This is a genomic window from Bradyrhizobium sp. BRP22 (assembly GCF_020194175.1).
Classification (GTDB): Bacteria; Pseudomonadota; Alphaproteobacteria; order Rhizobiales; family Xanthobacteraceae; genus Bradyrhizobium.
Window position 1 is genome coordinate 1 of record NZ_JADYVX010000003.1, and the last position, 112,795, is coordinate 112,795.

The 112,795-nt window shown below is 64.1% G+C and carries 102 protein-coding genes and 1 tRNA gene; 53 read left to right on the forward strand and 50 right to left on the reverse strand.

All coding sequences use genetic code 11. From position 1 onward, the window contains the following. Window positions 1-200: 200 nt before the first annotated feature. The 4 genes from mdlC to I6F35_RS04605 all read right to left on the reverse strand — a co-directional run bounded on the left by mdlC (window position 201) and on the right by I6F35_RS04605 (window position 5,100). Window positions 201-1,829 (reverse strand): benzoylformate decarboxylase, encoded by a 1,629-nt coding sequence (gene mdlC / locus I6F35_RS04590; protein ID WP_225116472.1) that lies wholly within the window; start codon window positions 1,827-1,829, stop codon window positions 201-203. Window positions 1,830-1,944: 115 nt separating this feature from the next. Then, window positions 1,945-2,799, reverse strand: coding sequence for a MaoC family dehydratase N-terminal domain-containing protein (locus tag I6F35_RS04595; protein ID WP_225116473.1), 855 nt, complete (start codon window positions 2,797-2,799; stop codon window positions 1,945-1,947). Next, window positions 2,796-3,923: a CaiB/BaiF CoA-transferase family protein gene (locus I6F35_RS04600; protein ID WP_225116474.1), complete on the reverse strand. Its 1,128-nt coding sequence runs from the start codon at window positions 3,921-3,923 to the stop codon at window positions 2,796-2,798. The genes I6F35_RS04595 and I6F35_RS04600 overlap by 4 nt, the downstream gene beginning before the upstream one ends. Window positions 3,924-3,933: 10 nt before the next feature. Further along, window positions 3,934-5,100, reverse strand: coding sequence for an acyl-CoA dehydrogenase family protein (locus I6F35_RS04605; RefSeq protein WP_225116475.1), 1,167 nt, complete (start codon window positions 5,098-5,100; stop codon window positions 3,934-3,936). A gap of 129 nt (window positions 5,101-5,229) precedes the next feature. Here I6F35_RS04605 and I6F35_RS04610 point away from each other — a divergent pair, with 129 nt between their 5' ends. After that, complete coding sequence (locus tag I6F35_RS04610; RefSeq protein WP_225116476.1) at window positions 5,230-6,150, forward strand: LysR substrate-binding domain-containing protein; 921 nt, start codon at window positions 5,230-5,232, stop codon at window positions 6,148-6,150. 339 nt (window positions 6,151-6,489) lie between these two features. Here the strand turns inward: I6F35_RS04610 and I6F35_RS04615 are convergent, their stop codons facing one another. Further along, window positions 6,490-7,764 (reverse strand): cytochrome P450, encoded by a 1,275-nt coding sequence (locus I6F35_RS04615; RefSeq protein ID WP_225116477.1) that lies wholly within the window; start codon window positions 7,762-7,764, stop codon window positions 6,490-6,492. A gap of 22 nt (window positions 7,765-7,786) precedes the next feature. Further along, window positions 7,787-9,058: a cytochrome P450 gene (locus I6F35_RS04620; protein ID WP_225116478.1), complete on the reverse strand. Its 1,272-nt coding sequence runs from the start codon at window positions 9,056-9,058 to the stop codon at window positions 7,787-7,789. A 342-nt stretch (window positions 9,059-9,400) separates the two neighbouring features. Between I6F35_RS04620 and I6F35_RS04625 the strand changes: the two genes are divergently transcribed. From I6F35_RS04625 to I6F35_RS04635, 3 genes are all read left to right on the forward strand, one after another. Then, window positions 9,401-10,573, forward strand: a complete 1,173-nt coding sequence (locus I6F35_RS04625; protein WP_225116479.1) for an isovaleryl-CoA dehydrogenase — start codon at window positions 9,401-9,403, stop codon at window positions 10,571-10,573. A gap of 378 nt (window positions 10,574-10,951) precedes the next feature. Beyond that, the gene (locus tag I6F35_RS04630; protein WP_225116857.1) at window positions 10,952-12,103 is read left to right on the forward strand and encodes a DUF898 domain-containing protein; all 1,152 of its coding nucleotides are present in this window, start codon (window positions 10,952-10,954) and stop codon (window positions 12,101-12,103) included. A gap of 3 nt (window positions 12,104-12,106) precedes the next feature. Then, a complete protein-coding gene (locus tag I6F35_RS04635; RefSeq protein WP_225116480.1) occupies window positions 12,107-13,204 on the forward strand; it encodes a M48 family metallopeptidase in 1,098 nt (365 codons plus the stop codon). A gap of 886 nt (window positions 13,205-14,090) precedes the next feature. Here I6F35_RS04635 and I6F35_RS04640 read toward each other — a convergent pair. Together I6F35_RS04640 and I6F35_RS04645 are read right to left on the reverse strand one after the other, a co-directional pair. Further along, a complete protein-coding gene (locus I6F35_RS04640) occupies window positions 14,091-14,897 on the reverse strand; it encodes a DUF2927 domain-containing protein (RefSeq protein WP_225116858.1) in 807 nt (268 codons plus the stop codon). Between the two features lie 84 nt (window positions 14,898-14,981). After that, window positions 14,982-15,554: a L,D-transpeptidase gene (locus tag I6F35_RS04645; protein ID WP_225116481.1), complete on the reverse strand. Its 573-nt coding sequence runs from the start codon at window positions 15,552-15,554 to the stop codon at window positions 14,982-14,984. Window positions 15,555-15,795: 241 nt separating this feature from the next. On the opposite strand from I6F35_RS04645, the gene I6F35_RS04650 reads away from it, so the two are divergent. Beyond that, window positions 15,796-17,343 carry an acetolactate synthase large subunit gene (locus I6F35_RS04650; protein ID WP_225116482.1) on the forward strand — a complete coding sequence of 516 codons (1,548 nt, stop codon included), beginning with the start codon at window positions 15,796-15,798 and terminating at the stop codon, window positions 17,341-17,343. A 4-nt stretch (window positions 17,344-17,347) separates the two neighbouring features. Here the strand turns inward: I6F35_RS04650 and I6F35_RS04655 are convergent, their stop codons facing one another. Both I6F35_RS04655 and I6F35_RS04660 read right to left on the reverse strand, forming a co-directional pair. Continuing rightward, on the reverse strand, window positions 17,348-18,397 hold the full coding sequence (locus I6F35_RS04655) for an HWE histidine kinase domain-containing protein (RefSeq protein WP_225116483.1): 1,050 nt from the start codon (window positions 18,395-18,397) through the stop codon (window positions 17,348-17,350). A 177-nt stretch (window positions 18,398-18,574) separates the two neighbouring features. Then, window positions 18,575-18,790, reverse strand: a complete 216-nt coding sequence (locus I6F35_RS04660; protein ID WP_225116484.1) for a hypothetical protein — start codon at window positions 18,788-18,790, stop codon at window positions 18,575-18,577. A 157-nt stretch (window positions 18,791-18,947) separates the two neighbouring features. Between I6F35_RS04660 and I6F35_RS04665 the strand changes: the two genes are divergently transcribed. Then, a complete protein-coding gene (locus I6F35_RS04665; protein WP_225116485.1) occupies window positions 18,948-19,517 on the forward strand; it encodes a peptidase S14 in 570 nt (189 codons plus the stop codon). An 84-nt stretch (window positions 19,518-19,601) separates the two neighbouring features. Beyond that, window positions 19,602-19,742: a hypothetical protein gene (locus I6F35_RS04670; RefSeq protein ID WP_225116486.1), complete on the forward strand. Its 141-nt coding sequence runs from the start codon at window positions 19,602-19,604 to the stop codon at window positions 19,740-19,742. Between the two features lie 79 nt (window positions 19,743-19,821). Here the strand turns inward: I6F35_RS04670 and I6F35_RS04675 are convergent. The 3 genes from I6F35_RS04675 to I6F35_RS04685 all read right to left on the reverse strand — a co-directional run bounded on the left by I6F35_RS04675 (window position 19,822) and on the right by I6F35_RS04685 (window position 22,011). After that, window positions 19,822-19,896: transfer RNA gene (locus tag I6F35_RS04675), tRNA-Val, on the reverse strand. Between the two features lie 125 nt (window positions 19,897-20,021). Further along, complete coding sequence (locus tag I6F35_RS04680) at window positions 20,022-21,287, reverse strand: hypothetical protein (RefSeq protein ID WP_225116487.1); 1,266 nt, start codon at window positions 21,285-21,287, stop codon at window positions 20,022-20,024. Window positions 21,288-21,405: 118 nt separating this feature from the next. Then, window positions 21,406-22,011: a DUF1134 domain-containing protein gene (locus tag I6F35_RS04685; protein WP_225116488.1), complete on the reverse strand. Its 606-nt coding sequence runs from the start codon at window positions 22,009-22,011 to the stop codon at window positions 21,406-21,408. A 92-nt stretch (window positions 22,012-22,103) separates the two neighbouring features. On the opposite strand from I6F35_RS04685, the gene I6F35_RS04690 reads away from it, so the two are divergent. Continuing rightward, a complete protein-coding gene (locus tag I6F35_RS04690; protein WP_225116489.1) occupies window positions 22,104-22,628 on the forward strand; it encodes a YHS domain-containing (seleno)protein in 525 nt (174 codons plus the stop codon). Between the two features lie 14 nt (window positions 22,629-22,642). On the opposite strand, the gene cysQ is transcribed toward I6F35_RS04690, so the two are convergent. Continuing rightward, on the reverse strand, window positions 22,643-23,470 hold the full coding sequence (gene cysQ / locus I6F35_RS04695; protein WP_225116490.1) for a 3'(2'),5'-bisphosphate nucleotidase CysQ: 828 nt from the start codon (window positions 23,468-23,470) through the stop codon (window positions 22,643-22,645). A gap of 138 nt (window positions 23,471-23,608) precedes the next feature. On the opposite strand from cysQ, the gene I6F35_RS04700 reads away from it, so the two are divergent. The 6 genes from I6F35_RS04700 (at window position 23,609) to I6F35_RS04725 (ending at window position 30,322) form a co-directional block, all read left to right on the forward strand. Continuing rightward, a complete protein-coding gene (locus tag I6F35_RS04700; RefSeq protein WP_225116491.1) occupies window positions 23,609-24,253 on the forward strand; it encodes a histidine phosphotransferase family protein in 645 nt (214 codons plus the stop codon). 290 nt (window positions 24,254-24,543) lie between these two features. Further along, the gene (locus I6F35_RS04705) at window positions 24,544-27,276 is read left to right on the forward strand and encodes a hybrid sensor histidine kinase/response regulator (protein ID WP_225116492.1); all 2,733 of its coding nucleotides are present in this window, start codon (window positions 24,544-24,546) and stop codon (window positions 27,274-27,276) included. Window positions 27,277-27,308: 32 nt separating this feature from the next. Then, the gene (locus tag I6F35_RS04710; RefSeq protein WP_225116493.1) at window positions 27,309-27,779 is read left to right on the forward strand and encodes a chemotaxis protein CheW; all 471 of its coding nucleotides are present in this window, start codon (window positions 27,309-27,311) and stop codon (window positions 27,777-27,779) included. Between the two features lie 63 nt (window positions 27,780-27,842). Continuing rightward, window positions 27,843-28,208 carry a response regulator gene (locus I6F35_RS04715; protein ID WP_225116494.1) on the forward strand — a complete coding sequence of 122 codons (366 nt, stop codon included), beginning with the start codon at window positions 27,843-27,845 and terminating at the stop codon, window positions 28,206-28,208. Between the two features lie 84 nt (window positions 28,209-28,292). Then, a complete protein-coding gene (locus tag I6F35_RS04720) occupies window positions 28,293-29,453 on the forward strand; it encodes a chemotaxis response regulator protein-glutamate methylesterase (protein WP_225116495.1) in 1,161 nt (386 codons plus the stop codon). Continuing rightward, a complete protein-coding gene (locus I6F35_RS04725) occupies window positions 29,450-30,322 on the forward strand; it encodes a protein-glutamate O-methyltransferase CheR (protein WP_225116496.1) in 873 nt (290 codons plus the stop codon). Before I6F35_RS04720 ends, I6F35_RS04725 begins: the two co-directional genes overlap by 4 nt. A gap of 134 nt (window positions 30,323-30,456) precedes the next feature. Here I6F35_RS04725 and I6F35_RS04730 read toward each other — a convergent pair whose 3' ends face one another. Next, on the reverse strand, window positions 30,457-31,614 hold the full coding sequence (locus I6F35_RS04730; protein WP_225116859.1) for a glutathionylspermidine synthase family protein: 1,158 nt from the start codon (window positions 31,612-31,614) through the stop codon (window positions 30,457-30,459). Window positions 31,615-31,621: 7 nt separating this feature from the next. Beyond that, a complete protein-coding gene (locus I6F35_RS04735) occupies window positions 31,622-31,849 on the reverse strand; it encodes a hypothetical protein (protein ID WP_225116497.1) in 228 nt (75 codons plus the stop codon). A gap of 414 nt (window positions 31,850-32,263) precedes the next feature. Here I6F35_RS04735 and I6F35_RS04740 point away from each other — a divergent pair, with 414 nt between their 5' ends. Further along, window positions 32,264-32,875, forward strand: a complete 612-nt coding sequence (locus I6F35_RS04740) for an intradiol ring-cleavage dioxygenase (RefSeq protein WP_225116498.1) — start codon at window positions 32,264-32,266, stop codon at window positions 32,873-32,875. A 37-nt stretch (window positions 32,876-32,912) separates the two neighbouring features. Here I6F35_RS04740 and I6F35_RS04745 read toward each other — a convergent pair whose 3' ends face one another. From I6F35_RS04745 to I6F35_RS04755, 3 genes are all read right to left on the reverse strand, one after another. Further along, entirely contained in the window at window positions 32,913-33,497 is a 585-nt protein-coding gene (locus I6F35_RS04745) for a DUF4126 domain-containing protein (RefSeq protein WP_225116499.1), read from the reverse strand. 95 nt (window positions 33,498-33,592) lie between these two features. Continuing rightward, window positions 33,593-33,850, reverse strand: coding sequence for a GlsB/YeaQ/YmgE family stress response membrane protein (locus I6F35_RS04750; RefSeq protein WP_225116500.1), 258 nt, complete (start codon window positions 33,848-33,850; stop codon window positions 33,593-33,595). Between the two features lie 169 nt (window positions 33,851-34,019). Then, entirely contained in the window at window positions 34,020-34,721 is a 702-nt protein-coding gene (locus I6F35_RS04755) for a response regulator transcription factor (protein ID WP_016848562.1), read from the reverse strand. 369 nt (window positions 34,722-35,090) lie between these two features. On the opposite strand from I6F35_RS04755, the gene fliI reads away from it, so the two are divergent. From fliI to I6F35_RS04775, 4 genes are all read left to right on the forward strand, one after another. Next, window positions 35,091-36,416, forward strand: a complete 1,326-nt coding sequence (gene fliI, locus I6F35_RS04760) for a flagellar protein export ATPase FliI (RefSeq protein WP_225116501.1) — start codon at window positions 35,091-35,093, stop codon at window positions 36,414-36,416. A 109-nt stretch (window positions 36,417-36,525) separates the two neighbouring features. Beyond that, window positions 36,526-36,942 carry a flagellar export protein FliJ gene (gene fliJ / locus I6F35_RS04765; protein ID WP_225116502.1) on the forward strand — a complete coding sequence of 139 codons (417 nt, stop codon included), beginning with the start codon at window positions 36,526-36,528 and terminating at the stop codon, window positions 36,940-36,942. A gap of 179 nt (window positions 36,943-37,121) precedes the next feature. Next, entirely contained in the window at window positions 37,122-37,667 is a 546-nt protein-coding gene (locus tag I6F35_RS04770) for a sigma-70 family RNA polymerase sigma factor (protein WP_225116503.1), read from the forward strand. Between the two features lie 38 nt (window positions 37,668-37,705). Beyond that, window positions 37,706-38,590, forward strand: coding sequence for an anti-sigma factor (locus tag I6F35_RS04775; RefSeq protein ID WP_225116504.1), 885 nt, complete (start codon window positions 37,706-37,708; stop codon window positions 38,588-38,590). A gap of 132 nt (window positions 38,591-38,722) precedes the next feature. On the opposite strand, the gene I6F35_RS04780 is transcribed toward I6F35_RS04775, so the two are convergent. After that, window positions 38,723-38,917 (reverse strand): hypothetical protein, encoded by a 195-nt coding sequence (locus tag I6F35_RS04780; RefSeq protein WP_225116505.1) that lies wholly within the window; start codon window positions 38,915-38,917, stop codon window positions 38,723-38,725. 309 nt (window positions 38,918-39,226) lie between these two features. Further along, the gene (flhA, locus tag I6F35_RS04785) at window positions 39,227-41,353 is read right to left on the reverse strand and encodes a flagellar biosynthesis protein FlhA (RefSeq protein WP_225116506.1); all 2,127 of its coding nucleotides are present in this window, start codon (window positions 41,351-41,353) and stop codon (window positions 39,227-39,229) included. Window positions 41,354-42,098: 745 nt separating this feature from the next. On the opposite strand from flhA, the gene I6F35_RS04790 reads away from it, so the two are divergent. Together I6F35_RS04790 and I6F35_RS04795 are read left to right on the forward strand one after the other, a co-directional pair. Beyond that, complete coding sequence (locus I6F35_RS04790; RefSeq protein ID WP_225116507.1) at window positions 42,099-42,419, forward strand: hypothetical protein; 321 nt, start codon at window positions 42,099-42,101, stop codon at window positions 42,417-42,419. Between the two features lie 118 nt (window positions 42,420-42,537). Beyond that, complete coding sequence (locus tag I6F35_RS04795; protein WP_225116508.1) at window positions 42,538-42,690, forward strand: hypothetical protein; 153 nt, start codon at window positions 42,538-42,540, stop codon at window positions 42,688-42,690. Window positions 42,691-42,746: 56 nt separating this feature from the next. Here I6F35_RS04795 and I6F35_RS04800 read toward each other — a convergent pair whose 3' ends face one another. The 7 genes from I6F35_RS04800 to I6F35_RS04830 all read right to left on the reverse strand — a co-directional run bounded on the left by I6F35_RS04800 (window position 42,747) and on the right by I6F35_RS04830 (window position 49,138). Then, entirely contained in the window at window positions 42,747-43,469 is a 723-nt protein-coding gene (locus tag I6F35_RS04800) for a hypothetical protein (protein WP_225116509.1), read from the reverse strand. Further along, window positions 43,466-44,845, reverse strand: coding sequence for an ABC transporter permease subunit (locus I6F35_RS04805; RefSeq protein WP_225116510.1), 1,380 nt, complete (start codon window positions 44,843-44,845; stop codon window positions 43,466-43,468). The genes I6F35_RS04800 and I6F35_RS04805 overlap by 4 nt, the downstream gene beginning before the upstream one ends. Beyond that, window positions 44,832-45,572 (reverse strand): ATP-binding cassette domain-containing protein, encoded by a 741-nt coding sequence (locus I6F35_RS04810; protein ID WP_225116511.1) that lies wholly within the window; start codon window positions 45,570-45,572, stop codon window positions 44,832-44,834. Before I6F35_RS04810 ends, I6F35_RS04805 begins: the two co-directional genes overlap by 14 nt. Before the next feature lie 42 nt (window positions 45,573-45,614). Continuing rightward, window positions 45,615-46,559, reverse strand: coding sequence for a DUF1259 domain-containing protein (locus I6F35_RS04815; RefSeq protein ID WP_225116512.1), 945 nt, complete (start codon window positions 46,557-46,559; stop codon window positions 45,615-45,617). Window positions 46,560-46,622: 63 nt separating this feature from the next. Continuing rightward, a complete protein-coding gene (locus I6F35_RS04820; RefSeq protein WP_028162113.1) occupies window positions 46,623-46,850 on the reverse strand; it encodes a PepSY domain-containing protein in 228 nt (75 codons plus the stop codon). A gap of 81 nt (window positions 46,851-46,931) precedes the next feature. Then, window positions 46,932-48,323: a chromate efflux transporter gene (gene chrA / locus I6F35_RS04825; RefSeq protein ID WP_225116513.1), complete on the reverse strand. Its 1,392-nt coding sequence runs from the start codon at window positions 48,321-48,323 to the stop codon at window positions 46,932-46,934. Continuing rightward, complete coding sequence (locus I6F35_RS04830; protein ID WP_225116514.1) at window positions 48,320-49,138, reverse strand: sulfurtransferase/chromate resistance protein; 819 nt, start codon at window positions 49,136-49,138, stop codon at window positions 48,320-48,322. The genes chrA and I6F35_RS04830 overlap by 4 nt, the downstream gene beginning before the upstream one ends. A gap of 300 nt (window positions 49,139-49,438) precedes the next feature. Here I6F35_RS04830 and I6F35_RS04835 point away from each other — a divergent pair, with 300 nt between their 5' ends. Together I6F35_RS04835 and I6F35_RS04840 are read left to right on the forward strand one after the other, a co-directional pair. Continuing rightward, the gene (locus I6F35_RS04835) at window positions 49,439-50,029 is read left to right on the forward strand and encodes a GNAT family N-acetyltransferase (protein ID WP_225116515.1); all 591 of its coding nucleotides are present in this window, start codon (window positions 49,439-49,441) and stop codon (window positions 50,027-50,029) included. 226 nt (window positions 50,030-50,255) lie between these two features. Continuing rightward, entirely contained in the window at window positions 50,256-52,913 is a 2,658-nt protein-coding gene (locus tag I6F35_RS04840; protein ID WP_225116516.1) for an alpha/beta hydrolase fold domain-containing protein, read from the forward strand. A 4-nt stretch (window positions 52,914-52,917) separates the two neighbouring features. Here I6F35_RS04840 and I6F35_RS04845 read toward each other — a convergent pair whose 3' ends face one another. Further along, window positions 52,918-53,976: an AI-2E family transporter gene (locus I6F35_RS04845; RefSeq protein WP_225116517.1), complete on the reverse strand. Its 1,059-nt coding sequence runs from the start codon at window positions 53,974-53,976 to the stop codon at window positions 52,918-52,920. Between the two features lie 243 nt (window positions 53,977-54,219). On the opposite strand from I6F35_RS04845, the gene I6F35_RS04850 reads away from it, so the two are divergent. Continuing rightward, on the forward strand, window positions 54,220-55,509 hold the full coding sequence (locus tag I6F35_RS04850; RefSeq protein WP_225116518.1) for an MFS transporter: 1,290 nt from the start codon (window positions 54,220-54,222) through the stop codon (window positions 55,507-55,509). A gap of 8 nt (window positions 55,510-55,517) precedes the next feature. Here the strand turns inward: I6F35_RS04850 and I6F35_RS04855 are convergent, their stop codons facing one another. From I6F35_RS04855 to I6F35_RS04900, 10 genes are all read right to left on the reverse strand, one after another. Continuing rightward, entirely contained in the window at window positions 55,518-58,709 is a 3,192-nt protein-coding gene (locus I6F35_RS04855) for a CusA/CzcA family heavy metal efflux RND transporter (protein WP_225116519.1), read from the reverse strand. Then, entirely contained in the window at window positions 58,706-60,151 is a 1,446-nt protein-coding gene (locus I6F35_RS04860; RefSeq protein WP_225116520.1) for an efflux RND transporter periplasmic adaptor subunit, read from the reverse strand. Before I6F35_RS04860 ends, I6F35_RS04855 begins: the two co-directional genes overlap by 4 nt. Beyond that, window positions 60,148-60,555 (reverse strand): FixH family protein, encoded by a 408-nt coding sequence (locus I6F35_RS04865; RefSeq protein WP_225116521.1) that lies wholly within the window; start codon window positions 60,553-60,555, stop codon window positions 60,148-60,150. The genes I6F35_RS04860 and I6F35_RS04865 overlap by 4 nt, the downstream gene beginning before the upstream one ends. A gap of 99 nt (window positions 60,556-60,654) precedes the next feature. Continuing rightward, window positions 60,655-61,050 (reverse strand): hypothetical protein, encoded by a 396-nt coding sequence (locus tag I6F35_RS04870; protein ID WP_225116522.1) that lies wholly within the window; start codon window positions 61,048-61,050, stop codon window positions 60,655-60,657. Window positions 61,051-61,131: 81 nt separating this feature from the next. Continuing rightward, window positions 61,132-61,434, reverse strand: coding sequence for a copper-binding protein (locus I6F35_RS04875; protein WP_225116523.1), 303 nt, complete (start codon window positions 61,432-61,434; stop codon window positions 61,132-61,134). Between the two features lie 23 nt (window positions 61,435-61,457). Then, entirely contained in the window at window positions 61,458-61,922 is a 465-nt protein-coding gene (locus tag I6F35_RS04880) for a cupredoxin family protein (protein ID WP_225116524.1), read from the reverse strand. A 47-nt stretch (window positions 61,923-61,969) separates the two neighbouring features. Continuing rightward, window positions 61,970-63,340, reverse strand: coding sequence for a copper oxidase (locus I6F35_RS04885; protein WP_225116525.1), 1,371 nt, complete (start codon window positions 63,338-63,340; stop codon window positions 61,970-61,972). 12 nt (window positions 63,341-63,352) lie between these two features. Continuing rightward, window positions 63,353-64,786 (reverse strand): TolC family protein, encoded by a 1,434-nt coding sequence (locus I6F35_RS04890; RefSeq protein WP_225116526.1) that lies wholly within the window; start codon window positions 64,784-64,786, stop codon window positions 63,353-63,355. Further along, on the reverse strand, window positions 64,783-65,082 hold the full coding sequence (locus tag I6F35_RS04895; protein WP_225116527.1) for a hypothetical protein: 300 nt from the start codon (window positions 65,080-65,082) through the stop codon (window positions 64,783-64,785). The genes I6F35_RS04890 and I6F35_RS04895 overlap by 4 nt, the downstream gene beginning before the upstream one ends. 75 nt (window positions 65,083-65,157) lie before the next feature. Beyond that, window positions 65,158-65,577, reverse strand: a complete 420-nt coding sequence (locus I6F35_RS04900) for a hypothetical protein (protein ID WP_225116528.1) — start codon at window positions 65,575-65,577, stop codon at window positions 65,158-65,160. Between the two features lie 171 nt (window positions 65,578-65,748). On the opposite strand from I6F35_RS04900, the gene I6F35_RS04905 reads away from it, so the two are divergent. Continuing rightward, complete coding sequence (locus tag I6F35_RS04905) at window positions 65,749-66,984, forward strand: MFS transporter (protein ID WP_225116860.1); 1,236 nt, start codon at window positions 65,749-65,751, stop codon at window positions 66,982-66,984. 6 nt (window positions 66,985-66,990) lie between these two features. On the opposite strand, the gene I6F35_RS04910 is transcribed toward I6F35_RS04905, so the two are convergent. Together I6F35_RS04910 and I6F35_RS04915 are read right to left on the reverse strand one after the other, a co-directional pair. After that, window positions 66,991-68,376, reverse strand: coding sequence for a HAMP domain-containing sensor histidine kinase (locus tag I6F35_RS04910; protein ID WP_225116529.1), 1,386 nt, complete (start codon window positions 68,374-68,376; stop codon window positions 66,991-66,993). Beyond that, the gene (locus I6F35_RS04915; protein WP_225116530.1) at window positions 68,373-69,053 is read right to left on the reverse strand and encodes a response regulator transcription factor; all 681 of its coding nucleotides are present in this window, start codon (window positions 69,051-69,053) and stop codon (window positions 68,373-68,375) included. Before I6F35_RS04915 ends, I6F35_RS04910 begins: the two co-directional genes overlap by 4 nt. 295 nt (window positions 69,054-69,348) lie before the next feature. On the opposite strand from I6F35_RS04915, the gene I6F35_RS04920 reads away from it, so the two are divergent. After that, a complete protein-coding gene (locus I6F35_RS04920) occupies window positions 69,349-70,239 on the forward strand; it encodes a MipA/OmpV family protein (RefSeq protein ID WP_225116531.1) in 891 nt (296 codons plus the stop codon). 7 nt (window positions 70,240-70,246) lie between these two features. Beyond that, window positions 70,247-71,005 (forward strand): hypothetical protein, encoded by a 759-nt coding sequence (locus I6F35_RS04925; protein ID WP_225116532.1) that lies wholly within the window; start codon window positions 70,247-70,249, stop codon window positions 71,003-71,005. Between the two features lie 41 nt (window positions 71,006-71,046). Here the strand turns inward: I6F35_RS04925 and I6F35_RS04930 are convergent, their stop codons facing one another. Beyond that, window positions 71,047-71,985 (reverse strand): acetamidase/formamidase family protein, encoded by a 939-nt coding sequence (locus tag I6F35_RS04930; protein WP_225116533.1) that lies wholly within the window; start codon window positions 71,983-71,985, stop codon window positions 71,047-71,049. Between the two features lie 203 nt (window positions 71,986-72,188). Here I6F35_RS04930 and I6F35_RS04935 point away from each other — a divergent pair, with 203 nt between their 5' ends. The 5 genes from I6F35_RS04935 to I6F35_RS04955 all read left to right on the forward strand — a co-directional run bounded on the left by I6F35_RS04935 (window position 72,189) and on the right by I6F35_RS04955 (window position 76,560). Then, on the forward strand, window positions 72,189-72,566 hold the full coding sequence (locus I6F35_RS04935) for a transposase (RefSeq protein ID WP_225116534.1): 378 nt from the start codon (window positions 72,189-72,191) through the stop codon (window positions 72,564-72,566). A 270-nt stretch (window positions 72,567-72,836) separates the two neighbouring features. Beyond that, on the forward strand, window positions 72,837-73,874 hold the full coding sequence (locus tag I6F35_RS04940) for an ABC transporter substrate-binding protein (RefSeq protein ID WP_225116535.1): 1,038 nt from the start codon (window positions 72,837-72,839) through the stop codon (window positions 73,872-73,874). Beyond that, complete coding sequence (locus I6F35_RS04945) at window positions 73,871-74,701, forward strand: ABC transporter ATP-binding protein (RefSeq protein WP_225116536.1); 831 nt, start codon at window positions 73,871-73,873, stop codon at window positions 74,699-74,701. The genes I6F35_RS04940 and I6F35_RS04945 overlap by 4 nt, the downstream gene beginning before the upstream one ends. A gap of 20 nt (window positions 74,702-74,721) precedes the next feature. After that, entirely contained in the window at window positions 74,722-75,549 is an 828-nt protein-coding gene (locus tag I6F35_RS04950) for an ABC transporter permease (RefSeq protein ID WP_225116537.1), read from the forward strand. Between the two features lie 87 nt (window positions 75,550-75,636). Beyond that, entirely contained in the window at window positions 75,637-76,560 is a 924-nt protein-coding gene (locus I6F35_RS04955) for an acetamidase/formamidase family protein (RefSeq protein ID WP_225116538.1), read from the forward strand. A 253-nt stretch (window positions 76,561-76,813) separates the two neighbouring features. Here I6F35_RS04955 and I6F35_RS04960 read toward each other — a convergent pair whose 3' ends face one another. Further along, entirely contained in the window at window positions 76,814-77,362 is a 549-nt protein-coding gene (locus I6F35_RS04960; RefSeq protein ID WP_130227448.1) for a cupin domain-containing protein, read from the reverse strand. A gap of 146 nt (window positions 77,363-77,508) precedes the next feature. Between I6F35_RS04960 and I6F35_RS04965 the strand changes: the two genes are divergently transcribed. Next, the gene (locus I6F35_RS04965; protein ID WP_225116539.1) at window positions 77,509-78,837 is read left to right on the forward strand and encodes an aspartate aminotransferase family protein; all 1,329 of its coding nucleotides are present in this window, start codon (window positions 77,509-77,511) and stop codon (window positions 78,835-78,837) included. A gap of 68 nt (window positions 78,838-78,905) precedes the next feature. Further along, window positions 78,906-80,171 carry a D-amino acid dehydrogenase gene (locus tag I6F35_RS04970; protein WP_225116540.1) on the forward strand — a complete coding sequence of 422 codons (1,266 nt, stop codon included), beginning with the start codon at window positions 78,906-78,908 and terminating at the stop codon, window positions 80,169-80,171. A gap of 68 nt (window positions 80,172-80,239) precedes the next feature. On the opposite strand, the gene I6F35_RS04975 is transcribed toward I6F35_RS04970, so the two are convergent. Then, window positions 80,240-80,875, reverse strand: coding sequence for a TetR/AcrR family transcriptional regulator (locus tag I6F35_RS04975; protein WP_225116541.1), 636 nt, complete (start codon window positions 80,873-80,875; stop codon window positions 80,240-80,242). Window positions 80,876-81,031: 156 nt separating this feature from the next. Here I6F35_RS04975 and I6F35_RS04980 point away from each other — a divergent pair, with 156 nt between their 5' ends. The 3 genes from I6F35_RS04980 to I6F35_RS04990 are packed head-to-tail and all read left to right on the forward strand — an operon-like array spanning window position 81,032 to window position 84,842. Next, complete coding sequence (locus I6F35_RS04980) at window positions 81,032-81,529, forward strand: (2Fe-2S)-binding protein (protein WP_225116542.1); 498 nt, start codon at window positions 81,032-81,034, stop codon at window positions 81,527-81,529. Continuing rightward, window positions 81,526-82,578: a xanthine dehydrogenase family protein subunit M gene (locus I6F35_RS04985; protein WP_225116543.1), complete on the forward strand. Its 1,053-nt coding sequence runs from the start codon at window positions 81,526-81,528 to the stop codon at window positions 82,576-82,578. The genes I6F35_RS04980 and I6F35_RS04985 overlap by 4 nt, the downstream gene beginning before the upstream one ends. Next, window positions 82,575-84,842 (forward strand): xanthine dehydrogenase family protein molybdopterin-binding subunit, encoded by a 2,268-nt coding sequence (locus I6F35_RS04990; protein WP_225116544.1) that lies wholly within the window; start codon window positions 82,575-82,577, stop codon window positions 84,840-84,842. The genes I6F35_RS04985 and I6F35_RS04990 overlap by 4 nt, the downstream gene beginning before the upstream one ends. Before the next feature lie 185 nt (window positions 84,843-85,027). Here I6F35_RS04990 and I6F35_RS04995 read toward each other — a convergent pair whose 3' ends face one another. Continuing rightward, window positions 85,028-86,617 carry a gamma-glutamyltransferase gene (locus I6F35_RS04995; RefSeq protein ID WP_225116545.1) on the reverse strand — a complete coding sequence of 530 codons (1,590 nt, stop codon included), beginning with the start codon at window positions 86,615-86,617 and terminating at the stop codon, window positions 85,028-85,030. A gap of 168 nt (window positions 86,618-86,785) precedes the next feature. Next, the gene (locus I6F35_RS05000) at window positions 86,786-87,427 is read right to left on the reverse strand and encodes an HD domain-containing protein (protein ID WP_225116546.1); all 642 of its coding nucleotides are present in this window, start codon (window positions 87,425-87,427) and stop codon (window positions 86,786-86,788) included. A gap of 222 nt (window positions 87,428-87,649) precedes the next feature. Here I6F35_RS05000 and I6F35_RS05005 point away from each other — a divergent pair, with 222 nt between their 5' ends. The 15 genes from I6F35_RS05005 (at window position 87,650) to I6F35_RS05075 (ending at window position 103,495) form a co-directional block, all read left to right on the forward strand. After that, window positions 87,650-88,609 carry a GlxA family transcriptional regulator gene (locus I6F35_RS05005; RefSeq protein WP_225116547.1) on the forward strand — a complete coding sequence of 320 codons (960 nt, stop codon included), beginning with the start codon at window positions 87,650-87,652 and terminating at the stop codon, window positions 88,607-88,609. 181 nt (window positions 88,610-88,790) lie between these two features. Then, window positions 88,791-89,303, forward strand: coding sequence for a DNA starvation/stationary phase protection protein (locus I6F35_RS05010; protein WP_225116548.1), 513 nt, complete (start codon window positions 88,791-88,793; stop codon window positions 89,301-89,303). 43 nt (window positions 89,304-89,346) lie between these two features. Further along, window positions 89,347-89,964 carry an HdeD family acid-resistance protein gene (locus I6F35_RS05015; protein WP_225116549.1) on the forward strand — a complete coding sequence of 206 codons (618 nt, stop codon included), beginning with the start codon at window positions 89,347-89,349 and terminating at the stop codon, window positions 89,962-89,964. A gap of 7 nt (window positions 89,965-89,971) precedes the next feature. Next, window positions 89,972-90,829, forward strand: a complete 858-nt coding sequence (gene fdhD / locus I6F35_RS05020; RefSeq protein ID WP_225116550.1) for a formate dehydrogenase accessory sulfurtransferase FdhD — start codon at window positions 89,972-89,974, stop codon at window positions 90,827-90,829. Between the two features lie 278 nt (window positions 90,830-91,107). Further along, window positions 91,108-92,544, forward strand: coding sequence for a class II fumarate hydratase (fumC, locus tag I6F35_RS05025; protein WP_225116861.1), 1,437 nt, complete (start codon window positions 91,108-91,110; stop codon window positions 92,542-92,544). 11 nt (window positions 92,545-92,555) lie between these two features. Next, window positions 92,556-92,960, forward strand: a complete 405-nt coding sequence (locus tag I6F35_RS05030) for a cupin domain-containing protein (protein WP_225116551.1) — start codon at window positions 92,556-92,558, stop codon at window positions 92,958-92,960. A gap of 41 nt (window positions 92,961-93,001) precedes the next feature. Further along, window positions 93,002-94,525, forward strand: coding sequence for a malate dehydrogenase (quinone) (gene mqo / locus I6F35_RS05035; RefSeq protein WP_225116552.1), 1,524 nt, complete (start codon window positions 93,002-93,004; stop codon window positions 94,523-94,525). An 18-nt stretch (window positions 94,526-94,543) separates the two neighbouring features. Next, the gene (locus tag I6F35_RS05040) at window positions 94,544-95,953 is read left to right on the forward strand and encodes a cytochrome ubiquinol oxidase subunit I (protein ID WP_225116553.1); all 1,410 of its coding nucleotides are present in this window, start codon (window positions 94,544-94,546) and stop codon (window positions 95,951-95,953) included. A gap of 2 nt (window positions 95,954-95,955) precedes the next feature. Continuing rightward, on the forward strand, window positions 95,956-96,942 hold the full coding sequence (gene cydB, locus I6F35_RS05045) for a cytochrome d ubiquinol oxidase subunit II (RefSeq protein ID WP_225116554.1): 987 nt from the start codon (window positions 95,956-95,958) through the stop codon (window positions 96,940-96,942). Window positions 96,943-96,948: 6 nt separating this feature from the next. Next, the gene (locus I6F35_RS05050; protein ID WP_225116555.1) at window positions 96,949-99,000 is read left to right on the forward strand and encodes an FUSC family protein; all 2,052 of its coding nucleotides are present in this window, start codon (window positions 96,949-96,951) and stop codon (window positions 98,998-99,000) included. Then, a complete protein-coding gene (locus tag I6F35_RS05055; protein ID WP_225116556.1) occupies window positions 98,997-99,206 on the forward strand; it encodes a DUF1656 domain-containing protein in 210 nt (69 codons plus the stop codon). The genes I6F35_RS05050 and I6F35_RS05055 overlap by 4 nt, the downstream gene beginning before the upstream one ends. Window positions 99,207-99,300: 94 nt before the next feature. Further along, the gene (locus tag I6F35_RS05060) at window positions 99,301-100,164 is read left to right on the forward strand and encodes an HlyD family secretion protein (RefSeq protein ID WP_225116557.1); all 864 of its coding nucleotides are present in this window, start codon (window positions 99,301-99,303) and stop codon (window positions 100,162-100,164) included. Window positions 100,165-100,403: 239 nt separating this feature from the next. Further along, entirely contained in the window at window positions 100,404-101,054 is a 651-nt protein-coding gene (locus I6F35_RS05065; RefSeq protein ID WP_225116558.1) for a response regulator transcription factor, read from the forward strand. 245 nt (window positions 101,055-101,299) lie between these two features. Then, on the forward strand, window positions 101,300-101,677 hold the full coding sequence (locus I6F35_RS05070) for a response regulator (protein WP_225116559.1): 378 nt from the start codon (window positions 101,300-101,302) through the stop codon (window positions 101,675-101,677). A gap of 282 nt (window positions 101,678-101,959) precedes the next feature. Then, complete coding sequence (locus I6F35_RS05075; protein ID WP_225116560.1) at window positions 101,960-103,495, forward strand: ATP-binding protein; 1,536 nt, start codon at window positions 101,960-101,962, stop codon at window positions 103,493-103,495. 52 nt (window positions 103,496-103,547) lie between these two features. Here I6F35_RS05075 and I6F35_RS05080 read toward each other — a convergent pair whose 3' ends face one another. Beyond that, entirely contained in the window at window positions 103,548-104,792 is a 1,245-nt protein-coding gene (locus I6F35_RS05080; RefSeq protein WP_225116561.1) for an oxalate decarboxylase family bicupin, read from the reverse strand. A 281-nt stretch (window positions 104,793-105,073) separates the two neighbouring features. Between I6F35_RS05080 and I6F35_RS05085 the strand changes: the two genes are divergently transcribed. Then, complete coding sequence (locus I6F35_RS05085; protein ID WP_225116562.1) at window positions 105,074-107,374, forward strand: FdhF/YdeP family oxidoreductase; 2,301 nt, start codon at window positions 105,074-105,076, stop codon at window positions 107,372-107,374. Window positions 107,375-107,533: 159 nt separating this feature from the next. On the opposite strand, the gene I6F35_RS05090 is transcribed toward I6F35_RS05085, so the two are convergent. From I6F35_RS05090 to I6F35_RS05100, 3 genes are read right to left on the reverse strand one after another with little or no spacing between them, the layout of a single operon-like run. Continuing rightward, on the reverse strand, window positions 107,534-107,944 hold the full coding sequence (locus I6F35_RS05090; protein WP_225116563.1) for a thioesterase family protein: 411 nt from the start codon (window positions 107,942-107,944) through the stop codon (window positions 107,534-107,536). 14 nt (window positions 107,945-107,958) lie between these two features. Continuing rightward, window positions 107,959-111,072: an efflux RND transporter permease subunit gene (locus I6F35_RS05095; protein ID WP_225116564.1), complete on the reverse strand. Its 3,114-nt coding sequence runs from the start codon at window positions 111,070-111,072 to the stop codon at window positions 107,959-107,961. Next, window positions 111,069-112,244 (reverse strand): efflux RND transporter periplasmic adaptor subunit, encoded by a 1,176-nt coding sequence (locus I6F35_RS05100; RefSeq protein ID WP_225116565.1) that lies wholly within the window; start codon window positions 112,242-112,244, stop codon window positions 111,069-111,071. Before I6F35_RS05100 ends, I6F35_RS05095 begins: the two co-directional genes overlap by 4 nt. Between the last annotated feature and the right edge of the window lie 551 nt (window positions 112,245-112,795).

The window sequence follows — 112,795 nt, forward strand, 5'->3', positions numbered from 1 at the left end:
TGCTCAACATTGCGTCAGCGGCCATAGCCGGCTTCCACACCCTGATCTTCTGCCCAAAAGCTAGGATCTGTCCGGAATTGAGCGCGCCAGCCTAGCCGGACGCTCAAAACTATTCTTGCCCAGTCTCGCAGCGTAATCCGGGGAAGAACGTGCACGCTGTCGGCCCCGGATTGCGCTGCGCTCCACCCGGGCTACGGCCGTTAGCTCTTCTGCGCGTAGAGCAGCGGCACCGCGGAATCCACGATCACCTCGACCAGGCTCGTGCCCTCATGCGACAATCCGCGCTTCAGCGCGCCCGCAAGCTCCGCGGCCTTCGTCACGCGTGCGGCGTCGCAGCCCATGCCTTCGGCGATCCTGACGAAATCGAGATCAGGCAATTCCAGTCCCGGCACGTTCCGCACCTGCATGACCTGGCTGAACGAGCGCATCGCGCCGTAGCCTGAATTGTTGATCACCACCACGGTCATGGGCAGTTTCCGCTGCGCCGCGGTCCATAGCGCCTGGATCGAATACATTGCCGAGCCGTCGCCGATCAGGCAGACCACGCGACAATTGGTGCGGCCAAGCGCCATGCCGACAGCGGCCGGCAGGCTGTAGCCGAGGCCGCCGCTCGCCATCGTGTAGAAACTGTCCTGCCCGCGCATCGGCATGAACTTCTGCATCGCCGGGCGATGCGACGGCACCTCTTCCACCAGCACATCGTCCGGCCCCATCGCGGCCGAAAGCGAATGCATCAGGAATTCAGCGGAGATCGGATCGCCGGCCGCGGGCGCTGGCGGCAATGTGCGGCCCGCCGGCATGGCGCGTTTTGTCTCGGGCAACAGTTCGAGCAGCATCGCAAGCGAAGGCCGCATCGTGCCGATGATGCTGTTGCCCGCCGGCGTGAACGACGCGGCGCTTGCATCGTCGGTGATCTGGAACAACGTGGTCGCGCCATCGAAGATCGCGGCGTGACCCTCGACATGGAAGGTGAATACGGGCGCTCCGATCACGACCACGAGGTCGTGCCCGCGCAGCGCCTCCGATAATTGCCCGGGGGACGCGTGCAGGAAGCCTGCGAATTGCGGATGCCGCTCGGGGAAGGAGCAGCGCGCCGCGAACGGGCTCACCCATACCAAAGCCTTGGCTTTCTCCGCGACCTTGACCATGAGATCGACCGCCTGCGCGCGGTCGACGGCGGGGCCGACGACGAGGGCAGGGTGCTTGCTCTCGGCGAGCGCCGCAACCAGCGCCTTCATCGCCGCCGGATCAGGCCCGATGTCGCGGCTGACGTTGCGGGCCTCGACCGGCTGGGTCGGCCGGTTCCAGTCGTCGACCGGCACCGAAACGAAGGTCGGCCCGCAGGGCGGCTGCATCGCGATGTAATAGGCGCGCGCGATCGCGCCCGGCACGTCCTCGGGCCGCGCCGGCTCGACTGCCCATTTCACGTAAGGCTGCGGAAATTCGGTGGCGCGCTCGGCATAGAGGAATGGCTGCAGCGGCAGGATCGAGCGCGCCTGCTGGCCCGCGGTGATCACGATCGGCGTTTGGTTGCGATAGGCGTTGAAGACGTTGCCGAGCGCGTGGCCGACCCCGGCCGCCGAATGCAGATTGACGAAACCGGCGTTCCGCGTCGCCTGCGCATAGCCGTCGGCCATGCCGACCACGGAAGCCTCCTGCAGGCCCAGCACATAGTCGATGTCGTCGGGCCAGTCGCTCAGGAACGGCAATTCGGTCGAGCCGGGATTGCCGAACACCTTGTTGATGCCGAAGGCGCGGAGCAGGCCGAACGTCGCGTCCTTGACGCTGACGGCTTTGCTGTTCGTGGCGGCCGGCTTGCGCGACGACATCAGGCGATTCTCCCAATTTTATTGTTTTACTCCGTCATTGCGAGCGCAGCGAAGCAATCCATCTATCCGCACCTGGAGGCATGGATTGCTTCGCTGCGCTCGCAATGACGACTTTCTACCACATCGCCGTGCCCTTCATGGTCGGCTGCCCATCGGAATTGGCGGTCCACAGTTCCAGGCCCTCGCCATTCTCATTGGCGTTGACCGAGAACTCGCTGCCCTCGAACAGCGGCTGCACGCCGCGATAGACGAACTTCTTCGGCGGCTGGCCGCCATGAAGCCTGGCCGCCAGTTCGACGATGAGCGCGGCCTGCAGCGGTCCGTGGAAGATCAGGCCGGGATAGCCCTCGACCTTGGTGACGTAGTCGCGGTCGTAATGGATGCGGTGGCCGTTGAAGGTCAGCGCCGAATAGCGGAACAGCAGCACCGGATCGGCCATGTGGCTCTCGCGGTGCTTTGCGACCGGCGGCGAGGGCGGAGCCTTCGCAGGTGCGGCCGGCTGCGTGCTGGTCATCTCGCGATAGACCATATCCTGCCGTTCGCGGATCGCGAGCCCGCGCGGCGTCGTCACCTCGTGCTGCACCGAGACGAAGCACAGTGTGCCGGTCGAGCCGGTCTTCAGCGTGACATCGGAGATGCGCGAGACGCGCTTCGGCTCGTCGCCGACGCGCAGCGCGTCGAGGAATTCAAGCTCGCCGCCGGCCCACATCCTCCGCGGCAGCGGCACCGGCGGCAGGAAGCCGCCGCGGGTCGGGTGGCCGTCGGGACCGAGCTCCGACATCGGAAACACCGGCTGCGCCAGGCACCAATGCACCGTGAACGGCGCGGCATCGCCCGCCTTGGGCTCGCCGATCTCCTGGAACAGCGTCGCGCGCAGGCCTTTCACGAGCTGCGCGGTGACGCTGTCGGAGGCTTCGCTGGTGCGGCCGATCCATTGCCTGAGATGCTCGAGGTCGAGTTTTTCGCTCATGACTGTGCTCGCGCGGGAGAGATCTTGTTAGCGCTGGTCTGTTCGCCGATCGCCGGCACCGCACCATAATGGCGCGGCTCGCCGACGAAGATCGCGGCCGGCGCCGGATAGGTCACTCGACCGTTCGGCGTGTCGACCTCGATTCGGCGCAGGTGCGGATGGTGCGCGAGATCGTCCATGGTGTTGACCTCGGCGAAGGCAATGTCGGCGTCCGCAAGCTTCCGCAACAGCTCGTCACGTGTCAGCTTCGCGAAGGCGTCGCCGACGGTCTGATCGGTCAGCGCGCGGTTGCGCACCCGCTCGACCATGTTGGCGAAGCGCGGATCGCTCGGCAGGTCCGGCTGGCCCAGCACCTCGGCGCACAGCTTCTTCCATTCCCGCTCGCTCTGGATCGAGATCAGGATCTCCTTGCCGTCCCTGGAGCGGAACACGCCGTAGGGCGCGATCGAGGGATGGGCGAGGCCCATGCGCTTCGGCGGCTTGCCGTCCTCGGCATTGAGCAGCGGCACGGTGAGCCAGTCCGCCATCACGTCGAACATGGAGATGCGGATGTCGGCGCCCACGCCGGTGCGGCCGCGTGCGATCAAGGCTTCCAGGATCGCGGCATGCGCGGTCGCGCCGGTCGCGACATCGACGATCGACATGCCGACGCGCGAGGCACCCTCCGGCCCGCCGGTGATCGAGGCAAGCCCGCTCTCGGCCTGGATCAGGAGATCATAGGCCTTGCGATTGGCATACGGCCCTTCATCGCCATAGCCCGTGATGGTGCAGCAGATCAGCTTCGGATAATCCTTGCGCAGCCGCGCGAGCGAGAAGCCTAGCTTGTCCATCGAGCCGGGCTTCAAATTCTGCAGCAGCACGTCGGCGCCGGCGATCAGTTCCTCCAGCGCGGCGCGGCCTTCCCTGGTCGCAAGATCGACCACGACCGAATCCTTGCCGCGGTTGAGCCAGACGAAATAGCTGCTCTGGCCCTTGGCGGCGGCGTCATAGCCGCGGGCGAAATCGCCTTCGGGGCGTTCAATCTTGATCACATGCGCGCCGGCATCGGCCAGGCGCGAGGAGCAGAACGGTGCGGCGACCGCCTGTTCGACGGCGATGACTGTCAGTCCCTCGAGCGGCAGCATGCGTCTTTCCTCAGTACGAACGCGGCATGCCAAGCACATGCTCTGCGACAAAGGACAGGATCAGATTGGTCGAGATCGGCGCCACCTGGTAGAGCCGGGTCTCGCGGAACTTGCGCTCGACGTCGTATTCCTCGGCAAAGCCGAACCCGCCATGGGTCTGCACGCAGGCATTGGCCGCTTCCCACGATGCATCCGCCGCCAGCATCTTGGCCATGTTGGCCTCGGCGCCGCAATCGAGTCCGGCCTCGTATTTGCGCGTCGCTTCCTTCACCATCAATTCGGCCGCGCGCATCGAGGCGTAGGCTTTCGCAATCGGGAACTGGATTCCCTGGTTCTGGCCGATCGGCCGGCCGAACACGGCGCGCTCCTTGGCATAGTTGGTCGCTTTCGCGATGAACCATTTGGCGTCGCCGATGCATTCGGCCGCGATCAGGATGCGCTCGGCATTCATGCCAGAGAGGATGTAGCGAAAGCCCTTACCCTCGTCGCCGATCAAATTCTCCGCGGGCACCCGCATGTCGGTGAAGAACACTTCCGTCGTCGCGTGGTTCATCATGGTCCTGATGGGGCGGATTTCCAGCCCCTTGCCCTTGACCTCGCGCATGTCGACGATGAACACCGACAGACCGTCGGTGCGTTTCTTGGCCTGCTCCTTCGGCGTGGTGCGCACGAGCAGGATCATCAGGTCGGAATGCTCGGCGCGGCTGGTCCAGATCTTCTGGCCGTTGACGACGTAGTGGTCGCCATCCTTCCGCGCGAACGTCTTCAGCGACGACGTGTCGGTGCCGCTGGTCGGCTCGGTCACGCCAAAGGCCTGCAGCCGCAACTCGCCGCTCGCAACCTTCGGCAGATATTTCGCCTTCTGCTCGGCATTGCCGTGCCGCAGCACCGTGCCCATCGTGTACATCTGCGCATGGCAGCCGCCGCCATTGCAGCCGGCGCGCTGGATCTCCTCCAGGATCGCCGCGGCTGCCGAAAGCTTCAATCCCGCGCCGCCATATTCCTCGGGGATCAACACCGAGAGATAGCCCGCCTGCGTCAGCGCCTCGACGAATTCCTTCGGATAGGCCATCTGCCGATCGAGCTTGCGCCAGTATTCGCCGGGAAACTGCGCGCAGAGCTTTGCCACCGCATCGCGGATGTCGGAATAGTCGTCATGCTGTTCTGGTGCGGTCATCGGAAATCACCGGCGCGTTCGTTCAAGGGAAGGTGGATTTGAATGCTCGGCGGACCGTTGTGGCGCCGGCGTAAACTCCCTATGCTCTTTTGTTATAGCGTATGAAGTAGCATTCCAAGATTGGCAAGCATGGATTTCCGCCAGCTTAGGACGTTTACCTGCGTCGCGGAACTCGGGAGCCTGAGCAAGACCTCCGACACGCTGCGCATAGCTCAGCCGGCGCTGAGCCGGCAGATCAAGCTGCTCGAGCACGAGCTGCGCGCTGAATTGTTCACGCGGAACGGCCGCGGCATGGTGCTGACCGATGCCGGACGCCTGCTGCTCGCGCGCACCTCCGGCATCGTCCGCCAGGTCGACCAGATTCGCGACGACATCCAGTCCGCACAGGGCCCGCCGTCGGGTCGCGTGGTGCTCGGCCTGGTGCCGACAGTGAGCTGCGTGCTGTCGGCGCGCTTCGCCCGCCGCTGCGTGGAAAATTTCCCGGGCATTTCGCTGCGGATCGTCGAGAGCTACAGCGGCCATTTGATCGAATGGCTGCACCGCGGCGAGATGGATCTGTCGATCATCTACGGCCGCACCGCGGACCTGCATCTGGCGGCGCAGCCGCTCGGCCGCGACCAGATCGTCGCCGTCGGTCCTCGCGGCTGCGGCCTGTCGCGCAAGAAGCAGGTCGAGATCGGCTGGCTGCTGCGCCAGCGCCTGGTGCTGCCCAGTCATTCGCATGGGCTGCGCGCCCTCATCGAGCACGCCGCGGCGCTCAAGAAGATCAAGCTCAACGTCCAGCTCGAGGCGGATTCGTTCCGCGTGCTCACCAGCCTGGTCGAGGAGGGTCTCGGCTTTGCGCTGTTGCCGCCGTCCTCGGTGCGGGGCGAAGTCGCCGACGGCCGGCTGGAAACGGCGGCGATCTCAAAGCCGCTGTCGCGCGAACTCGTCATTGCCTCTCCGGTCGACCGCCCGGCCTCGATCGCGACCACTGCCGTCACCACGCTATTGCGCGAGGAGGTCGCCGCCTGCCGCAAGGAAGGCCTGTGGGACATCAAGCTGGCGTAAAGCCATTGCGGCAACATGCGCAGCAATGCAGCAAGGCTTAAGCCAGGCGCGCGCGATATTCCCTTCGCATCTGGCTCACCCTGTCATGCCGGGTTTTTATAACGGCGCTGTTGCCCCTCATGGTGAGGAGCGCGCAGCGCGTCTCGAACCATGAGGCCCCGCCGGTGGCCTCACCCTTCGAGACGGTCGCTGCGCGACCTCCTCAGGGTGAGGGGACAGAGTTGTGTGCGCGGCTCTCTCCACGTCATTGCGAGCGAAGCGAAGCAATCCATCTCTCCGCGCGCGGAACCATGGATTGCTTCGTCGCTTCGTTCCTCGCAATGACGGAGGCGCTGTCCGTTACCCCGGAATACGCACCGGCAGGGTCTCGTAGCCCTTGATGAAGCTGGAATAGATCCGCTTCGGCTCGCCGACCACCTCGATGCGATCGAAGCGTTTCAGCATCTCCTCCCAGACGATCTTCAATTGCAGCTCGGCGAGCCGCATGCCGACACAGCGGTGGATGCCGAAGCCGAACGACAGGTGCGTGCGCGGCCGCGCCCGGTCGATGATGAATTCGTTGGGACGGTCGATCACTTCCTCGTCGCGGTTGCCGGACACGTACCACATCACGACGCGATCGCCCTTTTTGATCGTCTTGCCGCCGAGCTCGGTGTCCTGAAGCGCCGTGCGCCGCATATGGGCGAGCGGCGTCTGCCAGCGGATCACCTCCGGCACCATCGAGTCGATCAAACCAGGATTTTCCCTGAGCTTGTCGTACTGCTCCGGATTCTCGTTCAGCGCCAGCACTGAGCCGGTCATGGTGTTGCGCGTGGTGTCGTTGCCGCCGACGATGAGCAGGATGAGATTGCCCATGAGATTGTCGCGGTCCATGTGCCGCGTCGCGTCGCTATGGGCCATCATCGACAACAGATCGTTGCGCGGCGGCGCGTTGACGCGCTCGTTCCAGAGCCTGGCGAAATAGGCGTAGCATTCGTCCATCTCCTGCCGCCGCTGTTCCGGCGAGTCCACGATGCCGCTCTTGGGCAGCGCGGTGGCGACGTCGGACCAGCGTGTCAGCTTGCGCCGCTCTTCCCAAGGGAAGTCGAACAGCGTCGCCAGCATCTGGGTGGTCAGTTCGATCGAGACCCTTTCGACGAAGTTGAAGGTCTCGTTGCGCGGCAGGCCGTCCAGCACCTTTTGCGACCGCTGGCGGATCAGCTTCGCAAGCTCGTCAAGATGCGTCGGCGTGAACATCGGCGACACCGTCTTGCGCTGCGCCGAGTGCTTCGGCTGGTCCATCGCGATGAAGCTCGGCCAGTCATAGCCGACCGGCATGTCGCGGATGCCGATGCCGCCTAGGCGGGCATCGGAGGAGAAGATGCCGTGATTGGTGTCGACATGCATGATGTCGTTGTATTTGGTGACCGACCAGTACGGCTCGATCGGCGCGTTGGTGCAGTAATGCACCGGCTCTTCCTTGCGCAGCCGCTCGAACCAGGGCCACAGGGTGTCGTTCTGGAACAGCCTCGGCGCGCCGGGATGGAAATCCTTCAGCGGCGTCGAATAGGCCTCCTCCCGCGCCTGGCGCATAAGCTCGTTCTTGTCGACCCTGACTGCAGTCTGGACGTTCATCGCTGTCAGCTCCTTGGAAGCGCTAGCCCGCGATGCGGACCGGCAGCGTCTCATATCCCTTGATGAAGCTCGAATACACGCGCTTCGGCTCCTCCACCACCTCGATCGTATCGAAGCGCTTCAGGATCTCTTCCCAGATGATCTTCAACTGCAATTCGGCAAGTCTGAGGCCGACGCAGCGATGGATGCCGAAGCCAAACGAAATGTGAGTGCGTGGACGGGCGCGGTCAATGATGAATTCATAGGGACGCTCGATCACTTCTTCGTCGCGATTGCCCGAGACGTACCACATCACAACCTTGTCACCTTTCTTGATCCGCTTGCCCCGGAACTCGATGTCCTCGATCGCGGTGCGGCGCATATGCGCCAGCGGCGTCTGCCAGCGGATCACCTCCGGCACGAAACTGTCGATCAGGTCGGGGTTCTGCTTCAGCTTGCGATACTGCTCCGGATTCCGGTTCAGCGCATAGATGCTGCCGGAGAGGGTGTTGCGCGTGGTGTCGTTGCCGCCGACGATCAGCAGGATCAGATTGCCGAGGAAGTTCTTCGGATCCATGTCGCGTGTTGCCGGGCTGTGCGCCATCATCGAGAGCAGGTCGCTCTTCGGCGGCTGCTCGATCCGCTCTTTCCACAGCCGCGAGAAATAGCTGGCGCATTCCATCAGCTCGGCCTGCCGCTCGTCCTCGGTCGCGACCAGCCCGCCGGCGCCCGGAAGGGTGGTGGCGACGTCGGACCAGCGGGTCAGCTTGCGCCGCTGCTCCCAGGGGAAATCGAACAGCACGGCCAGCATCTGTGTGGTCAGTTCGATCGAGACCCTGTCGACCCAGTCGAACACCTCGCCGCGCGGCAGATTGTCGAGGCATTCGCTCGAGCGCTTGCGGATGTTGATCGCGAGCTGGTCGAGATGGGTCGGCGTGAACATCGGCGCCACGGTCTTGCGCTGGGCGCCGTGGCGCGGCTGGTCCATCGCGATGAAGCTCTCGCGGCGCAGGTCGGGGGCGATGTCGCGGATGGTGATGCCGCCGAGCGAGGCGGCGGAGGAGAACACCGAATGGTTGGTCTCGATTTCCATGATGTCGTTATATTTGGTCACCGACCAATAGGGCCCGAACAGGCTGTCCCGGCAGTAGTGCACCGGCTCTTCCCGGCGCAGCCGGTCGAAATAGGGCCAGAACGAATCGGTGCGGAACAGTTCGGGGTCGCCGGGGTCGAATTGCTCCAGCGGGATCGAATAGGCGCGCTCGCGGGCGGCCTCCCGGGTTTCGTTCTCGAGGCGATCGATCGTCCCGTGCATGGCGCATCTCCCTGGATCGACCCGGAGCGGTTGTTCCGCCGGGCGCATTTTTGGGGAATTACAACCTGCCGCGCCGCGCAGGGCAAGCGCGAGTTTGGCACATTTGGCCGCATCGGATTCCACCTCGCCCCATTTGCGGACCAAGACGAGCGGAATTCAAACGCAGTTTGAATTCCGGGTGGGGATCAGCCTTCGCCACTCGGGCAGCGCAACTTGTGGCAAACCCCCCATCCCAGCCTTCCCCCTTTCAGGGGGAAGGAGCCTGAGATGGAGCCCGTGACAACGGGGCCGGCAGCGAATAAGCCTAGGAGCAACAAGCCACTCTGCCGGAGGTCGCCCGACATGATTCCCAACGCGCAACGGATGTTCAATTTCGACCTGGGCGAGACCGCGGATGCGATCCGCGAGACAGTTTTCGATTTCGCCAGCAACGAGGTCGGCCCCCGCGCCGCCGAGATCGACCGCACCAACCAGTTTCCGCGCGATCTCTGGCCGAAGATCGGCGCGCTCGGGCTGCATGGCATCACGGTCGAGGAGGAATATGGCGGCTCCGGCCTCGGCTATCTCGAGCACTGCATTGCGGTGGAGGAGATCTCCCGCGCTTCCGCTTCGGTCGGCCTGTCCTATGGCGCCCATTCCAACCTCTGCGTCAACCAGATCCGCCGCAACGGCAACGAGGCGCAGAAGCGGAAATATCTGCCCAGGCTGATCTCGGGCGAGCATGTCGGTTCGCTCGCAATGTCGGAGCCGGGCGCCGGAAGCGACGTGGTCTCGATGAAGACCCGCGCCGAGAAGAAGGGCGACCGCTTCGTGCTCAACGGCAACAAGATGTGGATCACCAACGGCCCCGTCGCCGATACGCTGGTGGTCTATGCCAAGACCGATCCGAATGCGGGCCCGCGCGGCATCACGGCCTTCATCATCGAGAAGGGCATGAAGGGATTCTCCACCGCGCAGAAGCTCGACAAGCTCGGCATGCGCGGCTCCGACACCTGCGAGCTGGTGTTCGAGGATTGCGAGGTGCCGGAGGAGAACGTGCTCGCCGAGGTTGGCCGCGGCGTCAACGTGCTGATGAGCGGCCTCGACTATGAGCGCGTGGTGCTGGCGGCGGGGCCGATCGGCATCATGCAGGCCTGCATGGACGTGGTGATGCCCTATGTGCACGAGCGCAAGCAGTTCGGCCAGCCGATCGGCACCTTCCAGCTCGTGCAGGGCAAGGTCGCCGACATCTACACCACGATGAACGCCTCGCGCGCCTATGTCTATGCGGTGGCGAAAGCCTGCGACCGCGGCGAGACCACGCGCGAGGACGCCGCCGGCGCGATCCTCTATGCCGCCGAGAAAGCGACGCAATGCGCGCTCGACGCGATCCAGCTCCTCGGCGGCAACGGCTACATCAACGACTACCCGACCGGCCGGCTGTTGCGCGATGCCAAGCTCTATGAGATCGGCGCCGGCACCAGCGAAATCCGCCGCATGCTGATCGGCCGCGAACTCTTCGACAAGACCGCGTAGCGGGCACTCAACATGGAACGGCGTAGCTCGGGTGGAGCGAAGCGCAACCCGGGTCTGTGTCCGCGTTTGCAGGCGCTCCTGGTTACGCTCCAGCCTGGCCACGGTGCCGTTACCATATATCGCCCGGTCATTCCGGGGCGCGCCTCTTGGCGCGAGCCCGGAATCCATTTCTCCGACTGCACGAGTGGCGCAATGGATTCCGGGCTCGTCCTTCGGACGCCCCGGAATGACGGCACCGGATACCTCTGTCGTCCACCCGGCAGGCAAACCACCGCGGCCTCGACTCCCCGGTGACATCTCGATCACACTTCCTTTGATAAATCTGTGGTTCTCTGCGCGCCGCGCAAACCTGCCGCCTGGAGTTCACCCGTGCACGAGATGAGCTGGACCCCGATCGGGCCGCCGCAACCGCCGCCCCGGCCTGTCCCGCCGCCGATGCCGGTGGCGTTTACCGGCGGCCGCCGCGAGTTCTTTGACCTGGTCAAGCGCGGTGCCGGGCTCGAATTCATCACGCTCGGCTTCTACCGGTTCTGGCTGGCGACCGACATGCGCCGCCATCTCTGGTCGAACACCGAGATCGACGGCGATGCCGCCGAATATACCGGCCGCGGCAAGGAGCTCCTGATCGGCTTCCTGGTCGCGCTCGCGATTCTGGTGCCGATTTACCTCGCCTATTTCCTGGTTGGCCTCGAGGCCGAGCGTGCGCAAGCCTTCGCCAGCCTTCCGCTGGTGGCGTTCTTCTATCTGTTCGGGCAGTTCGCGATCTTCCGCGCGCGCCGCTACCGCCTGACGCGGACGGTCTGGCGCGGCGTTCGCTTCTGGATGAGCGGCTCGGGCTGGGCCTATGCGGGCATGGCGGCGCTGTGGGGACTGCTGGTTGTCGTCACACTCGGCCCGGCGCTGCCGTGGCGTGCCGCGGCGCTCGAGCGCTACAAGATGCGCCATTCCTATTACGGTGATCTGCAGGGCAAGTTCGAGGGGCGCGGCTGGGAGTTCTTCAAGCGCGGCTGGTGGCTCTGGCTGCTGACGCCGGTTGCATTCTATCTCTTGCCGCTGGCGCCCTTCATCTATGGCGCCTACAAGGCGGTGGAGTGGCGATGGTGGCTGTCCGGCATCCGCTTCGGCGAGGTGCGGCTGGAATCGACGCTGAAGCGCAGCGCGCTGATCGGGCTTTATTGGAAAGTGACTGGCTGGATCGTGGTGCTCGGCCTCGTGTTCGCGGCCTGGCTTGCGTTATCGGCCGGGCTGGCCGCGAGCATGAGCGCAACGTCGTTCAAGGAATTCTTCGCGACCCAGGAATTTGCCAGGAGCATTCCGTTCCTGGTGTTCCTGGGCCTTGGCTACCTCCTGTTTGCACTTGCCATCAATGTCGTGATCCGCGTCTATCTGATGCGCGATCTCTGGGTGAGGGTGCTGGGGTCGACGATCGTCCATGGCATCGAAGCCACGGCCAATGTCTCCGCCCGAGGCGAGCTCGCCAATGCGCTCGGCGAGGGCTTCGCCGACGGTCTCGACGTCGGAGGCTTTTGACCCATGAGCGGAGTGATGGATAGCGGACCGGGCAACGCCTTCTATTTCGACGGCAGGTCGAGCAAGCGTCGCACCGTCACGCTGCGCCTTGGCGAAGCGCTCGAGATCGAGGAGCACGGCGACCGGCTCGCCGTCTGGCCTTATGCCGACATCCGCCGCGCTGACAGTCCGTCCGGCAAGCTGCGGCTCGCTTGCACCTCGGCGCCCGCGCTGGCGCGGCTCGAGATCCGCGATGTCGTGCTTGCCGCGGAGCTGGTCGCGCGCTGCAAAAAGCTCGAAGAGCATGTGCTCGGCGGCCGCGGTGTTGCGACCATCGTCGGCTGGTCGCTGGCGGCGACCGTGTCGATCATCCTGGTCGTGCTGTTCGGCGTGCCGCTTGCCGCCGACCGGCTGGCGCCGTTGGTGCCGGCCTCGTTCGAGCGTCGGCTCGGCGAAGTCGCCGACAGCCAGGTGAAGGTGGTGTTTGACGGCAAGCTCTGCGAGAACGCCGCCGGTCGGCGCGCATTCGAAAAGCTCGTCAACACGCTGCGCGAATCCGCCGGCATGGACACTTCGGTGCAATCGGGCGTGCTCTCGACCGCGATCCCGAACGCCTTCGCGCTGCCGGGCGGCAAAGTCTATGTGTTGGACGGGCTGCTCGCGAAGGCAGAGAATGTCGATGAGGTCGCGGGCATTCTCGCCCACGAGCTCGGCCATCTCCAGCATCGCGACAGCCTGCGCGCCGTGATCCACAACAGCGGCACCTCATTTTTGATCGGGCTGCTGTTCGGTGACATCACCGGCTCCGGCGCCGTGATCTTCGCCTCACGAACGCTGGTGAACGCATCGCATTCCCGCGAAGCCGAACACGACGCCGACAGTTTTGCGATCGAGACCATGCACCGGCTCGGCCGGCCGACCAAGCCGATGGGCGAATTGATGTTCCGCATCACCGGCAAGGAAGGCGACAAGGGCCTGTCGCTGATCGCAAGCCACCCCATGACCGAAGACCGCCTCGCCCGCATGGCCCGCGAAGACCGCCCCGCCAGCGGCCCGCCATTGTTGACCGCAGAAGAATGGCGCGCCCTGAAGTCGATCTGCAGCACCAGCGCCAAGCTGTAAGACGAGCGCAGCGTAAGCCGCAAGGCACGCGCCACACACTCGCCCTCATCCCGAGGAGCCGCGAAGCGGCATCTCGAGGGATGGGCCACGGGCGAGACTGGGGCCTCATGGTTCTCAAGGCGATGCGCAGCATCGTCCGGAGACGTGCTGCGCGCTCCTCACCATGAGGGGCTGATAGCGCATGCGCGGCGAGACGAATTAAGCGAGCAATTCCAAAGTGATTTGCCCCGTCCAGCCCTTGCGCGAAAAACATTCCGCTTTCGCCGTCGGGCAAATCAGTGATTTAACTCCGCGCGTCTCACCCAAGAGAGGGGCGGGTCGCGATCGTCACGAACGTTGCGGTGAGATGCGGTGGACGCGGGTGCTGCGAACGACGAACGCAGCTATCAGCGGACGGCGAAGTCGTGTGGTTCTGGCGCCCCGACGCTGGCGCTAAGTTCTGTTCGTTGAACAGGGCGACGGTGGCAAGAAAGCCCGGTCACCGAGAAGAGCACGAAGTAAGCCGTAAACCATCGCGCAGGGAAAGCCGGAGTTGCTTCGGTTGACCTGTGGTCCTACCCCCGTGCTTTTTTTTGCACGGGGCCCACGGGTGCAACCGGCACCCGGCTTTCCCTGCGCCCTCACTTCGATGAGAGGGTGAAACGAGACGCAAAGCTCGGGCAATCAATGCCGCGAGAACGCGAACTCACATCCTCTCCACCGTCATGCCCCGCCAACGGGTCGGCGCGTACGCGCCGCCCGATGACAGGCTCCGGCGGGGCATCCAGTACCCGGCGGCCTCTCGGCATAAGCACCACCGCCTCTGGAATACTGGATCGTCCGGTCAAGCCGGACGATGACAGCGGAGAAGCTGTTTGACAATTGAATCAGATCTCTCCGTCCGTCGTCACTCCGGCAGATTGTTCACCTTCTTCACCCAGGCGCGGACGTCGGTGAGGACGTCGGGCAGCGCGGCCTTGACTTCCTGCACGGTCATGCCGGGCTTGATGCGGGGATCGTAGAGCAGATTGAGGATGTATTGGTCGTAGATGTCGAAATAGCCCATCGAGACGTTGTCGTTGAACATGGTCCAGGGCACGCTCGAGGTGTCGTTGATCGGGCCGAGCGACTGCAGCAGTTCCTCATAGGCGCAATCGAAGAAAACGAAATCGCCGTTGTCGACCGTGAGGATCACGTCGGAATGCTCGATCTCGAAATTGTCGTTCTTGCGAAAGCCGCTCAGGCATTGCGGATCGAGCGAGGAGCGGATCTCCTTCGCCCGCTCGCTGCCGTAGAAGGTGGTGATGGTGCGAAAGAGATCGCGGTCGCGCACCAGCCTCACCCTGACATTGGCGTCCTCGCTGCTCTCGGTCATGGCGATATCGAGATGCCGGACCTTGGCGGCGATGTCGCCGACGATCTTTGCAAGCTGCGCCTTGCGGTCGGCGCGGGTGCCGTCGGCGAATACCCTGATGGGGGCGTCAAATTTGCGGATGCGGTCGACGCGTCCGGCGAGGTGGTACTCGGCTCCGAACGCCGTCTTCATGAAGCCTTCGGTGATCTCGCTATCGGTGAAGGCTCTCTTCTCGTTGCGCTGGCGCGAGGCGATCGACGGGTTCTCGCCCGACCATGCCGGCGCGACCGGGCCCGGCGTGATCGCGGCCGAAGCGATCGCGAGGGCGAGGATAGCCAGGATACGGCGAAGCGTGCACATCGCGATGACGCTGCCGCAATCACTCCTCGCGCGCAAGCTTGGATAGAACACGCTTGCGTACGCCAGCGCCGGTTCCCGGGCGTGCTAGTTCTTGACGACGACGGTGGTGCCGACGGACACGCGACTATAGAGATCGGTCACATCCTCATTGGTCATGCGGAAGCAGCCCGACGATACCGCCTGTCCGATCGTCTCGGGCTCGTTCGAGCCATGGATGCGATAGAGCGTCGAGCCGAGATACATCGCGCGGGCGCCGAGCGGATTATCGATGCCACCGGCCATGTGACGCGGCAGGTCGGGGCGGCGCCGCAGCATCTGCGCCGGCGGGGTCCAGCTCGGCCATTCCCTCTTGGCGGTGATGCGATGGGTTCCACTCCAGCGGAAGCCGTCGCGGCCGACCCCGATGCCATAGCGCAGCGCCTGGCCGTTGCCGAGGACAAGATAGAGCCGCCGTTCCGCGGTGTTGATGACGATGGTGCCCGGCGCGTAATTGGTCGGGTACATCACAGTCGAACGTGGAATCGGGCTCGCGCCGGTGCCGAAGAAGTTCGGGCCGCCGCCCATGATGTCGCGCGTGTCGAAAAATTGGGCCTGCGCCTGGCCGGCGCCTCCCAGCATCAAGAGCGCCGCAGACAGCAAAACCCAGCCCCGTGTCATCGCCTTCCTCGCGTCATCCCCAGCCTGCGAAAGTGAGGCCATAAGTTGTTTAAATTCGCAACCCACGCCGCCGTGAGCGGCAGATTTTCCGGCGCGGCGGTTAAAAAAGGCAACACATCGGAAACGATGGCAGCAATGTTCCGCTAACCCTTTGACGAAACGGGTGAACAATGGTTGATCTGGGCTTTGGACGCTGGGCCTCAGCCAACACAACATCATCGCGAGAATGCGGGAGCGAGACATGAATGGTGCGGAAAGTCTGGTGCGGACATTGGTTGAGGGCGGCGTCGACGTCTGCTTCACTAATCCCGGCACCTCGGAGATGCATTTCGTCGCCGCGCTTGACAGGGTCGAGGGCATGCGCTGCGTGCTCGGCCTGTTCGAGGGCGTGGTGACGGGCGCGGCCGACGGTTATTTCCGTATCAAGGAAACACCGGCATCGACGTTGCTGCATCTCGGCCCGGGTCTCGCCAACGGCCTTGCCAACCTGCACAACGCCAAGAAGGCGAATTCCGGCATCGTCAACATCGTCGGCCAGCACGCCACCTACCACATCGGCTACAACGCGCCGCTGACCTCCGACATCGAGGGCCTGGCGCGGCCGATGTCGGCCTGGGTCAGAACTTCGCCGGACGCCAAGTCCGTCGCCGCCGACGGCGCTGCCGCGATTGCCGCCGCAAAAAGCACGCCGCCGCAGATCGCGACCCTGATCCTGCCGGCCGACACCGCCTGGAACGAGGCCGATGGCATCGCGCAGGTGCCGGCGGAAAGCCAACGCCCGAACTATTCGGCGGACGCGGTGGAGAAGGCCGCCAAGGTGCTGCGCGAAGGCGGCGCGCAGAACCTGTTGCTGCTGACCGGTAGCGCATTGACCGAGCATGGCCTGGCGCTGGCGCAGCAGATCGCCGGCAAGACCGGCTGCAAGGTGATGGGCCAGACCTACAATCCGAAGATGGCGCGCGGCCGCGGCCGCTTCCTGATCGACCGCATACCTTACGTGATCGAGCAGGCGCTGCCGATGCTGAAGGATTTCAAGAACATCGTGCTGGTCGAGGCCAACGACCCCGTCGCCTTCTTCGCCTATCCGAACAAGCCGAGCCTATTGAAGCCGGAGGGCTGCGAGGTGCATCGCATGACCGCGGGCGGCGAGAATTCGGTGGCGGCGCTGGAGGCGCTCGCAGGCGCGCTCGGGGCCAAGCCGCAGGACGTCAAGCCGCAGAAGCTCGTCGAGCTTGCGAAGCCGACCGGCGCGCTGACCTTTGCCACGATCGCGCAGGCGATTGCGTGTGCGATCCCCGAGAACGCCATCGTGGTCGATGAATCCATCACCACGGGCCGCGGCTTCTTCCCGCCGACGGCGGCCGCGGCGCCCCACGACTGGCTGCAGAACATGGGCGGCTCGATCGGCTTCTCGCCGCCGGTCGCGACCGGTGCTGCTGTGGCCGCTCCGGATCGCAAGGTGATCTGCATGGTCGGCGACGGCTCGTCGATGTACACGATTCAGGCGCTGTGGACGCAGGCGCGCGAGAACCTCAACGTCGTCACCATCGTGTTCGCCAATCGCATCTATCAGATCCTGCGCGGCGAGTTCGACGGCGTCGGCGCCGGCGAACCGGGCAAGCGGGCGCAGGACATGCTGAAGATCGACCGGCCGACCATCGACTTCGTCTCGCTTGCCAAGGGCATGGGCGTGCCGGGCCGCGCGGTCGCCACCGCCGACGAGTTCAACAAGGCCCTCGCGGAGGCGATCGCCGAGCCGGGACCGAGGCTGATCGAAGTGCAGATGTAGGGGGCTACGCCGCGATATCCGGGAAGCAGAATTCGCAGATCAGCCCGTCCGGCTTCCACTGCCGGGTGATGGTGCCGCTCAAGGTGCGGACCACGCCGTCGACGGCGCTGACGCCAAATCCGGTCCGGGTCGGCTCGGCCACCTCCGGGCCGCCGCTCTCCTGCCAACGCAGCGAGAGATTGGCGTCTTCGTCGGTCTGCCAACTGACGTCGATCCTGCCCGCGGGGCTGGAAAGGGAGCCATATTTCGCGGCGTTGGCGGCGAGCTCATGCACGGAGACCGCAATCGCCTGCGCCAGCGCGGCCGTGAGCCTCAGATTGCCACCGTTGATCGCGACCCGCTTCGAGTTGGACGCGGCGTAGGGCTTGAGCTCCTGTTCGACGATCGCCCGAATGTCGGCGCCGGTCCAGTGCGAGACCGAGAACAGGCGATGCACATTGGCGAGCGCGCTGAGCCGCCCCTGGAAGGCAGCCCGGAACTCCTCCGCGGTGTCGGCCTTGGTCAGGCGCAGGATCGCCTGGATCACCGCCAGCAGATTGTTGGCGCGATGATCGACCTCCCAGGCGAGCCGCATCATGCGTTCCTCGGCCTGCTTGCGCATGGTGATATCGACCAGCAAGTTGACGGCCCCGATCAGCCGGCCGGCAGCGTCCCGCAATGGCGTGGGATAGGGCATGAAGCAGATGCGTGAGCCGTCGGGCCGCTCGGCAATTGCTTCGACGTTGCGGACCGGACGGTTCTCCCGGAGCGCGACCGCCATCGGGCAATCCTCATGCGCAAGCGGCGTGCCGTCCGGGCGGAACAGCTTCCAGCTCACGCACCACATGCCGCCGATCTCAGGCACATGTCCGGCGAAATCGATGCAGGCCTGGTTGAAGAAGGTGATGCGACCGTTCGCATCCGTGGTGTAGATCGCCGCGGGCAGCGCCTGAAGCACATCGCGAAACTGCTTCTCGCGGGAACCGCTGTCGTTCGCGGCGGCGTTGATGGCGGTGTGATGGGCCAGGATCTTTTCGATCTCGGCTTCGTCCGAATTGTCCAGGAGGTTCAGCATCACATCCTTGCCCGCGGGTGCACAGCCGGTAATGCCACACCAAGGGAAATGTTCCTTGTAGCGAATGCAGCAGCCTGCAGATCCAGTGGAAATCCGGCGAGGGAGAGCAGGCGAGCGGAGGACAGGGACGTCAAAAGGCCGCCCCGAAGGACGGCCTTTCTCCCCAAGAATCCTGTCTTACTGATGCATCGTGTCTTCGCCGGATTTCTTCGACGACTTCTTGGCGACCTTCTTCGAGCTCTTCTTCGGCGCCATTTTCGACGCGTCGTCCTTGCTCGCATTGTCGCTCTGCGCCGCGGGACCTGCGGCGCCGCCGGCCTTGTCGGAGGTCTGTGCTGAAGCTGCCGACGAAATGAAAGCAAGAGCGGTGGCGGCGATAATCAGTTTACGCATCGGATGGTTCTCCCAAGTTGGCCCCCGCCACCAACGGAACCGCGATGCTTCCAGTTCCGTTGCAGAGATCAGCTGTCCGTGAGCGGCGCGTGAACTGCCGCACCGTCACGCCGACCCTCTGCTCGTTTTCTCATCACGCCGACAACAGGTAACCAGGATGGCCGCCGATATCCTTCCCGCTTCCGCCTTCAAGAATCCCGCCGTCGTGCTCTCGGGCGTGGTCGACTACAGCATGTACGTCAGCTTCCGCCAGCAATTCGACAATGCCGCCGGGCGGGACCTCGTCGTGGTCGAGCTCTCGACCCTTGGCGGCGACCCGGAGGTGGCACGGATGATGGGCGAGGACATCCGCTTTGCGAGCGAGATGGAGCCGGCGCGCCGCTTCGTATTCCTTGGCAAGGCCGCGATCTATTCCGCAGGCACCACCTTCATGAGTTTCTTCGTACGCGAGAACCGCTATCTGACCCGGGGCTCCCGCCTCATGATCCACGAGCGCAAGCTGACGCGGACGCTGAACATCGACGGGCCGCTCACGGCGTGTCTTGCCAATGTGCAGGCGACCATCAACGAGATCCAGTGCTCGATCGAGATCCAGAACGAGGGATTTCAGAACCTCATCAACGGTTCGAGCGTGACGCTGGAGGAGGTCATCCGGCGCGCTCCGTCAAACTGGTATGTCGAGGCGAACGAGGCGCTGAAGCTCGGGCTCATCGCAGCCGTGCTGTGAGGCCTGCCGCCGCCGCGCACGACGCGGGAACCCGCGACGCCCGCCAGGCGTTCTGGTCTTCGGGGTAGGCTTGAGGAGACGGCCATGCGCTGGCGATCGACCACCGATCAGACGGATGCGATGCTTGGCAGCGGGCACGACGACGCCCTTTACGCCGTCGGCTGGACCATCAGCGGCCTGCTGACGATAGCGACCATCGTCGCGATCTGGATGTTCGGGATTTGAGGGGACTACCGTCGGGTGCCGGCCTCAGGTCGGATCGAGCCTGTCCGCAGCGTGTTTGCAGGGTCGTCAGGCGCGGTGGTGGTGGACGCACAAGGGATCGAACCTTGGACCTCTCCCGTGTGAAGGGAACGCTCTCCCGCTGAGCTATGCGTCCGGGATCTGGCGCGACCGAAAGCCAGAGGCGACCGGCCGGAAACAGGCTTGGGCCAGAACCCGCGATTTACGAAGGGCGGGGTAGGGTGTCAAGCCAAAGCAGACCACCGAAGCGCCAAAGCGCCTTTATGCGCCCTGCTGACGGGCGCGGGCCGCGCGGGATTGCAGGGCCCGGATGCGTTCGGCGAGCGTTCCGCCGCCTTCGGGCAGGCCGCTCGCCGCGGGCACGCCGTTCGCGGCGCCCTTGGCGGCTTTCGGCCCCACTTTGGCCGGTACTGCTGGCTCCGCGGCCAGCATGGCCTCGATCGCCGAATTTGGCCCTTCGAGCTGGATCGCCAGCTTCGCCACTTCGGCGGCGATGTCGTTGATGCGCTCGCGCAGCAGCGCGTTTTCCTGCTGCGGGATCGCATCGATGTCCCGCTGCAGCTTCGACCGTTCGTCGCGGGCGATGCGCAGTTGTTCTTCCAGCGCGGCCTTCTCGGTCTCGAGCTTTTCGAGGGCGGGCGATTTGCCGCCGTTCATCGCCGCGATCTCGTCGCGCAGCTCCTTCACCGTGCGCTGGGCGGCCTCATTGGCCTGCCGGAGCTGGTTGTTCTCGAATTCCCGTTCGGCCAAGAGCTTGTCCTGGGTCGCAAGCCGCCCCTCCAGTTCGTTGACGCGGTTGCCGAGCGTCTCGGCTTCCTTGACCTGGGCGGTCAGTTGGCCGTCGAGGTCGGCGACGCGCTGGCTCAGATTCGCGACCTGGCTCCGCGCCTCCGCGAGCTCGCGGGTCGCGGTCTCGGATTCGCTGCGTTCCTGGACCAGGCGGGCCTGGGTTGCGGCGAAGTCCTTTTCGGCGTCGCTGACCCGGTCCTTCAATTCCTCGATCTGGGTGCGGACGGAGACCAGCTCGATCTGACGGCTGTCCGCCGTCATCGAGCGGTCGCTCAGTTCGGCATTGATCTTGCCGAGCTCGTGCTGCTTGTCCGCCAGTGCCTGCGCCGCGGCGCGCAACTGCTCGGTCTTGGCGGCGAACTCCTCTTCGGTGGCGCGAAGCTGCTCCTTCATCGCCTTTTCGCGCGCCTCCAACGCAAAGATCGCGGCGTTCTTCTCGCCAAGCTCGATCTTCATGCGGTTGATCGCGTCGGTCTTCTTGCCGAGTTCGGCCAACTGGCTCGTGGTCTTGCTCTTGAGCTGCTCGACGCTCATCTCCAGCCGCCGCGCCGACATTGCGAATTCCGCGCGCAACTGGTCCTTGTCGGCCTGGATCTCGGCCATCGACAGCGGGGTTGCGGCCTCAATGCGACGCGTCGTCAGCCGGACCGCCCGGTTATGCACCAGCGGCACGATCATCAGACCGCACAGCATCGAGACCAGAAAACCGATCGCCAGATACATGATCGGTTCGACCATGAACGGATTACTCCTGCGATAATAAGTCGTTAATCACAATGCCACGGGCGGCCGGCAAAACGCCAGCCAAATGCCCGTCCAAGGGTTATGGATTCGCGTTAAGGCGTTAACGGCAGGGTCAGAATGGGTTCCAGGTCGCGCGAGGGGTATATTTCAGATAACCGACACTGGCGCCGAGCCTGAGGCCGATGCCGGAACGGATCGGCACCAGCACGATGTTGTTGGCCGTCAGCGCCGTCATGCCGAAACCGCCGACGATATAGGCCGAGCCGTCGATGCCGACGAAGCGCTGGTAGATCGCTTGCGTGGAGGGCAGGTTGTAGACCAGCGTCATGGTGCGGGCGCCATCACCGCCCCAATCGAAGCCGACCGACGGCCCCTGCCAATAGACCCGCAGGTCGCCGGCATTCTTGGTATAGAGCGTGCCTTCCCCGTAGCGCAGACCTGCGACGAAAGCGCCGGAGCCTTCTTCACCCAGCACGTAGCCATTGGGCAGGCCCCACTGGCTGACCGCGCGCTCGATGACGGAGGCTAGTCCGCGCGAGACGTTTCCAAAGAACTTGTGGCCGGCGGAGACCAGTTCGTCCGGTCCATAGGTGTTCGGACTAGGCTCGCGCTGCGGCGGCGGATATTGCGGCGGCGGGGCCTGCTGGGCGGCAACCGGCGCGGTCCAGCACATCAGCGCGGCGAACGCTGCCGCGACAAGCCGTGATGCGAAACTCATAAAGAACCCCTGCTATCGAAATTCCGGTCGCCGCCTTAACCTGACGCCAACAAGCTCGGCCCTAGGTTGCGCCCAGTGTCCCCTCGACTCGAATGTTATCGATAGCAACTATGACGGTACAACGGCAGGAAATATGCCGCCGGCGCCCCGGAATAGCCTTTTTCATCTTCGTCACCGGTCTTTTAGCTTTGGTCGGCATTGATTCGGCAGTCCAGGCCGCAACGACCGAGCGGGTGGTGGTCAATCACTATTCCGGCCTCGCGATCGAGGGATTCGATCCGGTGGCCTATTTCACCGATGCCGCTGCCGTTCAGGGCCTGCCGGACTTTGAGGCCGCGCAGGCCGGCGCAGTCTGGCGCTTTCGCAATGAAGGCAACCGCGCCTCCTTTGTCGCCCATCCGGAAATCTACGGTCCGCAGTTTGGCGGTTACGACCCGGTCGCTCTCGGCCGTGGCGTCACCTATGCCGGTAATCCACGGTTCTGGGCGGTGGCCGGGCAGCGACTCTATCTGTTCGGTCGGGAGGAAAACCGGGACGCCTTCGTCGCCGATCCCGGACGCTTCCTGAAGGACGCCACCGCGCGCTGGCCGGAGCTGGAGCAGACGCTGGCGCAGTAGCGCCCTCGGCAGGCTCAGCCGCGCGCCGCGGCGGGATCGCCCCAGGCAATGAATTCCGGCACGATGAAATCGTCGCGCTGGCCGAAGCGCAATGCCGCTCCCCGCGAATCAGTGATCTTGCCGCCGGCGGCAGTGACCACGGCATGGCCGGCCGCGACGTCCCATTCGGAGGTCGGCGCAAGGCGGGGATAGATGTCGACCTTGCCTTCGGCCACCCGCCCGAACTTTACCGCGGAGCCGAGTTCGGCCCGCACCGCGCCACCTCGATCGGCGATAAAGGCCTTCGTGCGCGCGTCGGCATGGGAGCGGCTGACCGCAACGGTCCATGGTTGTCCGAGCGGCGGGTGGAGACGGGTGCGGATCGGTTCGACAACCGGTGGCGCGCCGTCGCGGACGATCAGCCGCTCGGCACCGCGGCCGACAATGCCGCGCCAGATCACACCCAGCGCCGGCGCCCCGACAATGCCGAGCAGCGGCGTTCCTTCGGTCACCAGGGCAAGGTTGACCGTGAACTCGTTGCGACCGGCGATGAATTCCTTGGTGCCGTCGAGCGGATCGATCAGGAAGAAGCTGTCCCTGTAGGGCGGCCTGGCCTGATGCGTGCGCTCCTCGGACAGCGACGGCACGTTTGGCGCAAGCCGCGCCAGGCCCTCGCCAATGATGCGGTCGGCTGCGAGATCGGCTTCAGTCACCGGCGAGCCGTCGCTCTTGCCCTCGACCTTCATGGCGCTGCGGTTGACCGCGAGGATGGCCTCGCCGGCCCGGATCACCAGCTCCGTCAGCGGTTCGATCAGCGCGGCCGCGGCATTGCCGTCGATCAGGGGCGGGCATGCCTCGTTCATAAGCGGTTCTCATCCTGCCGATGTTCCCATATCACTTCCGCCGCAAGCTGGCAGCATGCGGCTCCGCAGTGTATCAAGCCCAAAACCGTGCGTGATTCGCTCTCGTCCGCGCGTATCGCGGCATTCCAGGAACACTTCATGTCTGGCACTCCGTCTCCCGGTCCCGCTCCCGATGCCCTCGAACTGGCGGCGCTGTTGTGCTCGCGCGTCTGCCACGATCTCATCAGTCCTGTCGGCGCGATCGTCAATGGCCTTGAGGTTCTCGACGACAATCCGAAGCCCGAGGACCGCGAATTCGCGCTCGACCTGATCCGCAAGAGCGCCAAGACCGCATCCGCCCGCCTGCAGTTCTGCCGGCTCGCCTTCGGCGCCGCCGGGTCGTCGGGCGCGCAGATCGATCTCGGCGATGCCCAGGCGATGGCGAAGGGGCACATCGAGGACGGCAAGGTGACACTGACCTGGAATCTGCCGCGGCTGCTGCTGCCCAAGAACCGCGTCAAGCTGCTCCTCAACATGCTGCTCATCGCGCAGCAGACGATTCCGCGCGGCGGCACGCTGACGATCGATCCGGTCGGCGAAGGCGAGACGATGAGCTTTCGCATCATCGCGGCCGGGCTGAACTCCCGCGTGCCGCAGAACATCGTCGACATGCTCGGCAGCACGGCCGCCGCGGTCGATGCCCACGCCGTGCAGCCTTACTATACGAGACTGTTGGCGCAGGCCTGCGGATTGACCGTCAAGCTCGCCCCCGAAGGCGAGACGGTGGTGGTCAGCGCGTCCTGACGATTGCTGCATGATCTCCCGGCGCGCAGCCGCTTGAGAGATCATGCTCAACCGACAAGGTGGAGCGCCATCTGAGCTCCAGGCGAGCGCGTCGCGCGGGTCCGACGGCGGCCATAGCGTTAACCAATTGTTTGCAACTTGGCGTTGATTTCGATCTTTTCTTCTTATCTCTTTGTTGATCCCGTTCTTTTCCACATACTCAACCAAACTTAAACGCTTTGCATGGAAGCTGGCCCAAGTTCCGTAAGGCGCGTCGATGTCGCGTGCCGCTGCGTACGAAGGCTGGGTTCATGGACGATTTGATGCGGGAATTTCTGACCGAGACCAGCGAGAGTCTGGACACGGTCGACAATCAGTTGGTGAAGTTCGAGCAAGAGCCGAACAACGCGAAGATTCTCGATAACATTTTTCGCCTGGTGCACACCATCAAGGGGACCTGCGGCTTCCTGGGCCTGCCGCGGCTCGAAGCGCTGGCGCATGCCGGCGAGACCTTGATGGGCAAATTCCGCGACGGCATGCCGGTCACCGCGGAAGCAGTCACGCTGATCCTGTCCAGCATCGACCGCATCAAGGAGATTCTCGCAGGGCTGGAAGCGACCGAGGCCGAGCCGGAAGGATCTGACGAAGATCTCATCGTCAAGCTGCACGAGATGGCCGAGCGCAGTTTCGAAGCCATGGCCGCGGAAGCCGGTGCCGAGCCGGCAGCACCTGTGGTTGCCGCGCCGCCGCTGCAGCCCGCGGTGACGGAGGGCACGCTGGTGGTGCAAACGCTCGAACGTCCGCTGCGTCCCGGTGAAGTCTCGCTCGACGAACTCGAGCGCGCATTCCGCGAGACCGCCACCGAAGTGACGCCGCCCGCACCTGTTGCCGCGCCGGCGCCGAAGCCTGCCGCTGCCGCGGAGCCGGCGGCAGAGGTTGCCAAGGAGAAGAAGGCGCCGAGGAAGACGGTCGCCGTCGAAGGCGACATGCACGAGTCCGACAAGGTCGCCAACCAGTCGATCCGCGTCAACGTGGATACGCTGGAGCATTTGATGACCATGGTCTCCGAGCTGGTGCTGACCCGCAACCAGCTCCTGGAGATCTCCCGCCGCAACGAGGACACCGAGTTCAAGGTGCCGTTGCAGCGCCTCTCCAACGTCACCGCCGAGCTGCAGGAAGGCGTCATGAAGACGCGCATGCAGCCGATCGGCAACGCCTGGCAGAAGCTGCCGCGTATCGTGCGCGATCTCTCGGGCGAACTCGGCAAGCAGATCGAACTGGAGATGCATGGCGCCGACACCGAGCTCGACCGCCAGGTGCTCGATCTGATCAAGGATCCCCTGACGCACATGGTGCGCAACTCCGCCGACCATGGTCTGGAGACCACGGCCGAGCGCGCGGCGGCCGGCAAGCCGGAGCAGGGCACCATCCGTCTCTCCGCCTATCATGAGGGCGGCCACATCATCATCTGCATCGCCGACAACGGCCGCGGTCTCAACACCGAACGGATCAAGGCGAAAGCTCTGGCCAACGGCCTCGTCACCGAGGCTGAGCTGGAGAAGATGACGGAAGCGCAGATCCACAAGTTCATCTTCGCGCCGGGCTTCTCGACGGCCGCGCAAGTCACTTCGGTTTCCGGCCGCGGCGTCGGCATGGACGTGGTCCGCACCAATATCGACCAGATCGGCGGCACCATCGACATCAAGTCGGTCGCCGGTGAGGGCTGCTCCGTCACCATCAAAATCCCGCTGACGCTCGCGATCGTGTCCGCGCTGATCGTCGAGGCAGGCGGCGACCGCTTCGCGATTCCCCAGCTCTCGGTCGTCGAACTGGTTCGCGCCCGGGCCAATTCCGAGCACCGCATCGAGCGCATCAAGGACACCGCCGTGCTGCGGCTGCGCAACAAGCTGCTGCCGCTGATGCATCTGAAGAAGCTGCTCAAGATCGACGATGGATCTTCCAGCGATCCCGAGAACGGCTTCATCGTGGTGACGCAGGTCGGCAGCCAGACTTTCGGCATCGTGGTCGACGGCGTGTTCCACACCGAGGAAATCGTGGTCAAGCCGATGTCGACCAAGCTGCGTCACATCGACATGTTCTCCGGCAACACCATCCTTGGTGATGGCGCCGTCATCATGATCATCGATCCCAATGGCATTGCCAAGGCGCTCGGCGCTGCCGGCTCGTCCGCCCATGAGATGGCGGACGATAGCGCCGCGGCCCATGTCAGCGGCGAGCAGCTCACCTCGCTGCTCGTGTTCCGCGCCGGCACCAGCCAGCCCAAGGCGGTGCCGCTCGGGCTCGTCACGCGGCTTGAGGAGATCGCCACCGACAAGATCGAGCTCTCCAACGGCCGCTACATGGTGCAGTACCGCGATCAGTTGATGCCGCTGGTGCAGATGGCGGGCGTCAATGTGCAGACCTCCGGCTCGCAGCCGATCCTGGTGTTTGCCGACGACGGCCGCTCGATGGGCCTCGTGGTCGACGAGATCATCGACATCGTCGAGGAGCGGCTTCACATCGAGGTCGTGGGCTCGCAGGATGGCATTCTCGGCTCGGCCGTGATCAAGGGCCAGGCGACCGAAGTGATCGACGTCGGCCACTTCCTGCCGATAGCCTTCGCCGACTGGTTCAGCCGCAAGGAGATGCGGCCGTCGTCCAACGCGCAATCGGTGCTGCTGGTCGACGATAGCGCGTTCTTCCGCAACATGCTGGCGCCGGTCCTGAAGGCCGCCGGTTACAAGGTGCGCACCGCGCCGAACGCACAGGAAGGGCTTGCCGCGCTGCGTTCGGGGCAGTCGTTCGACGTGGTGCTGACCGACATCGAGATGCCGGAGATGAACGGCTTCGAGTTCGCCGAGAGCATCCGCTCCGATCAGCATTTGAGCGGCGTTCCGATCATTGCGCTGTCGGCGATGGTCTCGCCGGCTGCGATCGAGCGCGGACGGCAAGCCGGCTTCCATGATTACGTGGCCAAATTCGACCGGCCCGGCCTGATCGCGGCGCTGAAGGAACAGACCGCCGAGGTCAGGAAAGCGGCATGAGCAGGTTGAGCCGGGCACAAGGAACTGAAACGATGACCAGCAAGACCGACACCATCGAAGGCACCATGGCCGAATACGTCACCGCCGTGATCGGCGGGCAATTGTTCGGCCTGCCGATCTCACGGGTGCAGGACGTGTTCATGCCGGAGCGGCTGACGCGGGTGCCATTGTCCTCCAGCGAGATCGCGGGCGTCTTGAACCTGCGCGGCCGCATCGTCACCGTGGTCGATATGCGCGCGCGGCTCGGCCTGCCGAAGAATGACGACGGCAAGCTGCCGATGGCAGTCGGCGTCGATCTCCGCGGTGAATCCTATGGTCTCTTGATCGACCAGATCGGCGAAGTGCTGCGGCTGCCCGACGACAGCCGCGAAGAAAATCCTGTCAACCTCGATCCGCGCATGGCCAAGCTTGCCGGCGGCGTCCATCGCCTCGACGGCCAGCTCATGGTCGTCCTCGATGTCGACCGCGTGCTCGAACTGATGCCGGATGCAAAGGCGGCCTGATCGGCGCCTTCGAAGAACTGAAACGGAAACGTCCCTCGCGGGACGAGGATGTAGAGGCCCAACATGAGAACCTGTCTTGTTGTCGATGACTCCAGCGTCATTCGCAAGGTCGCGCGCCGCATCCTGGAAGGCCTCGACTTCCAGATCGTCGAAGCCGAGGACGGCGAGAAGGCGCTCGAAGCCTGCAAGCGTGCGATGCCCACCGCCGTGCTGCTCGACTGGAACATGCCGGTGATGGATGGCTACGAATTCCTCGGCAATCTGCGCCGCATGCCGGGCGGCGATCAGCCCAAGGTGGTGTTCTGCACCACCGAGAACGACGTCGCGCATATCGCCCGCGCGCTGCATGCCGGCGCCAATGAATACATCATGAAGCCGTTCGACAAGGACATCGTCACCGCGAAGTTCCAGGAAGTCGGCCTGATCTGAGTGTCGCGTTCGATCCGGCGGCTGGTAGCCATCGGCATGAGAGCATGATCCCGCAAGCCGTGCCGTTGAGCCGCTGGTGAACTAATGAGTGTTGCGTTGACAAATGCCCCGGCCCGAACTCCGACAAGGGAAGAGCCGTTGCGGGTGATGGTGGTTGACGACTCCGTCGTCATCCGCGGCATGATCTCGCGCTGGATCGGCGCCGAGTCCGACATGCAGGTGACGGCCTCATTCCGCACCGGTCTCGACGCCGTCAATCAGCTCGAGCGCGTCAATCCCGATGTCGCCGTGCTCGACATCGAAATGCCTGATCTGGACGGCATCTCGGCGCTGCCGCAGCTGCTCGCCAAGAAGCGCGACCTCGTCATCATCATGGCCTCGACGCTGACCCGCCGTAACGCGGAGATCAGCCTCAAGGCGCTGTCGCTCGGCGCGGCCGATTACATTCCCAAGCCGGAGAGCACCCGCGAGGCGGGCGCCGCCGAAACCTTCAGGCACGACCTGATCCAGAAGATCCGCCATCTCGGCGCCAAGGTGCGCCGCCGCGCGGCCGTCGTCGCGAGCCCGGCGTTAATCCCGGCGCAGGACAAGGCGCGTGAAGTCGCGCCCCGTCCGGCGACGGCGCAGCAGGGATTGGTGCGCCGGCCGTTCGGCATGCTGGCGCCGAAGGTGCTGCTGATCGGTTCGTCGACCGGTGGCCCGCAGGCGCTGATGGCGCTGGTCGCCGAGATCGGGCCAGTGATCGACCGCTTTCCGGTGCTGATCACCCAGCACATGCCGCCGACCTTCACCACAATCCTGGCCGAGCATCTCGCGCGCGCCAGCCGCCGGCCGGCGCATGAAGCTGTTGACGGCGAGACCGTCAAGGCCGGCCAGATCTATCTCGCGCCGGGCGGCCGCCATATGCGCGTCGCGCGCCACGGCGCCGAAATCACGATCGCGCTCGATGACGGGCCGCCGGTGAATTTCTGCAAGCCCGCGGTCGATCCGATGTTCACGTCCGCGATCGACGTCTGGCAGGGCGGCATCATGTCGGTGATCCTGACCGGCATGGGCTCGGACGGCATGCGCGGCGGCAAGGACATCGTCGCCGCCGGCGGCAGCGTGATTGCCCAGGACGAGGCCACCAGCGTCGTGTGGGGCATGCCGGGCGCGGCCGCGAATGCGGGGATCTGTGCCGCGGTGCTGCCGCTCAAGGAGATCGGACCGAAACTTAATCGGTTGTTTGCGGGAGATCGTTCGTGACGCCGTTGGATTATGACTATCTGCGCAAGCTCCTGAAGGAGCGGTCCGGCCTCGACCTCTCGTCCGACAAGCAATATCTGGTCGAGAGCCGCCTGGTGCCGCTCGCGCGCAAGTCGGGGCTGGCCGGCATTCCCGAATTGGTCCAGAGGATGAAGGGCGGCGGCGCCGAGGCGCTGACATCCGAAGTGGTCGAGGCGATGACCACCAACGAGACCTTCTTCTTTCGCGACAAGATTCCGTTCGACCATCTGAGGCAGACGGTACTGCCGGCGCTGTTGCAGGCGCGCGCCGCGCGGCGTTCGCTGCGGATCTGGTGCGCGGCGTCCTCCACCGGGCAGGAGCCTTACTCGATTGCGATGTGCTTGAAGGAAATGGGCGCGGCGCTCGCGGGCTGGCGCACCGAGATCGTCGCGACCGACCTGTCGCAGGCGGTGCTGGAAAAATCCAAGACCGGCATCTTCAGCCAGTTCGAGGTGCAGCGCGGCCTGCCGATCCAGCTCCTGGTGAAGTACTTCACCCAGATCGGCGAGTTCTGGCAGCTCAACGCCGACGTCCGCGCCATGGTGCAGCATCGCCAGCTCAACCTGCTGCAGGACTTCTCCCATCTCGGCACGTTCGACGTGATCTTCTGCCGGAACGTGCTGATCTATTTCGACCAGGAGACCAAGACGGACATCTTCGCACGGCTTGCGAAAATGCTCGAGCCCGATGGCGTGCTGGCGCTGGGGGCGGCCGAATCCGTGGTCGGCATCACCAGCGTGTTCAAGCCGTATCCCGACCGCCGCGGTCTCTATTGCCTGGGCACCGCATCCGTCGCCCGCGCCGGCGCGCCGATCGGATTACGAGCCGCCGCTTCAGCGGTACGATAGCCTGTGCTCTACCCATCCCACGGCTTCTACAATTTTGTCGCGCTGGCCGTCATTGCGAGCGAAGCGAAGCAATCCGTCTCACCACTTGCGGAGGCATGGATTGCTTCGCTTCGCTCGCAATGACGCAGGAACCCTCAAAGGATCGCGTGCGGCAGGAAGCGCGACGTGTTGCCCGTGATCGGATTCTCGTCCTCGCGGATCGACAGGCCGCATGGGATGTGATCGATCAGCCAGCTTCCGATGACAGGATACTGGCCCGAGAAGTTCGGCAGCGGCGCCAGTGCCTGGCGGATGAAGCCTTCGGCGCCGTAGGGCCCTTCCTGCTCGACCAGCGTGGTGCCGGCACTGACGAGCGCGACATTGGCGCCCTCGCGCGAATAGATCGGCTTGCGCACGAACGAACTGCCGAGCGTTTGCGCGTTCGGATCATCCTCGAAGTAGGCCGGCAGCAGATTGGGATGGTTCGGAAACATCTCCCATAGCAGCGGCAGGATGCCCTTATTGGAAAGGATCGCCTTCCAGGGCGGCTCGATCCAGCGTGTCGGCGCGCTCGCAAGCCTGGCGCCGAAGGCATCGTGGTGCATCCATTCCCAAGGATAGAGCTTGAAGGCGAGTGCGATTGTGCGGTTATCCAGGTCGACAAAGCGGCCATCATCGGCAAGGCCGATGTCCTCGATATCGAGCAGCGTCGTCGCAAGACCGGCTTGAGTGGCGGTATCCTCAAGATAAGCGAGCGTTGCGGCGTCCTCGGCATTGCTCGTCATGCCGGCAAGATGCAGGTGGCCGCTGGGCGCCAGTTTCTTCCAGGCATCGATCAGTCGCTCGTGGATCGAATTATACTGATCGGATCGTTTCGGAATGATGTTGCGCTCGATCGCCTGCTCGAGCCAGGTCCACTGGAATACCGCGGCCTCGAAGATCGAGGTCGGCGTGTCGGCATTGTACTCGAGGAGCTTCGCCGGCCCGCGTCCGTCGAAGCTGAGATCGAGCCGGCCGTAGAGGCTCTCCTCGTCGCGGCGCCAGCTTTCCGCGATCAGCGGCCAGAACGCTTCGGGGATTTTCAGCCGGCGCAGATATCTTTCGTCATCAATGGCGCGATCGACCAGTTCGAGGCACATTGCATCGATCTCGCCGGTCGGCGCCTCGATCCCGTGTTCGATCTCATCCAGCGTGAAGGCGTAATAGGCGCGTTCGTCCCAGTAACGTTCGCCGCCGATGCTATGGAAACTGAAGCCGGCGCGCTCGGCGGTTGCCTGCCAGTCGTCACGCTCTGAACAAGGGATGCGGTGCATGAGGACATCAGCTGCCGCCATGCGAAGGATCGTCGTCGGCGTCGCTCTGGTCGCGGAAGCTGCGTGGCGTACCGCCGAAGCCACCATAGATCGGGCGGCAATCGGGTTTGCCGCTAGGGCCAGGCAGGGCCATGCTGCCGGGGCTGCAACCGGCGCGCGGCACCAGCCCCATCGAGACGGCGCCGACCGCAGCGCTTCCCATCAATGTCAGCACAACGCGGCGCGAGCGTTTCATAGGGGCCGTCCTGCTTATCCGCCGTTTGCGGTGTGGCGCCAGTTTCCAACAGCGGTCGATGCCAAGGCAAGCAAAAGCAGGCAATTCACGGCGATGTGCGAAGGACACGCGCTTCTCTCGCGGATGAGCTCGAATTCGTTGTGTGTGGCGACGCACAACCGAATCTGGTCCTGGCCATCGTGCTCCCGATTCGCCCGACAACAGAATTGCACGAGCGATTGGTCGGCGCGTCACGATGGTCGGTTCAATCCGGATGAGGTGAGATCCTGCAGCCGCTCCGCTCCCCGGCCTCAAACGAGGGCTGCGTTGACGAAATAAATCACGGACCTTTGACCGATTGCCGGCATGATGCCGGCCAGTACCGGTCGTACCATCCTCACGGAAGCGTCCATGGAAACAGGTCGGTAATCCCCGATGAAAGATCATCTGTTGACGCGGCGTCAGGCTATCGGTCGCTGGCTGGCCGCAACCTCGCTCGGCGTTGCCGCTTCGGAGCTGTGGCAGCCCGGTCCGGCGCAAGCGCAACTGCTGCCCGAAACGCCGTCATGCGGTGCCGACAACGCGCCCACGGTTTCGCAAACCGAAGGGCCATTCTACACGCCGCGCACGCCCCTGAAGCGCGACTTCCGGATCGATGCAGCGGGCGAGGCCATCACATTGACCGGCTTTGTCATCGACAGGCGCTGCCAACCTGTCGCGAACGCGGTGGTCGATCTCTGGCACGCTGACGCGCGTGGCGCCTACGACAATAGCGGCTACAAGCTGCGAGGATACCAGGTGACCGACGGGCAGGGACGATATGCTTTTGAGACCATCGTGCCGGGGCTGTATCCCGGACGGACCCGGCATTTCCATGTCAAGGTCGCGGCGCCGGGCCAGCGCGTTCTCGCGACACAGCTCTATTTCCCGGGCGATGCGCGCGCCAACAGCAGCGACGGCATCTTCGACCGCCGCCTGCTGATGCGCATCGACAACACATCGGAAGGCAAGGTCGGCCGCTACGATTTCGTCGTGAACGTTGCTTGAGCCGATCGACGCAGTTCGCAACCAGCCGGTGCACCGCTTACGGTTCGTTTGGCCGGTGCGATCCCCGAGCCGGGCCCCGGAACAGGCGGAATGCCAGCCAGACGAACAGGATGACCAGCGCGAGCGCGACGAATGGCGCAGCCAGGGCCAGAAGCGAGATCAGCGAGGCGCTTCCGAGTTCGGCCGTTGCGACGGCCGAATTTCCAAGGCCACCCGTGAAGACGGTCGATTTTGCCCTGAGCATTGCGGTCAAACCTTGCGTGATGCCGGCAATGCCGCCTCCAGCGATAATAGCCGCCGTCCATTTCAGCATCGGCGGCAAGTCGGTCATGACAGCGGCGGAAACGATCGTCCCCGCGGCGACGGCAGCGGGCGTCGCCACCGTATCGAGCAGGTTGTCCACACCGGGAATGTAGAACGCGGCGATCTCGGCGATGGCCGCGGTGCCAAGCATGATGATCGCAGCAGGTGTGCCGAGCCATGCAAAGCCCTCATTCAGGTTTGCATGTCCGGTGTAAGCGGCCACGCTCAGGATCAGCAGCGGCAGGAACAGCCGGAAGCCGGTTGCGGCGGCCAGACCGATGCCAAGGCCGACCGACAGTGCCAGATCGAAGTTCGACATAAGCGGCAAACTCCATCAGCCCTGTTCGGGCAGAAGTATTGCAACTGTCAGCGACGACGGCCGCTGATGGTATGAACGGCGGCGATGTCTCGGCGTCAAGTCGTTCGCCGGCTCGCGAAGAGGCCATACACGAACAAGACGATGATCGCCCCGACGACCGCTCCGATAAGCCCTGCGCCTTCACCCGGGCCGTACCAGCCGAGGGCTTGTCCGAGATACGTTGCAACGAACGCGCCCACGATCCCGAGGATCGTCGTCATGATGAAGCCTGACGGCTCGTTGTCGCCCGGCATGATGAACTTGGCGATGACCCCGGCGATGAAGCCGATGATGATGGTCCAGAGAATGCCCATTCGCGTAACTCCTTGCGCGATATTTCATCCTTGGGACGCCAGATCGTAGCATCTCTTGCGGATCTTCGATCTGTCCGAGAGGTTGTAACACTTGCGCAAAACAAAAACCCCGCCACTTTGGCGGGGTTCGGTCGGGAGGGTGAGCCTCTGGGGTCGCCATAAACCTGGATCAGGCCGGGATGCGCTCGTCGGCTTCGTGCGGTTCGCGCAGCACGTAGCCGCGGCCCCAGACGGTCTCGATGAAGTTGCGGCCTTCGGAAGCGTTGGCGAGCTTCTTGCGCAGCTTGCAGATGAAGACGTCGATGATCTTCAACTCCGGCTCGTCCATGCCGCCATAGAGGTGGTTCAGGAACATTTCCTTGGTCAGCGTGGTGCCCTTGCGGAGCGAGAGCAGCTCCAGCATCTGGTATTCCTTGCCGGTCAGATGCACGCGCTGGCCGCCGACTTCCACCGTCTTGGTGTCGAGGTTGACCACGAGATCGCCGGTCTGGATGACAGACTGGGCATGGCCCTTGGAGCGGCGCACGATGGCGTGGATGCGCGCGACGAGTTCGTCCTTGTGGAAGGGCTTGGTCATGTAGTCGTCGGCGCCGACGCCGAGACCTTTGACCTTGTCCTCGATGCCAGCAAGGCCGGAGAGGATCAGAATGGGAGTTTTGATCTTGGAGACCCGGAGCTGCTTCAGCACGTCATAGCCGGACATGTCGGGCAGGTTGAGGTCGAGAAGGATAATGTCGTAGTCGTAAAGTTTGCCGAGGTCGACGCCTTCTTCGCCGAGGTCCGTCGTATAGACGTTGAAACTCTCGGATTTGAGCATCAATTCGATCGACTGCGCGACGGCGCTGTCATCTTCTATCAGCAAAACGCGCATGCCAGTCCCCTTTAGTCGCCGCTCCTGGGCGTCAGGTCGGCCGCACTTGCGGCACTCACAAAACGCCTTTGCACAACTGATTCGGATCCTGACGAGACATGGTTAACAAAAACTGATTCCCATTCGCAAGGTCCACAGTGCAATTTTTTTCGAATCGCCCTAAGATATTGCGTGGAAGCAGCTTTTCTCATCCGTGTTCGTTCAAGCTCCACATTAAGAGGCGGCACTAACCGACTCTCGCGACTCGCCCTTCTTCTGAACAGGCAAGCGACCTCAGTCACCCAAAGACAGTGACGCAATGATTAATGATGCGGGTAAACACGAAGTTAAGCGGATCGGCAGAAAACAGCGAAACTTAAGGTTTTCGCAATGAAGGCGCTTGCGGAACAGATCGGCGACATCGACGGCGTCAATATTTATGGCCGGGTGGTTGGTGTCCGCGGGCTCATGGTCGAGATCGCTGGCCCCATCCATGCGATGTCGGTCGGCGCGCGCATCGTGATCGATGTTGGCGGCAACCGCTTCATCCCGGCGGAGGTGATCGGCTTCTCCGGTAGCAACGCGGTGGTGATGCCGTTCGGTGGTCTCGAAGGCGTCAGGCGCGGCTGCCGTGCTGTGATCGCCAATGCCGCCGGCTTCGTGCGGCCCTCGCCGGCATGGCTCGGCCGTGTCGTCAACGCAATGGGGGAGCCGATCGACGGCAAGGGTCCGCTGCCGCAGGGCGCCTCTCCCGTTCCTTTCCGCAATTCGCCGCCGCCGGCGCATTCGCGCAAGCGGGTCGGCAGCCCGCTCGATCTCGGCATCCGCGCGCTCAACACGTTCCTGACCTGCTGCCGCGGCCAGCGGCTCGGCATCTTCGCCGGCTCCGGCGTCGGCAAGTCGGTGCTGCTGTCGATGCTGGCGCGCAATGTCGACGCCGACATCTCGGTGATCGGGCTGATCGGCGAACGCGGCCGCGAGGTGCAGGAATTCCTCCAGGAAGACCTCGGCGAGGAGGGGCTTGCGCGCTCGGTGGTCGTGGTCGCGACTTCCGACGAGCCGGCTCTGATGCGGCGGCAGGCCGCCTATCTCACGCTCGCGATCGCGGAGTATTTTCGCGACGAGGACAAGGACGTGCTGTGCCTGATGGATTCGGTGACGCGCTTTGCCATGGCGCAGCGCGAGATCGGTCTCTCCGCCGGCGAGCCGCCCACCGCCAAGGGCTATACGCCGACGGTCTTCACCGAACTGCCGAAGCTTCTGGAGCGGGCCGGGCCGGGGACCGGGGTCGGCGCCATCACCGCGATCTTCACGGTGCTGGTCGATGGCGACGACCACAATGAGCCCATCGCGGACGCCGTCCGCGGCATCCTCGATGGTCACATCGTGATGCAGCGCTCGATCGCCGAGCGTGGGCGCTACCCTGCGATCAACATTCTCAAATCGGTCTCCCGCACGATGCCGCGTTCGGCCGATCCGGCGTTTCTCCCCGTTATCACCAGGGCGCGCCAGGTGATGGCGACCTATGCCGATATGGAGGAGTTGATCCGGCTCGGCGCCTATCGGGCGGGTTCGAGCCCGGAAGTGGACGAGGCGATCCGCCTGCACGAGCCGTTGGAGGCCTTCCTGCGCCAGGGCAAGGGCGAGTCGGTCAGTCTGGCCGATGGCTACCGGCAACTGGGTCAAATCCTCTCGAACTTGGAAACGGAACGCTAACTTTGTCAGGCCATCATCCGCGGCATGTCATTAACGATGCCGGTAGGGCCCAGAGGGGAACCGGCTCTGTCCCGCGTTCAAAATTGGGGCTTCTGGGGAGTATGAGTCGATGAAGTCACGTGACACGCTGATCCGCCTGAAGAAATTTCAGGTCGACGAGAAGCGCCGCAGGGTCACCCAGATCGAAGGCATGATCGCCGATTTCCAACGCATGTCGGTGGAGCTTGAGCGCGAAATTCAGGTCGAGCAGGAGCGCGCCGGGATCAATGATCCCTCCCACTTCGCCTATCCGACCTATGCCAAGGCTGCGATCCAGCGCCGCGAAAACCTGACCCGATCCGCTGACGAACTGCGCATCCAGCTCGAGGAGGCCAAGGCGCAGCTCGGCGAAGCCTTCGAGGAACTCAAGAAGGTCGAACTCCTGGACGAGCGCGACCAGGCCCGCGAGCGCGCTGAAGAAAGCGCCCGCGAGCAGGCCGACATGGACTCGATCGGCTTGATGCGCGCGCGCCTCGGCGTCGCCTGAAGCCTGAAGAACTGCAAGCTGGACGGGAATCGCACCCGGGCTGCAAAGCCCGGGTTTTGCTTTGGAAAGGTCCGCAAATCCGATCGGCTGGTGGACCGTGGCATGCAGAACTATGCTACGAAGGGATAGGACTAATTCCCGGCATCAGGCGAACAGGATCGCGATTTGGGGGATGCTGAATGCTGACGCCGGCTGAGCTGGTCTGGCTGATCGCAGCCGTTGCCAAGGGGGACGAGGCCGCTTTCGAGCGCTTGTACGTGGCCACACGGGCGAAACTCTTCGGCGTCGTCTTGCGTATCTTGCGGCGTCAGGATCTTGCCGAGGAGGTCATTCAGGACACTTACGTCAAGATCTGGAACAGCGCGGCACAGTTCAATCCGGCGCTGGCATCGCCGATCACCTGGATGACATCCATTGCCCGCAACCGCGCCATCGACCTGGTCCGCAAGAAGGGCGAAATCTCGCTGGAGGAGGAGCCCGCGGCGATGGAGGTCGCGGCCGAGACGCCCGATCCGCTGGCGCGACGCGAAATGACGGAGGAATTGCGCCGCCTGTTGGAATGCGTCGGCCGTCTGGAGCCGGACCGGCAGAAGCTCGTCTTGCTCGCCTATTACAACGGCTGGAGCCGCGAGCAGCTCGCCGCCAAATTCGAGACGCCGGTGAACACGGTGAAGACATGGCTGCGTCGCAGCCTGCTGGAGATCAGGGAGTGTCTTGGGTTTTGAAGGCTCGGATTTGAAGATTTGGGTTTTGACGTCGTGTGATGGCCGATAACGAGGACCATATCGCGCTCGCTGCGGAGTACGCGCTCGGCACGCTCGATGCGGAGGAGCGCGCGCAGGTCGAGACCATGATGGCGATGAACGAGGAGTTCACCGCGCTCGTGCAGGCCTGGGAAGTCAGGCTCGGCCCGCTCAACCAGATGGTGGGGCTGGTCGAGCCGCGGCCGGTCGTATGGGAGAATATCAAGAGCGCGATCAGCCGGTCCTCCGCGTCGTCGCAAGAGCCCTTGGCATTGCCATCGGCGCCGCCACAGCCCGCGGTCGTTGAGGAGCCGTTCGTTCAGCAGGCGGCGGTCGGCGACGACGGCCGGGTGGTCCAACTCGCAAGCCGCCTCAAGCGCTGGCGCGGCGTGGCATCGGCGGCAAGCGCGATCGCGGCGGCGCTCCTGGTGGTGCTGGGCCTTCAGGTCTACCGGCCCGATTCGCTGCCTGACGCCATCCGTCCCAAGCCCCGCACACAGATCGTGGAAGTGAAGACGCCGCCCGCGCTGGCTTCGGGGCAATTTGTCGCCGTGCTGCAGCGGGACGGCAATTCGCCGGCCTTCATCCTCACCGTCGATGCCGCCACCAAGAATTTCACCGTGCGCCGGGTCGGGGCGACGCCCGAGCCGGGCAAGAGCTTCGAGCTGTGGCTGATCTCCGACCAGTTGCCGCAGCCGCGTTCGCTTGGCGTGATCGGTGCGGATGATTTTACCGAGCGCCCGGTGCTCTCATCCTTCGATGCCGCCACGATCAACGACGCGACCTACGCCGTCACGGTCGAGCCGGCGGGTGGATCGCCGACGGGCGTGCCGACGTCAGCGCCGATATTTTCCGGCAAATTGATCGAGAGCGTGCCGCCGGGCGTGCCGGCGCCGAACCGCTGATTTAAACAAAAAGAAAACGCCCGTGGGGAGCGGGCGTTTTCGATAGTCAACTTGGGGGTAGTTGGGGGTCTTAATATCCACGTGGCCTTTGGGGGGCTGTAAAGAACCACGTGAATTCCGTAAAATCCTTCTCTAGCGTACGAGCGAATTGTTCGATGAGGTGATGGCCACCGGCTTGCCGGCCTTCATCACCCGCGCGGTCTGGTACTCGTCCACGCTGTTGCGCGACATGATGCCAAGGCCGGCCACGATCACACCCGCTACGAGTGCAACGACCACAATCTTCAGATGGGTCGTCCGATCCGCGCTGTAGATCGAGTGGTTCATGGAAGTCTCCTGCCGCCTTCCCTGTCGTCTTCCTTTTGTCGGATACCTCTTCCGACAGGTTCAACATCGTTGCGCTCTTCCAACATAGGAATCGCGGATTCCGTTCCGTAGAGGTCATCACAAGCCCGTGAATAGACGTGATCGGGCGCGATCGAAATCGGCGGTCAAGCGAATATTATCTAGTTATTGCAATGCTTTAGATCAAAGTCACGATGACTTGCCGATAAGCTGTTGAAATTAAGCCATTTTCCACAAAGCAGTTGCATGTGGCGAAAATGCACAGCCTTTCGGCAACCGATTTGTGCGCGGTTACACGCTACCAACGGTCTTCAAGCGTGCCCGCGGATGGATCTCGGCCTGCGACAAAACGGTTGTCTGCGAGCGGAACCGTTCAACCAATGAGCGAACAAACGGCCGGATCGCCGCCGAGGTCACCAGCACCGGCGCCTCGCCTTCGCGCGCCGCCTGCTCGAAGGCATTGCGGGTCGCGGTCATGAACTCCGACAGTTTCGACGGCTGCATCGCAAGGCTCCTGTCCTCGCCGGTGCCCACGATCGATTCCGCGAACGCCTGCTCCCAGCGCGCCGATAGCGCGATCAGCGGCAGATAGCCGTTGTAGGAGGTGTTCTGCGCGCAGATCTGCCGCGCCAGGCGGGCGCGGACATGCTCGACGATGGTCGCCGGGTTGCGCGAGAAGGCGAGCGCATCGGCAATGCCTTCGAGGATGGTCGAGAGGTCGCGGATCGAGACGCGCTCGGCCAGCAGCAATTGCAGCACGCGCTGGATGCCGGAGATCGTGACCTGGCTCGGCACGATGTCCTTGATCAGCTCGCCTTGTTCCTTCGGCAGCTCCTTCAGGAGCTTCTGCACCTCGCCGTAGGACAACAGGTCCGACATGTTGTTCTTGAGCAGCTCGGTGAGGTGCGTCGACAGCACGGTGGCGGCATCGACCACGGTGTAGCCCTTCAGCGAGGCCTCTTCCTTCAGCGCGGCGTCGACCCAGGTCGCAGGCAGACCGAATGTCGGCTCGACGGTGTGGATGCCGGGGACCTGGACCTGGTTGCCGCCGGGGTCCATCACCATGAACTGGTTCGGCCAGATCCGCCCCGTCCCGGCGTCGACTTCCTTGATCTTGATGACATAGGTGTTGGCCTCGAGCTGGACGTTGTCGAGGATGCGCACCGCCGGCATCACGAAGCCCATCTCGACCGCGAGCGAGCGGCGCAGCGCCTTGATCTGCTCGGTCAACCGGTCGGTGCCGTCGGGACCGTTGACGAGCGGGAGCAGCGCATAGCCGAGCTCGATCTTGAGGTCGTCGATCTTGAGCGCGCTCGAGATCGGCTCCTCGGCGGCGGCCGCGGCCGCAGCAGCCGCCGCGGCGGGGGCGGCGGCCGCAGCGGCTTGGGCGGCCTTGACGGCATGCTTCTGCTTGCGCGCGGTCCAGGCCAGCGCGGCGGCGCCGGAGCCGAGCGCCAGGAACGGGATCATCGGAATGCCCGGCAGGAGCGACAGCACGATCATGACGCCGGCCGACATGCCGAGCGCCTGCGGATAGCCGGAGAGCTGATTCATCAGCGCCTTGTCGGCGGCGCCGGAGACGCCGGCCTTCGAGACCAGCAGGCCCGCGGCAGTCGAGACGATCAGCGCCGGCACCTGCGTCACCAGGCCGTCGCCGACGGTCAGCACGGTGTAAGTGCGCGCGGCCTCCGCAAAGCCCAGGCCCTGCTGGGCGACGCCGATGATGATGCCGCCGACCACGTTGATGAACACCACGAGCAGGCCCGCGATGGCGTCGCCACGAACGAATTTCGAGGCACCGTCCATGGCGCCGAAGAAGCCGCTTTCGTCCTCCAGCTCCTTGCGCCGCTCCTTGGCGACCTTCTCGTCGATCAGGCCGGCCGAGAGGTCGGCGTCGATCGCCATCTGCTTGCCAGGCATCGAATCCAAATGGAAGCGTGCCGCGACTTCGGCGATGCGGCCCGAACCTTTGGTGATGACCACGAAGTTGACGATGACCAGGATCGCGAACACGATGATCCCGATCACGAAATTGCCGCCCATCACGAAATTGCCGAAGGCCTCGATGACGTGGCCGGCGGCTGCCGTGCCCTCGTGCCCGTGCGACAGGATCAACCGCGTGGAAGCAAGGTTGAGCGATAATCGCAGCATGGTCGAGATCAAGAGGATGGTCGGAAACGAGGAGAATTCCAGCGGCGCCTGGATGAACAGCGCGGTCATCAGGATCAGGACCGACAGCGTGATCGAGATCGCCAGGAACAGGTCGAGCACGATCGACGGCAGCGGCAGGATCAGCACCACCAGGATGGTGAGGATGCCGAAGGCGAGCGCGATGTCGCCGCGCTTCAGGACGTTGGTGATGTCGGCCAGGGAGAAGCCGCCGGATGCCGTGCCCTGACCCGCCGTCACGTCGACCATGGTAGCCCGATCCCCCCGCGCCCGCCGGCCGCGGCCGCCAAATGTCTGCGCGGCGGCTTACGGACCGCCGCTCCGAAAGTGAGGCACCGCGCTGGCGTCCACGGGGGATCTCCTCCCGTCATACGCGACCGACGACACTCGACTTCACCCGGCAATTTTTGCCCAGCGTATGGTTAGTAAAGGGTTAACGGCACCCTCCTTTCGGAGGCGGGGGCGAGGCTCCGCCGGTGGCCTCGCCCTTCGAGACGCCTGCTTCGCAGGCTCCTCAAGGTGAGGGGATCGAGTGCGCTGCTCCATCCGCGTGGTTGCGAGCGGACGGGGAGGAGATACTGATTCAAATGTCAAACAGCTTCTCCGCGGTCGTCTTATGCCGAGAGGCCGCAGGATACTGGATGCCCCGCCTACGCGGGGCATGACAGTGTGAGGAGAGGATATGAGGTCGCGTTCTCGCGGCGCGTTGCGTCCGAGTCTTGCTTCACTTTCCACCCTCTCATCGAAGTGAGGGCGCAGGGAAAGCCGGGTGCCGGTCGCACCCGTGGGCACCGTGCAACAAAAAGCACGGGGGTAGGACCACAGGTCAACCGGAGCAACACCGGCTTTCCCTGCGCGATGGTTTACGGCTTACTTCGTGCTCTTCTCGGTGACCGGGCTTTCTTGCCACCGTCATCTCTCGCGCGAACTTCTTCGCGCCAAAGATTTAGCGCCAGCGTCGGGGCGCCAGAACCACACGACTTCGCCGTCCGCCATGCGCATGCTCGTCAGTCATACGCATCACGTCCACCGCATCTCACCGCACGTTCGTGACGATCGCGAGCCGCCCCTCATCCGCCGTGAGACGCGCGGAGTTAAATCACTGATTTGCCCGACGACGGAAGCGGAATGTTTTTCGCGCGCGGGCTGGACGCGCCAAATCACCTTGAAATCGCTGGCGAAATTTTCTTCGTCATTCCGGGGCGATGCGCAGCATCGAGCCCGGAATCCATTTCCCCACCTGCGCCTGCGGCGCGAGGGATTCTATGATGTGCGATTGCACATCATAGCGCGCGCTACGCGCGGCCTGGAATGACGGAACGTGATTCGCGCGCAGCCAAGCCGTCGCAACGCGGTGCGCTCGCTGCTTTAACAAGTTGTAAAGTTCTACCAATCAATTTGACTCACTTAGCCCATGTAGCAAGGAGCTCCAAATGATGCGCCGCGAGCGTAGAGAGTTGGAACAAAAGCTTGCGCAGGCCCGAAAGCTGGCACAGGAACCGACCGATCTGTTTACGCGCGAACGGCTGGCGCAGCTCATCGAGGACTTGGAGTTCCAATTGGAGGCCGGTCGCGTCGCCGCCTAGGCTCGCGGGCCGAGGTCATCGGCTGCGTCGGCCGCGAATCCTCCACGGCGCATTTCTCAGTCGGCTGCCATGACGGTGTAGTCGGCGAATTGTACGTGGCTATCGGCCTTCGACCACAGGCCGACGCGGCCCGAGACGGGCTGCGCCAATGTGTGCTCGAGATACAGCTTGCCATCGAGATAGCCCTCGACTTTCGTGCCATTGATGCGGACTTTGAGGTCGTGCCATTGGCGCGTGGCAGTCGGTGTGTTGCGCACCCATTTGACCGACGAGCGCTTGCCGTTCTCGAACTTCCAGAGCACGAGGTTGTTTTCGAGGCAGTTGGCGCGCACGGTCAGGTAGTTGCCGTTCGGCTTCAGGTTGAACAGGATTCCGGCACCCTGATCGATACGGCCGGACACTCCCTGGAAGCGCACCGTGATCTCGCCGTTGGTGAAGTCCTGGACGTTGGGCGCGATCACGTAGGGGAAGTAAGCGTAGGCCTGGACCCGGTCGAGAAATTCCGCGTAGCGCTCGCCATAAAGCGCGCGCGCCTTGTCGGCGATGTCGGCAGACGATTGTCCCTCCCTCCACTGCCGGCCATCCACCGCAAGCACCTTCTTGCCGCCATCGTTTTCGATCCGCCAGATGCCGACGACCGGCACGAGCGATTTCGGCTCAGCGCCAATGGTTTCGTCGATGAAGTCCATTTTTGCCGGCTGCCCGGCGAGTGTTGGCAGCACCAATGCTGCGACAACCATCGCAGCGGCGACGGGCCTGATGCGTCCTCCTGCGGTCATGATTGAGCTCCTCTGTAGGTGAGAAGGGATTTGGCCGGCGGACGTCGGCTCCACCACCAGGCGCCCGCGATCAACAGCGGTAGTCCGCCGACAAACCAGAACAGTGTCGCATCCGCCGTGGCGACCAACGGATAGCCCAGATATTCGTCACCAGGTGCAGGCGGAGGCGGTTGCACACCGGCCAGGCCATACAGCAGCGGTAGGACTTCGCGCGGACTGGTCGAGCGGTTGATATCCGATCGGGCGCCGTAGGAATATTCGATTTCGCCATAAGCATCGTTGACCGCTTGGCTGGCCGCATCGCGGTGACTACCGACGACAACGATCGAGACGTTCGGCATGGCCCGATCGAGCTTCGCCAGCACGTTGCGCTGCAGATCGGCGTAGCGCGGATCCTCGGGTACCAGATTCACCTTGATGATCAGAGGCAATCGGAGCGTGGCGAGCAGCCGCTGGTCGGCAGCCGGGAAGGAGTTTCGCCGGTCCTCGGTGACATCGACTGATTGCCTGATCTGCGTCGGCAGACAGAGAGCCAGCAAGATGGCGAGCGCGCATGGGACGGAGCGCGTGCACTTGATTTGCGTTGGCACGCCGGGCGGCAGCCAGACGGACGCGAGGGCGGACAGGCCTGCAATTGTGCTGGTCACGCCGAGCACCAGCCCGGCGGAGAGCAAGCCTTGTTCGAACGGTCGCAGCGCCTGCGTCAGTGATAGTTGTGCGACAACGGCGGCGAGGCCGGAGTGGCCGGCAAGAGTGAAATCGAGCACCCATGATCCAATCGTCACCGCCAGCGCGACGATCGCGGCCGTCGCTGAGCTGTCGGCAATGGTCGCGGCGAATAATGCAATCGCCCCCACGAGCAGGCCGTAGAGGAGATGGCCGAACAGGAGATTGACGGTCTCGGACGCCGCAAGATGCCCGCCCATCATCACCCAGATCGCGAGTGCTGAAACGGCCGGGATGCTAACCAGGATCCAGGCCGCGAGCACGGCGGCGAGCTTGGCAAGAATGAGGGTCGAGGATCGATGGGGCAACTGGACGAGCAGGCGCAGTGCGCCCGACTCCTTTTCCTGGCCCAGCACGCGTATCGCCACGAATGGAAACAGCAGCGTGACCGCGACGTAGAACGCGCCGAATGTCGGCACCAGGACGCCGTCGAGCGGCGACAGGCTCGCCGCCAATACCGGAGATTGCTGCGCGGACGCGCTTGCTTCGCCATAGAGCGAGACGGCTTGAACGAAGCTGTAGCCGATCAATGGACAGACCAGGAGCAGCATCGTCCATAGCGCCCGGCCGCAGACAATCTCGGCCAGCTCCTTTGCGAGCAGTGGCGCCAGCGGCGCCTCGCGAGCGCGATATGGTTCAGGTGAGCGCAAGGAAAATCTCCTCCAGCGAACCGCTCGCCAGCGCGGTTTTTGCGCGCAGCTCGCCGAGAGTGCCGATGCCGCGCACCTTTCCTCCGGCGAGCAGCAGAAAGCGGTCGCAGGCCCGCTCGGCGTCCGCAAGCTGATGGATGGCGAGGATGAAGGTGCGTCCCCGTGCCGCTTCCCGGCGGATCACGTCGATGATGGCGCGCGTCTGCCTGATGTCGAAGCCATCGAACGGTTCGTCCATCACCAGCACGTCGTGCGGCGTCAGCAGGCCGAGCCCGAGCAGCAGTCGGCGGTTGTAGCCCTTGGACAGCGAATGCACGCGCTTGCCAAGGACCGGCGTCAATCCGACAGCATTGATGGTTGCGGCTGTCTGCGCGTCCGTCCGCTTGTAGACCCGGGCGAAGAAGGTCATGACGTCGATCGCGAACCGGTCCTGATAGGGCCATATGCCGTCGGGCAGATAGAACAGCGCTTCCTTTCTCCGCGGCGGCGGCAACTCCTCTCCGCACCAGAACGCGGCGCCTTGCTCCGCTGCAATGAGGCCCACGAGCGCTTCCAGCAAGGTCGTCTTTCCGGCCCCGTTCGGACCGACAATGCCAAGGATTTCACCGGCCGCGACGGAGAATGACACATGCGCGACCGCGGTTTCCGGGCCGTAGCGCTTGGTGAGCTCTTCCACGCGCAGGAGCTCGCGGGACTTATCGTGAGCGGCAGCATCCGTGGGGATCATGGACCCGCTCCAATCGCGGCGGGCGCAGCCATAGGCCCCCTCTCACTTCTGCGCCACCGCAGTTTTGTCGAGCGCAGCGCGGATGCCTCGGGCGAGCTTCAGCGCGTCGTCATTGGCCCAGAAATGGATGAAGAACATCCGTGGCTGCTCGTCGAGCATGTGGCTGTGGATCGCGGTCACCTCGATGTCGCCGGCGCGCAGCGCCCGGATGAGCGGATTGACCTCATCGCCGGTGACGAGGAAGTCGCCGGTAATGGCGGCCTTGCCGCCGCCGGTCGGCTGGAAGTTGATCCCGTTGGCGCCGCCCATCGCAGGCGTGACCGTCATGCCTGCTTCGGTCGCCGGTTCGCGGCGCGGGATCGTGAACTGATCGACGCCGCCGGTGACGGTCCCCTTGGCGTGCATGATCTCGTCGAGCTTCGCGGTGTCGAGTTCGACGGTCGGGGCCGGACCGGCAGTGGTCGCCGGCGGTTCGAACGGCGTCTTGCTGCCGGCCGACAGCGCCTCGTGGATCGCGGTGGCGAGCTTCACCGGATCGCCATGTCCGCCGACATGCATGTAGAACGTCGCCGGCGAAGCGCGCAGGATGTGGTTGTGGATCGCGGTGATGTCCAGCCCGCTGTTCAGGAGCTTGGTCATGACAGGGGTGATCTCGGAATCAAGCAGGACGAGATCGCCCATCACCATCGCCTGACCATCCATCGGAGCGAAGGCCACCCAGCCGCCGAGCGCGAGCGCGGGCTTGATCGTTACGCCGTCGAGCGTGACATGCAGATCGGACCGCGGCAGGCCATAGCGATGGACCTCGCCGCTGACGGTTGCCGTCTTGCCGAGCGCTGTGTCCACCTTTTTCCAATCGATCGACTGCGCGTGAGCGCCCGAAATGAACGGCTCCGCAAAGATGTTCCAGTCGACGGGCTGCGCCGGTGCAAGGCTCGGCGACAGCAGGGCCGCGGCGATAATGGCAAAGAGAGTTTTCATGGTCATGGGGATTGGCTCCTCTTGTTGGCGTTCAGGTATTCGAGATACTTGCGACCGCAGCGCGCAGCTCTACCGCCGCTCCTTGATTTGACCGCTGCTGTCGACGACGATCTGGACTTCCTTGCCATCCTTGACGGCCTTCACGACAATGCCTTCGGCGGTCGATTTCATCTCACCGACCTGCGAGTAGCCCGCGGACTCGAGCTTCGCGACGAGTTCCTGTTGCGTCAGGGCATAAGCAGGCGACAGCACGCCCGCCATTGTCAGGCAAAGGGCTGCTCCAGAGATCAGTCGCATCATGGTCCTTGCTCCCGGCTTGTGCCCTCAGCCCGTTGTTTGCTGTTACCGCCATTCCGCTCGCCGCCTCATGCGCCTCGGTCAGATGATGCCGACGAGGCGGAGCAGCACGCCAGCGATGCACGATGCCGCGAGCACGAAAAGCATTCCCACATTGAAGCGAAAGATCGCGATCGCTGCCGCGATCGACAGCGCCAGCGCCGGCCAATCCACGCTGCGCAGCACCGGCGCATCGAAGAAGAGACCGAACCCGTGCACTGGGACGGTCTGCCGGAAGATCGTGTGCAGCGCGAACCAGATCGAGAGATTGAGGATGACGCCGACGACCGCGGCGGTGATCGCCGAGAGCGCGCCGGCGAGCGCCTTGTTGCCGCGCATGGTCTCGATGTAGGGACCGCCGAGGAAGATCCAGAGGAAGCAGGGCGTGAATGTGACCCAGGTCGCGAGCAGCCCTCCGAGCGTGCCCGCCAGCATCGGCGACAGCCCGCCTGCATCACGGAATGCCGCCATGAAGCCTACGAACTGGACGACCATGATCAGCGGTCCCGGCGTCGTCTCGGCCATGCCGAGGCCGTCGAGCATCTCGCGAGGCGAGACCCAGTGATAGTAGTTGGCCGCCTGCTGCGCGACATAGGCCAGCACGGCATAGGCGCCGCCAAACGTCACCATCGCCATCTTGCTGAAGAAGATCGCGATCTGGCTGAAGACGTTCGACGGACCGAGGCCGATGAGCAGTGCGGCGACTGGAACGAGCCAGAGCGCAAGCCAGATGGCGCCGACGCGCAGCGCCCGGGACGCGCTGGGCCGAACGTGCTCCGGAACCGTCTCGTCGAGCAGGCTGTCGATCGCGGCGGCATTCTTTCCGCCATGCTCGATGGCGGCGAATTCCGGCCTGCCGAGCCGCGCGCCGATGTAGCCGATCACGCCGGCAGCCACGACGATCAAGGGAAACGGCGCAGCGAAAAAGAAGATCGCGACGAACGCGATTCCCGCGATCGCAATCATGACGCGGTTGCGGAGGGCGCGCTTGCCGATCCGGACCACCGCCTGGATCACAATCGCGAGCACGGCCGCCTTGAGGCCGAAGAACAGCGCCTCGACCAAGCCGACATTGCCGTAGGCGGCGTAGATGTAGCTCAGCGCCATGATGGCGATGACGCCGGGCAGGATGAACAGACCTCCCGCCACGATCCCGCCGACGGTCCGGTGCAACAGCCAGCCGATATAGGTTGCAAGCTGCTGCGCCTCGGGCCCGGGCAGCAGCATGCAGTAGTTGAGCGCATGCAGGAAGCGCGCCTCCGAAATCCAGTTCTTCTCCTCGACGAGGATGCGATGCATCACCGCGATCTGCCCGGCCGGCCCGCCGAAGCTCAAGATCGCGACGCGCAGCCAGACCGCAAGCGCGTCAGTAAAGGCGATGCCGTGCGCCTCGTCGTGCGAAGCTGCCTTCGGATCTGCGGTGAGGTCGGTCATGGCTTCACCTTGCTGGTCGGCCAGTTGTGGGTCTCCCTGGTCGCATCGCGGCACCAGCGGTAGAAGCCGTCGTAGAGAAGCATGCCGGCGTTGAGCTGCTCGAGGTCGTCGTCGTACATGCGCGAGAGGCCGAGTGACGCCGCCAGCAAGCCCGGCGCCTCCGCAGAAAGATCGAGCCGCGCGGTGTCGGCGGCGCGTACCATGACGGCGAGCCGTTCGAGTGCGGGCGTCGAGAGGCCGAACTCCTGCACCATCACGTCGAACGTGCAGAGCTCGCCGCGGTGGCTCCAGAACACATTCTCGATGTCGAACGGCGTGGCGGTGAAGCGCTCGGCAACCGCGACCACTTCGCTGGATGCCACGAACAGGAAGACCGCGGCGGGATCGACGAAACGGCGGATCAGCCAGGGACAGGCGATGCGATCGATCTTCGGCCGCGATCGCGTCACCCAGACGGTGCGCCCGCGGCCGTCACGCTTCGGAATCCTGTCGGCGGGGACGGTGGGCAGCTCGGCCTGTTTCCAGCCGAGATGGCCGCCTTCGAGAATCTCCGCCGCGATGCCATCGTGGCGAAGCCAGGCGGCGGTGCCTTCGCTGAGCTTCTCGCCCTTGTTGCAGATGACGACGGCGGATCGTCCGGCGAGGTCTCGTGCCCAGTCGTGAACATCGAGATGCGAGCGGCGGATCGCGCCCGGGATCAGGCGCGGGTCCGCCGCGAAGTCGTCATCGAGGCGGACGTCGATCAGCGCAGGCACGCTGGCCGTGCCGATCAATCGTGAAAGCTTGTCGGGAGAAATCGAGGTGTATGAAGACATGCTGCGTCCCTCACGAGTTAAGGACGCGATACTTGGGCATGTCGCCTCGCGGGGAGATCGCCTGATCCCCGTGAACGGAAATAAACTCCTTGCCGTCGTCCGTGTCAATCGACACTGGGGCGCCTCGACGATCATGACGAAGCTTGCCCGGATGGTTCCGATCGGTTCCGTGACCATGTCGAGGACGAACCGATAGCGCACGTCTTGTTGACCGCCTCTCCCGATTGACACCACAGGTTCGTCATTCGATCTTCGGCGCGCCGTTGGACCCGGCTATTGGGCCGGACTGGAGATCGTGTGATGAGCGCCGCGAATGCAGTTTCTCGTCCGGTGATAGCCACTGTCGGGTCCGCCGATATCGAGCGGGCCATTTCTGTACTTGTACTTGCCTTCAGCGCCGATCCGGTAACGCGCTGGACCTATCCCGATCCGGACCAGTATCTCACATCCTTCCGGGCTCTCGTGCGCGCATTCGGCGGCCGCGCGTTCGAGCAGGATACCGCACGCCGTGTCGACGATTATGCAGGGGTGGCGCTGTGGCTGCCGCCGGGCATCGAACCGGATGAGGCGGCGCTTGCCGCGACCATGCCGGCAGGGCGGGAGTCCGAGATGGCCGCGGTTTTCGAGGGAATGGCGGCCTATCATCCGAGCGAAGCGCATTGGTATCTGCCGCTGATCGGTGTCGATCCGCTGTATCGCGGCAAGGGCTGTGGCGGAGCGCTGCTGGAAGACGCCGTCCGGCTGTTCGACCGGGATCACGTTGCCGCCTATCTCGAATCCACCAACCCGGCCAACATCCCGCTGTATCAGCGATATGGCTTCGAGGTTCTCGGCACCGTCCAGGCGGGAACGTCGCCGCCGCTGTTTCCAATGCTGCGCCAAGCTCGCTAACGGGCGCCGGCATCGGGAGAACTCCTCCGCACAAGTTCACAGAACGATCTCGTATGCCGGCTGGCGACGGCTGTTTGCCGCATGTCAGCGCCGCGTCGCGCTCGGCTGTTTCCGAACAAGAACAAGGAGTAGCTGCAGCGCACCAACCAAAGATTGAATTTGTCCGATGACAAGCCGGGGAAAGCGGATGTAGCCTCACGAAAAATCAAATGCACGGGAGGATGGCATGCCAGACGCAATGGTTGCAGCACGTGCTTCAGAGGCGACAAACGGCACGGCGCAACGGGTCGACGTCGCAGTGGTCGGGGCCGGGTTTGCCGGTCTCTATCTTCTCCATCGGTTGTCGAAGGCGGGCTTCACGACAGTGGCGTTGGAGGAGGCCGACGATGTCGGCGGCACCTGGTACTGGAATCGCTATCCCGGCGCGCGCTGCGACATCCAGACCATCGACTACAGCTACACGTTCGATCCGGAGCTGGAGCGCGCGTGGCAATGGTCGGAGAAATATGCGACGCAGCCGGAAATCCTGCGCTATCTCGGTTTCGTCGCCGATCGTTACGATCTCAGGCGCCATATCCGCTTCCACACCAAGGTCACGGCGGCGACGTGGGATGAGGCCGCGGAACGCTGGCTGCTCACATCAGACAATAGTGCTGCCGTTTCGTGCCGCCATTACATCATGGCCACGGGCTGTCTCTCCGCGCCCAAGCCGCCGGAGATCGACGGCGTCAAGGACTTCAAGGGCGAGGTCTACTTCACCAGCCGCTGGCCGCATGAGGAGGTGAACCTCGCCGGCAAGCGCGTCGCTGTCATCGGCACGGGATCGTCGGGGATCCAGTCGATCCCGGTGATCGCGGAGCAGGCGGCGCAGCTCACCGTTTTCCAGCGCACGCCGAACTTTGCCTTGCCCGCGCACAACGGCCCGCCGCCGGCCGATCGGTTCGCGATGCTGGAGGGCGATCGTGCCGGCTATCGCGAGCAGGCCCGCTGGTCGCTCACCGGCGTCCCCTATCCGCAGCAGACCGTGGTGAGCTGGCAATTGAGCGATGCCGAGCGGCGCGAGCGTTTCGAAAAGGCGTGGGCCGCCGGCGATCTCGTCCACGTCCTGACGCAACTGTGGGCCGACCAGGGCGTCGATGTCGATGGCAATGCGCTGGTCGCCGACCTGATCCGCGAAAAGATCCGCGAAGTCGTGAAGGATCCCGAGACGGCCGAAGCGCTGACCCCGTACGATCATCCGTTCGGCGCCAAGCGTCCCTGTCTCGATACCAATTACTACGCTACCTACAACCGTCCCAACGTCACGCTGGTGAATTTGCGGCAGGAGCCGATCAAGGAGATCACGGCCTCCGGCATCGCGACCGACAAGCGCAGCTTCGATCTCGATGTGATCGTGTTCGCCACCGGCTTCGATGCGATGACCGGCGCCATCAGGGCGGTGCATCCGATCACGGGATGTCATGGCAAGTCGCTGTCCGACGTCTGGGCGCAGGGACCGCAGAGCTATCTCGGGCTCACGGTTGCCGGATTCCCCAATCTGTTCATGATCACCGGCCCTGGCAGCCCGTCGGTGCTGTCGAACATGGCGGTGTCGATCGAGCAGCACATCGATTGGGTGGTCGATCGGCTGATCGCGCTGCGCGAGGCAGGCTTCACCACCATCGAGGCCACCGAGACGGCGCAGGCCGGCTGGGCGCGGCACATGGCCGACTGCGCGACGGTCACGCTGCATCGGCTCGCCAACACCTGGTACACGGGCGCCAATGTTCCCGGCAAGGCGTGGGGCGTGATGCCTTATACCGGCGGCGTCGGCCCCTATCGCAGCATCTGCAACGAGATCGTCAGCCGCGGCATGCTCGGCTTCAGGCTGACCGGGCCCGGTGTTGCCGAGCAATGCAATGATGGCGAGGTCGTGCGTCTGCAACCGGATGTGCGGCTGGTGCTCGGGATGCTCGCGGACATGAACCTGCCGCCGATCGAGTCGATGGGCGCCCAGGGCGCGCGCGACTTCCTCGACGAGTTCAACAAGGGCCGTCCCGCGGGCCGTCCGGTCGGCGAGATCGTCGACGGCACGCTTCCCGGCAATGACGGTCCGCTGCCGTACCGGCTCTATCGGCCGGCGACGCCTGGGCCGCATCCGATCGTGGTCTATTTCCATGGCGGCGGATGGGTGCTCGGCGATGAGCAATCGGACGATCCGTTCTGCCGCGACATGTGCCGGCGGAGCGGAATGATCTTCGTCAGCGTCGGCTATCGGCATGCACCCTGGCACCGCTTCCCGACGGCGGCGGAGGATGGTTATGCCGCGACGCGCTGGATCGCCGAGCATGCGGCCGAGCTCGGCGGCGTGCCGGGACCCGTGCTGGTCGCCGGCTGGAGCGCCGGCGGCAACATCGCCGCCGTCACCTGCCAGCTCGCGCGCGATCGCGGCGGCCCTGACATCGCGGGCCAGCTCCTGATCTGCCCGGTCACCGATTGCAGGTTCGACCGGCCATCCTACACCGACAATGCGACCGGCTATTTCCTGACGCGGTCGTTGATGTACTGGTTCTGGGACATCTACTGCTCGCCGGCCGACCGGACCGATCCGCGTGCCTCGCCGTTACGCGGCAGGCTCGATGGCTTGCCACCGGCTTTCGTGGTGGCGTGCGAGTTCGATCCGCTGCATGACGAGGGTATCGCCTATGCCGACGCGCTTGCAGCTGCCGGTGTGCCGGTCGAGCAGCTCGACGCGCATGGTCATTTCCACTCCTCCTTCGTCATGGTCGATGTGATCATCACCGGTGTCAGCGGGCGTGTGCGGATGGCGGGAGCCTTGCGACGGTTTGCCGGGCTGGGTGACGAGGGCGTGGTGCCGCAAGCGATCGCGGTGGCGGCGGAGTAGAGGATCACGCCTTGTCGTGGGACGTCCGCCGCGAGGCGGCGAAGATTTCCCATGCCACCATGAAGATGGCGGCGATCAGCGGACCGATCACGAAGCCGTTGAGGCCGAAGACCTCGATGCCGCCCAGCGTGGAGATCAGCACGACATAGTCGGGCAGCTTGGTGTCCTTGCCGACCAGGAACGGACGAAGCACATTGTCCACGAGGCCGATGACGAGCACGCCATAGGCAATCAGTCCGAGGCCCTGCCAGATGGCGCCGGTGGCCAGGAAATAGATGGCGACGGGAATCCAGACCAGCCCGGCGCCGATCGCCGGCAACAGCGACAGGAAGGCCATCAGCACGGCCCACAAGATCGGCGCATGAACGCCGAGGAACCAGAAGGCCAGCCCGCCGAGCGCGCCCTGGGCCATCGCAACCAGGACGCCGCCCTTGACGGTGGCGCGGACCACATCCGCAAATCTCGTGAACAGGGCCGACTTCTGGTCAGCGCCAAGAGGAACGGCCTCCTTGATTCGGTCCGCCACCGCCTTGCCGTCGCGCAGCAGGAAAAACAGAAGATACAGCATGATGCCGAGGCTGATCACGAAGTCGAACGTGTTCATCCCGATGCTGAGCGCCTGAGGCGCCAGAACCTGTCCGCCCTTCATGAGGCCGGACGTCAACGTTTCGCGCAGCGCCGAAAGATCGCCCAGATTGAAGCGATCCAGCCAGCCGGTCGCCCACGCCGGCAGCGCATCGAACACCCGCTGGACGTAGCCGGAGAAGTCGTACTCCCCGGACTGCATCTTTGCGTAGAGGCCGGTGGCTTCCCGAACCAGGGAGGTCGCGATCATCGCGAGCGGCAGCAGTACCATCGCGATGATGAGCAGGACCGTGATCGAGGCGGCGAGAGTCTGCCTGCCGCCCACCGACTTCAATAGCGCCCGGTTGACCGGCGCGAAGATGACGGCGACGACCACGGCCCACAGCACGGCGCCATAAAACGCCTGCAGGATCCAGGCGAACGCCACGGTGACGACGAACAGCAGCAGCAGGAAAACTTGGTCTTCAATTCGTCGCACGGCCGTCTCGCTTCCACCTTTGCTGCGCCACTGTCCATACAACGAACCCGGCGCGGACTTTGTTCACGGCCCTGTATATTGCTTTATTGCTCCGCGGTCCCGTCGAAAAGAATCGCCTGCTTGCGCACGGCGTCGCAGCTTGCTGCCATTCTCCCACAAGATGCCTCCGTCCCATTTGCCGGAGATGTCCCATCGTACAAACACGGTCATAGTCCGGCCTCCAAAAAGAAACGTGGAGGAAACATGACCGAGAGTGCCATCGAGACGATCGCGTCGCCGATCGAGGAGGGCGGGGCGGTCTCGCCCAGGAAAGTGTTCTGGGCGACCTGGTTCGGATGGATGCTCGATGGCTTCGACTCCTCCATGTACAGCTACATCCTGGTCGGCGCGCTCACGGAATTGCTGCCGGCGAGCGGGATCGAGCCGAGCCGCGCCAATATCGGCATCTATGGCGGCCTGCTGTTCTCGATCTTCATGCTCGGCTGGGCCTGCTCGATGGTCTGGGGTTGGGCGGCGGACCGTTACGGGCGCGTCCGCATCATGTGCTGGACGGTGCTGGTCTATTCATTGTTCACGGCGCTGTGTGGGCTTGCGACCGGCGTCGTGATGTTCGCCCTGTTTCGCTTCATGGCCGGCTTCGGCGTCGGCGGCGAATGGGCTGCGGGCACGCCGCTGCTGCAGGAGTCCGTGCCGGAGGAGACGCGGGTGAAGCTGGCCGGCTGGCTGCATACGGCAACGCCGACCGGACTGTTTCTCGCCGCCGCGGTCACGCTGATCGGCGGCAGCCTGCTCGGCTGGCGCGGCATGTTCCTGCTCGGCATCCTGCCGGCACTGTTGATCGCATATCTGCGCAGCAACATTCCCGAGCCGGCCCACGGCCGCGTGCGGAAGCACGTATCCGTCGCGACACTGTTCTCGGGCGAACAGGCGCGCACCACCTGGGCGGCGGCGCTGCTGATGGCCTGCATCATCTTCGGCCTTTGGTCTTCGAACTTCTGGGCGCCGACGGTGGTGATCACCAAGCTTGTCGCGGCCGGTGCGACGCCCGCCCACGCGCAGCAGATGGGCGCGGTCGCCGGTCTCATCACCAATGTCGGTACGCTGATCGGCTGCCTGCTGATGCCCTGGATCACCGGCTATCTCGCAAGCCGCCGCCGAACCGCGGTGCTGTTCTTCGTAGGGTCGCTGATCTCGGTGGTCGTGAGCTACGAGATTGCCATCGAGCATCTCGAGAGCCTCACGCTGTTCCTGATCCTGCTTCCCGTGCTGGGCTTCTTCACCAACGGTGTGTTCGGCCTGTTCACGATCTGGCTGCCGGAAATGTTTCCGACCGCGTTGCGCGGCTCCGGCTCCGGCTTTGCCTTCAGCATGGGACGCGTATTGGGCGCGGCCGGTCCGACGCTGATCGGCGCGCTCGCCGCAACGACAGGGAGCTACCCGCTCGCGATCTCGCTGCTGTCGCTGATCTATGTGGTCGGCCTGCCCATCATCGCGATGGCACCCGAGACGGCGGGGAAGCCGCTGGCGAAGTGATGATCGCATCAATCGGCCAGTTCCAGAACGCGCGCCTTGCCTACCGTCGCCGGCCCTGTGGCCGGCGGCTCTGATTGATCCTGATCGTCGGCCGGCAAACCGAAGCCCTTCACGATGCCGAAGATCGCGGGAATCACGATCAGCGTCAGCAGGGTCGAGGAGACCATGCCGCCGATCATCGGCACCGCGATCCGCTGCATGATCTCGGAGCCGGTGCCGGTGCTCCACATGATCGGCAGCAGGCCGGCCATGATCGCGACCACCGTCATCATCTTTGGCCGGACGCGCTCGACCGCGCCTTCCATGATGGCCTCGCGCAGGTCTGATCGGGTCAACGCGCGTCCCTCGGCGGCGCGACGCTCCCTGATCTCGGCCAGCGCCTGGTTGAGATAGATCAGCATCACGACGCCGGTCTCGGCGGCAACGCCCGCCAGCGCGATGAAGCCGACGGCGACGGCAACGGAGAGGTTGAAGCCGAGCCACCACATCAGCCAGAGACCTCCGACCAGCGCGAACGGCAGCGACAGCATGACGATCGCGGTCTCGGTCACCGAGCGGAAGTTGAGATAGAGCAGCAGGAAGATGATCAGAAGCGTCGCCGGCACCACGATCTTCAGGCGCGCCATCGCGCGCTCGAGATATTCGTACTGGCCGCTCCACATCACATAATAGCCCGGCGGAAACTGGATGCTCGCCTGCACCGCGCGCTGCGCCTCAGTGACATAGCCGCCGAGATCGCGGTCGCGGATGTCGACATAGATGTAGGTGGCGAGCTGCCCGTTTTCGGTCCGGATCGAGGTCGGCCCGCGCGCCGGTTGGATGGTGGCGACCTCTCCGAGCGGTACCGCGCCGCCGGCCGGCATCGGCACCAGGATGTCGCTTCCGATCGCCTTCGGATTGTCGCGGAGATCGCGCGGGTAGCGCATGTTGACGGTGAAGCGCTGCCGGCCCTCGACCGTCGTCGTCACCGTCTGTCCGCCAAGCGCGGTCGCGATCGTGTCCTGCACGTCCTGGACCGCCATGCCGTAGCGCGCGAGCGCCGTGCGGTCCGGCGTGATCTCGAGATAGTAGCCGCCGATGCCGCGCTCGGCATAGGCCGACGATGTCCCCGGCACGGCTTTCAGGACCTGCTCGATCTGCCTGGCCAGACGATCGATCTCGACGAGATCGGTGCCGACAACCTTCACGCCAACGGGCGTGCGGATGCCGGTCGAGAGCATGTCGATGCGCGCCTTGATCGGCATGGTCCAGGCGTTGGAGACACCGGGGAATTGCAGCGCCTTGTCCATCTCCGCGATCAGGCTGTCGACCGTGACGCCCGCCCGCCACTGCTCCTTGGGCTTCAGGTTGACGATGGTCTCGAACATCTCGGTGGGCGCGGGGTCGGTCGCAGTCGCCGCGCGGCCGGCCTTGCCGTAGACGGAGGCGACCTCGGGGAAGGAGCGGATGATGCGGTCCTGCATCTGCATCAGCTCGGCGGCCTTGGTCACGGAGATGCCGGGCAGCGTGGTCGGCATGTAGAGCAGGGTGCCTTCGTTGAGGTTCGGCATGAATTCCGTGCCGAGCTGCCGTGCCGGCCAGACCGTGACGGCGAGGACGGCGAGCGCGAGCAGGACGACGAGGGTCTTGGCACGCAGCACGCCTTTGATGACGGGACGGTAGATCCAGATCAGGAAGCGGTTGATCGGATTCCTGTGCTCCGGAATGATCCGGCCACGGACAAAGATCACCATCAGCGCCGGCACCAGCGTGACCGACAGCAGCGCGGCGGCCGCCATCGCGAAGGTCTTGGTGAAGGCGAGCGGGCTGAACAGCCGGCCTTCCTGCGATTCCAGCGTGAAGATCGGCATGAAGGACACGGTGATGATCAACAGGCTGAAGAACAGCGCCGGCCCAACCTCGGCGGCGGCGTCGATCAGGATGGAGATGCGCGATTGGCCGGGCTTGGCGCGCTCGAGATGCTTGTGGGCGTTCTCGATCATGACGATGGCGGCATCCACCATGGCGCCGATCGCAATCGCGATGCCGCCGAGACTCATGATGTTGGAGCCGATGCCGAGCAGCTTCATCGCGCCGAAGGCCATCAGCACACCGACCGGCAGCATCAGGATCGCGACCAGCGCGCTGCGGACATGCAGCAGGAACACGATGCAGACGAGGGCGACGACGAGGCTCTCCTCGACCAGCGTGTGCTTCAGCGTATCGATGGCGGCATTGATCAGGTTCGAGCGGTCGTAGACCGGCACGATCTCGACCGATTTCGGCAGGCTGGTCGCGATCTCACTGAAACGCTTCTTGACGTTCTCGATGACGTCGAGCGCGTTGACGCCGAAGCGCTGCAGCACGATGCCGCTCGCCACCTCGCCCTCGCCATTGAGCTCGGCGATGCCGCGCCGCTCGTCCGGGCCGAGCTCGACGCGGGCGACGTCGCGCAGCAGCACCGGCGTGCCGTTGTTGACCTTGAGCACGATGTTGCCGAGGTCGTTGACATCCTTGATGTAGCCCTTGCCGCGGATGACATACTCGAATTCGGAGAGTTCGACGGTGCGGCCGCCGACATCTGCGTTGCTGGCGCGGATCGCCTCGCGCATCCTTTGCATGGTGATGCCGCGGTCGCGCATCCGCTGCGGATCGAGGATCACGTTGTACTGTTTGACGAAGCCGCCGATGCTGGCGACCTCGGCGACACCCTCGGCCTTGGCGAGGGCGAATTTCAGATTCCAGTCCTGGATCGTGCGAGTGTCGGCGAGGTTCAATTCCTTTGACATCACCGCGTATTGGTAGACCCAGCCGACGCCGGTCGCGTCAGGTCCGATCGTCGGCGTCACGCCGGTGGGCAGGCGCGAGGTTGCGCCATTGAGGAATTCGAGCACGCGCGAGCGTGCCCAATAGATGTCGGTGCCGTCCTCGAAGATCACATAAACAAAGGACACGCCGAAGAACGAGAAGCCGCGCACGACCTTCGATTTCGGCACCGTCAGCATCGCTGTCGTCAGGGGATAGGTGACCTGATCCTCGATCACCTGCGGCGCCTGACCCGGATATTCGGTGTAGACGATCACCTGCGTGTCGGAGAGATCGGGAATGGCGTCGAGCGGCAGATGGAGCAGCGCATAGAGACCGGCCGCCGCGGCGAAGCCGGTGCCGAACAGCACCAGCAACAGGTTGCGCGCCGACCAGGCGATGACGCGCGCGATCATGGCCGTCCTCCCATGCCGGTGGTTGGCGATGTGTCCGGCGCAGCGCCGGCCGCGGAAAAGCCCTTCAGCGCGGCCTTGAGGTTGCTTTCGGCATCGATCAGGAAGTTGGCCGAGGTCACGACCGCTTCGCCTTCGCCGATGCCGTCGGTGATCTCGACATATCCGCCGCCGCGATGTCCGACCTTGACCTCGCGTGGCTCGAACCGGCCGCCGCCTCTGTCGATGATGACCGTCTGCCGGTTGCCGGTGTCGAGCACCGAGCTATCAGGGACGGCGAGCACGGGATTCTGGCTGCCGATTTCGATCTCCGCATCGACATACATGTCGGGAAGCAGTGCCAGGTCGGCGTTATCGAGCTCGATCCTGAGACGGACCGTGCGGGTCTCGCGGTTCACCTGGGGATAGATCACGCTGACCTTGCCGGCGAAGGCGCGGCCGGGAAAGCCGCGGGCGCGCACGGTGACGGGTTGGCCGACAGTGATGCCGCCGATATCGCGTTCCGCCACGTCGACGACCGCCCAGACCAGCGAGGTGTCAGCAACACGGAACAAGACATCGCCGGGCTGCGCGCGCATGCCTTCGATCGCATTGCGCTCCAGCACGATGCCGTCGCGCGGCGCCGACCACTGGATCACGATCGGGACGGCCTTGGTCTTTTCCATGGTCGCGATCGCGGATTCCGGCACGTCGAGATTCATCAGCCGCTGCCGGGAGCCGCGGCCATAGGTTTCGATCGCCGCCGTGGTCTTGGACGTGATGGTCGCCAGATATTCGGCCGCCGCAGAGGAGACCGCGGGGCTATAGATCTCCATCAGCGGCTGGCCCTTGGCGACGCGGCTGCCGGTGGTCACGTCGGCGACCTTCTGCACATAGCTTTCGGCGCGCATCGCGATCACGGAGACGCGGCGCTCGTCGAGCTGGATCGTGCCGGGCGCGCGCACCAGCGTGCTGACGATATGCAGCATCACCGGTTCGGACTTGACGCCGGTGCGCTGGATACGGCCGGGCGACAGCCTGATCGAGCCGTCGTCGGTCTCCTCGCCTTCATAGACGGGGATGTAGTCCATCCCCATCGAGTCTTTCTTCGGCGTCGGCGACGTATCGGGCAGCCCCATCGGGTTGCGGTAGTATTTGATCTTGCGGTCGCCCCTCGCTTCGGCGCGCTCGACCGGCATCGGCTCGGGCGCGTCGTCGAAACTGATATCGGCCCCGGCGGGGACGGCGCGATAATCGCGGCCATCCTCGGCCTTCTTCGGCGTCAGCGAATAGAACGGCTTGCCGTCCGGATGCTGGTAATAGATGGGCGCGCTGCCGTCGGCGGCGGAGGCGCGCGAGACGGCGTAGCCCGCGGGCTTCGACCACGGGATGCCGCCAGCGAAAATGGCGATGCCCGCCGCTGCAAAACTCGCAGCGGCGGCGCCGATCACAAGGGCGCGCGTCATTTCTGTGCCGTGACGACGAGCTTGTTTTCGACCGCGCCGGTTTCGCCCTGCACCTTGGCGCCGAGCGAAAGCTGCCAGCGGCCGGCCATGCTCAAAGTAGCCTTGAACTTGTACAGTCCCGGCTCGCCGCCGGGTACGGCGGTGACCTTGGTCGCCATCTCCTGCATGCCGTCGGGCGCCATATCCAGCCGGGTGGCGAAAATCACGGCGTCCGGCACCGGCTTGCCGGTCTTCTTGTTGACCAGCCGAACCGTGATGACCTTGTCCGCTCCCATCTGCAGGGTCGGATCGACCAACTGGAATTCGTAGTCCTTGATGTCGGCTCGCGCGGCGCCGGCCGTGCCCAGCGTGGCCACGCCGATAAGCGCCGCCGAAACGGCGCGCGTATAGTTGAACGATTTCATTTTCCATTCCTCGATTGCTCTGGTCTTGCTGCTCGCGCAGCACGTCTCATCCGCGCGGCGTATCAAGCCGCGCGGCAGCGTCCGGCGCCGTGACGCCGGTCAGGCCAAAGTGCGAGGGGGATGGTCGGGAGGCGGGCGGGCCAGCCCGTCCGCGATGATGTCGTTGAGCGGCCGCAGTTGTTCGTCGAGCCGCCGGTCTAGCTCCACCAGGCTGGTGGAGGGGCTGGGCTGCAAGAGCTGCATCATGCAGATCGCGACCAGCGGACAATCCTGGCAAGCGGGACTCTTCTGCTTGTCCGGGCAGCAGGGCATGTCCGCCATATCCATCTCGGCCATGTCATGATCATCCGCCATATCATTGGCCATGGGCCCCATCTGCACGCCGGCAGACGACAGCAAATGCTCGGCCGCGGCCGGGGTGGCAAGCGGCGCCAGCATCAGGGCTGCCGTCACCAGCAGTGCGAGCAAAAGCCTGAATGGTCGGCGGATGTCCATAACCCCAGTTTCTCACAAGCGGCCGGCCGCTGGAAGGTCCCGTTCTTCAAAAATAACGGAGTCGTTTCCGACCCGTGACGTTCATTTCGCCTTCTGCAGCTTCGTTACCGTATAGCCTGATGCGGCTTCTTCGGCCTCGAACTGCACCTTCTCGCCAACCTTCACCTGCTTCAGCATGGCGGGGTCCTTGACGCGGTAGACCATGGTCATTGGTTCATCCATGCCGAGGCTTTTGGCCGGGCCGTGCTTGAGCGTGATCTTGCCGGCGCCCTCGTCGATCTTCTTGACCTCGCCGCTGATGCCGGCGCCTTGCGCGAAGACCGCCTGCGCCAGCAGGCTGCTCGCGAATGCCGCCGCGGCGGCCATGCGGATGATGCTGTTCATCGCTGTTCTCCTTCTCTCGCTGCTCATTTCACGGTGATGCGGCCGACCATGCCGTAGTCGCGGTGATCGGGGATCAGGCAGGCATATTCGAAGCTGCCGGATTTCGTGAATTTCCAGACAATCTCGGTGGTTTTTTTCGGCGGCAGCCGCACGCCATTCGGATCGTCGTGCTCCATGTGCGGGTGCTTCTTCATCACCTCGGCATGCTTCAAATTCTCCTCGGTGGTGGCGAGCAGGAATTCGTGATCTTCCTTGCCGACATTTCGGATCACGAAGCGGATCTGCTCGCCGCGCTTGACCTGGATGTTGGCGGGCTTGAACGCCATCTCGCTCATCTCGACCTCGATCGTGCGTGACGGCCTGTTCGGATTGCCGGGTTCGCCGGCCGAATAGGACGTGTGGCCATGCTGTTCATGGGCGAACGCGGCAACGGCGGAGCTCGCAAGCGCAATCAGCGCGAGGCAGGTCGTGGTGGTGATCTTCGTCATCGGAATTTCCTTTACGGGTTTCTTCTGGGTCCGGTGCCGGTGCATCGTTACATCTTCATTCCCTTCATCGGTTTGTTGCCGCCGCGGCTGCGGGTCGGCGCTGCTGTTGCCGGTGATGACTGTCGCGCCGGTGCAGCGTCGGGCGTCTCGACCTCGTAGGCGACGGTGCCGGACGGGTGCCGGTAGTGACCCGGATCGCGATAATCGTCGCGCGCAAGGCCCTCGCGAATTTTCATCACCGTGAACATGCCGCCCATTTCGAGCGGGCCGAACTGGCCGTTGCCGGTCATCATCGGCAGCGTGTTGTCGGGCGCGGGCATCTCCATGTTGCCCATCGCCATGCCGGTCGAGCCCATCACCATCGCGTCGGGCGCGAGCCTGCCGACGGCCTTCGCGAGGTCCTTGCGCGACACGCCGATGAGGTTGCGCATGTCGTGGCCCATCGCGTTCATCGTGTGGTGCGACTTGTGGCAGTGGAATGCCCAGTCGCCGGGATTGTCGGCGAGCACGTCGAACGCGCGCACCGCGCCGACGGGTACGTCGGTGGTCGTTTCCGGATATTGCGCGCTTTCCGGAATCCATCCGCCGTCAGTGCAGGTCACGTAGAACTTGTGGCCATGCAGATGGATCGGATGGTTGGTCATCGAGAGATTGCCGATCCGCACCCGCACCTTGTCGCCAAGCCGCACCGGCAGCGGATCGATGCCGGGGAAGACGCGGCTGTTCCAGGTCCACATGTTGAAGTCGGTCATCTCGTTGACCTTCGGCAGGTACGTGCCGGGGTCGATGAGATAGCTGCTCATGACGAAGACGAAGTCGCGGTCCACGGGGCGAAACGCGGGATCGCGCGGGTGCACCACGATCATGCCCATCATGCCCATCGCCATCTGCACCATCTCGTCGGAATGCGGGTGGTACATGAACGTGCCGCTGTGCTTCAGCTCGAACTCGTAGACGAAAGTCTTTCCCGGCTTGATGTGCGGCTGCGACAGTCCGCCGACGCCGTCCATGCCCGAGGGCAGGATCATGCCGTGCCAGTGCACGGTGGTATGCTCCGGCAATTTGTTGGTGACGAAGATGCGGACCTTGTCGCCCTCGACGGCCTCGATGGTCGGGCCCGGCGATTGGCCGTTATAGCCCCAGAGATTGGCCTTCATGCCATCGGCGAATTCGCGCACTACCGGCTCGGCGACGAGATGGAATTCCTTCCAGTCGCCGTTCATGCGCCAGGGCAGCGACCAGCCGTTCAGCGTCACGACGGGCCGGTAATCCGGTCCCGAGGTCGGATGGAGCGGCGGCTGCGAGGCCGTCTTGTCCATCGTTGGCGCTTCCGGAATCGCGGCGGCCTGCACGCGTCCGGCGACGGCACCGGCGCCGACGAGCGCTGCGGTGCCCAGGAATCCTCTGCGTGAAAACATCATTCCCTCCACTCAGTGAGCGCCGGCAGCAGGCAAGGCTGCGGAAGCTGTTGTCGTCGGGCTTTCCCTTGTTCCCGATCCGCCGCCGTTGACGGCGGTTTGCAGGTCGGACTGCGCCAGAAAGAATGCCCGCCTGGCGTCGATCGCGGCGCGGAGCGAGGCGAGGCGCTGGCGCGCTTCGGTCAGCAGCGCGAACACGTCGATCTGCATGCTGGAGAAGCGCAACTGCATCTCTTCCGTGATGATCTGGCGCAGCGGCAAGATCTCGCGCTGATAGTGGGTGGCGATGTCGTAGCTCGAGCGGTAGGTGCGATAGGCATCGCGCGCTTCGGAGCGAACATTGACCGCCCTCTCGGTCAGCCGGTTGAAGGCGAAATTGTAGGTCTCCGCCGCCTGGCGGACGCGCACCTCGCCGCCGTCGAACACCGGGATCTGGAACGCGACGTCAAAGCCGCGCTCGCGGAACGGCGGATCTTCCGGGTCGCGCGTGCGCTTGTCGATGCCGGCGAGGTCGAGCAGCGTGACAAAGCGCGTCGCCTCGGTGAGATCGAGCGCCTTTGCCTGGGCAACGAGTTCCATGCGCGCGATCTGCAGGTCGATGCGGTGTGCGACGGCGTCGGCTTCGATCGAGGGCAGCGCCTGTGGACGTCGCGGCAAGGGCGGCAGCTTGTCCGGAAGCTTGAAGTTGAGATCGGCGTCCCACAGTCCCATCAGGCGCGAAAGCCGTTCGCGTGCGCTTCCGGCCTCCTGCCGTGCGGTGGCGAGGTCGGCCGTGGTCTCTGCGTAAAACACCTGCTCGCGCGCCTGATCGAGCTTGTTGAGCGCGCCTGTCTCGCCAAGCTTTTTCGCAAGCTGTGCGGTGGATTCCGCGGTCGATTTGGCATCGGTGAGAAGGCCGACCATTTCGTTGGCCGCCAGACTGCGGAAGTAGGCGCGCCGGACCTCGGCGGCGAGCCGAAGCGTCTCCAGCGCAGCGCGCAATTGTGCTTGTCGAAACCGCTCCCGCGCGATGTCGGAGCGGAATGGCAAGGTGGCCAGCGCCAGGATGTCGCCGACCACCTGCCGTTCGACCTCGCTCGCGCTGTTGCCTCTGATCCGCGAGATCGAGAACACGGGATTGGGCGGCAGGCTCTGTTCGACGAGATCGGTCTCGGCGAGCGCCAGTTCGTTATAGGCGGCCTGCAGCCCCTTGTTGCTGAGCAGGGCGACCTGCACCGCGGCATCGGCCGTCAGCGGCCGCGAGAGCAGCCGCCGGACCGTTCCGCGGATCCGTTCGGCATCGTCGGCGGAGCGCAGGAATGCGACATCCTTGCCGATGGTCTGCTCCGTCGCGGCGGCGACGACCGTCATGCCGCTGTCGGGTGAGAACGAGGCGCAAGCCGACAGGACGGCACCGACGATCAGCAGCAGGCCGGCCGCAGGCACATGGGTGGCAACATGGATCATTGTTGCGGTTCCTGCCGTTGTCTCGGGGCGACATCCTCGTTGCGTTCGCGCCACGGCGCCGGCGTCACGGGACGCAGGCTCGTATAGGGTGCGATCGTCGAGCGGTAGCGGACATCGGCGACGCGCGCGGCCGGATCGGCCGGGTCGGAGGCGGCAAGCCGCGTTGTTGCGGGCTGGCAGCCTGCGGCTGTGACGGCGATCGCGATGATGATCACGCCGACCGCGAGGGTGGACGGGAGATGGCGTCCGCCCGTCGTATCAACGACGGCGGACTTCGCCCCTGATAGCGAAGACATCAATGGATTCCTGATCTGCGCATGAATCACGGGCGCACGCGCGATTCCGCGCGGCGCCTACGTCGTCACGTCAGTTCAGGCGTTGGGGGGACGATAGGGCAGAGGGGGCGCCGTGCCGCGCAGGCGCTGGTAGGTCTCGGAGACGCAGGTCGATATCGGCTGCGTGGGCTTCGCGATGCCGGGCAAATCCGCCGCCATCGCCGAAAGGCAGAGCATCGCGCAACACGGCCCAGGTGCGGTCTTGCCGTCATGCTTATGCTTGACGTCGCCGCTGTCTGCGTGATGGGCGGCGTGCGCGCCGTCATGTTCGTGCGAGCCATGGTCGTGCAAGCTCTGGCCGGAACCGGGATGCGCGTCGTCAGCCGCCAGCGCCACCTCGGCCGGCAGGCAGGGTGCGGGATTGCCCACGGCAAGCGCGGCGCCCGGCGCAAGCAAGCAAAACAGGTAGAGCAGGGCGACCAGCCACCCTGCCTTGGCCCGTTGCGGTCTCGTCAAGCGTACGAACATCGTCACCAAAGTACCGCCAATCGCGGGCCCCGCCAAGGTGCCGGCAATGTCATTGCGCAACGATTGACAGTTTGTTGGGTGGTCGGGGCCTTTCGCATGCCTAATATTTCGCCAAAACGCTTGACTGAGAGGCGATTGGTGACGAAGTTTGGCCTCGTTGTGGAAATTCCTTCTCAGTTTAGCCCCAAGTCCGACCTGTTCATTCCCGATTCGCGCCGAGCATGGCTGCGGCTCGCCGTCGCCGTGGTGATCGGCTCGCTCGGTAGCGTCGGCATGTGGTCGGTAGTGGTGGCGCTGCCGCTGGTGCAGGGGGATTTCGGCGCCACGCGCGGGACGGCGTCGCTCGCCTTTACCCTGGTCATGATCGGCTTCGGCTCGGGCGGGGTTCTGACCGGCAAGATCACTGATCGCTATGGCATCGTCACCGCGATCGGGCTCGGCATCGGCATCCTCGGGCTCGGCTATATCGGCGCCGGCTACGCGCCGTCGATCTGGTCGTTCATCCTGTTTCATTTCGCGATCGGGCTGTCGTCATCGGCGACCTTCGGGCCGTTGATGGCGGAAGCCTCGCACTGGTTCGACCGCTACCGCGGGCTCGCGGTCGCGATCGCCGCCAGCGGCAATTACATCGGCGGCACGATCTGGCCGCCGCTGGTGAATCTCGGCATGCAGCAGTTCGGCTGGCGCACCACGCATATCGCGATCGGGATCTTCACCGCGGTTGCGATGGCGGTGGCGCTGCTGGTGCTGCAGCGCCTGATGGGTGGTGCAAGCCGGCACAGCCATCTCAACGCGCCGCCGCCGCGCGTCAATCTGCGGCTCTCCACCAACGCGCTGACGGCGATCCTGTCGCTGGCCGCGATCGCCTGCTGCGTGGCGATGGCGATGCCGCAGGTGCATATCGTCGCCTATTGCGGCGATCTCGGCTACGGTGTGGCGCGCGGCGCCGAAATGCTGTCGCTGATGCTCGGCTTCGGCATCATCAGCCGCATCGGCTCGGGCTTCCTCGCCGACCGCATCGGCGGCATCCGCACGCTTTTGATCGGCTCGGTCGCGCAGGGCGCGGCGCTGCTGTTCTATCTGTTCTTCGACAGCCTGACCTCGCTCTACATCATCTCGGCGATGTTCGGCCTGTTCCAGGGCGGCATCGTGCCGAGCTACGCCATCATCATCCGCGAGGCGATGCCGGCAGCAGAGGCGGCCACGCGTGTCGGCATCGTGATCTTCGCCTCCGTGATCGGCATGTCTCTGGGCGGCTATGTCTCCGGTGTGATCTTCGATGCCACCGGCTCCTACGCCGCCGCCTTCGCCAACGGGCTCGCCTGGAACGCGCTCAACGTCGCCATCACGCTGATGCTGCTGATCCGCGCGCGGCAGCGGCTGGCGATGGCGTGAAGCTGATCAACCGGGAGCGGCTGCCGGGGCGCCAGCAAGAGAGAGCTTGGCTTCCCTCGGCGTTCCAGCAACTGCCTCCGGAAAGCGAAGGCATGCGGTTGTTCCGGCTCCAGGACTTGACGTAATTATCAGCTCGCCCCCATGGGCTCCCATGATTTCACGGACAATCGCCAGGCCGAGTCCTGCGCCCTCCTTGGAGGGGTTGCCGGTCTGGAAAGGTTCGACCAGATCTTGTTCGAAGCTTGGAGAGATTCCGGCGCCATCGTCGCTGATGGACACGCTCCCGTGGCTTAACCTTGCAACGATGCGTTGAGCGCCACAGGCATGAATCAAGGCATTCCCGACCAGGTTGGCCAAAGCGCTCCGCACCGCGGCCTCGACGCCCAGTACGATCGTGATGCCTTCGCTTTCTTCAAGCGAAAGTTCGATGCCGGCGTCGAGCGCGGAGGGGCTGAAATCCGCCAGCACATCCCTCGTCACCACCGCGAGGTCGAAGGGCCGTTTTTCGATCGTATGATTTTGCAGACGAGCCAGGTCGAGCATGGCCGAGACCAGGGATGTCAGACGACGGAGATCGCGCACAAGGTCAGCCTTCAGCGCGGGTTCTGGCACGTCCTCGATCTTCGCTCTCAGCACGGTCAATGGCGTGCGGAGCTGATGGGCGGCGTTGCCGAGAAACCGGCGCTGCATCCGAATGTAGGCGTCGATCTCGTCAAAGGCGCGGTTGAGGGCCTGAACCAGCGGCCTGAGCTCGATCGGGACCTCAGCGAGTGCAATCGATCCCTGCGGCGCGGTCGGATCGATGGCGAGCGCAAGCTTCGTCACGCGACGGATGCTGCCCGACACAAGACGCGCGGTCAGCAGCGCGCCGATTGCGACGATCGATGCGAATGCGAGAGCCACCAGAAAAATCGAGGAAAAATTGCGAGAGATGACCGATCGTGCCATCTGCACGAAGCCCGGTCGTGCGCCACCGATCATCATTGCCAATCTGGAAGGCCCTCTCTGGACGACGGCAAGGCAGAAGGTACCCGTCTGGTCGAGCGTATCGAGCACGGAAAGACCGACTGGAGCGTTGTAGGGGATTGAAAAAGGCAGTGGCGGCCTGTGTTCGCTTCCAAACTCGCTCTTGAGCGTTCCGCTGGACACGACGTACCAGAAAGCCGGGCTATGGGACTTCAGTTGTTCCATGCGGCTTGTGGAGCGCACGATTGGCGCACCGTTTGCGTCGATCGTTGTCGCGTCTTTGAGAGTGGCGGCCGCCAACGGGCAAACGACGTGCTCGCTGCCGCGTATTCGAGAGAACCAGACGACCATGCTGAAGGTGATGACGAAGAGCACCGCCGCAACCATGCCGACCGAAATCGTGAGCGTCCTGGTAATCGACGTCATCTTGCCGGCGCCATCCTGAGGATGTAGCCGATGCCGCGCATGCTGCGAATCTCGACATTGCCGCCCAACTCCGACAGCTTCCTGCGAAGGCGCGACATTTGTGCCTCGAGCGTGTTGGACTCGATTTCGTCGTCGAAGCCATAGAGCGCCTCGATCAGGGTGTCGCGTCCGACAACGCGATCCCGCCGCATCAGCAGAGCTTCGAGGATCAACGCTTCCCGGCGCCGAAGCGAGACCTTCCGGCCGGCCACGGTAACCTCGTTCGTGCCAAGCTCCAGTTCGACGTTTCCAAACGATATGGCCTGCGGCGCGAGCAGCCGAGGCCGTCGTAGAACCGCCCGGACTCTGGCAAGGAATTCCTGCGGCTCAAAGGGCTTGCTCAGGTAATCGTCCGCTCCGCCGTTCAGTCCATCGATCACGTCTTCCTTGGTATCCTTGGCGGTCAGCATGATGATGGCGGGCCTTTCGCGCAATTGAGCGAGGGAGGCGACGATATCGAGCGCGTCGCCGTCCGGCAGCATCCGGTCGACGATTGCGAGATCATACTTGAAGCTGCCGAGTGCTTGCCGGGCTTCCGAGATGGATTCGACAATGTCGACAATTCCGCACACGTCTCGAAGTAAACGGCCGAGATAGGCGCCGATTTGCGCCTCGTCTTCTATCACCAGGGAGCGCATCGGGTCTTTCTTGGTTGGTTGGGCCAACGGGCGATGCCGGCTGAGACGTCAGCCCGCTTATCGGATCGGCATCTATCTGGTCGAGTCGGATTTTTCCGCACGGGCGCTCATCGGTTGCGTGAGGGCAAGACTTGAAGGCACGTCCTTCTCGGATGTTCGAGCATCCCACCATTTGCGCCGACCGAGGCAATCTTGCGGCAATGTTCGACTGTCACGTAGCCGCCCGTGACCACAACCGTGCAAGCCGACCCGTTCCGCAAAGGCTTGGGTTAGGTGAAGGGCCCTGATGAATTCCATGACCCGAGCTTTCTCGCGCTCTGCGCTCAAAAAGGCGCGCCGAATCTTCCCGGTCGCGGCAACTGTTGCCGCACTTGGCGCTGTCGCTGCGCCACCGGACACAGCGTCCGCGCAGACCGCGTTCACCTTGCCGGCTCCTCCCTTCCAGGTGCCCTACTTGCCATCAGCTTCGGGTAACTGGACACTGATGATCGGTATAGGCGGCGAGTATAAGCCCGATTTCGCGGGAGCAAACGGGAGCAAGTTCAGCCCGGTCCCGATCTTCACCATTCGTCGTGCCGGCACAGCCGAGCAGTTTCGCGGCCCGCGCGACTCCGCGAGCATTGCGCTGATCGATTTCGGCGATTTCCAGGCGGGTCCTGCCGGCAAGTTCGTGTCCGCCCGAAAGGCGCGCGACTATCCCGAGCTGGCCGGCCTCCGGGATGTCGATTTCACGTTCGAGCTGGGCGGATTCATCCAGTATTTTCCGGTCGACTGGTTTCGTCTGCGCAACGAGACCCGCCAGGGAATCGGCGGTCATCACGGTGTCGTCTCCGACTTCTCGGCCGATTTCATCGTGCCGGTTGCTCGCGGGCTTACCGTTTCGGCCGGTCCGCGTTTTACGCTGCAAAGCTCCAAAGCAACCTCGACCTACTTCAGCATCGATGCCGCCCAGGCGATGGCCACCGGGCTGTCGGCGTTCGATGCGAAGGGCGGTGCGCACTCTGTCGGCGCGGGCGCGCAGGTATCGTATCGGATCGACCAGCATTGGGAGGTGCATTCCTACGTCGAGTATGAGCGCTTGCTTGGCGATGCGGCGAAGAGCCCGCTCGTGACAGTTCGAGGTTCGGTCAACCAGACGACCATCGGCATCGGTGCCTCCTATTCATTCGACTTCAACATCCGGTAACAACACCATGCGTCGCAACGCGCGATTCGCGAGCTTCGCGATGGTCGTTGTTCTTGCCGTCTCTACCGGCGCCTGCGCCACATTCGAGACCGGCGAGACCAAACTGCGGGCGGTCAAAACCGTTGGCATCATCTCGGCGGTCGGCGATCAGATGACGGTCGCGAAGGGAGGTTTGACCAGCCTGGACAACGGCAGTCGACACTTCCCGATCGATTCGTGGGGGCTCGACGATCTGATCGTCCAGCGCGCCACCGCGGCGCTCCAGGGGCGTTTTCAAGTGCAGCCTCTGACCTATAACCGCGCCGCTTTCGCTGCTGTCAAGGAGCCGGCGGTCGCAGGGGCCAACCTCATTCAGGGCGACCCGTTCAAGAAGCTCGTTCGGACCGAAGTGGCTCCGCAAGGGCTCGACGCCTATATCGTCATCACCAAGGCCAGGGCGAGCATCGGTGGCAGCGGTCGAAAGGTCGAGGGCGTAGGTCTCATCACCTATAGCACGGTGATGGAGTCATACAGCCAGATCTACGCGCTCTACGAAATCAGGATTGTCGACGGCAAGACGTTCGAAGCTGTTGAGAAAATGGCCGCCCCACCGCTGGACAATACTGGCCGCGTGAGGCTCGCTGGCCCCAGCCGCCCGATCGATCAGGGACTCCCGATCGGCAGCGGCGACGGCAACGACCCGAACCTGCGCGCGGCCATTGTCGATCTGATCGCGCGCAGCCTTCCGACAACTCTGAGCGACATGCATCTGGCGGCTGTCCTTTGATTGAGACTGCAAATCCGTGATGGTCTGAGCTTTCGCCGCGGTCACAGGCACGATTTCGGCAACAGCATGTGGATGCCCTTGTTGCCGTCGACCAGTTGTGTCACCCGCAGATTGCCGGCCAGCGAACACAGCATGTAAGCCTGGTTGCGCGAGAGGTTGGTGCGGGCGCAGATATGCTTGACCATCTCCCGCACTGCCTGCTTGGCGGCGTCGTCGAGGTCTTCGTCGAGCCCGATCGACATCAGATGCGTCGCGCTCTCGGCGAACGGCCACTCGATCGCCATGTCCTTGCGCACGGTGAGGCGGAAGCTGCCGGTGACGCCGGTCTCCAGCGCGGTGATGCAGACCTCGCCGTCACCCTGCACCGCATGCCCGTCGCCGGCGAAGAACAGCGCGCCGTCGTTGAACACCGGCAAATACAGCGTGGTCCCGGCGCGCAATTCCTTGTTGTCCATGTTACCGCCGAAGGCGCGCGGCACCGGCGATCCGCAGCGGCCCCAACTCGGCGGCGGCGCCGTCGCGATGATGCCGAAGAATGGATCAATCGGGATTTCCGTGCCCCACGGCATCACGCAGACATTGCGTTCGCGATCGATCGCGGGATGAATGGTCTCGTAGTCGGTGAATTCGTTGGGCAGCGTGCCGAGCAAGGGCAGGATCGAGACAAAACCCCAATCCTGCCGCACCTTCACGTCTAGAATGTCGACCTGCAGGGTGTCGCCGACGCGGGCGCCGCGCACATAGACCGGGCCGGTGATGAAGTGCGGTCCTGGTCCGGGCGGCAGCGTTTCCAGCGCGGTGATGTAATCGGCGCCGACCAGGCTGAGGTCGTCGGGCAGCGTCTCCTTGCCGCCGGCTGGGAAGCTGTGCAGCGTGACGGTGTCGCCCGAGTTGATTTCAAGCACGGGAGGGGTGGTGCTATCAAGGTAGCCCCATACCATAACGTCAGGGGTGCTCGGAAGTTCGTGTCGTCTCGGCATGGCGGGATACTCCGGCGTGGAGAAAGCAAATCGCCTGCCAGACTTGGCGAGCAAGTCGGAGGTGCTTGCGGGCGGCGGCGGACCACGACGCGCCGGCGACATGGCATGATTTCTGAATTTCGGAGAACCCAATCAATCCTGCCGGCGCTATGATGGCGATCAGGCGTGAGAGCAGCGCGGTGAACGGTTGAAGGGAGCATCCGATGAGGCGTTCGCAATTCACCGAGAACGAGATCCTGCATCTGCTGTACGAAGCAAGCGCCGGCGTCTCGGTTGCCGAAATCTGCAATAGCGCCGGCGTATCGGTGCGAACCTTCTACCGTTGGCGTCGCCGGTTCGGCGGTCTGAACGTGCCGGCTGTCGCGCAGATGAAAGAACTGGCCGCCGAGAACGCAAGACTGCGCGGCCTGGTCAGCAATCTGTTCGAACGCTTGCGCGAGCCCGCCGCCAATCCGCCGCCGCTGCCCGCCGCCGTCGGCGACGATAAAGCGCGCCGGCAGGAGCAGGCGATCCGCAGCGCGGCGAAAAAGTGCGGCGGCGCGGTGACCGGGCGCTTTGCCTCGCTCCGGATCAATCCCTGATGGCGATGTTTCTTTGGGCAGTCATAATGTCAAAAGTGACATTATGAGGCTCTCTTTGGCGCGGAATTGTTCATCGCGCCGCTCTTTGAAGCAGGCAAATCACAGGCTGCGATCAGTCTCAGGATCATTGTGTCACCGCGGGTGACGCAATGATTTGTCGAGACAGGAAGCGAGCAACGGCTGTCGCTTCTTTCAACTTGCTGCCCGTTCGATTGGCGCACTAGTCTTTCGCGCATCGCTGCCTCTTTGTTGTGCGAGGAGTTTCGAGCCATGACCGACCATCGCCGTTCGCTCTTCAGCCATTCCTTCAACCGCCGGCGCTTCCTGACTGGCGCGGCCGCGATTGCGGGCGGCTTGAGCGCATCGTCGCTGGTCGGCTCGCACGGTGCACGCGCGGCAACGCTGAAGACCGTTCGTTTCAGCGAGGCCGTGCACAATCTCGGCTACATCAACCTCTATGTCGGCATGCACGCCGGCATCTTCAAAAAGAACGGCCTCGAGATGCAGGTCAGCGCCGCCGGCGGCGACACGCAGACCTTTGCGGCGGTGCTCGGTGGCTCGGCGGATTTCGCCATCGGCGACGCGACCATGGCGCAGATCTCGCGCGAGAACGGCGGACCCGGCGTCGTGGTCGGCACGGTGGTGCAGCGTGCGCATTACTTCGGGGTGTCGAAGACGCTTGCCCCGATCACCGATCCGAAAGCATTCAAGGGGCTGAAGATCGTCACCTCGCCCGAGCCGAACACCAACTACAGCGTGGCCAAGCGGCTCTTGGAAAAGGCCGGCCTCAAGGTCGGCGTCGATGCTACGATCGTGCCGGTCAATCCGGGCACCGAGATCGCCGCCATGCTGGCCGGACAGGCGGATATCGCGATTGCCTATCAGCCGAGCGTGGCCGCGGCCGAGGCGCAGGGCGCCAAGGTGGTGTTCGATTTCTCCAGCTATATCGGCCCATTCTGCAACACCGGCATCATGGTGCTGCCCACGACGATCCAGAAGGACCCGGAGATGGTGCAGGCGCTGGTGACTTCGTTCGAGGAGGCTTCGCGCAAGACCTACGCCGATCCGGCCTTTGCCAAGGACGTCGCGCGCAAGGAATTCCCGGACCTGCCGGGCGACGTCGTCGACAAGGCGATCGACGCCGAGCTGAAATTCCTGATCCCGGCGCAGTCGGTCGTGACCAAGAAGGACCAATGGCAGAACCTGATGGACATGCAGATCTATCTCGGCAACGCCAAGGGCTCGATCCCGTTCGAGCAGATCATCGACAATTCCTTTGCCGATAAGGCGGTTGCCAGCCTCAAATGACTGAAGTCGGCAGCGGTCATAAGGCGGGCGCTGCAAACGCGGTCGCCGGCGGCGCCGTCGTTCCGCCGCTGGTCGTGGAGCATGTCTCCAAGGGCTATGAGGTCAACGGCGAGATCGTGCCCGTGATCGGCGATCTCAGCCTGACGCTGCGGGAAGGCGAGATCATCAGCATTGTCGGGCCGTCCGGCTGCGGCAAGACCACGCTGCTCAACACGCTGTGCGGTCTGCTCAGCCCGGACTCCGGGCGCATTCGCTGGCATGGCCGCGAGGTCACCGGTCAGCCGCAGAATGTCGGCTACATGCTGCAGAAGGACCTGCTGTTGCCATGGCGGACCGCGCTCGGCAACGCCATGCTCGGGCTGGAAATTCGCGGCGTCGCCGCTGCCGAGGCCGAGGACCGCAGCCGCGCGATGCTCGACCAACTCGGCCTGCACGGCTTTGCCGACCACTATCCCTCGACGCTGTCGGGCGGCATGCGGCAGCGCGTGGCGCTGGCGCGCACGCTGGTGCACGAGCCTGATGTGCTGCTGCTGGACGAGCCGTTTGCCGCGCTCGACTTCCAGAGCAAGCTGTTGATCGAGAACGACACCGCGTCGCTGGTGCGGCAAGGCCGGCGTTCGCTGCTGCTGATCACCCACGATATCGAGGAGGCGGTGTCGCTGGCGGATCGCGTGATCGTGCTCTCGAAGCGGCCGACCCGCATCAAGGCCGTCTACGACATCGCGCTCGGCGCCGAGCGCACCGACATGATCGGCCTTCGGCAAAGTCCCGAATTCAGCCATTATGTCCGGCGCATCTGGGCCGATCTCGACGTGGTGCTGCAGTGACGGCGGAGGCGGATGCCGGAATGGCTCGTCCGACGGGGGCCTCCAAGCCGACCCCGGATACGGCCGCGCGACGGCGACGGCGGAAGCGGCTGCGCGCAACCGCGCTGGTGCTGGCCACGCAAGTCGCGATCCTGATCGCATTCCTTGCGTTCTGGGATCACATGACCTCGCGCAACAGCGCGGCCGCCTTCATGTTCGGCTCGCCCTCGGCGATTGGCGGATTTCTGCTGCAGATGGCCCGCGACGGCAGCCTGTGGCGCGACCTCTATGTGACCGGCAGTGAAACCCTGCTCGGATTCTTTGTCGGCAACCTGGTCGGCACGGTGATCGGCCTGTCGCTGTGGTATTCGCGCTTCGTGTCCCGCGTCGTCGAGCCGTTCGTGATCGCGATCGGCTCGATCCCGATCATCGCGCTGGCACCGATCATCATCATCTGGTTCGGCACCGGGTTGATCTCCAAGGTCGCGATGTCGACATTGTCGGTCGTCATCGTCGCGCTCGTCACCTCCTACAAGGGCGCGCTCGGCGTCGATCCGGACCAGATCAACCTGATGCGGACGCTCGGCGCCTCGAAATTCCAGATCTTTCGCAAGCTGGTGGTGCCGGCCTCGCTGACGGACATCTTCGCAGGCCTGAAGCTCACGGTCGGTTTCGCCCTGATCGGCGCCATCGTCGGCGAGTTCATGTCGTCCTCGGAAGGGCTCGGCCACGCCATCTTCAAGGCGGGCTCGCTCTACGTCATTCCGAAGGTGTTCGCGGCCCTGGTCGCCACCATCGCGCTGGCGCTGATCCTGACATTCATTGTCGGCAAGATCGAACGGCTGTTGATGCCGTGGCGCCGTCTTTAAGCATGATCCGGAAAAGTGGAAACCGGTTTTCCGAAAAGATCATGCTCAAACAAGAAATCCTGTAACGTCATCCAACCCGGAGTGAAGATGTCCAAGCGCATCGCCAAGGAAAACAACATCAAATACGCGCTGTCGGGCGACGAACGCTTCATCGCCAGCGTCGAGCCCGGTGAGACCTTCGTGGTGGAGTGCGCGATCAACGCCAATGATGGCACGATCCGTCATCTCGGCCAGCAACTGACCGAAAAGGACGTCACCTTTCCGTTCGTCAACGGCGCGACCGGGCCGATCGAGGTCCGTGGCGCGAAAGCCGGCGATATGCTGAAGGTCGAGATCATCAAGATGGAGCTCGACCGGCTCGGCTTCACGGCTTTGTGGCCCGGCATCGGCATGTTTCCCGACTGGGTTCGCCGCAAGGAATTCGGCATTCAGACCCGCGTGGTCGAGGTCAAGGACGGCCAGGTGCACTGGAACGAGCACCTGAAGCTGCCGATCAAGCCGATGATCGGCGTCGTCGGCGTCGCCCCGGTTCACGGCGCCGTGCTCACCGTCGACAATGGCCCGCACGGCGGCAATCTCGACGTTCAGGAAATCACCAGCGGCAACACCGTGATGTTCCGCGTCAACAAGGATGGCGCGCATCTGTTCATGGGCGACTGCCATGCGATCCAGGGCGACGGCGAATGCAATGGGATGGGCGCGATCGAGATCGCGGCGACGCTGACCGTGAGAGTATCGCTCGAGAAGGCGCCGCCGCGGCTGAACCATCCGCGGATCGAGACGCCGACACATATCGGCACGCTCGGCTGCGCCCGGCCGCTCGAAGATGCGATGCGGATCGCGTTCGAGGAGATGGTGTACTGGCTCGAGGATGACTGGAAGATCCCGTCCGCCGAAGGCTACATGCTGCTCGGCCAGATCGCCGAAGCCCGCTGCACCCAGGTGGTCAACCCGAAATACACCTACATCTGCAAGGTCGATAAGAGCCTGTTGGCCCGATATTTCGGATAAGGGGCGGCGAGGCTCGAGGCGGGCTGCGGCCGGCCTTGAGGGGGGCATCGCCAAAGTTTCGCAGGTTTGATCGAGCGCAAAGCGCCACGGCGGCAATCCGCTAGCTTTTCTTCGTCAAATACGGAGAAGAGCCATGACGATCGATACCATCCTGGTCATTATCGGCGTGACGGCGATGTTCGTGACAATCGCTGCGGCCATCGCCTGGGGCGACAAGCAGACCCGCGACCTGTGACGTGGGGCGCCTGCCACGTCAGAATGTCGGCGGGGTGCAGGCGCTGATCACCTCGCAGGGCTTGCCGCCGACGCAGCGGAAGCGATGCGGGCGGCGGCTTTCGAAATAATAGGCGTCGCCGGGATTGAGGATGCGGCGCTCGTCATCGACGGTGACCTCTAGCTTGCCGGAGACCACGATACCGCCTTCCTCGCCGTCATGCACCAGCGGCACGCGGCCGGTGTCGCTGCCGGGCTCGTAGCGCTCTTTCAGGATCTGCAGGCTGCGGCCGAACAGATTGTCGCCGACCTGGCGATAGGAGATCGGCTTCTTGCCGATCTCGGTCAGCTCGTCGGAGCGATAGAACACCTTGCGGCGGCGCTCCGGCTCGAGCGCGAAGAATTCGGCCAGCCCCATCGGAATCCCATCGAGGATGCGCTTCAGAGCCCCGACCGATGGGTTCATCTGGTTCGACTCGATCAGCGAGATCGTCGAATTGGTGACACCGGACCGCTTGGCGAGTTCGCGCTGCGACAGCTTCTGCTGCGCGCGAATGAATCGCAGCCGTCCACCGATATCGACGCTCATGGGAGAAGTCCTGTTGCAGGTGTTGCGGATCGCGCAAATATGCCGCGACCGCCCCAATGAGATCAATGGGTTGCGGTGGAGCAGAAAAGGGCTTGTTGCGCCTTTGAGAGCGTGTTCGGCTGCATCGTCAGCAGTGGAGCGACGCCGTGACCGTTCATCAGATTCCGAACACCATCAAGCTCGATTCGTTCTGGATGCCGTTCACGGCCAACCGGCAGTTCAAGGAGACGCCGCGGCTGTTCGCTTCCGCGGAGGGCATGTATTACACGAGCGTCGACGGCCGCAAGGTGATCGACGGTTCGGCCGGGCTCTGGTGCGTCAATGCCGGCCACGGCCGCAAGCAGATCGCCGCAGCGGTCGAGCGGCAATTGCTGACGCTGGATTTCGCGCCGTCGTTCCAGATGGGCCATCCGATCGCGTTCGATTTTGCGGAAAGGCTTGCCGCGCTCGCGCCTGCCGGGCTCGACCGCGTCTTCTTCACCAATTCGGGATCGGAATCGGTCGACACCGCGTTGAAGATCGCGCTCGCCTATCATCGTGCCGCCGGCCAGCCGACCCGCACCCGCCTGATCGGCCGCGAGCGCGGCTATCACGGCGTCGGCTTTGGCGGCATGTCGGTCGGCGGCATGGTGGCCAATCGGCGCGCGTTTGCGACCCATCTGCCCGGTGTCGACCACATTCGTCACACTTATGATCTTGCCCGCAACGCGTTTTCGAAGGACCAGCCGGAGCATGGCGCCGAACTCGCGGACGACATCGAGCGGCTGGTGGCGCTGCATGGCGCCGAGACCATCGCCGCCGTCATCGTCGAGCCGGTTCCGGGCTCGACCGCCGTACTGCCGCCGCCAAAGGGCTACCTTCAGCGGCTGCGCGAATTGTGCGACAAGCACGGCATCCTCCTGATTTTCGACGAGGTCATCACCGGTTTCGGCCGGCTCGGTACGCCGTTCGCTTCGCAATTCTTCGGCGTGACGCCCGATCTGATGACGACCGCCAAGGGCATCACCAACGGCACCGTTCCCTGCGGCGCGGTGTTCGCGAGCCGCAAGATTTACGACGGTCTGATGACCGGGCCGGAAAGCCAGATCGAGCTGTTCCACGGCTACACCTATTCGGCGCATCCGGTGGCCTGCGCCGCCGGCCTTGCGACGCTCGACATCTACAAGGACGAGGGCTTGCTGACGCGCGGCGCTTCGATCGCCGAGTACTGGCGCGATGCGCTGCATCAGCTCAAGGGTCTTCCGAATGTGATCGACATCCGCAATGTCGGCCTGATGGGCGCGGTCGAAGTCGCACCGCGCAAGGACGCGGTCGGCGCCCGCGGCTATGACCTCATGGTCGATTGCTTCAATCGCGGCCTCTACCTTCGCCAGAGCGGCGACTCCCTTGCGATGTCGCCGCCCTTGATCGTCGAGCGCAGCCATATCGACGAGATGATGTCGATCCTCGGCGACGCCATCGAACGAGTGGCGTAAGCCTTGCTCCAGCCGTTTCGGAGATTATTTGCAGCGGCAAGTAACGCCGCGGCGGGAGCCTGAAAAGCGTGAAAGTCATCATTCTCGGCAGCGGCGTCATCGGCGTCACGTCGGCCTATTATCTCGCGCGCGCCGGCCACGAAGTGACTGTTGTCGACCGGCAGCCGAAGCCGGCGCTAGAAACGTCGTTTGCCAATGCCGGCGAGGTTTCGCCGGGCTACTCCTCGCCCTGGGCCGGCCCCGGCGTGCCGATCAAGGCCATCAAGTGGCTGCTGATGAAGCACGGTCCGCTGGTGGTTCGTCCGAAGCCTGATCCCGCGATGTGGATCTGGCTGTTGAAGATGCTGCGCAACTGCACCGCCGAGCGCTATGCGGTCAACAAGAGCCGGATGATCCCGATCGCGGAATATAGCCGCGACTGCCTGCGGGCGCTGCGTGGCGAGATCGGCATCCGCTATGACGAGCGTTCCCGCGGCACACTGCAATTGTTTCGCTACGCCTCCCAGCTCGATCACACCGCCGACGATATCGCGGTGCTCAAGCAATATGGCGTTCCGTTCGAGGTGCTCGATCGCGAGGGCTGTATTGCCGTCGAGCCGGCGCTGGCCGGGGTGAAGGACAAGATCGCCGGAGGGCTGCGGCTGCCGCAGGACGAGACCGGCGATTGCCACATGTTCACGCAGGCGCTGGCGCTCGAAGCCGAAAAGCTCGGCGTGCGCTTCGAGTTCAACGTCGCGATCGACGGATTGATCGCCGACGCCTCGCGCATCACCGGCGTCGCCACCAGCAACGGCGTGCTGCAGGCCGACACTTATGTCGTCGCGCTCGGAAGCTGGTCGCCGCGGCTGGTGAAGCCGCTCGGCATTTCGCTGCCGGTCTATCCGGTGAAGGGTTATTCGATCACGGTGCCGATCGTGGATGCCAGCGGTGCGCCGGAATCCACCGTCATGGACGAAAGCTACAAGGTCGCGATCACGCGGCTCGGCGACCGTATCCGGGTCGGTGGCACCGCGGAGATTTCGGGCTATTCCGACAAGCTTTATGCGGCGCGTCGCGCGACGCTCGATCATTCGCTGACGGATCTGTTTCCGCGCGGCGGCGATCTGGCGAAGGCGACGTTCTGGAGCGGCTTGCGGCCGATGACGCCGGACGGACCGCCGGTGATCGGCGCCACGCGATACCGCAATCTTCATCTCAACACCGGCCACGGCACGCTCGGCTGGACCATGGCCTGTGGCTCGGGCAGGGTGCTTGCGGACCTGCTGTCCGGACGCAAGCCGGAGATCGACGTCAGCGAGCTGTCGATCGCGCGCTACGATCACCGGTTCGGGTGATTTCCCTGCGTCATTGCGAGGAGCGTTAGCGACGAAGCAATCCATGCCTCCGCTTGCGGTGTGCGCGGTCAGCGCTTGCGCTTCGCGGTTTTCTTCACAGGCTTCGGCACTGCTGTCTTCCCCGCCGGCCGCACGCGCAGCCCGTCGATGAACACATCCAATAGCCGCAGCACGGTCGATTGCCAGCCGGCCTGGTCGTGCATGTAGCACAGGCCGATCAGCGCGCGCAGGACGTCCTCGGCGCTGATATCGGCGCGGATCTCGCCGGCCGCGACCGCACGCGCCAGCAGTGTGCCGATCGCCCGGGTCAGGCGCTCCAGCGAATAGGCGTGAAGCTCGGGCGAGCCGTGGGCCACCAGCGCCAGCGCGGCCGCCATGCCCTTCTTGGTGGCGACGAATTCGACATTGGCGTGCAGCCAATGCCGCAGCGCTTCGACCGGATCGGCCTCATCGTTCAACTGTTCCACGAGATCGCCGAGCTGATCCACCTCTCGCCGATACACCGCTTCGTACAACGCTTCGCGAGTGGGGAAGTGGCGGTAGAGCGTTCCGATGCCGACGCCGGCGTGCCGCGCCACGGCCTCCAGGCTGGCTTCGGAACCACCGGCGCTGAACACAGCCTTTGCCGCCTCCAACACGCGCTCGCGATTGCGCACAGCATCGGCGCGTGGCTTGCGAACTAGTCCTGTGAACTGACTGGCCATCAGATTTCTGTTTATCCCTCCCCTTGTAAAACGGAGGACGCCTCCGTATATGCGACGAGTACCCCGGCCTGCAAAGGTCCGCCGATCGACATTGGCGGACGCCGGCGGCGCGTTACCTCTGTAACAATTTCATCATAGCACTGATCGGAGCCCTGCATGAATTTCTCCATCAGCCTCACCGTGAACGGTGTGCGGCGGGAGATCGAGCTCGACGACCCCCGCGTCACCCTGCTCGATCTGTTGCGCGAGCGTCTTGATCTGACCGGCACCAAGAAGGGGTGCGACCGCGGCCAATGCGGTGCCTGCACCGTCCTCATCGAGGGGCGGCGGATCAATTCCTGCCTCACCCTGGCGGTGAGCCAGGACGGCGCCGACATCCTGACTATCGAAGGCATTGCACGCGGCGACCAGCTCCATCCGGTGCAGGCCGCCTTCATTGCGCATGACGGCTTTCAGTGCGGCTTCTGCACACCCGGGCAGGTCATGAGCGCGATCGGCCTGATCACCGAGGGCCAGGCCGGCGATGATCCCGAGCGCGTGCGCGAAGGCATGAGCGGCAATCTCTGCCGCTGCGGCGCCTATGCCGGGATCACCGAAGCCGTGCTCGAAGCCCAGAAAACTCTCGCGAATTCCGACCAGAGGCGTTCCGCATGATGAACTTCGATTACGTCAGGCCTGCAACCGTCGCCGAGGCGGTCGCGGCCGCATCCGAGAAGGGCGCGACCTATCTTGCTTCCGGCACCAACCTGCTCGATCTCATGAAGGGCGGCGTCTGCCACCCGCGGCGCCTGGTCGACGTCACGCGTCTGCCGGGGCTCGACCGCGTCGAATATCTTGCCGACGGCGGCGTCCGGATCGGCGCGCTGGTCCGCAATGCCGACCTTGCGCATGACGCCGAGTTTGCGCGGGCCTTCCCGTCCGTGGCCGAGGCGCTGCTGTCGGGCGCTTCGGCGCAGCTTCGCAATGCGGCGACTGTCGGCGGCAACGTGCTGCAGCGGACGCGGTGCGCCTATTTCTACGACGCGCCCAGCGCCTGCAACAAGCGCTGGCCTGGCGCCGGCTGCGATGCGCGCCATGGCGAGAACCGCCTGCATGCAGTGCTCGGCTGGAGCGAGGCCTGCATCGCCACCCATCCTTCGGATTTCTGCGTGCCGCTGGTTGCGCTCGACGCGGTGGTGGAGATCGAGGGCAGGAATGGACGGCGCGAGGTCGCGCTCGAGGCGCTGCATCGCCTGCCCGGCGACACGCCCGAGCGCGAGACCTCGCTCGAGCGCGGCGATCTGATCGTCGCGCTGCGGCTGCCGGCCGAGGCGCGCGGCTTCGCCGCCCATGCACGCTATATCAAGGTGCGCGAGCGCACCTCTTATGCGTTCGCGGTCGTGTCGGCCGCCGCAAGCCTGCGGATCGAGCAAGGCACGATCCGCGAGGCGCGGCTCGCGCTTGGCGGCGTCGCGGCGAAGCCATGGCGGGCGCGGGCGGCGGAACAGGTTCTCGCCGGCGTCGCCCCTGACGTGGCGGGTTTCCGCACAGCGGCCCGCATTGCGCTTGCCGACGCAAAACCGTCCGGCGACAACGCGTTCAAGATCGAGCTTGCCCAGCGCATCGTGGTGCGCGCCTTGACGCTCGCCACCGCAGGCACGCCGGAGCGCGTTCCCGCGCTTCCAGCCTCTCCGTTCTCATCCGTTTCAGGGAGCGCAGCATGACACCTGAGATCAACCTCACCCGCGACCCCGCCCATCTCAGGCATGGCTCGAATATCGGCCAGCCGCTGACCCGCCGCGACGGCATCCTGAAGGTCAAGGGCCAGGCCAGATATGCCGCCGACAACCACCCATCCGGAATGCTCTATGCGGTGATCGCTGTCAGCACGATCGCGCGCGGCCGCGTGACCTTCCTCGACATCGATGCGGCCAAGCGGCATCCCGGCGTCGTCGACGTCATGACGCCCGCGCACAAGCCGCCGCTCGCGGAAGATCCGGACGGAAAGCCCAATCCGTTCGCGTTCAAGATGGAGCTCTTGCAGAACGACGAGGTGCGGTACGCCAACCAGGCGATCGCGGTCGTGATCGCCGAGACGCTGGAAGCGGCGACCGAAGGCGCGGCATTGCTGTCGCCGCAATACGAGGCCGCGCCGGCGCGGGTCGGCCTCGATGGCGCCGAAAGCTATGTGCCGCCGGTGGTCGGTCTCGCCAATCCGGCCGAAGTCCGCCATGGCGATGTCGATGCCGCGCTCGCCGACGCATCGAACCGCATCGAGGCGACGTACGAAACGCCGGCGCAGTACCACAATGCGATGGAGCCGCACGCGATCGTCGCAGCCTGGGACGGCGACAAGCTCTCGATCGATACGCCGAGCCAGGGCATGGCGATCGCGCAGATGCGGCTTGGCGGACTGTTCGGCATTCCGCCGGGCAATATCCATATCCGCAGCCCGTTCCTCGGCGGCGGCTTCGGCTCCAAGGGACTCGTCTCCGGGCCGCAAGTCCTGGGCATCATGGCCGCAAAGCTGGTCGGCCGTCCGGTCAAGCTCGTGCTGCGCCGTCACCAGATGTATGGCCCGGTCGGCCATCGTCCGCCGACTCGGCAGACGCTGCGCATCGGCGCCGACGGCGAGGGACGGCTGACCGCGATCGATCATCACGCCAAGGTCACGACCAGCACCTTCGATGATTTCTACGAGCCCGCCGCCGACGCCTCGCACACGCTCTATGCGAGCCCGGCGATCAAGACCTCGCATGAAGCGGTGCGCATCGATACCGGCACGCCGCTGTTCATGCGCGCGCCGGGAGAGGCGACCGGCTCGATCGCGCTCGAAAGCGCCATCGACGAGATCGCCGCGGCGTGTGGCATGGACCCGATCGATTTCCGTCTCAAGAACTACGCCGAGGTGGAGCCGATCTCCGGCAAGCCGTTTTCCTCGAAGGCGCTGCGGCAGTGTTATGCCAAAGGCGCCGAACGCTTCGGCTGGGCGGGGCGTCCGCTCGCGCCGCGGCAGATGCGTGACGATGCCGGCTTCCTGGTCGGCTGGGGCATGGGCACGGCGACCTTTCCGGCGCTGATGTTCCAGGCGCAGGCGCGCGCGGTGATCCGCAGCGACGGTTCGGGCGTGATGGAGAGCGGCGCGCACGACATGGGGCAGGGCGCCTGGACCGCGCTGGCCCAGATCGCGGCCGACGGACTTGGGCTCGGCATCGACCAGGTCGAGTTCAGGTCGGGTACGTCGGATCTGCCGGACGCCGGCATCGCCGGCGGTTCGGCACATACCGCGACCGCCGGCGCTGCGATCCACAATGCCGGCGCGGCCGTGATCGCAAAGCTCGCCGATCTCGCCACCAATGACGAGCGCTCGCCGCTGTTCGGCGCCGGCAATGCCGGCGTGATCGCACGCGAGGGCCGGCTGTTCCGCCGCGACGATGAAGCGCGCAGCGAGAGCTATGCCGATATCCTCAAACGTGCCGGCGTCGCCGAGATCGAAGCCAGCGGCGGCGGTGCGGCCGATCCGGCGGCGCAGTCGAACTACGCCATGCATGCGCATGGCGCTGTTTTCGCGGAGGTAAAGGTCGATCCCGAACTCGGGCAGATTCGCGTCACGCGACTGGTCGGCGCCTTTGCCGCGGGCCGCATCATCAATCCGCTGATGGTGCAGAGCCAGCTCTTTGGCGGCATGATCTGGGGCGTATCGTTCGCGCTGCACGAGGAAGCTGTGATGGATCACCGCTCCGGTCGGATCGTGAATGCGAACCTCGCCGAGTACCATATCCCTGTGAATGCCGACGTGCCGTCGCTCGATGTGCTGACAGTCGACGAGCACGATCCGCACGTGAACGTGCTCGGCATCAAGGGCGTCGGCGAGATCGGCGTCACCGGCAGTGCGGGTGCGGTCGCCAATGCGGTCTGGCACGCCACCGGCGTTCGCGTGCGCCGCTTCCCGATCCGGATCGATGATCTCCTGATGCGGCTGGAGTAAGTCGCTGCGCTGCGCACAAACCGACCGCCCTTTTCAAGGGGAGGTGATACGTCGCCGCTTACGCCCCTGCGCTCCTTCCCCTTGAAAGTGGAAGGTTGGGATGGGGTCTGCCGCGAGACGCACCGCCCGAAGCGGACAGAACCGTCAACGCGGACGTGGAGGGAGGGCGCTTGCGCTCGAGCCCATCAATCTTCCGCCACCGCTTCGCTCCAGGCGTGGAACGGCTCGGTGGCGCCGCTGTTGGTGGCGCCGTCGCGCAATACGAGGCTCGGGCAGGCGAATTTCAGCGGGATCGTCTGTATGCGCGCTTCCTCATAGTCGAACCGTGCGCGCAGCGCCTCGCGCGCCGCCGCCGGCAGCCGCACGTCGCCGATCACGATCGGGCCTTCGCTGGCGTCGATCCTGGGCTGGTGGATCGCCGCATCGAGATCCATGCCGTAATCCATCACGAAGGAGAGAAGCTGTGTTACTGCGGGCAGGATCCGCCGGCCGCCGGAGGCGCCGACGGCGAGGCGGCGGCCGTCGGCGGCCTGCGCCACGACCGGCGTGTAGTTGGTCAGGCAGCGCTTGCCCGGCGCCAGCGAGTTCGGCGTGCCCGGAGTCGGATCGAACCACATGATGCCGTTGTTCATGGTGATGCCGGTCTGCGGCGTCACGAATTTCGAGCCGAAGGTCGACAGCAGCGTCTGCGTCACCGCCGCCATGTTGCCGCCGCGGTCGACGACGGAGAAATGCGTGGTGCAGGCGGGTGCCACCGCTTCGGCGCCGAGCGAGCGGCGGCCGTCGGCATCGCCCATGCCTTGCAGCCGTTCGCGATAGGCGGTCTGCAGCGCCTGCGCGTAAGCCGTGTAGGCGGCGGCATCAGGGGCGCGTGATGGCTGCACGCTTTGCTGCAGCAGGCGCAGCGTGTGCGCGAGCGTCGGCCCGGCGGTCAGTTCGGGCGTCGCATAGACGTAACCGCCGCGATAGGGGATGCGCAGCGGCGCGCGGACATGGGCGCGGAACGCGGCCAGATCCTCGACCGAGAGCGCGCCGCCGCTCTCGCGGATATCGGCGGCGATGCTGCGCGCCAGGCCGCCCTCATAGAAGTCGCGCGGTCCTTCCGCGGCAAGCTGCGCCATGGTTGCCTTCAACCGGTCCTGCGGCAGCCGCACCACCGACTTGATGCCCCATTGCGCACTCGGCGGCAGGCCGTCGTGCAGATAGGCGGCTGCACTCGCCGGATAGCGGCGGAGATCGGCGGCCGAACTCGCGATCGTCAGCGTGGTCCACCAGTCGACCAGCAGGCCTTCGCCGGCGAGATCGACGCTCGGCTTGAGCAAGTCCTTCCACGGCAGTCTGGCATGGCGGCGATGCGCCTCCTCCATGCCCGCCACCACGCCGGGCACCGCGATCGAGCCGGGGCCATGGAGGTTGCGGTCGTCCTTCACCCGCGCCCAGGGAAAGAGATCGGAAGCGGTGCCGTCGCCGGTCAGCGGATAGTCCTCGACGCGAAGGCTGTTCGGCGCACGCATGCCGTAGTCGATCACCTCATAGCGGTTTTCGCGGGCCCGGTAGAGCACCATGGCGCCGCCGCCGCCGATGCCGCTCATCCAGGGCTCCACCACGCCGAGCGCAAAGGTGGTTGCGACCACGGCATCGACGCAATCGCCACCCGCCGCCAGCACGGCCGCGCCGACCTCGGCGGCTCTTCGCGACTGCGAAGCGACGATGCCGCCGTTGGAGATGACGGCCGGTTTGCGGATTTGCTGGGTGTTGGAGAACTGGTCGGACATTGCGTTCTTCAGGCCTTCTCGGAGGGAAAGGATCGAGGACGCCTAGCATGCCGGGCACCGCGCGGTAAGGCAACCAGCCGTCAGATCGGAGGTTCAGGCCGAATCCGCATAGGTGTGAAAGTGTCCGTCCCTCTTGCTTCGATCGGTCCGCATCGAGGGATGCCTTCGTCATTCCGGCCATTTCGAGTGGAGGATGATGTCGCAGAAATTGATCCGGTGGTAACTCGGATCGCGCAGCGCCAGCACGTCCGCCTTGACATTGCCGAAGGTCGTCTCCGGCTTCTTGATCGTCCCGGCAGCAAACGCGTCGATGATGCCGTTCTTGAAGTCGTGGCCGCGCGGATGATGGGCGCAGATCTCATGGCGCTGCGTCGCGGTGAAGGAATCATATTCGAGCCCCAGCACGTCCATCTCGACGCCGGCCGTCACCAGTGCGACCACCGGGCGCTTGTGCTTCGGGATGCCCGGCGTGGTGTGCAGCGCGATCGCGTCCCAGACATCCTCGATGTCGCGCTCGTTGATGCGATGGGCGCGGAGAAAGCTCGCGGCGGCATTGGCGCCATCAACCTCGAAACGCTCATGCGCGCTGGCATAGGGCGGCTGCAAGCCCATGTCGTGGAACATCGCGCCGACGTAAAGCAGTTCGGGGTCGAACTTCAGGTTGTTACGCTGGCCGGTCAGCGCGCCGAACAGGAAGACGCGGTTGGAATGGTGATAGAGCAGTTCGGATTCGGTGTCGCGAACCAGTTCGTCGACCTCTCGCGCCAGCTTGCTGTCGGGAACGGTGATACCGGCAATGATCTTGGTCATGATATGATGTCCTTGCGGTCTCGTTGAGTTGCCTGCCGATTTATTTGCGCCTCGCGCTGGCGCGAGCAACGGCGTCGATCCCTGTGAAACTGTCAAAACACCACGCTTTTCTGCCGGTGGCGTTCGTGCGAGAAACTGCCGGCTGAAACGCATGGTTCGCTGTCACGAATCCATGCATAGTCATCGCGCATATCGCACGCGCGGGAACTGGATTGTTGGTCGATGAAGTCGGTCGCTCTGGCGATCTTTCCGGGTGTGCAGGGCCTTGACGTTGCAGGCCCGCTCGACGTGTTCGCCGAGACAAACGCGTTCGTCGGAACCGATCGCGGCTACGTCCTCACGCTGATCGGCGCCGAACGGCAGCCGTACCGGGCGTCAAACGGGATGTCGATCACGCCGGAGATGACATTTGCCGATCCAGCCCAGGCATTCGATCTGGCGCTGGTCGCCGGCGGACCGGAGCTTCCGACCGCGCCGCCGGATCGGCGGCTTGTCGACTGGCTCGGCGAGAGCGCCTCGCGCTGCCCGCAATATGGCTCGATCTGCACCGGTGCGTTCGCACTCGGCCATGCCGGTCTGATCGACGGCAAGACGGTAACGACACATTGGCAGAATGCCCAGAGTCTCGCCCGGCAATTCCCGAAGGCGAAGGTCGAATTCGATCGCATCTATCTCCGCGACGGGCCGCTGTTGACATCAGCAGGCGTCACCGCAGGAATCGATCTCGCGCTGGCGATCGTGCAGGAGGATCACGGGCCTGAAGTCGCGCTCGCGGTCGCCAAGCGGCTCGTCGTCGTCGCGCAGCGCCAGGGCGGGCAATCCCAGTTCAGTCCCTATCTCGTACCGCCGGCCGAGAAGGATTCGCCGATCGCGCGCGTCCACGCCCATGTGATGGCGCATTTGCGCGAGCCGAACAGTGTCGATGTGCTGGCGCAGGTGGCCGGAATGAGCCCGCGCAGTTTTGCGCGCGCGTTCAAGCGCGAGACTAATGTGACGCCGGCCGAGTTCGTCGAAAGCGCGCGTGTCGATGTCGCACGCAACCGCCTCGAAGGTTCTGACCTCCCGCTGAAAGTGGTCGCGCATGACAGCGGCTTTGGCAGCGCCGAGCATATGCGCGTCGTGTTCGTCAAGCGCCTCGGGATCACGCCGAGCCAATACCGCGCAAGTTTTCGGAAAGTCTGACGCGACGATGGGCGTGGGTTCGCAGCCGATGTGGCGGCAAAGCGTCCGGTCGGTGAAATCCGTGCGAATCCGAAAGAGTCCGCAGGCTCTGGAAAGATACGTCCCACGATACACGCTATCGCAACGGTCAAGGACGGCCCGGAAAGGCTGAGGCCGCCGACCAAGAACAAGGATGGCACGAATGCTCAAGTCTTCTCACGTACGCGCCGAACTGCAGAGCCCGACCGACCTGAAGGCCGAAGCGACGCGCGATATCTCAGCAGCGCTCAGCGGCCTGCTGGCCGACGTGTTCGCGCTCTATCTCAAGACCAAGAACTTCCATTGGCATATGTCGGGTCGCCACTTCCGCGATTACCATCTTCTGCTCGACGAGCAATCCGACCAGATCTTCGCGATGACCGACCCGATCGCCGAACGCGCGCGCAAGATCGGCGGCACCACGATCCGCTCGATCGGCCAGATCTCGCGCCAGCAGCGCATCCTTGACAACGACGCCGACTATGTCGATCCGCAGGACATGCTTGCCGAACTGGGCAGCGACAACCAGCAGCTCACGCGGGAGATGCGCCAGGTTCACAATGTCTGTGATGAGTATGGCGACGTCGCCACCGCGAGCCTGCTGGAAAACTGGATCGACGAGACCGAGCGCCGGACCTGGTTTCTCTACGAAGCGACGCGGAACAGGAACTCCTGAGCTGAACCGCACGATTGCAACCGATGCCCGAGGAGGCTGACCGATGACCGACGCAGCGAACATCAGACCAAGTCTGGGCCGTGCCATTCATGCCATCAGCGGGAAATGGGGTTGGTTCGTTGCGCTCGGTATCGCCGATCTCATCCTCGGGGGCATCGCCTCGACGAACCTGTTCGCGGCCAATCTGGTGTCGGTGCTGTTCATCGGGGCGGCGGTTCTCGCCGCAGGCATCCTGCAGATCGTGCATGCCTTCATGGCGGGGAACATCCGCGGCTTCCTGTTCTGGCTGCTCGGCGGCCTGATCTACGGCGCGGCCGGCGCCATCATCCTCTACGATCCGATCCTGGCTTCGCTCTCGCTGTCGCTCGCCGCCGGCATCTTCTTCGTGCTGGCGGGTATCTTCCGGACCTGGGCCGGCTTTCACACCAGGCCCGCGGCGGGCTGGCCCTGGATCGTCGTCGCCGGCATTCTCACGATCTGCGTCGGCGCCATCGTGATCGCGGCCTGGCCCGGCATCAGCCTGTGGTTCCTGGGCGCGATGCTGGTCGTCGATCTCATCTTCCAGGGCTGGGGCTTCATCGCCTTCGGATTTGCGCTGAAGGCGCGCGCCTCGCGGCACCCAGCACAGCCCGCGGTCAATCCAACACCGAATCCGAGCTGAGGTCGTCATGGCTGCCGATGGTGCGTTCAGCGAACGGGCCGGCGTGAACTGGCGTGCCGGCCGCGCGAGCTCCTCCTCGCGCGCAGTGGCGGAGGAGACCGCCATCGCGCTGACCTTCGACGGATCGACCTATGCCGTGATGATGGCGACGCCCGCCGATCTGAAGGATTTTGGCGTCGGCTTCGCCGTCACGGAAAGCATCGTTGCTCGCGCCGACGAGATCAGGAGCCTTGATCTGATCGAGACCGATCTCGGCATTGAGGTGCGGATCTGGCTTGTAGAAAACCGGACCAAGGCCCTGTTCGCCCGACGCCGCGCCAACGTTGGCCCGGTCGGCTGCGGGCTTTGCGGCATCGAGAGCCTGGTGCAGGCGAGGCGCGCCGTTCCCAGGGTGAAGAAGGGCGCGACGTTCGATGCGTGCGATCTGCTCGAGGCCATGCGGTCACTTCCCTCGCTGCAGGATCTCAACCGGAAAACCCGCGCCGTGCATGCGGCGGCCTTCTGGCAGGCCGATGGCGGCATCGGCCCGGTACGCGAGGATGTCGGCCGCCACAATGCGCTCGACAAGCTCGCCGGCGCGCTGATCCGCCACAACAGGTCGGTCGCAAATGGCGCCGTTCTGCTCACGAGCCGCATCTCGGTCGAGATGGTGCAGAAGACGGCCATGATCGGCGCGCCCGTCATCGTCGCCGTTTCCGCACCGACCACGCTGGCAATCAAGACCGCGGATGAAGCGGGCATCACCTTGATCGCCGTTGCGCGCGACGACGGCTACGAGGTGTTCACGCATCCCGATCGCATCGTCTTCGCACAGGGGATGCTGCGGCGCCCTATTGAGACGGATGATGGCGTTGCTGCGGTGTGAACGCCTCGGCGCTATTGGTCCAGGCAGGCAATATCAGACGTAGCGGAGTTGCGGCGTTTGCGCCGACGCTTCCGCCCGGTTTGCGCGCGATCTCCTGCGCCGGCGCTCCGTGGTGCTTGCGCGACGACGGCAATTTCACGAAGATTGCGGCTGCGCAGGCGTGTCATGCAATTCCGTAAAAGACGTTCGTTTCAGGAAGCCTGCACGCGGCACTGCACGTAGCTTCCTTGCAACGCGCCAATGCCTGCTTCCGTACCGCATGCAAAGAGAGGCCGATGATGAATGATCTCCGCAAGGAAACCGACAGTCTCGGTGAAGTCGATGTCCCCGCCGACAAGCTCTGGGGCGCTCAGACCCAGCGCTCGCTCGAGCACTTCAGCATCGGCAAGGATTTGATGCCGCGCGAGATGATCCAGTCCTACGCGATCCTGAAGAAGGCGGCCGCGAACGCCAATCACGCCGGCAAGCGGCTCGATACCAAGATCCACAAGCTGATCGTCCATGTCTGCGACGAGATCCTGCAGGGCCAGCATCACGACATGTTTCCCCTGCACGTCTGGATGACCGGCAGCGGCACGCAGTTCAACATGAACGTCAACGAGGTGATCTCGAACCGATGCTGCCAGCTCGCGGGCACGCCGCTCGGCAGCAAGCATCCGGTTCATCCGAACGATCACGTCAACATGTCGCAATCGTCGAACGACAGTTTTCCTTCCGCCATGTATATCGCGGCCGCCGTCAATGTGACGCAGCGTCTCGTTCCCGCGGTCAAGGCCCTGCACGACGCGATCGACGCCAAGGCCAGGCAATGGGACGACGTGGTCAAGATCGGCCGCACCCACATGCAGGATGCGACGCCCTTGACGCTCGGCCAGGAATGGTCGGGTTATGCCGGCATGCTCGCCGACGACCTCGCGCGCATCGAGGACGCGCTCAAGGGCGTATTCCGGCTTGCGCTCGGTGGCACGGCCGTCGGCACCGGGATCAACGCGGCGCCGGACTTCGCCGAGGCGGCCGCTGCCGAGATCGCGCGCCTGACGTCGCTGCCCTTCGTCAGCGCACCCAACAAGTTCACCGTGCAAGGCGCGCATGATGCGCTGGTGCAGCTTTCCGGCACGCTGCGCACGCTCGCGGTCTCGCTGTACAAGATCGGCAACGACATCCGCCTGATGTCCTGCGGTCCGCGTGCCGGCTTTGCCGAACTGATGATTCCGGAGAACGAGCCGGGCTCCTCGATCATGCCGGGCAAGGTCAATCCGACCCAGGCCGAGGCGCTGACCATGATCGCGGTGCAGGTGATGGCGAACGATGTTGCCGTCGGGTTCGGTGGCGCCAGCGGCTATCTGGAGATGAACGTCTACAAGCCGCTGATGATCCACAATATCGCTCAGTCGATCACGATCCTGACCGACGGCTGCACGAACTTCCGCAAGTTCCTGGTCGAGGGCACAAAGCCGAACCAGAAAAAGATTAAGGAATATGTCGAGCGCTCGCTGATGCTGGTCACCGCGCTCGCGCCGGTGATCGGCTACGACAAGGCATCGGCGATCGCGCATTACGCGATGGACAACGACCTGACCTTGAAGGCGGCGGCGCTCAAGCTCGGCTTCGTCAGCGAGGCTGAGTTCGACCGCATCGTGGATCCAGCCAAGATGGTCAAGCCCTATGTGGCTCAGGGCAATGCGCCCGCCAAAGTCGGCACCCCAGCAGGCTGAAGGAGCACAGCATGATAAGATGCGTCAGGTTATGGACCGGCGATGACAACAATTCGCATTTCGAGGAAGGCATTATTGAGCTCGAGCCGGGCCAGCGCGGTGACTGGCTCAGCAGCAAGGCCGATGTCGTCACCATCTCCTTCCAGGAGACCGCATCGGGCGGCACGTTCTCCTGGCACACCGCGCCGGTCCGCCAGTTTGTGATCACGCTCTCCGGTACGCTCGATTTCCAGACCCGCGACGGCCAGCACTTCCTGCTGCATCCGGGTGACATCCTGCTGGCGGAAGACACCGTCGGCTCCGGGCATAGCTGGAAGCTGACCGACGATTCGTCCTGGCGGCGCGCCTATGTGGTGCTGCGGCCCGGTGCGCATGTGCCGTTCCGCGCCAAGGAGCGCCAGCCGGGCTCGGCGTGAGCGATCAGAACAGGAAACATCGAACCCGGAAGGAGACAGCAATGCAGAGCACTCCCATTGGCGAACCGGACGTCGTCCTCATCGGCGCGGGTATCATGAGCGCCACGCTCGGCGTCTTCCTCAAGGAACTGGAGCCGCAGCTCACCATCTCGATGCACGAGGTCCTGGAGGATTGCGCGCTGGAGAGCTCGGATGCCTGGAACAATGCCGGCACCGGGCACGCGGCCAATTGCGAGATGAACTACACGCCGCAGCGTCCCGACGGCAGCATCGATATTTCCAAGGCGCTGCAGGTCAATGTCGAATTCGACCTGTCGCGGCAGTTCTGGTCCTTTCTTGTCGGCAATGGCGCGATATCCGATCCGCGCTCCTTCATTCATCCGGTGCCGCACATGAGCTTCGTGCACGGCGCCGACAATGTCGCTTTTCTCAACAAGCGCTTCAAGGCGATGTCGGCCCATCATTGCTATGAGGGCATGGAATACACCGAGAATCCGAAACAGATCGCCGAGTGGGTGCCGCTGGTGATGGAAGGCCGCGGCGACGATCCGGTCGCTGCCACGCGGATCATCACCGGCACCGATGTCGACTACGGCGCGCTGACCCATCATCTGGTTCGTCATCTCGTCAGCCAGCCCGGCTGCGCCGTCCATTACAAGAGCTGCGTCACCGATCTCGTTCGCGATCAGGACGGGCGCTGGCGGGTCGAGGTGCGCGATACCGACAGTGGCCAGACGCGATCGGTGAAGGCCAAGTTCGTGTTCATCGGCGCCGGCGGCGGCGCGCTGCCGCTGTTGCAGAAATCGGGCATACCGGAGGGACGCGGCTATGGCGGCTTTCCGGTCTCGGGAATCTGGCTGCGCTGCGACGATCCTGCGATCAACAAGCGTCACCATGCCAAGGTCTATGGCAAGGCCGCGGTTGGATCGCCGCCGATGTCAGTGCCGCATCTCGACACTCGCGTCATCGGCGGGCAGCACTCGCTCCTGTTCGGTCCTTATGCCGGCTTCTCGAGCAAGTTCCTCAAGCACGGTTCGCGGCTCGATCTGTTCGAGTCGATCCGGCCCGCCAATGTCGAGCCGCTGCTTGCGGTGGCGCGCGATAATTTCGACCTGACCGAATATCTGGTCGGGCAGGTGCTGCAATCCGAAAGCCACCGCCTGGCGACGCTCGACGAGTATTTTCCGAACGCCGATCCGAGGGATTGGCGGCTGCAGGTCGCGGGCCAGCGGGTCCAGATCATCAAGCCTGACGTCAAGCGCGGTGGCTTGCTCGAATTCGGGACTGAACTGGTCGGTGCCGAGGACCATTCGCTGGTCGCGCTGCTCGGCGCCTCGCCGGGCGCCTCGACCGCGGCCTTCATCGCCATCAGCGTGCTCGAGAAGTGTTTTGCCGGCGAACTCACGGCAAGCGCATGGCTGCCGAAGCTGCGAGAGATCATTCCGTCCTACGGTGTGTCGCTGATCGATGACGCAGATTTCTGCCGGCGCATCCGTGCGACCACCGCAGAGGTTCTGAAGGTCGACAACATTCCGCCGCCGGCATCTGCAGCGCAACGCACTTGAGGGGACAGGAGACTTCCGATGGACGCCACGGCACTTCTCCTGTCGCGATTGCAGTTTGCCTTCACGATCTCGTTTCACATCATCTTCCCGTCGTTCACGATCGGCCTTGCCGCCTGGCTCACCGTGCTCGAGGCCCTGCACTTGCGTACCGGCAAGCCGGTCTATCGTGGCCTTTTCGAGTTCTGGCTGAAGATCTTCGGCGTCGCCTTCGGTATGGGCGTCGTGTCGGGCGTCGTGATGGCATTTCAGTTTGGTACCAATTGGAGCGTGCTGTCGAAGATGTCGGGGCCGATCCAGGGCCCGCTGCTGTCGTACGAGACGTTCACCGCCTTCATGCTGGAGGCAAGCTTCTTCGGTATCCTCATCTTCGGCCGCAATCGCGTTGCGCCGTGGTTCTATCTGTTCTCGACCGCGATGGTGGGACTCGGCACCACGCTTTCGGCGTTCTGGATCATGACCAACAATAGCTGGATGCAGGCGCCGGTCGGCTATGTCCTGCAGAATGGTCAGTTCGTGCCCGACGACTGGGTGAAGATCCTGTTCAACCGCGTGGTCTGGGTGCGGTTTCCGCACATGCTGATCGCGTCGTACCTGACGGGCGCGTTCTGCGTGGCTGCGACCGGCGCGTGGTACCTGCTGCGGCGGACCTATTACGCCGAGGCGCGGGTGATGCTGCGCATGGGCCTTTCGCTTGCGGCCGTGCTGCTTCCGATCCAGCTCTTCATCGGACATCTCGTCGGCGATTACGTCCATGACTATCAGCCGGCCAAATTCGCCGCGATCGAGGCCCGCTGGCATGACGAGCAGCCGGCCTCAGAAGTGCTGATTGCAATCCCGGATCCGAGCACGGAGTCCAACAAATATGCGATCAGCATTCCGGTCCTCGGCAGCATCATCGGCAGCATGAGCCTGACCTCGAAGGAGGTTGGACTGACCAGCTTCCCGCCGCAGGACCGGCCGCCGGTGATCATCCCGTTCTTCACCTTCCGCATCATGGTCGGCTGCGGCCTGGTGATGCTCGGGCTGGCCTGGCTTGGGACCTATCTCAGCTTCAAGCACCGCCTCGAGCGCAGCCGGCTGCTGCTCTGGGGCATCTTCCTCAGCTTCCCGCTGCCGTGGATCGCGATCCTCACCGGCTGGTACACCGCGGAGGTCGGCCGCCAGCCGTGGACGGTCTATGGTGTGCTGCGCACGGCGGACTCGATGACGCCGTTCCTGACGGCCTCCGCCGCCATGACGACGCTGATCCTGTTCGTCGCGGTCTATGCGTTCATCTTTTCCTTCGGCACCTACTACATCTATCGGCTGCTGCGCGCCGGCCCCGGCGGAATACCAACTGCCGCGCCGGAGACCGCCGCGCCGAACCGGCCGATGTCGCTCGCCGACCGGCCGGCCGGTGCACGCAGCTATATCAGCGCAGGAGAATAGACATGGTGATGTTCTGGGTCGCGCTGCTCGCCATCAGCATCCTGATCTATCTTCTGCTCGATGGATTTGATCTCGGCGTCGGCATGCTGTTCGGCCTCACCAAGAGCAAGTCCGATCGAAACGAGATGCTGCACACCGTCGCCCCGGTCTGGGATGGCAACGAGACCTGGCTCGTTGTCGCGGGCGTGATCCTTTGGGGCGCCTTTCCTGCCGCCTACTCGATGCTGCTCTCCGTTTTCTATATCCCCGTCATCGTCATGCTGCTCGGATTGATCCTGCGGGGCGTGGCATTCGAGTTCCGCAACAAGGCGCTGGCCTCGCGGTGGGTATGGGATTTCTGTTTTTCCGCCGGCTCGCTAGCCGCGACCTTCATGCAGGGCGCGATGGTCGGGGCGCTGGTCGAAGGGCTGCAATTCACCAATGGAGAATATTCCGGCGGCGCGCTCGGCTGGCTCTCCGCATTTTCGGTGCTGTGCGGTGTCGGCCTTTGCCTTGGATACGCGCTGCTCGGGGCCTGCTGGCTGGTGCGGAAGAGCGAGGGATCCGTTCGCGCCACCGCGCGTCGACAGATCCCGTTCCTTGCCATCGGCGTGCTGGTGTTCCTGGTCGTCGTCTTTGCCCATGCGCTCGCCGAGAATCTTCCGATCCTGCAGCGGTGGATCGACCGGCCGTATCTGTTCGTGTTTCCCGCGGTCGGCGCCGGCGCGGCGCTGGTGCTTGCCACCAGCATCCTGCGGCATGACGACTACTGGCCGTTCCACATGGTGGCGACGATCTTCGTTACCGCCTTTGGCACGCTGGCGCTGTCGTTCTGGCCCTACATGATCCCCTCCGTCATCACGATCGAGGAGGCGGCCGCGCCGCATTCCAGCCTCGCCTTCATGTTCTGGGGCGAGGGCCTGTTCGTGTTCCCGCTGATGCTGCTCTACATCGTGATCGGCTACCGCGTGTTCCGCGGCAAGGTCGGTCCCATGACCGATCATTACTGATGCGGCATGAGTTCGATTGGGATCAGCGGCGAACGATCGCGGTTGCCCGATGCAAGGCAGCTCGCTGACCGGCTGCGCGTCCCGGCGTCGGCGCTGCTGTTTGGGCTACGCCTCTGGGCGGGCGTTTGCCTTGCGCTCTATCTGAGCTTCTGGCTTCAGCTTGAGAATCCGTCGTGGGCCGGCGCGTCGGCCGCGATCGTAAGCCAGCCTCATCTTGGAGCTGCGCTGCGCAAGGGCTGGTTTCGCCTGATCGGTACGGTGATCGGTGCCGTGGCGATCGTGGTGCTGGCGGCATGCTTTCCGCAGCAGCGGGTCGGCTTCCTGGTTGGACTCGCGCTGTGGGGCGCAGGCTGCGCGTTCATGGCCACGCTGTTGCGCAATTTCGCGTCCTACTCGGCAGCGCTCGCCGGCTATACCGCGGCGATCGTTGCAAGCGACTTGCTCGGCGCCACCGGTGGCGCCAATGGCCAGGTCTTCGTGCTTGCTGTGAGCCGTGCCAGCGAGATTTGCGTCGGCATCGTGTGCGCGGGCCTGGTGATGGCGATGACGGATTTCGGTGATGCACCAAGCCGGCTGGCAAAGGAGATGGCTGCACTGGCGACGCAAATCCTGGCGCAACTCGTCGCCACGTTATCGGGCAGGGGAGAGGCGCCCGCGGAATCCCGCCGGATCGGATTCGGTCTGGCGCAGCGGATCGGCGCGCTCGATGTCGTCATGGACGAGGCGAGCGGCGAGTCCTACGAGGTTCGCTATCACTTACCGCAACTGGAGGCAGCATCGACCGCCCTTCTCCGCGCGCTGTTGGCTTGGCGGCGGGTAGCGGTCCATCTCGATCTGCTGCCAGGCGAGCAGGGCCGGCGCGAGATCGGTCTGATCGCGGGCAGCTTACCGTCGGAACTGAAGGCGCAAGTCTCCGGCGCGGCGATTATCAGCAAAACCGATCCGATCCGTTTGGGTGTGTCCTGTATGGCGGCGGTACGCGAATTGCTCGCCATACCGCGTTCGACACCATCGGTTAAGCTGGTCGCCGATGAGGCGGCGCGGTCGCTGCTCGCCCTTCGAAGGGCGCTCGGCGGCTTACTCGTGCTCACGGGTCACGCGCAGCCCGTTCGAGCGCCGCGGCGTGAGAGAGCTCCGGTCCCGGACTATGCTCCGTCGTTTCTTAACGCGGCGCGGGCATTCGTTGCGATCGGCGCGGTCGAATTGTTCTGGGTCGTGACGGCGTGGCCGAACGGCGCGTTTGCCGTTGCCTTCGCGGCGATCGCGCTCACCCTGTTTTCGGCGCGGCCCGACCAGGCCTATGCCACCACCATGCTGTTCATGGTCGGCGCCGCCATCACCACCGTGCTCGCGGCCATCGCCGACTTCGCACTGCTGCCGCAGATGACATCCTTCGCCGGCCTCTGCCTCGTGATCGGGCTGGTCCTCGTTCCGGCCGGTGTGCTGATGACCCGACCCTGGCTGCCGCCGGTATCCATCGCGCTGACAGCAACTTTCATTCCGCTGCTCGGGCCGGCGAACCAGATGAACTACAATACGCTGGCCTTCTACAATGTCGCACTGGCGATCTTCGTGGGACTTGGGGCGGCCGCCCTCGCATTCCGCATGGTGCCTCCGCTCTCGGCCGAGCTCCGCGTGCGCCGGCTGCTGGGGCGAACGTTGCGTGATTTACGGCGTCTTGCCCGCGACCGGTTGCAACTGACGTCGCAAGCGTGGGAGGAGCGGATCTATAGCTACCTGCAGGCGCTCCCTGAAAAGACCGAGCCGATGGCGCGCTCTGACCTGCTGTCGGCCCTGGTGGTGGGCAATGCCATCATCCGGCTGCGCCCCGTCGCCGGCCGCTTCGATCTTGATAGGGAGTTCTCCGTTGCACTGGATGCGGTCGCGCAAGCCTGTCCCGCGGCTGCGATCGAGCGTCTCGTCGATTTCGACGCGAAGCTTGCCGCGGTGGCGCGCGCGACCCCGGGACTGCGCATCAGGGAGCGGGCGCGCGGCAACATCCTGGTGCTGTCGGAGACACTCGCACAGCACAAGACCTATTTTGAATCACCGCCATGAGCTTTTCCGAGATCAACCTGTTCGGCGTCTATGTCGCCCCAATTTCGCTGTTGATGGCGGCGGCCTGGCTCATCCTGATCGCACTGCGACGGATGGTGGCCCGTTTCGGCCTGCTTCGCCATGTCTGGCATCCGGCGCTGTTCGTGCTCGCAGTTTATATCATCGTGCTTTCATGCGTGGTGTTGGTGGCAGGGTACCGAGGTTGAGATGTCTGAAGTTCAGACGCGATTGGATCACGCTGGCGATGCGGACGACCGGAACGCTCTGCTGCGCGCTTCCGCAAACGGAGCGAGCCGCAGGATGTCGCTCGGTTTCGTGATGCCGGTTCTGCTCACGCTGGGCGCCGTCGTCATCGCGGCGCTGTTTGGCTGGTTCGCGTGGGATGTCTATATGGGGCGGCCGTGGACCCGCGACGGCACGGTGCGGGCTTATGTCGTGACGGTTGCGCCGGAGGTTGCCGGACGGATCGTCAACCTGCCGGTTGTCGACAATCAGATGGTGCACAAGGGTGACGTGCTGTTCGAGATCGAACCGTCCGATTACCAGATCGCGTTGGACGCCGCCCGCGCCCAGGTTGCGCGCGACCAGGCCGCGCTCGAGTACGCGCGCGCCAACGAGGGACGGCAGGCGACGTTGCGCGGACAAGGCTGGGTCTCCGTGGACGTGTTTCAGCAATCGGCAAGCTCGCTGCATCAGTTGCAAGCCGCGGTTGCCGCGGACCAGGCCGCGGTCGCCAAGGCGGAGCTCAATCTCAGCCGTGTCACCGTTCGCTCGCCCGTCAATGGCTATGTGACCAACCTGCTGGCCCAGCGCGGCGACTACGCCAATGTCGGCCAGAACCTGGTCTCGCTGGTCGATGCCGATTCCTTCTGGGTCGACGGCTATTTCGAGGAGACGAGTCTTGGAAGGATTCGTGACAATGATCCCGCGACCGTCCGCTTGATGGGCTATAGCCAGCTCATCCGCGGCCATGTCGCCGGGGTGGCTCGCGGCATCACGGTCACCAATGCGCAGCCGGGGCAGAGCGGACTCGCCTCGGTCAACCCGATCTTCACCTGGGTGCGGCTGGCCCAGCGGATACCGGTGCGTATTCACATCGACCAGGTGCCCGATGGGGTGCGCCTCGTCGCCGGCACGACGGGCAGCGTCGAAGTCGGCCGCTAGCGTGGGGCAGTCGGGCCTTGGGTTGCCTGATTGGCGTTTTGTCGCAGGCATGGCAGGCGCGCTGGCGAAGCATGCTTGCGCCCCGTTCCGGCACCTCCGTAGAATTGCGGAGGTTCCTTCGATGTGTTCTAACGTCGGGGTCAGCGATACCTGGAAAAATTAGATTTGAGTCCAAAATACCACCCGTTTGTTGCCGTCCGGTGGAGTTTTGATACGGCCATTGCATGCGGAGATGGCGCATGAATCCTCTTGCGTCGCCCCACGGCCTGACGAGTGATCAGGAATCGGTCGTCTTCATTGTTGACGACGACGAGAGCGTGCGCCGCGCGCTTTCGAACCTGTTTCAGTCGGTAGGCCTTCAGGTGCAGGAGTTCGGCTCCGCCGCGGAACTGTTGCACAGCAAGCTGCCTGATGTCGCGAGCTGCCTGGTGCTGGACATCCGGTTGCCCGGCTTGAGCGGGCTCGACCTTCAGCTCGAATTGACCAGGGCGGACATCCACATTCCCATCATCTTCATGACCGGTCATGGCGACATTCCGATGAGCGTGCGGGCCATGAAAGGCGGGGCGATCGATTTCCTGACCAAACCGTTCCGCGATCAGGACATGCTCGATTCCGTGATGACGGCGATCAAGCGCGACCGGGAAAGGCGCGAGGCGCAGAAGGCCGTCACGGGCCTGCGAGAACATTTCGAGACCCTGACCGAACGTGAACGGGAAGTGCTCGCGTTGGTGGCTGCGGGGCTCATGAACAAGCAGATCGCGGCCCGGATCGGCGTTGCCGAGATCACCGTCAAAATCCATCGTGGCCGCGTCATGAAGAAAATGGGCGCAAAATCGCTGGCCGATCTGGTCAGGATGGCCGAAATGATCGGGATTCGCCGCCCTTAGCTGTGGGCGAGAAACCTAAGTATGATTCCCCCCTGTGTCGATAGAGCGCATTTTATCATTACCACCGCACGATCCGGGGAAGCGGGTACCGGCTTTTCCGCGCGGCAAACGGGGAGCGTTTGCGCGCAAATCGTGGCCAAGACAACGATCTAGGGCGGGCTGACGATTCGGAGGAAGAGTCATCGCGCGCTAGCGGAAGCTTATCCTCGTTTCCCCGAAGGACAGCGATTTTGCCGACAACACCGATGATTTCCATCATCGACGACGATGCGTCCGTCCGTACCGCGACCGACAATCTGCTGAGGTCTTTTGGTTATGGCGTTCTCACGTTCGGGTCGGCTGACGAGTTCCTGCAATCGGATGCGCTCGACCAGACCTCCTGCGTGATCGCCGACGTCAACATGCCCGGCACCAACGGCGTCGAACTCCTGCTTCGCCTGCGCGCCCGTGGCAATCTGATACCTTTCATCTTCATCACGGCTTTTCCCGAAGCAGCCGTGGCTGCGCAGGCCTCAAGTGCAGGCGCGGTCTGTCTCTTGACCAAGCCCTTCGAGACAGACAATCTGATTCAAAATCTTGAACAGGCGCTGCAGGGGCGTGATGGGCAAGGTCCGGACCAGTAAAGTCTGAATTCTTTGATCGACGGGCTTTCCGACCCCGATCGGTCAGCAGGCCGGACAGGTCACGACTATCACCAAAACCCGCAGCTCGGCCGCCCTTCACGGCTCGTCCACTGCTGCCACACGAAAATTCAACGGGTCTTGAGTTGGAAGAAGTCCTGGGCGACCCTAAACCACGGTTGGGCGGCACAAGGAGCATAGGGCATGTATCCGGGCCAGCGTAGCAGCGACAAAGGTGCGCCCGCTTTGTCCGTGAATGCGCCTCGCGGCCCTTCAGATTGGCGTTTGGGACTGACCGACATCGATCAGACGCCCTGGGCGACGTTCTCCCGTTACGCGGTTGCGATCCTGTCGGTTGTTGCAGCTCTGTTCGCCTCCAAAGCCTCGGTCGAGTATCTGAACATCGAACCTTATGTATCGCTGTTTCTGTGCGCGATCATGTTCGCTGCCTGGTTTGGCGGCCTCGGCCCGGGCCTGGTGTCGACCGCACTTGCGGGTTTGGCGTTCGAGTATTTCGTGGCGAGCCCGATGAATTCGTTCGAGATCGATGCTCATCAGATCCCACGATTGAGCCTGTTCGTGATTACGGCGCTGTTCGTCAACTGGATCGCCGCGGCGCAGAGAAAGGCGACGAGATCGCTGGAGCTTTCCCGCCGTGACCTGTTGGCCGGGCTCGAACGGCAGAAGCGGACCGAGGCCCGGCTGATGCGGAGCGAAATGTACCTGGCCGAGGCCCAGCGGCTGAGCCAGACCGGCAGTTTCGGCTGGACGGTGACGACCGGCGACATCAGCTGGTCGGAGCAAACATATCGGATCTTCGAATGCGATCCAGCGACGACGCCGACGCTGGAGTTCGTTCTTCAGCGCATGCATCCCGAAGATCGGGAGTTCGTGCAGCAAATACTCGAGCAAGCGTCCCGGGACGGCGTCGATTTCGATCATGAAGCCAGGCTGGTGATGCCGGGTGGTGCGGTGAAGTATATCCGCGCCTTGGCCCATGCCGTGAAGGACGGTCCTGACGGCCTCGAGTTCATCGGCGCGGTGACCGATCTCACGGCCGCCAAGCAGGCCGAGGCCGCGCTCAATGACGCGCATGCGGACCTCGCGCATGCCACGCGCGTGATCACGCTCGGCGAGCTGACATCCTCGATCGCCCATGAGGTGAACCAGCCGCTGGCCGCGATCATGTCGAACGGCGAGGCCTGCCTGCGCTGGCTCGATCGCGGGGCAGCGGGCCTGGAGCAGGCGCGGCGCTCGGTGGAATGGATCGTCAAGGATGTCAGCCGGGCGGCCGACGTGATCGGGCGTGTTCGGGCGCTGGCACGCAAGACGGATTCGGAACGATCTCTCTTTGACGTCAACGAGGTCGTCAACGAAGCCCGCATGCTGATGCGGCGCGAGCTCTCGAGCAAGCAGATCACGCTGCGCACCGAACTCGCCACCGATCCGCTGATCGTCCGGGCCGACCGGGTTCAATTGCAGCAGGTCGTCATCAACCTGGTGATGAACGGCATCGAGGCGATGCAGCCGGTCACGGATCGGCCGCGCGAATTGTTGATCCGGTCGCAGCGCAGTTTCGACGCCGATCAGGCCATCCTGATCATGGCGGATTGCGGCGTCGGCTTTTCCGACGAGCATGCGGAACGGCTGTTCACCGCGTTCTTCACGACCAAGTCGACCGGCCTCGGCCTCGGACTGTCGATCTGTCGCTCGATCGTCGAGGCCCATGGCGGTAAATTGTCGGCCTGCCGCAATGCCGGACCCGGCGCGACGTTCCAGTTCACCCTGCCTCTCCACGAGGATGTCGGGCGGGCGCAGTGAGTCCGCCCTACTGGCGCGTTCGTTTCGCTCATGCCTTCGGTGATACCCCGGCTCATGCTTTTGGCATGATGCCCGGGCTGTTGTCGGGCCATTTCGCAATGGTCGCTTCGTCGACGTTGAGATGCTGCGCGACCAGCTTGGGCGGCGTGTGCGTGAGCCAGTTCGTCAGCGAGACTTCTTCGTAGCGGGGCGCGCGGAACACGCCAACGAATTGCAGGTCGGTATCGCCGACGTTCTCGACATAATGGCCGTAGTTCCGCTTGACGTAGCCGATGTCGCCGGCGTTGAAGTCCATCGTCAGCGCGTTGGGACCGGTGTTGAATACGGTCATGCGAGCCTTGCCCTTGATGTAGTATTGCCACTCGTCGGCGTTCGGGTGCCAATGCATCTCGCGGACCGCGCCCGGCTTCAGCGTAACCAGCGCCGACGCCACGGTCGTTGCGACATTGAAGTTGGTGCTGTCGGCAACGTGGATGGTGCCGGCATCGGACTGCTTGAGCGGACGCGAGCCTTCGAGCGAGAAGATGAACGGATGCGGCGGGGCGGCTGCGTTCTTGCTGACCGCGGCGCGGTCTGCCGCGAGGTCGCCCGGCACGGTGCCCTGGAATATCCAGAGGTTGTGCAGCGGAATCTTCGCGAAGGTCTCGACGGGAACGCCAAAATTCTTGGCGAGCAACTCGGGCGGGGTGTGCGCCATCCAGTCCGACAGCAGCAGCGTATTGAATTCGTCGGCGTGACCGTCATCGAAACAGATCACGAATTCGCAGCCGTCGGGTCCGAGCCCTTGCAGCGAGTGCGGCGTGCCGGCCGGAAAATACCAGAGGTCACCCGCCTTGACGTCGCCGACGTAAGGACGTCCCTGCGCGTCGAGAACAGTCACCCGGCAAACGCCATAGGTCATGATCGCCCACTCGGCGGCCTGATGCCAATGCAGTTCGCGAATGCCGCCGGCGGCAAGCCGCATGTTCACGCCGGATATTTCCTTTGAGATCGCAAAATCGTCGACCGTGACCTGTCGTGCCCAGCCGCCATTCTGGATGCGCCGCGGTGCATTGTTGAAGGACGCCCAGGTCGTCGGCAGGCCGCCGACATCGGTTGCAGGTGGAGAGAATGCGGACGGAAACTGCTTTGCAATGGCCGGATTCTGCGGACCGGGGTCCGTCAGGCTTCCAGGCGACGTGGCATTGATGGCGCCCTGCGGCGGCTCGTCCGGGTTACCGAAGCTTGCAGCATGCGCGGATGCGGTCATTGCGGCTCCGACAGCCGACGCCGCCAGAAGATCTCGTCGCGAGAACATGAGCTGACACTCCAGGAAGAGATGATCAAACCGGCACAGGTGCGCTCATCAGCGGCCTGTTCGCTCACAGCTAAGCAGGTGCCGCTCGTTTTGCTTTCCGGAATGACATGCTTTTTCCGGAACGCACTGCCGCGATGACAGATGGGTGCGTGAGTGCGATGCGAATCTCGGCATCCGGCGAGCGGTGCGATTGCGCAAAACCAGGCTCGTTTTGGAAAGACATCCGTTGGACGGCTCCCCTTAACTCGACCGATCATGCCATTCATCAAAGGTCTTTCCCAATGACCGTTCGCAAATCCATCCGTCCCTATCATCAGCCGGCCGGCGGATGGGGAGCGCTCAAGGCGTTGAGCGAGCACCTGATCGAGCAGCGCGTTCCGATCAAGGGCGCCACGACGCTGAGCCGGATGAACCAGCCCGAAGGATTCGACTGTCCCGGTTGCGCCTGGCCGGACCCGAAACATACCTCGTCGTTCGAATTCTGCGAGAACGGCGCCAAGGCGGTGGCGTGGGAAGCGACGGCCAAGCGCTGCACGCCGGAGTTCTTTGCCGAGCACTCCGTCGCGGAATTGTCCGGCTGGAGCGACTACGATCTCGAAATGGTCGGACGGCTCACCCATCCGATGGCCTATGATGCGGCAACCGATCGTTACCGCCCAGTAAGTTGGGAACAGGCGTTCGCGGTTATCGGGCATCATCTCAATGCGCTGCCCAACCCCAACATGGCCGAGTTCTACACCTCCGGCCGCACGTCGAATGAAGCCGCCTTCCTCTATCAGCTCTTCGTGCGCGAATATGGCACCAACAATTTTCCCGATTGTTCGAACATGTGCCATGAGGCAACCAGCGTCGGCCTGCCGCAGTCGCTCGGGGTGGGCAAGGGCACCGTGCTGCTCGACGACTTCGACAAGGCCGATTGCATCTTCATCTTCGGTCAGAATCCCGGCACCAACAGCCCGCGTATGATGACCAGCCTATGGAAGGCGTCACGCCGGGGTGCAGCGATCATCTCCTTCAATCCGTTCCGCGAGCGCGCGCTGGAGCGCTTCCAGTATCCGCAGAATCCGATCGAGATGGCGACGTTGTCGGCGACCAAGATCAGTTCGCCGCTCTATCAGGTGCGCGTGGGCGGCGACATCGCCGCGCTCAAGGGCATCATGAAGGTCATGGTCGAGGAGGACGAGGCCGCGCGCGCAAGCGACAAGCCCGAGATCCTCGACTGGGATTTCATCCGCGGCCATACTGCCGGCATCGAACCGTTCATTGCGGATCTGAAGGCTGCGCAATGGCCTGATATCGAGCGGCAGTCCGGTCTGTCGCGCGAGGATCTCGAACATGCCGCACACGTCTATATGAAGGCCGAGCGCGCGATCATCGTCTATGGCATGGGCATCACCCAGCACAAGCGCGGCGCATGCAATGTGCAACAGCTCGCCAATCTCGCGCTTCTGCGCGGCCATATCGGACGCGAGGGCGCCGGCCTCTGTCCGGTGCGCGGCCACTCGAACGTGCAGGGCGATCGCACCGTCGGCATCACCGAGGTGCCGACCCAGGAATTCCTTGACCGGCTGGAGCACCGGTTCGGCTTCAAGCCGCCGACCGCGCCCGGCCACAACGTGGTGACGGCGCTGGAGGCGATGCTTCGCGGCGAGGTGAAGGTGTTCGTCGCCATGGGCGGCAACTTCGCCGCGGCGATCCCGGACTGGCAGCAGACGCAGGCAGCGTTGCGCAATCTCGACCTCACCGTCCATGTCTCGACCAAGCTCAACCGCAGCCACCTGATCCACGGCCGGGATGCACTGATCCTGCCATGTCTCGGGCGCACCGAAATCGATATCCGGGCGACCGGGCCGCAATCGATCACGGTCGAGGACTCCATGTCGATGGTTCACGCCTCCGGCGGCCGCAACAAACCGGCCTCCGAGCATCTCCTGAGCGAGCCGGCGATCATCGCAGGAATCGCGCGCGCCACCCTCGGTGACCGCAGCGTGGTGGACTGGGAGGCCTTTGTCGCCGACTATGATCGCATCCGCGATGCAATCGAGGACGTGTTCCCGATCTTCCAGGGCTACAACGCCCGCATCCGCGTGCCGGGTGGTTTCCATCTCACCTCGACCGCGCGCGAGCGCATCTGGATGACGGCGTCGGGAAAAGCCAATTTCCTGCTGTTCGAAGGATTGGGCGAGGATACCTGCGAGAGCGATCCGGAGATGCTCTGGCTCAGCACCATCCGCAGCCATGATCAATACAACACGACGCTCTATTCGATGTCGGACCGTTATCGCGGCGTGTACGGCCAGCGTGATGTGGTGTTCCTGAACCAGCAGGAAATGCAGAAGCGCGGCCTTGCGGACGGCGACCGGGTCGATCTCGTCACGCTGTCGACGGACGGGATGGAGCGCAGCGTGCGCAATTTCCGCGTGGTCGGCTATTCCTTCCCGAACGGCTGCTGCGCGGCCTATTATCCCGAGACCAACCCGCTGGTGCCGCTCTATGCGCATGATCCCATGAGCTTCACCCCATCGTCCAAGGGAATCCCGGTCCGGATCGTGCGTTCGGTGGCGGAAGCGCAACGCGACTGACGACTACTTCCTCTCGCCGTTCTTACGGGGAGAGGGTTGAGGTGAGGGGCTATTTCCACGAACACGGTGAGAGATGGAGTCCGCGGAGGCTCCCCCTCACCCGAAACTCAAGCTTCGCTTGAATTCCGACCCGCGAGCGGGGCGAGGTGGAAACCGCGGTCAGGCGGCGGCACTCTCGTTCGCGCCGAACCGCTGCTCGAATTCCGCGACGTTGACGATGCCGCGGCGGTGGGTGCCCTCGCCGATCTTGCGTTCCTCGTTCCAGGCCTCGACGGCGAACAGGACATGCTTGGAATCGAATTCGATGAGGCGAGCGGTCGCGCGCACAGTCTGGCCGATCGGGGTTGCCGCGAGATGACGCACGTTCACCTCCATGCCGACGCTGACAAATCCCTTCGGCAGCGCAGCCGAGATGGCGGCGCCCGCGGCGATTTCCATGTGCAGGATCATCATCGGCGTCGCATACACCCGCGGCATGCCTGGAACGAGATGTCCGACCGTCAGTTCCGGCGTCACGATGATCGTCGTCTCCGCGGTCATGTCGAGCTTCAATAGGTCGCGTGCATCCATAGCTTTTCGATTCCTTATTCTGCAGCGGCGGCAGCCACTTTCTTGGCGCGCGGCTTGCCGATATTGCCGAGCCATTCGCCCAACCTGTCGAGATAGAGGTAGACCACCGGGGTCGTGTACAGGGTCAGGATCTGCGACAGCATCAGGCCGCCGACGATGGTGTAGCCGAGCGGCTGGCGCAGCTCCGACCCGGTGCCGGTGCCGACCATCAGCGGCACGCCGCCGAGCAGCGCCGCCATGGTCGTCATCAGGATCGGCCGGAAGCGCATGGTGCAGGCGCGATAGATCGCCTCTTCCGGGCTCAGGCCCTCGTTGCGCTCGACCTCCAGCGCGAAGTCCACCAGCATGATGCCGTTCTTCTTGACGATCCCGATCAAGAGGATGATGCCGATGATGGCGATGACGGTGAGATCCATGTGCACCGCCATCAGCAGCAGCAACGCGCCGATGCCTGCCGAAGGCAGCGTCGACAGGATCGTGATCGGATGGATGAAGCTCTCATAGAGCACGCCAAGAATGATGTAGATGACGATCAGCGCCACCCCGATCAGGAGCGGAGTGCCCGACAGCGACGACTCGAAGGCCTGGGCGTTGCCCTGAAACGACGTCGCCAGCGACGCCGGCTTGCCAGTTTCCTTCTCGATGTTCTGGATGCCGGCCACCGCCTCGCCCAGCGACGCGCCGGGCTTGAGGTTGAAGGAGATGGTGACCGACGGAAACATGCTCTGATGGTTGATGAGGATCGGCGCCGGCTTGATCTCGCTGTGCACGAGCTGGCTCAGCGGCACCTGCTGGCCGCTTGCGGAATTCACGTAGATGTCCTTCAGCGCCTCAGGTCCGTACTGGAAACTCGGATAGACCTCCATCACGACATGGTACTGGTTCAGCGCCGTGAACATGGTCGACACGATCCGCTGGCCGAAGGCGTCATCCAGCGTGTTGTCGATGGTGGAGGGCAGGATGCCGAAGCTCGACGCCACCTCGCGGTTGACGGTGACATCCAGCATCGGCCCGGCGTTGGCCTGGTCGCTGGCGACGTCAGTGACGAAGGGCAGGCTTCTGATCCGTTCGAGGAAGATCGCCGACCAATGTGTCAGCTCGTCCGAATCCGCATCGGTCAGCGTGTACTGATATTGGGTCTTCGAGAGCCGCGCGCCGATGGTGATGTCCTGCGCGGCCTGCATGTAAAGGGTGATGCCCTGGATATGGGCGAGCTGTAGCCTCAGGCGGTTGATGATCTCGTCTGCGCTCGCCTTGCGCTGCGGCTTTGGCTTCAGCATGATGAAGATGCGGCCCTGATTGAGCGTCGCGGTCGGCCCGCCTGGCCCGATATAACTCGCGACCGAATCGATCGCGGGGTCCTTCAGCAGCGTGTCGACCAGCGCCTGTTGCCGCTCGGACATCGCCGGGAACGAGATATCCTGTGAGGCCTCGGTGATGCCGACGATCTGGCCAGTGTCTTCCTGCGGGAAGAAGCCTTTCGGAATGATGACGTAGAGATATCCAGTCAACGCGATCGTGCTCAGCATTACCATCAGCGTGATGAAGCGATGGCGCAGCACGACCTTCAGACCGCGGGCATAGAGCGCGAGCAGGGAATCGAAGCCCCACTCGAAAGCGAGATAGATCCTGCCATGCTTCTTGTGGCTGTCGTCCTTCAGGAGCCGCGAGCACATCATCGGCGTCAGCGTCAGCGAGATCACGAGCGACAATAGCAGCGAGGCGGTGATCGTGATCGCGAATTCCTGGAACAGCTTACCGACATAGCCGCCCATCAGGAACAGCGGGATGAACACCGCGATCAGCGACAGCGTGATGGAGACGATCGTGAATCCGATCTCGGCCGAACCCTTGAGAGCGGCCTGCATCGGCGTGAGGCCGCGCTCGAGATGGCGCACGATGTTCTCGATGACGACGACCGCGTCGTCGACAACGAAGCCGACCGCAATCGACAGCGCCATCAGCGACAGATTGTCGAGGCTGTAGCCGAGCACGTAGAGCACCGCGAAGGTGCCGATCAGCGACAGCGGAACGGTCACCGCCGGAATCACGGTCGCCCAGAGATTGCGCAGGAACAGGAAGATCACCATCACCACCAGTGCGACCGTCAGCATCAGCGTGAACTGGACGTCGGCGACGGCGGCGCGGATGGTGGTGGTACGATCGGCCGCGATCGTCACCTTGATCGCGGGCGGAATGGACGCCTGAAGCGTCGGCAGCAGCTTCTTGATGCGGCCCACGGTTTCGATGACGTTAGCCCCGGGCACTTGCTGAACTGCGAGGATGATCGCCGGCTGCTTGTCGTACCATCCAGCCAGCAGGTCGTTTTCGGGAGCCGCGATCGCTTTGCCGATATCGCGGATGCGCACCGGAGAGCCGTTGCGGTAGGCGATGACAAGCGCGTCATACGCCTCGGGGTTGAGCAGCTGATCGTTGGTGTTGAGCGTGTAGGTCACGCGCGGGCTGTTGAGCGTACCCTTGGCGAGGTCGACGTTGGCCCCGGAGATAACGCTGCGGACGTCCTCAAGGCTTATTCCCCGCGCCGCAAGCGCCTGCGGATTGACCTGAATGCGGATGGCAGGTTTCTGCTGACCGCCGATGCCGACCAGGCCCACGCCGGAAATTTGCGAGATCTTCGGCAGCAGGATGTTCTCGGCATAGGCATCGACCGTGGTCATCGGCAGCGAGTCCGAGGTCAGCGCGATCAGCATGATCGGCGTCTCGGCCGGGTTTACTTTCCGGATCGTCGGTGGATAGGGAATGTTCTGCGGCAGATAGGGGCTCGCGGCATTGATCGCCGAGAGCACGTCGACAGCCGCGCTGTCGACCGTGCGCGAAAGTTCGAACTGCACGACGACCTGGGCGACGCCGAGCGCGCTCGACGACGTCAGCTGCGTGACGCCGGGAATCTGGCTCAGCTGCTGCTCGAGCGGCGTCGCCACGGAAGATGCGATCGTCTGCGGATCGGCGCCGGGCAATTGCGCCGAGATCTGGATCGTCGGGTAGTTGACATTCGGCAGTGCGCCGACCGGCAACAGCGGATAGGCAGCAAGCCCGCATAGCAACAGCCCGGCCATCAAGAGGACAGTCGCGATCGGCCGGGCGATGAACGGCGCCGAGAGATTCATGGAATGGCCTTCTGCACCGAGCTTTGCAGGTCGGCCTCGGTCGCGGCCTTGCCGTGCAATTCCTTGACGCGGCTGCCCTGCTGCAGCCTGTACTGGCCATCGACCACGACGGTCTCGTTGGCCTTGAGGCCGTCATCGATCAGCGCCTGCCCCTGGCTGATCTGTCCGACCTTCACCGAGCGAAGCTGTGCGGTCCCATCCGGCGTCACCACGTAGACGTAGGAGCCGTTCTGGCCCTGCTGGACAGCGGAGGCGGCGATCGTCAGGCCATCCTTTTTGGTTTCAAGCAGCAGATTGACGTTGACGAGCTGGCCGGGCCAGAGCCGATGCGCGGTATTCGGAAACTCGGCCTTGAGCTGGATGCTCCCGGTCGTCTGCACGATCTCGTTGTCGACCAGGAGCAGCTTGCCTTCGTCGAGCTTGATCTTGTTGTCCTGGCTGTAGGCGATCACCTTCAGCGGCCCCTTGGCCATCTCCTGCTGGATTCGCGGCAGATAGCTTTCCGGAAGCGTGAAGATCAGTGAAATCGGTTCGATCTGGGTGACGACCACGAGGCCGTTCGGATCGGTCGGGTGAATGATGTTGCCGACGTCGATCTGGCGCACGCCGGTCACACCGGGAATTGGCGAGGTCAAGCGCGTGTAGCTGAGCTGGATCTTGGCCTCATCGATCTGGGCCTGATCCGCCTTCACCGCGCTTTGCAGTTGCGCCACCTGCGCCTGCTGGGTCTGGACCAGTTGCGGGGTGGCATAGCCCTTGTTACCGAGCTGGGTGTAGCGCGACAGATTTGCCTGCGCGTTCTCTAGCTGCGCATTGTCGCGCCCGAGGTTCGCGGTCAGTTGCTCGATCTCCGCCTGATACGGCCGCGGATCGATCTGCGCCAGGAGATCTCCGGCCTTGACGGTCTGCCCTTCGACGAAGGTGATTTGGGTGATCTGTCCCTGGATCTGGCTGCGCACCACGTCGGTGTTGTAGGCGATCACCGTGCCGACGCCGCTGAGATAGATCGGAACCTCGCCGCTGGCAACGGTCGCCGCGACCACCGGGATCGGCGCCGGCGCCTGCACTGCGGCCACAGGTTCCGCCGTCAGGGAGCGGTTGAAATACCAGAACCCGCTGCCCGCGAGCACCACGAGCAGAGCGGCTACGGCGATTGCGATCTTTCGCTTCACGGCATGCCTCGCAAATGTGTTTGCCTCAACAGCCGCCTGGCGCTGTTGTCATCATTGTCGCGCCATCGGCTGGGCAGGACGTCGCCTGTGAAGGCGAAGAACCGACCGGGGATGGCGCAGGTAATGGAAGCGACAGTGCCGGACTGAGGCCTGCACTGCCCAGTTCGGTCGAACCCAAGGGAATTCCGATCGGCGCGACGGACGAGGATGTCGAAGTCGCGGGACGCGGGATGCTCGTCGCGCCGCGCGCGCCGCAACCGGTCGATGAATTTCCCGACAGCCCTCCGCCGTCGAAGACCGCTCCGGGTTTGCCGGCGACGAAACAGTTCTCGTTTCCGAAACCGACATTGGCGCCGGATTGCGGCAGAGCCGGACTCGTGCCGGCTATTGCAAGTTCCGTCGATCCCAGCGGAACGCCTGCCGGATGAACCGCGGAGCTCGTTGCCGAGCCTGGCGGCGTGAGGTTCGGAAATGGTTGCACGCCAGGCGTCGCTGCCTGCGCACGTGCAGCTTCGAACGACATCGATTCAACGGCGGCGCACAGCGATGCG

What these genes read in the sequence shown, in the direction of transcription:
- I6F35_RS04700 (WP_225116491.1), top strand. Translation starts at nt 23,609, where the DNA reads ATGTCTGGCACTCCGTCTCCCGGTCCCGCTCCCGATGCCCTCGAACTG.
- I6F35_RS04985 (WP_225116543.1), top strand. Translation starts at nt 81,526, where the DNA reads ATGATGAACTTCGATTACGTCAGGCCTGCAACCGTCGCCGAGGCGGTC.
- I6F35_RS05070 (WP_225116559.1), top strand. Translation starts at nt 101,300, where the DNA reads ATGATTTCCATCATCGACGACGATGCGTCCGTCCGTACCGCGACCGAC.
- I6F35_RS05080 (WP_225116561.1), bottom strand. Translation starts at nt 104,792, where the DNA reads ATGTTCTCGCGACGAGATCTTCTGGCGGCGTCGGCTGTCGGAGCCGCA.
- I6F35_RS05050 (WP_225116555.1), top strand. Translation starts at nt 96,949, where the DNA reads ATGAGTTCGATTGGGATCAGCGGCGAACGATCGCGGTTGCCCGATGCA.
- mqo (WP_225116552.1), top strand. Translation starts at nt 93,002, where the DNA reads ATGCAGAGCACTCCCATTGGCGAACCGGACGTCGTCCTCATCGGCGCG.
- I6F35_RS04940 (WP_225116535.1), top strand. Translation starts at nt 72,837, where the DNA reads ATGACCGACCATCGCCGTTCGCTCTTCAGCCATTCCTTCAACCGCCGG.
- I6F35_RS04775 (WP_225116504.1), top strand. Translation starts at nt 37,706, where the DNA reads ATGGCCGATAACGAGGACCATATCGCGCTCGCTGCGGAGTACGCGCTC.
- I6F35_RS04850 (WP_225116518.1), top strand. Translation starts at nt 54,220, where the DNA reads ATGACCGAGAGTGCCATCGAGACGATCGCGTCGCCGATCGAGGAGGGC.
- I6F35_RS04975 (WP_225116541.1), bottom strand. Translation starts at nt 80,875, where the DNA reads ATGGCCAGTCAGTTCACAGGACTAGTTCGCAAGCCACGCGCCGATGCT.
- fliJ (WP_225116502.1), top strand. Translation starts at nt 36,526, where the DNA reads ATGAAGTCACGTGACACGCTGATCCGCCTGAAGAAATTTCAGGTCGAC.
- I6F35_RS04790 (WP_225116507.1), top strand. Translation starts at nt 42,099, where the DNA reads ATGCGCATGCTCGTCAGTCATACGCATCACGTCCACCGCATCTCACCG.
- I6F35_RS05085 (WP_225116562.1), top strand. Translation starts at nt 105,074, where the DNA reads ATGACCGTTCGCAAATCCATCCGTCCCTATCATCAGCCGGCCGGCGGA.
- I6F35_RS05030 (WP_225116551.1), top strand. Translation starts at nt 92,556, where the DNA reads ATGATAAGATGCGTCAGGTTATGGACCGGCGATGACAACAATTCGCAT.
- I6F35_RS04995 (WP_225116545.1), bottom strand. Translation starts at nt 86,617, where the DNA reads ATGTCCGACCAGTTCTCCAACACCCAGCAAATCCGCAAACCGGCCGTC.
- mdlC (WP_225116472.1), bottom strand. Translation starts at nt 1,829, where the DNA reads ATGTCGTCGCGCAAGCCGGCCGCCACGAACAGCAAAGCCGTCAGCGTC.
- I6F35_RS04895 (WP_225116527.1), bottom strand. Translation starts at nt 65,082, where the DNA reads ATGTCTTCGCTATCAGGGGCGAAGTCCGCCGTCGTTGATACGACGGGC.
- I6F35_RS05040 (WP_225116553.1), top strand. Translation starts at nt 94,544, where the DNA reads ATGGACGCCACGGCACTTCTCCTGTCGCGATTGCAGTTTGCCTTCACG.
- I6F35_RS04650 (WP_225116482.1), top strand. Translation starts at nt 15,796, where the DNA reads ATGAATGGTGCGGAAAGTCTGGTGCGGACATTGGTTGAGGGCGGCGTC.
- I6F35_RS04885 (WP_225116525.1), bottom strand. Translation starts at nt 63,340, where the DNA reads ATGTTTTCACGCAGAGGATTCCTGGGCACCGCAGCGCTCGTCGGCGCC.
- I6F35_RS04950 (WP_225116537.1), top strand. Translation starts at nt 74,722, where the DNA reads ATGGCTCGTCCGACGGGGGCCTCCAAGCCGACCCCGGATACGGCCGCG.
- I6F35_RS04925 (WP_225116532.1), top strand. Translation starts at nt 70,247, where the DNA reads ATGCGTCGCAACGCGCGATTCGCGAGCTTCGCGATGGTCGTTGTTCTT.
- I6F35_RS04740 (WP_225116498.1), top strand. Translation starts at nt 32,264, where the DNA reads ATGAAAGATCATCTGTTGACGCGGCGTCAGGCTATCGGTCGCTGGCTG.
- I6F35_RS04770 (WP_225116503.1), top strand. Translation starts at nt 37,122, where the DNA reads ATGCTGACGCCGGCTGAGCTGGTCTGGCTGATCGCAGCCGTTGCCAAG.
- I6F35_RS04840 (WP_225116516.1), top strand. Translation starts at nt 50,256, where the DNA reads ATGCCAGACGCAATGGTTGCAGCACGTGCTTCAGAGGCGACAAACGGC.
- I6F35_RS04915 (WP_225116530.1), bottom strand. Translation starts at nt 69,053, where the DNA reads ATGCGCTCCCTGGTGATAGAAGACGAGGCGCAAATCGGCGCCTATCTC.
- I6F35_RS04860 (WP_225116520.1), bottom strand. Translation starts at nt 60,151, where the DNA reads ATGACGCGCGCCCTTGTGATCGGCGCCGCCGCTGCGAGTTTTGCAGCG.
- I6F35_RS04735 (WP_225116497.1), bottom strand. Translation starts at nt 31,849, where the DNA reads ATGAAACGCTCGCGCCGCGTTGTGCTGACATTGATGGGAAGCGCTGCG.
- I6F35_RS04945 (WP_225116536.1), top strand. Translation starts at nt 73,871, where the DNA reads ATGACTGAAGTCGGCAGCGGTCATAAGGCGGGCGCTGCAAACGCGGTC.
- fliI (WP_225116501.1), top strand. Translation starts at nt 35,091, where the DNA reads ATGAAGGCGCTTGCGGAACAGATCGGCGACATCGACGGCGTCAATATT.
- I6F35_RS04600 (WP_225116474.1), bottom strand. Translation starts at nt 3,923, where the DNA reads ATGCTGCCGCTCGAGGGACTGACAGTCATCGCCGTCGAACAGGCGGTC.
- I6F35_RS04610 (WP_225116476.1), top strand. Translation starts at nt 5,230, where the DNA reads ATGGATTTCCGCCAGCTTAGGACGTTTACCTGCGTCGCGGAACTCGGG.
- I6F35_RS04670 (WP_225116486.1), top strand. Translation starts at nt 19,602, where the DNA reads ATGCGCTGGCGATCGACCACCGATCAGACGGATGCGATGCTTGGCAGC.
- I6F35_RS04640 (WP_225116858.1), bottom strand. Translation starts at nt 14,897, where the DNA reads ATGTGCACGCTTCGCCGTATCCTGGCTATCCTCGCCCTCGCGATCGCT.
- I6F35_RS04630 (WP_225116857.1), top strand. Translation starts at nt 10,952, where the DNA reads ATGAGCTGGACCCCGATCGGGCCGCCGCAACCGCCGCCCCGGCCTGTC.
- I6F35_RS04830 (WP_225116514.1), bottom strand. Translation starts at nt 49,138, where the DNA reads ATGTCTTCATACACCTCGATTTCTCCCGACAAGCTTTCACGATTGATC.
- I6F35_RS04680 (WP_225116487.1), bottom strand. Translation starts at nt 21,287, where the DNA reads ATGGTCGAACCGATCATGTATCTGGCGATCGGTTTTCTGGTCTCGATG.
- I6F35_RS04880 (WP_225116524.1), bottom strand. Translation starts at nt 61,922, where the DNA reads ATGACGAAGATCACCACCACGACCTGCCTCGCGCTGATTGCGCTTGCG.
- I6F35_RS04750 (WP_225116500.1), bottom strand. Translation starts at nt 33,850, where the DNA reads ATGGGCATTCTCTGGACCATCATCATCGGCTTCATCGCCGGGGTCATC.
- I6F35_RS04655 (WP_225116483.1), bottom strand. Translation starts at nt 18,397, where the DNA reads ATGCTGAACCTCCTGGACAATTCGGACGAAGCCGAGATCGAAAAGATC.
- I6F35_RS05060 (WP_225116557.1), top strand. Translation starts at nt 99,301, where the DNA reads ATGTCGCTCGGTTTCGTGATGCCGGTTCTGCTCACGCTGGGCGCCGTC.
- I6F35_RS04690 (WP_225116489.1), top strand. Translation starts at nt 22,104, where the DNA reads ATGTTATCGATAGCAACTATGACGGTACAACGGCAGGAAATATGCCGC.
- I6F35_RS04710 (WP_225116493.1), top strand. Translation starts at nt 27,309, where the DNA reads ATGACCAGCAAGACCGACACCATCGAAGGCACCATGGCCGAATACGTC.
- cydB (WP_225116554.1), top strand. Translation starts at nt 95,956, where the DNA reads ATGGTGATGTTCTGGGTCGCGCTGCTCGCCATCAGCATCCTGATCTAT.
- I6F35_RS04705 (WP_225116492.1), top strand. Translation starts at nt 24,544, where the DNA reads ATGGACGATTTGATGCGGGAATTTCTGACCGAGACCAGCGAGAGTCTG.
- I6F35_RS05055 (WP_225116556.1), top strand. Translation starts at nt 98,997, where the DNA reads ATGAGCTTTTCCGAGATCAACCTGTTCGGCGTCTATGTCGCCCCAATT.
- I6F35_RS05090 (WP_225116563.1), bottom strand. Translation starts at nt 107,944, where the DNA reads ATGGATGCACGCGACCTATTGAAGCTCGACATGACCGCGGAGACGACG.
- flhA (WP_225116506.1), bottom strand. Translation starts at nt 41,353, where the DNA reads ATGGTCGACGTGACGGCGGGTCAGGGCACGGCATCCGGCGGCTTCTCC.
- I6F35_RS04865 (WP_225116521.1), bottom strand. Translation starts at nt 60,555, where the DNA reads ATGAAATCGTTCAACTATACGCGCGCCGTTTCGGCGGCGCTTATCGGC.
- I6F35_RS04870 (WP_225116522.1), bottom strand. Translation starts at nt 61,050, where the DNA reads ATGGACATCCGCCGACCATTCAGGCTTTTGCTCGCACTGCTGGTGACG.
- I6F35_RS04910 (WP_225116529.1), bottom strand. Translation starts at nt 68,376, where the DNA reads ATGACGTCGATTACCAGGACGCTCACGATTTCGGTCGGCATGGTTGCG.
- I6F35_RS04745 (WP_225116499.1), bottom strand. Translation starts at nt 33,497, where the DNA reads ATGTCGAACTTCGATCTGGCACTGTCGGTCGGCCTTGGCATCGGTCTG.
- I6F35_RS04660 (WP_225116484.1), bottom strand. Translation starts at nt 18,790, where the DNA reads ATGCGTAAACTGATTATCGCCGCCACCGCTCTTGCTTTCATTTCGTCG.
- I6F35_RS04935 (WP_225116534.1), top strand. Translation starts at nt 72,189, where the DNA reads ATGAGGCGTTCGCAATTCACCGAGAACGAGATCCTGCATCTGCTGTAC.
- I6F35_RS04955 (WP_225116538.1), top strand. Translation starts at nt 75,637, where the DNA reads ATGTCCAAGCGCATCGCCAAGGAAAACAACATCAAATACGCGCTGTCG.
- I6F35_RS04990 (WP_225116544.1), top strand. Translation starts at nt 82,575, where the DNA reads ATGACACCTGAGATCAACCTCACCCGCGACCCCGCCCATCTCAGGCAT.
- I6F35_RS04820 (WP_028162113.1), bottom strand. Translation starts at nt 46,850, where the DNA reads ATGCGACTGATCTCTGGAGCAGCCCTTTGCCTGACAATGGCGGGCGTG.
- I6F35_RS04875 (WP_225116523.1), bottom strand. Translation starts at nt 61,434, where the DNA reads ATGAACAGCATCATCCGCATGGCCGCCGCGGCGGCATTCGCGAGCAGC.
- I6F35_RS04720 (WP_225116495.1), top strand. Translation starts at nt 28,293, where the DNA reads ATGAGTGTTGCGTTGACAAATGCCCCGGCCCGAACTCCGACAAGGGAA.
- fumC (WP_225116861.1), top strand. Translation starts at nt 91,108, where the DNA reads ATGAATGATCTCCGCAAGGAAACCGACAGTCTCGGTGAAGTCGATGTC.
- I6F35_RS05000 (WP_225116546.1), bottom strand. Translation starts at nt 87,427, where the DNA reads ATGACCAAGATCATTGCCGGTATCACCGTTCCCGACAGCAAGCTGGCG.
- I6F35_RS05010 (WP_225116548.1), top strand. Translation starts at nt 88,791, where the DNA reads ATGCTCAAGTCTTCTCACGTACGCGCCGAACTGCAGAGCCCGACCGAC.
- I6F35_RS04665 (WP_225116485.1), top strand. Translation starts at nt 18,948, where the DNA reads ATGGCCGCCGATATCCTTCCCGCTTCCGCCTTCAAGAATCCCGCCGTC.
- cysQ (WP_225116490.1), bottom strand. Translation starts at nt 23,470, where the DNA reads ATGAACGAGGCATGCCCGCCCCTGATCGACGGCAATGCCGCGGCCGCG.
- chrA (WP_225116513.1), bottom strand. Translation starts at nt 48,323, where the DNA reads ATGACCGACCTCACCGCAGATCCGAAGGCAGCTTCGCACGACGAGGCG.
- I6F35_RS04595 (WP_225116473.1), bottom strand. Translation starts at nt 2,799, where the DNA reads ATGAGCGAAAAACTCGACCTCGAGCATCTCAGGCAATGGATCGGCCGC.
- I6F35_RS05065 (WP_225116558.1), top strand. Translation starts at nt 100,404, where the DNA reads ATGAATCCTCTTGCGTCGCCCCACGGCCTGACGAGTGATCAGGAATCG.
- I6F35_RS04890 (WP_225116526.1), bottom strand. Translation starts at nt 64,786, where the DNA reads ATGATCCATGTTGCCACCCATGTGCCTGCGGCCGGCCTGCTGCTGATC.
- I6F35_RS04635 (WP_225116480.1), top strand. Translation starts at nt 12,107, where the DNA reads ATGAGCGGAGTGATGGATAGCGGACCGGGCAACGCCTTCTATTTCGAC.
- fdhD (WP_225116550.1), top strand. Translation starts at nt 89,972, where the DNA reads ATGGCTGCCGATGGTGCGTTCAGCGAACGGGCCGGCGTGAACTGGCGT.
- I6F35_RS04930 (WP_225116533.1), bottom strand. Translation starts at nt 71,985, where the DNA reads ATGCCGAGACGACACGAACTTCCGAGCACCCCTGACGTTATGGTATGG.
- I6F35_RS04620 (WP_225116478.1), bottom strand. Translation starts at nt 9,058, where the DNA reads ATGCACGGGACGATCGATCGCCTCGAGAACGAAACCCGGGAGGCCGCC.
- I6F35_RS04755 (WP_016848562.1), bottom strand. Translation starts at nt 34,721, where the DNA reads ATGCGCGTTTTGCTGATAGAAGATGACAGCGCCGTCGCGCAGTCGATC.
- I6F35_RS04960 (WP_130227448.1), bottom strand. Translation starts at nt 77,362, where the DNA reads ATGAGCGTCGATATCGGTGGACGGCTGCGATTCATTCGCGCGCAGCAG.
- I6F35_RS04625 (WP_225116479.1), top strand. Translation starts at nt 9,401, where the DNA reads ATGATTCCCAACGCGCAACGGATGTTCAATTTCGACCTGGGCGAGACC.
- I6F35_RS04815 (WP_225116512.1), bottom strand. Translation starts at nt 46,559, where the DNA reads ATGACCATGAAAACTCTCTTTGCCATTATCGCCGCGGCCCTGCTGTCG.
- I6F35_RS04835 (WP_225116515.1), top strand. Translation starts at nt 49,439, where the DNA reads ATGAGCGCCGCGAATGCAGTTTCTCGTCCGGTGATAGCCACTGTCGGG.
- I6F35_RS05015 (WP_225116549.1), top strand. Translation starts at nt 89,347, where the DNA reads ATGACCGACGCAGCGAACATCAGACCAAGTCTGGGCCGTGCCATTCAT.
- I6F35_RS04615 (WP_225116477.1), bottom strand. Translation starts at nt 7,764, where the DNA reads ATGAACGTCCAGACTGCAGTCAGGGTCGACAAGAACGAGCTTATGCGC.
- I6F35_RS04855 (WP_225116519.1), bottom strand. Translation starts at nt 58,709, where the DNA reads ATGATCGCGCGCGTCATCGCCTGGTCGGCGCGCAACCTGTTGCTGGTG.
- I6F35_RS05005 (WP_225116547.1), top strand. Translation starts at nt 87,650, where the DNA reads ATGAAGTCGGTCGCTCTGGCGATCTTTCCGGGTGTGCAGGGCCTTGAC.
- I6F35_RS04780 (WP_225116505.1), bottom strand. Translation starts at nt 38,917, where the DNA reads ATGAACCACTCGATCTACAGCGCGGATCGGACGACCCATCTGAAGATT.
- I6F35_RS04645 (WP_225116481.1), bottom strand. Translation starts at nt 15,554, where the DNA reads ATGACACGGGGCTGGGTTTTGCTGTCTGCGGCGCTCTTGATGCTGGGA.
- I6F35_RS04685 (WP_225116488.1), bottom strand. Translation starts at nt 22,011, where the DNA reads ATGAGTTTCGCATCACGGCTTGTCGCGGCAGCGTTCGCCGCGCTGATG.
- I6F35_RS04715 (WP_225116494.1), top strand. Translation starts at nt 27,843, where the DNA reads ATGAGAACCTGTCTTGTTGTCGATGACTCCAGCGTCATTCGCAAGGTC.
- I6F35_RS04920 (WP_225116531.1), top strand. Translation starts at nt 69,349, where the DNA reads ATGACCCGAGCTTTCTCGCGCTCTGCGCTCAAAAAGGCGCGCCGAATC.
- I6F35_RS04810 (WP_225116511.1), bottom strand. Translation starts at nt 45,572, where the DNA reads ATGATCCCCACGGATGCTGCCGCTCACGATAAGTCCCGCGAGCTCCTG.
- I6F35_RS05095 (WP_225116564.1), bottom strand. Translation starts at nt 111,072, where the DNA reads ATGAATCTCTCGGCGCCGTTCATCGCCCGGCCGATCGCGACTGTCCTC.
- I6F35_RS04605 (WP_225116475.1), bottom strand. Translation starts at nt 5,100, where the DNA reads ATGACCGCACCAGAACAGCATGACGACTATTCCGACATCCGCGATGCG.
- I6F35_RS04980 (WP_225116542.1), top strand. Translation starts at nt 81,032, where the DNA reads ATGAATTTCTCCATCAGCCTCACCGTGAACGGTGTGCGGCGGGAGATC.
- I6F35_RS04795 (WP_225116508.1), top strand. Translation starts at nt 42,538, where the DNA reads ATGATGCGCCGCGAGCGTAGAGAGTTGGAACAAAAGCTTGCGCAGGCC.
- I6F35_RS04800 (WP_225116509.1), bottom strand. Translation starts at nt 43,469, where the DNA reads ATGACCGCAGGAGGACGCATCAGGCCCGTCGCCGCTGCGATGGTTGTC.
- I6F35_RS04730 (WP_225116859.1), bottom strand. Translation starts at nt 31,614, where the DNA reads ATGCACCGCATCCCTTGTTCAGAGCGTGACGACTGGCAGGCAACCGCC.